Origin of the sequence: Veillonella sp. HPA0037, from assembly GCF_000411535.1 — a bacterium.
Lineage (GTDB): Bacteria > Bacillota > Negativicutes > Veillonellales > Veillonellaceae > Veillonella > Veillonella atypica.
In genome coordinates this window covers 1,117,678-1,233,020 of sequence record NZ_KE150483.1, presented here as the reverse complement: position 1 = coordinate 1,233,020, position 115,343 = coordinate 1,117,678, and the positions used below count along the sequence as shown (strand labels likewise).

The 115,343-nt window shown below is 40.1% G+C and carries 107 protein-coding genes and 1 tRNA gene (1 of these 108 running past the window's edge); 78 read left to right on the top strand and 30 right to left on the bottom strand.

The genetic code is table 11. The features are described from left to right. The first annotated feature begins 275 nt into the window (after nucleotides 1–275). The 6 genes from HMPREF1477_RS05750 to HMPREF1477_RS05725 all read left to right on the top strand — a co-directional run bounded on the left by HMPREF1477_RS05750 (nucleotide 276) and on the right by HMPREF1477_RS05725 (nucleotide 9,941). Entirely contained in the window at nucleotides 276–1,202 is a 927-nt protein-coding gene (locus HMPREF1477_RS05750) for a DUF3829 domain-containing protein (protein ID WP_016476157.1), read from the top strand. 425 nt (nucleotides 1,203–1,627) lie between these two features. Next, a complete protein-coding gene (gene ileS, locus HMPREF1477_RS05745; protein ID WP_016476156.1) occupies nucleotides 1,628–4,462 on the top strand; it encodes an isoleucine--tRNA ligase in 2,835 nt (944 codons plus the stop codon). 647 nt (nucleotides 4,463–5,109) lie between these two features. Continuing rightward, nucleotides 5,110–6,240, top strand: a complete 1,131-nt coding sequence (locus HMPREF1477_RS05740) for an inverse autotransporter beta-barrel domain-containing protein (RefSeq protein ID WP_016476155.1) — start codon at nucleotides 5,110–5,112, stop codon at nucleotides 6,238–6,240. Between the two features lie 42 nt (nucleotides 6,241–6,282). Continuing rightward, a complete protein-coding gene (locus HMPREF1477_RS05735; RefSeq protein WP_016476154.1) occupies nucleotides 6,283–7,380 on the top strand; it encodes an inverse autotransporter beta-barrel domain-containing protein in 1,098 nt (365 codons plus the stop codon). 24 nt (nucleotides 7,381–7,404) lie between these two features. Then, a complete protein-coding gene (locus HMPREF1477_RS05730; protein WP_016476153.1) occupies nucleotides 7,405–8,640 on the top strand; it encodes an inverse autotransporter beta-barrel domain-containing protein in 1,236 nt (411 codons plus the stop codon). 50 nt (nucleotides 8,641–8,690) lie between these two features. Next, nucleotides 8,691–9,941, top strand: a complete 1,251-nt coding sequence (locus tag HMPREF1477_RS05725) for an inverse autotransporter beta-barrel domain-containing protein (RefSeq protein WP_016476152.1) — start codon at nucleotides 8,691–8,693, stop codon at nucleotides 9,939–9,941. Nucleotides 9,942–10,050: 109 nt separating this feature from the next. Here the strand turns inward: HMPREF1477_RS05725 and HMPREF1477_RS05720 are convergent, their stop codons facing one another. Next, on the bottom strand, nucleotides 10,051–12,420 hold the full coding sequence (locus HMPREF1477_RS05720) for an SEL1-like repeat protein (RefSeq protein ID WP_016476151.1): 2,370 nt from the start codon (nucleotides 12,418–12,420) through the stop codon (nucleotides 10,051–10,053). Nucleotides 12,421–13,544: 1,124 nt separating this feature from the next. Beyond that, nucleotides 13,545–14,327 (bottom strand): basic amino acid ABC transporter substrate-binding protein, encoded by a 783-nt coding sequence (locus tag HMPREF1477_RS05715; RefSeq protein ID WP_016476150.1) that lies wholly within the window; start codon nucleotides 14,325–14,327, stop codon nucleotides 13,545–13,547. Nucleotides 14,328–14,498: 171 nt separating this feature from the next. Between HMPREF1477_RS05715 and HMPREF1477_RS05710 the strand changes: the two genes are divergently transcribed. Then, nucleotides 14,499–15,680: an amidohydrolase gene (locus tag HMPREF1477_RS05710; RefSeq protein WP_016476149.1), complete on the top strand. Its 1,182-nt coding sequence runs from the start codon at nucleotides 14,499–14,501 to the stop codon at nucleotides 15,678–15,680. Nucleotides 15,681–15,683: 3 nt separating this feature from the next. Here the strand turns inward: HMPREF1477_RS05710 and HMPREF1477_RS05705 are convergent, their stop codons facing one another. Further along, nucleotides 15,684–16,028 (bottom strand): hypothetical protein, encoded by a 345-nt coding sequence (locus tag HMPREF1477_RS05705; protein WP_016476148.1) that lies wholly within the window; start codon nucleotides 16,026–16,028, stop codon nucleotides 15,684–15,686. Between the two features lie 95 nt (nucleotides 16,029–16,123). Between HMPREF1477_RS05705 and HMPREF1477_RS05700 the strand changes: the two genes are divergently transcribed. The 9 genes from HMPREF1477_RS05700 to HMPREF1477_RS05660 all read left to right on the top strand — a co-directional run bounded on the left by HMPREF1477_RS05700 (nucleotide 16,124) and on the right by HMPREF1477_RS05660 (nucleotide 24,281). Further along, nucleotides 16,124–17,068 (top strand): Cof-type HAD-IIB family hydrolase, encoded by a 945-nt coding sequence (locus HMPREF1477_RS05700; protein WP_016476147.1) that lies wholly within the window; start codon nucleotides 16,124–16,126, stop codon nucleotides 17,066–17,068. Nucleotides 17,069–17,127: 59 nt separating this feature from the next. Next, nucleotides 17,128–17,334 (top strand): 4Fe-4S binding protein, encoded by a 207-nt coding sequence (locus HMPREF1477_RS05695; RefSeq protein WP_016476146.1) that lies wholly within the window; start codon nucleotides 17,128–17,130, stop codon nucleotides 17,332–17,334. Between the two features lie 574 nt (nucleotides 17,335–17,908). Beyond that, entirely contained in the window at nucleotides 17,909–19,444 is a 1,536-nt protein-coding gene (gene guaA / locus HMPREF1477_RS05690) for a glutamine-hydrolyzing GMP synthase (RefSeq protein WP_016476145.1), read from the top strand. 268 nt (nucleotides 19,445–19,712) lie between these two features. Continuing rightward, nucleotides 19,713–21,884 (top strand): AAA family ATPase, encoded by a 2,172-nt coding sequence (locus tag HMPREF1477_RS05685; RefSeq protein ID WP_016476144.1) that lies wholly within the window; start codon nucleotides 19,713–19,715, stop codon nucleotides 21,882–21,884. Between the two features lie 39 nt (nucleotides 21,885–21,923). Continuing rightward, nucleotides 21,924–22,334 (top strand): hypothetical protein, encoded by a 411-nt coding sequence (locus HMPREF1477_RS05680; protein ID WP_016476143.1) that lies wholly within the window; start codon nucleotides 21,924–21,926, stop codon nucleotides 22,332–22,334. A gap of 107 nt (nucleotides 22,335–22,441) precedes the next feature. Then, nucleotides 22,442–22,951, top strand: coding sequence for a hypothetical protein (locus HMPREF1477_RS05675; protein WP_016476142.1), 510 nt, complete (start codon nucleotides 22,442–22,444; stop codon nucleotides 22,949–22,951). A 57-nt stretch (nucleotides 22,952–23,008) separates the two neighbouring features. Further along, on the top strand, nucleotides 23,009–23,308 hold the full coding sequence (locus tag HMPREF1477_RS05670) for a hypothetical protein (RefSeq protein WP_016476141.1): 300 nt from the start codon (nucleotides 23,009–23,011) through the stop codon (nucleotides 23,306–23,308). A 21-nt stretch (nucleotides 23,309–23,329) separates the two neighbouring features. Further along, nucleotides 23,330–23,797: a GNAT family N-acetyltransferase gene (locus tag HMPREF1477_RS05665; protein ID WP_016476140.1), complete on the top strand. Its 468-nt coding sequence runs from the start codon at nucleotides 23,330–23,332 to the stop codon at nucleotides 23,795–23,797. Between the two features lies 1 nt (nucleotide 23,798). Next, nucleotides 23,799–24,281, top strand: coding sequence for a GNAT family N-acetyltransferase (locus HMPREF1477_RS05660; RefSeq protein WP_016476139.1), 483 nt, complete (start codon nucleotides 23,799–23,801; stop codon nucleotides 24,279–24,281). Between the two features lie 93 nt (nucleotides 24,282–24,374). Here the strand turns inward: HMPREF1477_RS05660 and HMPREF1477_RS05655 are convergent, their stop codons facing one another. From HMPREF1477_RS05655 to HMPREF1477_RS05640, 4 genes are read right to left on the bottom strand one after another with little or no spacing between them, the layout of a single operon-like run. Beyond that, nucleotides 24,375–25,475 (bottom strand): metal ABC transporter permease, encoded by a 1,101-nt coding sequence (locus tag HMPREF1477_RS05655; protein ID WP_016476138.1) that lies wholly within the window; start codon nucleotides 25,473–25,475, stop codon nucleotides 24,375–24,377. Continuing rightward, entirely contained in the window at nucleotides 25,472–26,335 is an 864-nt protein-coding gene (locus HMPREF1477_RS05650; RefSeq protein WP_016476137.1) for a metal ABC transporter permease, read from the bottom strand. Before HMPREF1477_RS05650 ends, HMPREF1477_RS05655 begins: the two co-directional genes overlap by 4 nt. After that, complete coding sequence (locus HMPREF1477_RS05645; RefSeq protein WP_016476136.1) at nucleotides 26,332–27,063, bottom strand: metal ABC transporter ATP-binding protein; 732 nt, start codon at nucleotides 27,061–27,063, stop codon at nucleotides 26,332–26,334. Before HMPREF1477_RS05645 ends, HMPREF1477_RS05650 begins: the two co-directional genes overlap by 4 nt. A gap of 22 nt (nucleotides 27,064–27,085) precedes the next feature. After that, nucleotides 27,086–28,027 carry a metal ABC transporter solute-binding protein, Zn/Mn family gene (locus HMPREF1477_RS05640; RefSeq protein ID WP_016476135.1) on the bottom strand — a complete coding sequence of 314 codons (942 nt, stop codon included), beginning with the start codon at nucleotides 28,025–28,027 and terminating at the stop codon, nucleotides 27,086–27,088. Between the two features lie 457 nt (nucleotides 28,028–28,484). Between HMPREF1477_RS05640 and HMPREF1477_RS05635 the strand changes: the two genes are divergently transcribed. The 5 genes from HMPREF1477_RS05635 to cooS all read left to right on the top strand — a co-directional run bounded on the left by HMPREF1477_RS05635 (nucleotide 28,485) and on the right by cooS (nucleotide 35,628). Next, nucleotides 28,485–28,961 (top strand): energy transducer TonB, encoded by a 477-nt coding sequence (locus HMPREF1477_RS05635; protein ID WP_005378233.1) that lies wholly within the window; start codon nucleotides 28,485–28,487, stop codon nucleotides 28,959–28,961. Nucleotides 28,962–29,024: 63 nt separating this feature from the next. Further along, entirely contained in the window at nucleotides 29,025–29,375 is a 351-nt protein-coding gene (locus HMPREF1477_RS05630) for an energy transducer TonB (RefSeq protein WP_016476133.1), read from the top strand. A gap of 223 nt (nucleotides 29,376–29,598) precedes the next feature. Beyond that, nucleotides 29,599–30,927 carry a DUF438 domain-containing protein gene (locus HMPREF1477_RS05625; RefSeq protein ID WP_016476132.1) on the top strand — a complete coding sequence of 443 codons (1,329 nt, stop codon included), beginning with the start codon at nucleotides 29,599–29,601 and terminating at the stop codon, nucleotides 30,925–30,927. 238 nt (nucleotides 30,928–31,165) lie between these two features. Further along, nucleotides 31,166–32,794 (top strand): phosphoenolpyruvate carboxykinase (ATP), encoded by a 1,629-nt coding sequence (locus HMPREF1477_RS05620; RefSeq protein WP_016476131.1) that lies wholly within the window; start codon nucleotides 31,166–31,168, stop codon nucleotides 32,792–32,794. A 680-nt stretch (nucleotides 32,795–33,474) separates the two neighbouring features. After that, complete coding sequence (gene cooS / locus HMPREF1477_RS05615; protein ID WP_016476130.1) at nucleotides 33,475–35,628, top strand: anaerobic carbon-monoxide dehydrogenase catalytic subunit; 2,154 nt, start codon at nucleotides 33,475–33,477, stop codon at nucleotides 35,626–35,628. Nucleotides 35,629–36,132: 504 nt separating this feature from the next. Here the strand turns inward: cooS and HMPREF1477_RS05610 are convergent. Continuing rightward, complete coding sequence (locus tag HMPREF1477_RS05610) at nucleotides 36,133–36,918, bottom strand: MBL fold metallo-hydrolase (RefSeq protein WP_016476129.1); 786 nt, start codon at nucleotides 36,916–36,918, stop codon at nucleotides 36,133–36,135. A 160-nt stretch (nucleotides 36,919–37,078) separates the two neighbouring features. Here HMPREF1477_RS05610 and HMPREF1477_RS05605 point away from each other — a divergent pair, with 160 nt between their 5' ends. Further along, complete coding sequence (locus HMPREF1477_RS05605) at nucleotides 37,079–37,678, top strand: TetR/AcrR family transcriptional regulator (RefSeq protein WP_016476128.1); 600 nt, start codon at nucleotides 37,079–37,081, stop codon at nucleotides 37,676–37,678. 714 nt (nucleotides 37,679–38,392) lie between these two features. Here HMPREF1477_RS05605 and HMPREF1477_RS05600 read toward each other — a convergent pair. Then, nucleotides 38,393–39,730 (bottom strand): MFS transporter, encoded by a 1,338-nt coding sequence (locus HMPREF1477_RS05600; RefSeq protein WP_016476127.1) that lies wholly within the window; start codon nucleotides 39,728–39,730, stop codon nucleotides 38,393–38,395. Between the two features lie 318 nt (nucleotides 39,731–40,048). Between HMPREF1477_RS05600 and HMPREF1477_RS05595 the strand changes: the two genes are divergently transcribed. The 8 genes from HMPREF1477_RS05595 to HMPREF1477_RS05560 all read left to right on the top strand — a co-directional run bounded on the left by HMPREF1477_RS05595 (nucleotide 40,049) and on the right by HMPREF1477_RS05560 (nucleotide 50,340). Then, nucleotides 40,049–40,735 carry a Crp/Fnr family transcriptional regulator gene (locus HMPREF1477_RS05595; protein WP_009661772.1) on the top strand — a complete coding sequence of 229 codons (687 nt, stop codon included), beginning with the start codon at nucleotides 40,049–40,051 and terminating at the stop codon, nucleotides 40,733–40,735. 72 nt (nucleotides 40,736–40,807) lie between these two features. Beyond that, nucleotides 40,808–44,482 carry a nitrate reductase subunit alpha gene (locus HMPREF1477_RS05590; protein ID WP_016476126.1) on the top strand — a complete coding sequence of 1,225 codons (3,675 nt, stop codon included), beginning with the start codon at nucleotides 40,808–40,810 and terminating at the stop codon, nucleotides 44,480–44,482. Further along, the gene (gene narH / locus HMPREF1477_RS05585; protein ID WP_005376657.1) at nucleotides 44,472–45,899 is read left to right on the top strand and encodes a nitrate reductase subunit beta; all 1,428 of its coding nucleotides are present in this window, start codon (nucleotides 44,472–44,474) and stop codon (nucleotides 45,897–45,899) included. Before HMPREF1477_RS05590 ends, narH begins: the two co-directional genes overlap by 11 nt. Beyond that, nucleotides 45,899–46,423: a nitrate reductase molybdenum cofactor assembly chaperone gene (gene narJ, locus HMPREF1477_RS05580; RefSeq protein WP_016476125.1), complete on the top strand. Its 525-nt coding sequence runs from the start codon at nucleotides 45,899–45,901 to the stop codon at nucleotides 46,421–46,423. The genes narH and narJ overlap by 1 nt, the downstream gene beginning before the upstream one ends. Beyond that, entirely contained in the window at nucleotides 46,420–47,091 is a 672-nt protein-coding gene (gene narI / locus HMPREF1477_RS05575) for a respiratory nitrate reductase subunit gamma (RefSeq protein ID WP_016476124.1), read from the top strand. Before narJ ends, narI begins: the two co-directional genes overlap by 4 nt. Nucleotides 47,092–47,385: 294 nt before the next feature. Next, nucleotides 47,386–47,997: a hypothetical protein gene (locus HMPREF1477_RS05570; protein ID WP_005381414.1), complete on the top strand. Its 612-nt coding sequence runs from the start codon at nucleotides 47,386–47,388 to the stop codon at nucleotides 47,995–47,997. 204 nt (nucleotides 47,998–48,201) lie between these two features. After that, a complete protein-coding gene (locus HMPREF1477_RS05565; protein WP_016476123.1) occupies nucleotides 48,202–49,395 on the top strand; it encodes an MFS transporter in 1,194 nt (397 codons plus the stop codon). A 57-nt stretch (nucleotides 49,396–49,452) separates the two neighbouring features. Further along, nucleotides 49,453–50,340, top strand: coding sequence for a LysR family transcriptional regulator (locus HMPREF1477_RS05560; protein ID WP_016476122.1), 888 nt, complete (start codon nucleotides 49,453–49,455; stop codon nucleotides 50,338–50,340). Nucleotides 50,341–50,426: 86 nt separating this feature from the next. Here the strand turns inward: HMPREF1477_RS05560 and HMPREF1477_RS05555 are convergent, their stop codons facing one another. Next, nucleotides 50,427–51,038, bottom strand: coding sequence for a LysE/ArgO family amino acid transporter (locus tag HMPREF1477_RS05555; RefSeq protein WP_016476121.1), 612 nt, complete (start codon nucleotides 51,036–51,038; stop codon nucleotides 50,427–50,429). Nucleotides 51,039–51,172: 134 nt separating this feature from the next. Next, nucleotides 51,173–52,216, bottom strand: coding sequence for a YeiH family protein (locus tag HMPREF1477_RS05550; RefSeq protein WP_016476120.1), 1,044 nt, complete (start codon nucleotides 52,214–52,216; stop codon nucleotides 51,173–51,175). A gap of 274 nt (nucleotides 52,217–52,490) precedes the next feature. Here HMPREF1477_RS05550 and HMPREF1477_RS05545 point away from each other — a divergent pair, with 274 nt between their 5' ends. From HMPREF1477_RS05545 to HMPREF1477_RS05525, 5 genes are all read left to right on the top strand, one after another. Further along, nucleotides 52,491–53,036 carry a carbonic anhydrase gene (locus HMPREF1477_RS05545; RefSeq protein ID WP_016476119.1) on the top strand — a complete coding sequence of 182 codons (546 nt, stop codon included), beginning with the start codon at nucleotides 52,491–52,493 and terminating at the stop codon, nucleotides 53,034–53,036. A gap of 553 nt (nucleotides 53,037–53,589) precedes the next feature. Then, nucleotides 53,590–54,342 carry a dethiobiotin synthase gene (gene bioD / locus HMPREF1477_RS05540; RefSeq protein WP_016476118.1) on the top strand — a complete coding sequence of 251 codons (753 nt, stop codon included), beginning with the start codon at nucleotides 53,590–53,592 and terminating at the stop codon, nucleotides 54,340–54,342. Nucleotides 54,343–54,417: 75 nt separating this feature from the next. Continuing rightward, entirely contained in the window at nucleotides 54,418–55,806 is a 1,389-nt protein-coding gene (gene bioA / locus HMPREF1477_RS05535) for an adenosylmethionine--8-amino-7-oxononanoate transaminase (protein ID WP_016476117.1), read from the top strand. A gap of 121 nt (nucleotides 55,807–55,927) precedes the next feature. Then, nucleotides 55,928–57,268, top strand: a complete 1,341-nt coding sequence (locus HMPREF1477_RS05530) for an anaerobic C4-dicarboxylate transporter (RefSeq protein WP_005376674.1) — start codon at nucleotides 55,928–55,930, stop codon at nucleotides 57,266–57,268. 169 nt (nucleotides 57,269–57,437) lie between these two features. After that, entirely contained in the window at nucleotides 57,438–57,734 is a 297-nt protein-coding gene (locus HMPREF1477_RS05525; protein WP_016476116.1) for a YciI family protein, read from the top strand. A gap of 60 nt (nucleotides 57,735–57,794) precedes the next feature. Here HMPREF1477_RS05525 and HMPREF1477_RS05520 read toward each other — a convergent pair whose 3' ends face one another. Genes HMPREF1477_RS05520 through HMPREF1477_RS05510 form a run of 3 tightly spaced genes read right to left on the bottom strand, consistent with a single transcriptional unit; the run spans nucleotide 57,795 to nucleotide 59,879 of the window. Then, nucleotides 57,795–58,199, bottom strand: a complete 405-nt coding sequence (locus HMPREF1477_RS05520) for a Fur family transcriptional regulator (protein ID WP_016476115.1) — start codon at nucleotides 58,197–58,199, stop codon at nucleotides 57,795–57,797. A 59-nt stretch (nucleotides 58,200–58,258) separates the two neighbouring features. Further along, on the bottom strand, nucleotides 58,259–59,077 hold the full coding sequence (locus HMPREF1477_RS05515; protein WP_005376649.1) for a metal ABC transporter permease: 819 nt from the start codon (nucleotides 59,075–59,077) through the stop codon (nucleotides 58,259–58,261). Beyond that, the gene (locus HMPREF1477_RS05510; RefSeq protein ID WP_016476114.1) at nucleotides 59,070–59,879 is read right to left on the bottom strand and encodes a metal ABC transporter ATP-binding protein; all 810 of its coding nucleotides are present in this window, start codon (nucleotides 59,877–59,879) and stop codon (nucleotides 59,070–59,072) included. The genes HMPREF1477_RS05515 and HMPREF1477_RS05510 overlap by 8 nt, the downstream gene beginning before the upstream one ends. A gap of 147 nt (nucleotides 59,880–60,026) precedes the next feature. Here HMPREF1477_RS05510 and HMPREF1477_RS05505 point away from each other — a divergent pair, with 147 nt between their 5' ends. Then, nucleotides 60,027–60,932 carry a metal ABC transporter substrate-binding protein gene (locus tag HMPREF1477_RS05505; RefSeq protein WP_005381389.1) on the top strand — a complete coding sequence of 302 codons (906 nt, stop codon included), beginning with the start codon at nucleotides 60,027–60,029 and terminating at the stop codon, nucleotides 60,930–60,932. Nucleotides 60,933–61,111: 179 nt separating this feature from the next. After that, nucleotides 61,112–61,780, top strand: a complete 669-nt coding sequence (locus HMPREF1477_RS05500) for a hypothetical protein (protein WP_016476113.1) — start codon at nucleotides 61,112–61,114, stop codon at nucleotides 61,778–61,780. A 58-nt stretch (nucleotides 61,781–61,838) separates the two neighbouring features. Here HMPREF1477_RS05500 and fliB read toward each other — a convergent pair whose 3' ends face one another. Continuing rightward, on the bottom strand, nucleotides 61,839–62,756 hold the full coding sequence (fliB, locus tag HMPREF1477_RS05495) for a flagellin lysine-N-methylase (RefSeq protein ID WP_016476112.1): 918 nt from the start codon (nucleotides 62,754–62,756) through the stop codon (nucleotides 61,839–61,841). A gap of 172 nt (nucleotides 62,757–62,928) precedes the next feature. Between fliB and HMPREF1477_RS05490 the strand changes: the two genes are divergently transcribed. The 4 genes from HMPREF1477_RS05490 to HMPREF1477_RS05475 all read left to right on the top strand — a co-directional run bounded on the left by HMPREF1477_RS05490 (nucleotide 62,929) and on the right by HMPREF1477_RS05475 (nucleotide 65,649). After that, entirely contained in the window at nucleotides 62,929–63,498 is a 570-nt protein-coding gene (locus HMPREF1477_RS05490; RefSeq protein WP_016476111.1) for a PepSY domain-containing protein, read from the top strand. A gap of 49 nt (nucleotides 63,499–63,547) precedes the next feature. Continuing rightward, nucleotides 63,548–63,623: transfer RNA gene (locus HMPREF1477_RS05485), tRNA-Thr, on the top strand. 303 nt (nucleotides 63,624–63,926) lie between these two features. After that, nucleotides 63,927–64,544 carry an SAP domain-containing protein gene (locus HMPREF1477_RS05480; RefSeq protein ID WP_005376691.1) on the top strand — a complete coding sequence of 206 codons (618 nt, stop codon included), beginning with the start codon at nucleotides 63,927–63,929 and terminating at the stop codon, nucleotides 64,542–64,544. Between the two features lie 556 nt (nucleotides 64,545–65,100). Next, complete coding sequence (locus HMPREF1477_RS05475) at nucleotides 65,101–65,649, top strand: hypothetical protein (protein ID WP_232197164.1); 549 nt, start codon at nucleotides 65,101–65,103, stop codon at nucleotides 65,647–65,649. A gap of 337 nt (nucleotides 65,650–65,986) precedes the next feature. On the opposite strand, the gene alr is transcribed toward HMPREF1477_RS05475, so the two are convergent. Continuing rightward, nucleotides 65,987–67,099 (bottom strand): alanine racemase, encoded by a 1,113-nt coding sequence (gene alr / locus HMPREF1477_RS05470; protein ID WP_016476109.1) that lies wholly within the window; start codon nucleotides 67,097–67,099, stop codon nucleotides 65,987–65,989. A gap of 230 nt (nucleotides 67,100–67,329) precedes the next feature. Between alr and HMPREF1477_RS05465 the strand changes: the two genes are divergently transcribed. After that, nucleotides 67,330–68,280 (top strand): 2-hydroxyacid dehydrogenase, encoded by a 951-nt coding sequence (locus HMPREF1477_RS05465; protein WP_016476108.1) that lies wholly within the window; start codon nucleotides 67,330–67,332, stop codon nucleotides 68,278–68,280. Nucleotides 68,281–68,400: 120 nt separating this feature from the next. Here the strand turns inward: HMPREF1477_RS05465 and pflA are convergent, their stop codons facing one another. The 3 genes from pflA to pflB form a co-directional block, all read right to left on the bottom strand. Further along, a complete protein-coding gene (gene pflA, locus HMPREF1477_RS05460) occupies nucleotides 68,401–69,186 on the bottom strand; it encodes a pyruvate formate-lyase-activating protein (RefSeq protein ID WP_016476107.1) in 786 nt (261 codons plus the stop codon). A 12-nt stretch (nucleotides 69,187–69,198) separates the two neighbouring features. After that, complete coding sequence (grcA3, locus tag HMPREF1477_RS05455; RefSeq protein ID WP_005376651.1) at nucleotides 69,199–69,438, bottom strand: autonomous glycyl radical cofactor GrcA3; 240 nt, start codon at nucleotides 69,436–69,438, stop codon at nucleotides 69,199–69,201. Between the two features lie 67 nt (nucleotides 69,439–69,505). Further along, nucleotides 69,506–71,623 (bottom strand): formate C-acetyltransferase, encoded by a 2,118-nt coding sequence (gene pflB, locus HMPREF1477_RS05450; protein WP_016476106.1) that lies wholly within the window; start codon nucleotides 71,621–71,623, stop codon nucleotides 69,506–69,508. 377 nt (nucleotides 71,624–72,000) lie between these two features. Between pflB and HMPREF1477_RS05445 the strand changes: the two genes are divergently transcribed. The 7 genes from HMPREF1477_RS05445 to HMPREF1477_RS05415 all read left to right on the top strand — a co-directional run bounded on the left by HMPREF1477_RS05445 (nucleotide 72,001) and on the right by HMPREF1477_RS05415 (nucleotide 78,939). Continuing rightward, the gene (locus HMPREF1477_RS05445; protein WP_016476105.1) at nucleotides 72,001–72,867 is read left to right on the top strand and encodes a DMT family transporter; all 867 of its coding nucleotides are present in this window, start codon (nucleotides 72,001–72,003) and stop codon (nucleotides 72,865–72,867) included. A 207-nt stretch (nucleotides 72,868–73,074) separates the two neighbouring features. Beyond that, the gene (locus HMPREF1477_RS05440; protein WP_016476104.1) at nucleotides 73,075–74,097 is read left to right on the top strand and encodes a methionine ABC transporter ATP-binding protein; all 1,023 of its coding nucleotides are present in this window, start codon (nucleotides 73,075–73,077) and stop codon (nucleotides 74,095–74,097) included. Then, the gene (locus tag HMPREF1477_RS05435; RefSeq protein ID WP_016476103.1) at nucleotides 74,097–74,768 is read left to right on the top strand and encodes a methionine ABC transporter permease; all 672 of its coding nucleotides are present in this window, start codon (nucleotides 74,097–74,099) and stop codon (nucleotides 74,766–74,768) included. Before HMPREF1477_RS05440 ends, HMPREF1477_RS05435 begins: the two co-directional genes overlap by 1 nt. A gap of 54 nt (nucleotides 74,769–74,822) precedes the next feature. Then, nucleotides 74,823–75,647, top strand: a complete 825-nt coding sequence (locus tag HMPREF1477_RS05430) for a MetQ/NlpA family ABC transporter substrate-binding protein (protein WP_005381439.1) — start codon at nucleotides 74,823–74,825, stop codon at nucleotides 75,645–75,647. A gap of 587 nt (nucleotides 75,648–76,234) precedes the next feature. Next, on the top strand, nucleotides 76,235–77,701 hold the full coding sequence (locus tag HMPREF1477_RS05425) for a DASS family sodium-coupled anion symporter (protein ID WP_005381470.1): 1,467 nt from the start codon (nucleotides 76,235–76,237) through the stop codon (nucleotides 77,699–77,701). A 273-nt stretch (nucleotides 77,702–77,974) separates the two neighbouring features. Further along, nucleotides 77,975–78,379, top strand: coding sequence for a PACE efflux transporter (locus tag HMPREF1477_RS05420; protein ID WP_016476102.1), 405 nt, complete (start codon nucleotides 77,975–77,977; stop codon nucleotides 78,377–78,379). A 59-nt stretch (nucleotides 78,380–78,438) separates the two neighbouring features. Next, on the top strand, nucleotides 78,439–78,939 hold the full coding sequence (locus HMPREF1477_RS05415; RefSeq protein WP_016476101.1) for a hypothetical protein: 501 nt from the start codon (nucleotides 78,439–78,441) through the stop codon (nucleotides 78,937–78,939). A 125-nt stretch (nucleotides 78,940–79,064) separates the two neighbouring features. Here the strand turns inward: HMPREF1477_RS05415 and HMPREF1477_RS05410 are convergent, their stop codons facing one another. Then, nucleotides 79,065–79,340 (bottom strand): hypothetical protein, encoded by a 276-nt coding sequence (locus tag HMPREF1477_RS05410; protein ID WP_016476100.1) that lies wholly within the window; start codon nucleotides 79,338–79,340, stop codon nucleotides 79,065–79,067. Nucleotides 79,341–80,064: 724 nt separating this feature from the next. Between HMPREF1477_RS05410 and HMPREF1477_RS05405 the strand changes: the two genes are divergently transcribed. The 6 genes from HMPREF1477_RS05405 (at nucleotide 80,065) to HMPREF1477_RS05380 (ending at nucleotide 86,780) form a co-directional block, all read left to right on the top strand. Beyond that, complete coding sequence (locus HMPREF1477_RS05405; RefSeq protein WP_016476099.1) at nucleotides 80,065–82,074, top strand: S-layer homology domain-containing protein; 2,010 nt, start codon at nucleotides 80,065–80,067, stop codon at nucleotides 82,072–82,074. Between the two features lie 239 nt (nucleotides 82,075–82,313). Then, nucleotides 82,314–82,799 carry a GNAT family N-acetyltransferase gene (locus HMPREF1477_RS05400; RefSeq protein WP_005375552.1) on the top strand — a complete coding sequence of 162 codons (486 nt, stop codon included), beginning with the start codon at nucleotides 82,314–82,316 and terminating at the stop codon, nucleotides 82,797–82,799. Nucleotides 82,800–82,956: 157 nt separating this feature from the next. Continuing rightward, entirely contained in the window at nucleotides 82,957–83,706 is a 750-nt protein-coding gene (locus HMPREF1477_RS05395) for a DUF969 domain-containing protein (protein ID WP_016476098.1), read from the top strand. A gap of 1 nt (nucleotide 83,707) precedes the next feature. Further along, on the top strand, nucleotides 83,708–84,637 hold the full coding sequence (locus HMPREF1477_RS05390) for a DUF979 domain-containing protein (protein ID WP_005384434.1): 930 nt from the start codon (nucleotides 83,708–83,710) through the stop codon (nucleotides 84,635–84,637). A 53-nt stretch (nucleotides 84,638–84,690) separates the two neighbouring features. Continuing rightward, nucleotides 84,691–85,344 (top strand): pyroglutamyl-peptidase I, encoded by a 654-nt coding sequence (gene pcp / locus HMPREF1477_RS05385; protein WP_016476097.1) that lies wholly within the window; start codon nucleotides 84,691–84,693, stop codon nucleotides 85,342–85,344. Between the two features lie 107 nt (nucleotides 85,345–85,451). Continuing rightward, nucleotides 85,452–86,780, top strand: coding sequence for an S-layer homology domain-containing protein (locus HMPREF1477_RS05380; protein ID WP_016476096.1), 1,329 nt, complete (start codon nucleotides 85,452–85,454; stop codon nucleotides 86,778–86,780). Between the two features lie 164 nt (nucleotides 86,781–86,944). On the opposite strand, the gene HMPREF1477_RS05375 is transcribed toward HMPREF1477_RS05380, so the two are convergent. Next, nucleotides 86,945–88,138 (bottom strand): hypothetical protein, encoded by a 1,194-nt coding sequence (locus tag HMPREF1477_RS05375; protein ID WP_016476095.1) that lies wholly within the window; start codon nucleotides 88,136–88,138, stop codon nucleotides 86,945–86,947. Nucleotides 88,139–88,296: 158 nt separating this feature from the next. Here HMPREF1477_RS05375 and HMPREF1477_RS05370 point away from each other — a divergent pair, with 158 nt between their 5' ends. Beyond that, the gene (locus HMPREF1477_RS05370) at nucleotides 88,297–88,698 is read left to right on the top strand and encodes a hypothetical protein (RefSeq protein ID WP_016476094.1); all 402 of its coding nucleotides are present in this window, start codon (nucleotides 88,297–88,299) and stop codon (nucleotides 88,696–88,698) included. Between the two features lie 303 nt (nucleotides 88,699–89,001). Here the strand turns inward: HMPREF1477_RS05370 and rbsB are convergent, their stop codons facing one another. The 8 genes from rbsB to HMPREF1477_RS05330 all read right to left on the bottom strand — a co-directional run bounded on the left by rbsB (nucleotide 89,002) and on the right by HMPREF1477_RS05330 (nucleotide 95,525). Further along, on the bottom strand, nucleotides 89,002–89,904 hold the full coding sequence (gene rbsB, locus HMPREF1477_RS05365) for a ribose ABC transporter substrate-binding protein RbsB (RefSeq protein ID WP_016476093.1): 903 nt from the start codon (nucleotides 89,902–89,904) through the stop codon (nucleotides 89,002–89,004). Nucleotides 89,905–89,913: 9 nt separating this feature from the next. After that, nucleotides 89,914–90,849: an ABC transporter permease gene (locus HMPREF1477_RS05360; protein ID WP_004697939.1), complete on the bottom strand. Its 936-nt coding sequence runs from the start codon at nucleotides 90,847–90,849 to the stop codon at nucleotides 89,914–89,916. Further along, nucleotides 90,849–92,330, bottom strand: coding sequence for a sugar ABC transporter ATP-binding protein (locus HMPREF1477_RS05355; RefSeq protein ID WP_016476092.1), 1,482 nt, complete (start codon nucleotides 92,328–92,330; stop codon nucleotides 90,849–90,851). Before HMPREF1477_RS05355 ends, HMPREF1477_RS05360 begins: the two co-directional genes overlap by 1 nt. Nucleotides 92,331–92,375: 45 nt before the next feature. Further along, nucleotides 92,376–92,789: a D-ribose pyranase gene (gene rbsD / locus HMPREF1477_RS05350; protein ID WP_016476091.1), complete on the bottom strand. Its 414-nt coding sequence runs from the start codon at nucleotides 92,787–92,789 to the stop codon at nucleotides 92,376–92,378. Between the two features lie 206 nt (nucleotides 92,790–92,995). Further along, nucleotides 92,996–93,880 carry a ribokinase gene (gene rbsK / locus HMPREF1477_RS05345; RefSeq protein ID WP_016476090.1) on the bottom strand — a complete coding sequence of 295 codons (885 nt, stop codon included), beginning with the start codon at nucleotides 93,878–93,880 and terminating at the stop codon, nucleotides 92,996–92,998. A gap of 187 nt (nucleotides 93,881–94,067) precedes the next feature. After that, the gene (locus HMPREF1477_RS05340) at nucleotides 94,068–94,244 is read right to left on the bottom strand and encodes a hypothetical protein (RefSeq protein WP_005381557.1); all 177 of its coding nucleotides are present in this window, start codon (nucleotides 94,242–94,244) and stop codon (nucleotides 94,068–94,070) included. Nucleotides 94,245–94,267: 23 nt separating this feature from the next. Next, nucleotides 94,268–94,924: an NAD(P)H-binding protein gene (locus HMPREF1477_RS05335; protein ID WP_016476089.1), complete on the bottom strand. Its 657-nt coding sequence runs from the start codon at nucleotides 94,922–94,924 to the stop codon at nucleotides 94,268–94,270. Between the two features lie 79 nt (nucleotides 94,925–95,003). Next, the gene (locus HMPREF1477_RS05330; RefSeq protein ID WP_016476088.1) at nucleotides 95,004–95,525 is read right to left on the bottom strand and encodes a cysteine hydrolase family protein; all 522 of its coding nucleotides are present in this window, start codon (nucleotides 95,523–95,525) and stop codon (nucleotides 95,004–95,006) included. Between the two features lie 290 nt (nucleotides 95,526–95,815). Here HMPREF1477_RS05330 and HMPREF1477_RS05325 point away from each other — a divergent pair, with 290 nt between their 5' ends. The 19 genes from HMPREF1477_RS05325 to HMPREF1477_RS05235 all read left to right on the top strand — a co-directional run bounded on the left by HMPREF1477_RS05325 (nucleotide 95,816) and on the right by HMPREF1477_RS05235 (nucleotide 112,117). Continuing rightward, on the top strand, nucleotides 95,816–96,061 hold the full coding sequence (locus tag HMPREF1477_RS05325) for a type II toxin-antitoxin system prevent-host-death family antitoxin (RefSeq protein WP_016476087.1): 246 nt from the start codon (nucleotides 95,816–95,818) through the stop codon (nucleotides 96,059–96,061). Nucleotides 96,062–96,063: 2 nt separating this feature from the next. Beyond that, entirely contained in the window at nucleotides 96,064–96,384 is a 321-nt protein-coding gene (locus HMPREF1477_RS05320) for a type II toxin-antitoxin system RelE/ParE family toxin (protein WP_016476086.1), read from the top strand. Between the two features lie 190 nt (nucleotides 96,385–96,574). Then, the gene (locus tag HMPREF1477_RS05315) at nucleotides 96,575–97,042 is read left to right on the top strand and encodes a hypothetical protein (RefSeq protein WP_016476085.1); all 468 of its coding nucleotides are present in this window, start codon (nucleotides 96,575–96,577) and stop codon (nucleotides 97,040–97,042) included. A gap of 172 nt (nucleotides 97,043–97,214) precedes the next feature. After that, the gene (locus HMPREF1477_RS05310; protein ID WP_016476084.1) at nucleotides 97,215–97,523 is read left to right on the top strand and encodes a hypothetical protein; all 309 of its coding nucleotides are present in this window, start codon (nucleotides 97,215–97,217) and stop codon (nucleotides 97,521–97,523) included. Nucleotides 97,524–97,626: 103 nt separating this feature from the next. Next, nucleotides 97,627–99,201 (top strand): energy-coupling factor ABC transporter ATP-binding protein, encoded by a 1,575-nt coding sequence (locus HMPREF1477_RS05305; protein ID WP_016476083.1) that lies wholly within the window; start codon nucleotides 97,627–97,629, stop codon nucleotides 99,199–99,201. Then, nucleotides 99,194–100,003: an energy-coupling factor ABC transporter ATP-binding protein gene (locus tag HMPREF1477_RS05300; RefSeq protein WP_016476082.1), complete on the top strand. Its 810-nt coding sequence runs from the start codon at nucleotides 99,194–99,196 to the stop codon at nucleotides 100,001–100,003. The genes HMPREF1477_RS05305 and HMPREF1477_RS05300 overlap by 8 nt, the downstream gene beginning before the upstream one ends. A gap of 9 nt (nucleotides 100,004–100,012) precedes the next feature. Then, entirely contained in the window at nucleotides 100,013–100,681 is a 669-nt protein-coding gene (locus tag HMPREF1477_RS05295; protein WP_016476081.1) for an energy-coupling factor transporter transmembrane component T, read from the top strand. Nucleotides 100,682–100,897: 216 nt separating this feature from the next. Continuing rightward, nucleotides 100,898–101,398 carry a GNAT family N-acetyltransferase gene (locus HMPREF1477_RS05290; RefSeq protein ID WP_016476080.1) on the top strand — a complete coding sequence of 167 codons (501 nt, stop codon included), beginning with the start codon at nucleotides 100,898–100,900 and terminating at the stop codon, nucleotides 101,396–101,398. A gap of 76 nt (nucleotides 101,399–101,474) precedes the next feature. Then, entirely contained in the window at nucleotides 101,475–102,341 is an 867-nt protein-coding gene (hisJ, locus tag HMPREF1477_RS05285; RefSeq protein WP_005375445.1) for a histidinol-phosphatase HisJ, read from the top strand. A gap of 141 nt (nucleotides 102,342–102,482) precedes the next feature. After that, nucleotides 102,483–104,087, top strand: a complete 1,605-nt coding sequence (hisG, locus tag HMPREF1477_RS05280; protein ID WP_016476079.1) for an ATP phosphoribosyltransferase — start codon at nucleotides 102,483–102,485, stop codon at nucleotides 104,085–104,087. Between the two features lie 80 nt (nucleotides 104,088–104,167). Next, nucleotides 104,168–105,445, top strand: a complete 1,278-nt coding sequence (hisD, locus tag HMPREF1477_RS05275) for a histidinol dehydrogenase (RefSeq protein ID WP_016476078.1) — start codon at nucleotides 104,168–104,170, stop codon at nucleotides 105,443–105,445. 51 nt (nucleotides 105,446–105,496) lie between these two features. Continuing rightward, the gene (hisB, locus tag HMPREF1477_RS05270; RefSeq protein ID WP_016476077.1) at nucleotides 105,497–106,096 is read left to right on the top strand and encodes an imidazoleglycerol-phosphate dehydratase HisB; all 600 of its coding nucleotides are present in this window, start codon (nucleotides 105,497–105,499) and stop codon (nucleotides 106,094–106,096) included. 60 nt (nucleotides 106,097–106,156) lie between these two features. Next, complete coding sequence (gene hisA / locus HMPREF1477_RS05265) at nucleotides 106,157–106,888, top strand: 1-(5-phosphoribosyl)-5-[(5-phosphoribosylamino)methylideneamino]imidazole-4-carboxamide isomerase (RefSeq protein WP_016476076.1); 732 nt, start codon at nucleotides 106,157–106,159, stop codon at nucleotides 106,886–106,888. Beyond that, nucleotides 106,882–107,640 carry an imidazole glycerol phosphate synthase subunit HisF gene (gene hisF / locus HMPREF1477_RS05260; protein WP_005381416.1) on the top strand — a complete coding sequence of 253 codons (759 nt, stop codon included), beginning with the start codon at nucleotides 106,882–106,884 and terminating at the stop codon, nucleotides 107,638–107,640. The genes hisA and hisF overlap by 7 nt, the downstream gene beginning before the upstream one ends. Before the next feature lie 20 nt (nucleotides 107,641–107,660). After that, on the top strand, nucleotides 107,661–107,975 hold the full coding sequence (gene hisI / locus HMPREF1477_RS05255) for a phosphoribosyl-AMP cyclohydrolase (RefSeq protein WP_005375309.1): 315 nt from the start codon (nucleotides 107,661–107,663) through the stop codon (nucleotides 107,973–107,975). A gap of 62 nt (nucleotides 107,976–108,037) precedes the next feature. Continuing rightward, nucleotides 108,038–108,367: a phosphoribosyl-ATP diphosphatase gene (gene hisE, locus HMPREF1477_RS05250; protein ID WP_005375442.1), complete on the top strand. Its 330-nt coding sequence runs from the start codon at nucleotides 108,038–108,040 to the stop codon at nucleotides 108,365–108,367. A 10-nt stretch (nucleotides 108,368–108,377) separates the two neighbouring features. After that, nucleotides 108,378–109,460: a histidinol-phosphate transaminase gene (gene hisC / locus HMPREF1477_RS05245; protein WP_016476075.1), complete on the top strand. Its 1,083-nt coding sequence runs from the start codon at nucleotides 108,378–108,380 to the stop codon at nucleotides 109,458–109,460. Between the two features lie 16 nt (nucleotides 109,461–109,476). Beyond that, nucleotides 109,477–110,088 (top strand): imidazole glycerol phosphate synthase subunit HisH, encoded by a 612-nt coding sequence (hisH, locus tag HMPREF1477_RS05240; protein ID WP_016476074.1) that lies wholly within the window; start codon nucleotides 109,477–109,479, stop codon nucleotides 110,086–110,088. Nucleotides 110,089–110,284: 196 nt separating this feature from the next. Continuing rightward, a complete protein-coding gene (locus HMPREF1477_RS05235) occupies nucleotides 110,285–112,117 on the top strand; it encodes a carbon starvation protein A (RefSeq protein ID WP_016476073.1) in 1,833 nt (610 codons plus the stop codon). A gap of 145 nt (nucleotides 112,118–112,262) precedes the next feature. Here HMPREF1477_RS05235 and HMPREF1477_RS05230 read toward each other — a convergent pair whose 3' ends face one another. After that, nucleotides 112,263–113,072, bottom strand: a complete 810-nt coding sequence (locus HMPREF1477_RS05230; RefSeq protein WP_016476072.1) for an amidohydrolase family protein — start codon at nucleotides 113,070–113,072, stop codon at nucleotides 112,263–112,265. Nucleotides 113,073–113,209: 137 nt separating this feature from the next. Here HMPREF1477_RS05230 and HMPREF1477_RS05225 point away from each other — a divergent pair, with 137 nt between their 5' ends. The 3 genes from HMPREF1477_RS05225 to HMPREF1477_RS05215 form a co-directional block, all read left to right on the top strand. Continuing rightward, nucleotides 113,210–113,542 carry a helix-turn-helix domain-containing protein gene (locus HMPREF1477_RS05225; protein WP_038148083.1) on the top strand — a complete coding sequence of 111 codons (333 nt, stop codon included), beginning with the start codon at nucleotides 113,210–113,212 and terminating at the stop codon, nucleotides 113,540–113,542. 414 nt (nucleotides 113,543–113,956) lie between these two features. Beyond that, on the top strand, nucleotides 113,957–115,231 hold the full coding sequence (locus tag HMPREF1477_RS05220) for an ammonium transporter (protein WP_016476070.1): 1,275 nt from the start codon (nucleotides 113,957–113,959) through the stop codon (nucleotides 115,229–115,231). A 72-nt stretch (nucleotides 115,232–115,303) separates the two neighbouring features. Further along, a protein-coding gene (locus HMPREF1477_RS05215) for a P-II family nitrogen regulator (protein ID WP_005375366.1) crosses the window boundary here: on the top strand, nucleotides 115,304–115,343 show its start. It continues 323 nt past the right edge of the window; 40 of the gene's 363 nt are visible here — the first part of the coding sequence; its start codon is at nucleotides 115,304–115,306; the stop codon falls past the right edge of the window.

Below are 115,343 nucleotides of genomic sequence, written 5' to 3'. Positions count from 1 at the left end.
TCGGTTGTCTCAGTTGACCCCATACTTTGTATGGGGTTTTCTTATATCTATATTATAGAACTAATGTTTGCAAAAACAAGGAGAATATCACTGTTATGATTTATTGATACACATCTACAATTATTCCGCTATTTTTGCAGTTTTATCATACCGTTCCGAAGTAGTTTCATTTCTCTGTATGTACAGCTATTTCCTCATCTTGAATTGGATGTATTAATTTTATACAATATCTGTAATATTAATTTATGGGAATGTAGAGCATTTAGGAGCGATAGATGAGTGGTCAGAATTGGTGGTGCCGCCTAGGTTTAGTTATTTGCATCGTAGCGAGTGTAGGCGTTGTAAGTGGCTGTGAATTTAATATGGATAATTTAAAGACTAACAGTCAGGTGAAAGCAACGCAAAGCGATAGTGAGAAGGAGATCTGGCGCGTTTTTAGATTTTATTTGGCCGCTACGAATGAGTTTAATTTCACTAGTGTAAAATATAGTCATCAACATATGGAAACGGTGCAGCAAGCACGACAAAATATACCGTTAGCTGAGTTTAAAGAGCGGGATTACGAACGTCTTGAGCAAGAACTCATTGCTGCACGAGAAGCGGGGCACACATATAGTGACTTGGAAGCAGCTACAGATGCTTTATTACCGGTATTGCACGACATTGTGGTGGCTGTAAAAGAGCTAGATACGTATTATAAAGAAAAACGCTATGAATCAGATAATTATGAATTTGCTCACACGCAGTTGGAGAAACTTTCATCATTAATGGATACATTTGAACCAAAATATGATGCATTAGATACCATTGTTAAAACATATTATAAGCAGGAGGGCGAACGTTTTGTTAAGCTGATGCGTAACAATGGCCAAACTAATGGTGCTAATATGTTGGAAATGATGATTATTTATGGCGATATTGTAGATCATATTATGGAGCATAAATCCGATAGTGATTTCCAATGGGTGAAAGCAAAGAAAGAAGCCGCCGATGAGATTGGGGCAAAGGTTACTGCCGCCGAGGCTCAGAATCGGTTAGAGCAAAAGAAACATCTCGACAAAGCGATTGAGGATTTTATTGCTGATCCACGTAGTGAAACGGAAGAGGCCGTGGTTGAGCAATATAATGAAATGGTACGTAGTCCAATGAATTTTTCATTATTAGATTCTGTGCAGAAGCCGTATGTGCCACAAGAATTATAATGTGAAATGTTATATATTAAACATGATATAACATTTTGGGTAGAATATATTTGACAAGCTACCCTCATGAGCCCTATAATTATCTATTATATGAATATTGCGTTGAAAAAGACGGCATGTCTCAGACGGATTTAGTAGAGACCAAACTCATGGGCTGAAAGGTTTGGAAATCTAGAGATGTGCGGATCACTTTGGAGCAAGCAGCAACCCTGCCGGTGAACACCGTTATATGTTTAAGTGGCTTTCACAGTTTACGTGATGGGCTCGCCTTATGTGTTACAATTATGCACTAGCATGGTGTAATAATCGCAGAATATGCGAGGGCGCTAGCTTTCACCAGTAACGAGAGTCAGTAGGGTGGTACCACGGATATTACGTCCGTCCCTTCGGGGGCGGGCGATTTTTTTATGTAAAAGGAGCACATCATGGATTACGGTAAGACGTTACATTTGCCTGAAACAGAATTCCCAATGCGCGGCAATTTGCCTAAGCGCGAACCAGAAATTTTAAAATTCTGGGAAGACAACAAAATTTATCAAAAACGTTTGGAATTGCGTAAAGACGCAAAACCTTTCATTTTGCATGATGGCCCTCCATATGCGAACGGTAAATTGCACATCGGTCATGCCCTCAACAAAACGTTGAAGGACATCATCATGAAATACAAGACTATGACTGGTCACTATACACGTTACATCCCTGGTTGGGATACACATGGTTTGCCAATCGAGCATGCGGTTATTAAAAACACTGGTCTTAACCGTCATGAAATGGCTCCATTGGACTTGCGCAACAAATGTAAGGAATATGCATTGGAATGCGTAGAAACTCAAAAACAAGACTTTATTCGTTTTGGTGTATTAGGCGAATGGGACCGTCCATATTTGACATTGCGTCCTGAGTTCGAAGTAAAACAACTTGGCATCTTCGGCGAAATGGCAAAACGCGGTCATATCTACAAAGGTCTTAAAACTGTATACTGGTGTACGCACTGCGAAACTGCATTGGCAGAAGCAGAAATTGAATATGCTGAGAAAAAATCTTTCTCCATCTACGTAAAATTCCCTTACGTATCTGAGAAAAAGGTGACATTGCCAGCTGGCGTAGATCCAAAACAAGCATACTCTGTTATTTGGACAACTACTCCTTGGACAATGCCTGCCAACGTAGCTATTTCTGTTAACCCTGACCTTGAATATGGCTGGGTAAAAGCTGGCGACGAATACTACTTGATGGCTACTGAACTCGTTGATGCGGCTATGAAAGATATCGGCATCGAAGACTACGAAATCGTAAATCGCTTCTCTGGCGCAGACTTAGAATTGGCTGAATTCAAACATCCATTCGTAGAACGTACATCCACAGTATTGTGTGGCGACCATGTAACACTTGAAGCAGGTACTGGTTGCGTACATACAGCTCCTGCACACGGTGAAGACGACTTTAACATCGTTATGCGTTATAACAAGGAAGGTAAAACTGAACTTCCTATCGTATCCCTTGTTAACGAAACTGGTCACTATACTAAACAAGTAGACGACAACCGTTATGGTGATACTGAATTCCCATTGGCTGGCGTAGAAATTCACGATGCAGAAGTGCCTGTTATTAAAATCTTGGCGCACAACAATGCATTGCTTCACAAATCTAGCTTGCGTCACCAATATGCTCACTGCTGGCGTTGTAAAAACCCTGTTATCTACCGTGCTACAGAACAATGGTTCTCCTCTGTAGATGGTTACCGTCAACAAGCGCTTGATGCAATCGACAATCAAGTACAATGGATTCCTAAATGGGGCCATGATCGTATCTTCAACATGGTTCGCGACCGTGGTGACTGGGTAATTTCCCGTCAACGTATTTGGGGCGTGCCAATTCCTATTTACTATTGTGAAAGCTGCGGCGAGCACATCATCAACGATGATACTATCAAAGCATTACAAGAAAAAGTAGCTGTAGAAGGCTCTGATGCTTGGTGGGCTCACAGTGCAAAAGAATTGTTGCCAGAAGGCTTCAAATGTCCTCATTGCGGTCATGATGAATTCAAAAAAGAAACAGACATCATGGACGTATGGTTCGACTCTGGCTCCTCCTGGTCTGGCGTACTTGAAGTTAACGGCTTAGATGTACCATGTGCTATGTACCTTGAAGGTTCCGACCAACATCGCGGTTGGTTCAACTCTTCTTTGTTAACTGCAGTAGCAACAACAGGTAAAGCACCATACAACTCTGTATTGACTCACGGCTTCGTTGTGGACGGCGAAGGTCGCAAAATGTCTAAATCTGTAGGTAATACAGTAGCTCCAAGCGACATCATCGACGTATACGGCGCTGACGTTATGCGTTTGTGGGTATCCTCCGCAGATTACCAAGCAGACGTACGTTTGTCCAAAGACATCGTAAAACAATTATCCGAAGTATATCGTAAGATCCGTAATACATTCCGCTTCTTGCTTGGTAACTTGGATGACTTCAATCCAAACACTGATAAAGTGGCTTACGCAGATATGTCCGAATTCGATAAATGGGCATTGTTGCGCTTAGAAGAAGTACGTCAAAAGGTTACTGAAGCGTACGAAAACTATGAATTCCACATGTTGTACCATGCAATTCATAACTTCTGCACAGTAGACTTGAGCTCCATCTACCTTGATGTAATGAAAGATACTATGTATGCTGAAAGCAAAAACAACGTAGCTCGTCGTTCTGCTCAAACAGCAATGTATGAAATCTTGAAAACATTGGTAGCCATGGTATCTCCAGTACTTTCCTTCACAGCAGAAGAAGTTTGGAAATACATGCCTAAAGAAGATGGCATGCCTGAATCCGTTATGCTTCAAGATTGGCCACAAGGTCATCCTGAACACTTCAACCAAGAATTGTCCGATAAATGGAGCCAATTGTTAGACTTGCGTACATCCGTACAAAAAGCATTGGAACTTGCTCGTCAAAACAAAACAATCGGTCACCCATTGGATGCATCCGTTACAGTATACGCTGAAGGTGCTGCATTTGACGCATTGAACGCTCTTGGTGAAGAAGGCTTAGCTAAACTTGTTATCGTATCTGAAGCTCACATCGTAAATGGCGCTGCTCCAGCAGAGGCTGTAAAAGACGAAGAAACAGGCGTTGCAACAGTAGTTGCTCCATCTGAACTTGAAAAATGTGAACGCTGCTGGATCCACCGCGATACAGTAGGCCAAGATAGCGAACATCCTACACTTTGCCATCGTTGTGCAGAAGTAGTAAAAGCGTTATAATTCCACAATCGATTTAAATACATTGTCAAAATAGCCCCTTCAGAAGGCTCCATCGGCCGGGTCTGTTCCTTTGGAACAGGGCCAAAAGTCGCCTTCTAAAGGGGATATTTTGGTATTTCACTTAAAAATTTTTTAGATTTATGAATTCATTGTATACTACCATTCTCCTTAAATACTTGATGATAATTGTTATCGGCCGATTTTCCTCATGAAAGCTTTATGTGTAAAAATCTACTCGTTTCATATTATAGTTAAAATACTCGTTTATGATATTTATAGTTAGTTTAGTAAATGAGTGTATGAGAAGGAGGAATATGCAATGGTAGTAACAATCATTAAAGCTGTTATGGCTGCTCTTACTGGTTTGGTAAACGCATTATTGCCTTTATTTAAATAATAAAGTTCCCAAAACCCTCATAAACCCTCAAAGCTTGAGTATTTATACTCGGCTTTGAGGGTTTTTTCTTTGTGTATATTTTTACTTACAATAGAATGAAATAATATACAGATTTGAGATTTAAACGATATTTATTGTTGGTTTAAATATAGGTAGTTTTGTTGACTATATCTAAATATATACATATAATAAAAATGAAATAAAGATGAATATATATCTTAGAACTATATATAGAGGGAGACTGAGAGACATGAAAAGAATATTAGTTGTAAAAGCTATGGTTCTTGGGGCCATAGCTTGTTCTATTAATGCTATTGGATTTGCAGCGGGTGTAGAGGCTACACCTATACAAGATGCAACCAATATGCAACAAAATAAACAAGATACGGAAAAACATGAGGCAGTGCAATCCAATTGGATGGACCGTACAGATATTAAGGTTGGCACACAATCTAAGATGGGCACTCAAGTATCTGTAGAAACGTTACAACCGTTAACTCATTATGATGAAAACTCCAAGTCCGTATTGTTTGTACAAGGCGGCATTGGCAGAGGTGGTCAAGAACATTCTGCTAGTTACTATCACGGATATAATGAGATTTGGTATCCTTATAATCCTGTAACGGGTAAAGGTGATCAACGGTATAGAGCAGAGAAGTATGAAAATACGAAGTCATTAGGTGCTGTAGCTAATGTGGGCTTAGGGTATCGCCATCTTAGTAAGAATGAGCATGCTTATGTTGGTGTTAATGCCTTTGTTGATCGTGCTTTTTCAGAAAATGCTAATCGTGTGAGTGGGGGGCTAGAATATGTGGCCGGTCTTAACGAAGTTCGTGCTAATGTATATAGAGGCTTAGGGAGTGTGAAATCGCAATCTGATATGATACATTTACCGCCATCGTACTTCACATTTGATTTAGATGGTGGCCCTTCTTACTATATGCCACATACGTCTCAAAAGGTATTATCTGGATATGATGTAAGTTATGCTCGTACATTTAAAAATGCCCGTTGGGCCCGTGTACATGCAACCGTATATCATTGGAATGGTCTTAGTGTGCCTAATCATAGCAACGCATTATTGAAAACGCTTGAAATTGGCAACAGTCACGGATGGAATGTAGGAACTACATTGCAAGTAACGCCACATGTATCGCTAGATTTAGGCTATACGGCGGATAGCAAAGATACTAGTGGTGCTTATGGATTTGTTAAATATACATTGGGAACATCCAAGTTTGCTTGGCATGGTGGTAAACATAGTGATGATACCATTACGAATGCTCGCGATAGAATGCTAGATAAGGTAGACCGTAGTCCTATGACAATAGGCCATACATATGAAGAAGATTGGTATGTAAGACCTAATGATCACTTATAAAATTGATGATATTTATAAAACTAAAAGGAGAGAAGTTTAGTAATGAAATATAAGTTGGTATTAACATCTATGGTCTTGGGGGCCATAGCGTGTAGCACGAGTGCCGTAGTGGGAGCGGCCAATGTGGCGTCACAAGTAAGTGATACAGAAAAACATGAGGCAGTGCAATCCAATTGGATGGACCGCACGGATATTAAGTTAGGCACACAATCGAAACTGGGTAAGCAAGTATCTGTAGAAACATTGCAACCCTTAACTCATTATGATGAAAACTCCAAGTCCGTATTGTTTGTACAAGGCGGCGTCGGTAAAGGTGGGCAAGAACATAAGGTTAATTATTTTGATGGTAGTGGTGGCATTTGGTATCCATACGACTTGGCTACAGGTACTGTGGAAACAAAGACTAAACCAGAGCGACATGATGAGACAAAAACTTTAGGTACTGTGGGTAATATTGGCTTAGGGTATCGCCAGCTCAGCAAACATGAACATGCTTATGTAGGTATTAATGCATTTGTAGATCGTGCCTTCTCTGAGAATGCTAATCGAGTTAGTGGAGGCTTAGAATATGTATCAGGGCTTAATGAAGTTCGTGTTAATGTATATAGAGGTTTGGGAAATATAAAATCTCAATCCTATATGGTGGGTGTACCTGAATCGCATCTCCCATTTCCTTTGAATGGAGGAACTGCTAATTACACGGTATATAAGTCTCAAAAAGTATTATCTGGTTATGATGTAACTTATACTCGTTCATTTAAAAATGCTCGGTGGGCTCGTGTGCATATAGGCTCTTATCACTGGAAGGGGCTCGGCATTTCATCATATAGTGGGGGGACTTCTCCGATTTCTGATCTTAATAATAGTTCTGGTTGGCAAGTGGGTACTACATTACAAGTGACACCGCATGTATCCTTAGATTTAGGCTATACATCGGATAGTAAGTATGCTAGTGGTGCTTATGGATTTGTTAAATACACATTGGGGACATCTAAATTTGCTTGGCATGGTGGAAAACATAGTGATGATACCATTACGAATGCTCGTGCTAGAATGTTAGACAAGGTAGACCGTAGTCCTATGACTATAGGCAAGTCGTATGAAGAGTATTGGGCTGTAGTACCTTGGGATAATTTATAAAATTAAAAGGAGAGAAGTTTAGTAATGAAATATAAGTTAGTATTAACATCTATGGTCTTGGGGGCCATGGTGTGTAGTACAAGTGCTGTAGTGGGAGCGGCTAATGTGGCGCCACAAGTGAGCGATATAGCAAAGCATGAGGCGGTACAATCCAATTGGATGGATAGAACTGATATTGCTGTAGGTGTACAGACCGGAGGCCAGTCTAAATTAGATAAAGGACACTTTCTAACGGATGATTTGGATACCATTTATAATAAGCAATCTGATTACGGCAATCTAACGAAAGCCTATATAGAAACATTGCAGCCTATTTCTCATTATGATGAGAACAGTAAAAGTGTTCTATTTGTACAGGGGCGCATTGGACGGGGCGGTGAGAAAATAGCATCGAAAGAGATGCGTGGTTACTTTCTCCCTGAATTAACAATCAATCGGCATGGGCAATCTAGTTACACTAAAATAAATACGGATGAAAAATCATCAGAAACATTAGGGATTATCGGTACGGTTGGTATTGGCTATCGACGCCTTAGCCGAAATGAACATGCCTATGTAGGTGTTAATGCATTCGTTGATCGAGCTTTCACAGGCAATTATAATCGCATCAGCGGTGGCGTAGAGTATGTAAATGGACTTAACGAAGTATATGCTAATGTGTATAAGGGGCTTGGTAATACGGGCGTCGTAAGAGGTTTTGGTGGCAACCCGTACCCTAAACGCTTGTATCCTAATGGTTACCCATCAACATTTCCGTATAATACGATTCCTAGTGAAAACTATAATACTTACAAAGGCGGTAGAGCACTGGGTGGCTATGAAATCGGTTTTGCTAGATCCTTCAAGAATGCTCGCTGGGCTCGTGCCTATGTAAATGGATATCGTTGGAAAGGCCATGGATTCGGTCATAGTCAAGAATATAATTATGGGCGTCCAGGCCATTGGGATGTGCCATGGTTTTCTGTGCGGAATGCAAACCACTATAAGGGCATTAAAATCGGTGCTGAATTACAGTTAACACCGCATATATCCTTAGATATTGGGTATAACAATGCAAACAATATGTCGAAGGGTATGTATGGTACTGTGAAATATACATTAGGTACATCTAAATTTGCCTTCTGGGGTGGCAAGCATAGTGATGATACGATTACTACAGCTCGTTCTAAAATGCTAAATAAGGTACGTCGTCAAGACATGATTGTAGAATCCTTTGATGACATTGAATATTTTTATTTAGCACCTATTGATCATTTATAATATGGAGAAAATGTTAGTTTTATCATTGTCATGAGAGGGGACTATATATAATGTCAGGTAAGTTATTATTGAAAGCTATGGTTTTAGGGGCTATGACTTTCAGCATATCTACAATAGGAATGGCAGCAGAGGTTCAAGCGGTAAATGGCCTAGATTCTGCACAGCAAATAACTGCATCCGATGCGGCTAGGAAAGAGGCTGTTCGTTCTAGCTGGATGGATCGTACAGATGTGGTAGTCGGCGTTGGTATGAAAAATTCTGAAGAGTCGAGTAGCCATCAATACCATAATTTTATGCCTTGGCAAAATCATCCTATTGTGGGGACTTCTGATAAATCCAAATCTACAGAACTTAACAAGTTATACATTGAGACATTACAACCTGTAACTCATTATGATGAAAATACTAAAAGTGTTGTCTTTGTACAAGGGCGTATAGGTCGTAGTGGTGAAAAAATATCCTATAATAAATTAAATAACTATTGGGTTCCAGATAGACCTGCAGGAACGTTTACGGTACATAACAGGCAAACAGATAAGGAAGAATCCTTAGGTATGAATGCAAATATTGGTATTGGCTATCGTCGTCTTAGTAAAGGTGAACATGCTTATGTTGGTGTTAATGCATTCTATGACCACGTATTTAAAGGTGGTTATAAGCGCGTTAGTGGCGGTGTAGAATATGTGGCAGGCCTTAATGAATTTCATGCTAATCTGTACCGAAACTTGGGGACTGATGATAGAAAATATATAGGGCTCCATGGGAGAAGTATCAGATGGTATGATCCTACAGGATTGTATCCATACGGTAGGGATTCTGATACTAGTCTTTATAATTATGCTAAGGTTGATTATGAAAATCATTGGATGTTATCAGAAAAGGTTGCTGCCAGTGGATTTGATGTAGGATACTCACGAACCTTTAAAAATGCTCGTTGGGCTCGTGTCTATGCGGACTATTATAATTGGCGTGGTAGATCCCCTGTGAAAGTTGGCTATTATAAATTAAATCAACGGGATGCCATAAAAGGTTTTAAAGTAGGCGCAGAATTCCATATTACACCACATCTTACTCTTGATGCTGGTTATCAAACGGCATCTCATCATTTGAGTGGCCCTTATGCAACCTTGAAATATACAATTGGCACATCCAAGTTTGCTTGGCATGGTGGTAAACATAGTGAAAGTACTATTACAACAGCACGTTCTAAGATGCTTGATAAAGTACATCGTAGTGATATGGTTGTACAAGAAGTTGAGGAAGAAACTTATGATCATGGCGTTGTCGATGTAGGTTTATAATTTGTAACAACATAGTTTTAATATAATAAAAAGAACGCACAGAGGCCTAGGCATTCAATTGATAAGTTGAATATCGGGGCCTTGTATGCGTTCTTTTAATTTTTATTTGCTATTGCAAATCCTTAGGTACGCTGAGTGGTTTCCAGTTATCTAGTTCTGGAATGTCTAAGGTCGTAATGGTCCGTTGTATCCAGTAGTTCAAGGATACTTCGTTGCCAAAGTACTGTTCAAATAGGTATGTATTACCGGGAATGTCCTTTTGCTTGCCGTGTTCGTCGATGATGTGGCGCATCGATTCCTTGAGGTACAGTTGCACCCTAAATGGTGTGGACCGCTTGCCCTTGAATATGAAATAGGATGGCCCAATAAAATCATGGGTACGAACGTTGATTTGTTCGTAGCGATTGCTCTTGAGGCCTTCTAATGATGCTTGTATCATGGCGTTGGCATCGTCATATTCCTCGAGTAGGAATGGTTCTTGATCGACGTCGAGTACATAGTGCCACGTCGGTTTTTCCTCGTCTGTTTCGATGGCCCATGCATCTGAAAGATCCGGTAAACGGTGGCTTTCATAAAGATCATGCCACAAATTATGGGCGTCCTCTGCATTGAGCAGCGATTTATAGATAATCTCATGCCCTTCGGCTGGATCGTATCCGTATAACCGAACCTGATAGGTGTTGCGTGGCATACGTTTAGTCTCCAGTTTATAGATATTCCGCAATTTGTCTGGAATGGTTAGGAAATGATTGTAAAAGCTAAGCACCACCGTATCTTGTGTGGATAGGGCCTTGTCGATGGTTTCTCGGTCATATAATGTGGTATCCCACTGAAAGCCATTCATAGTAACGGATAATCGGGCTGCATTGTGAGGCCATGTGGTAGGGGCCGGGCGCACGGTCGTAGAGGATTCGGTTATACCTTCCTTGTAATGCCAATGGCCATCTACCTTTTCGAAAGCTGCTAATCGTTCTGCTGCTTCATCATCTACCGGAATATCTTTGATTTCTTCGCTGCGATTGGCGAGATGTGACACGATGTACTGATGGGAGCTTTCATAATAATGAACGGCACTGTCGAGGTCAGGTGTTCCCGTAACATAACCTTTTTCATAGGCGTAGCCCAAGGCAACGCGTGTGAGCGCACGGGTGATGTCGTAGAAGAGCACGCGGTCCTCCTCTTGAAGCGCCCGTTTCTCTTCCTCTAACACGCGGGTCAAGGATTGAATAGCAAAACGGATGTTTTTGGTCACGCCGATGCCGTGAATGCGCATATAACTGATATACGGCAAGGAGAACAGGAACCGATCCTTTGTCGCCGCCATGTGTGTCAAATCGGCGATGAGCCCCCAGTCGAGCGGGAGCCCTCCAATGTGAAAGATATAGTTAAATGCGGCTTGCAACGCTGCATAACCGGCGTCATTAAAGTCCTTTGTGGCCGCCTGTTGATACAGTTCAGTAGCCTTGATTGGGTCATACGGGATGGCAGCGCGCAACGCAGGTTGCTCATAAAAATGGTAGTAATAGTCGGCGAGTTCCGCGATACATTCTGGCTGGCCTAGTTCGGCGCCCTTTGTAAACCATGTGAAAGCATCTGTAAACTCGCCTCTTTCGTGATGGTCGAGAGCCGTATAGAGCATCATGGTTGGATTGCCTAGTTCAGCTGCCCTGCGTGCCACACGGCGTGCATTTTCATAATCGCCTTCATCGATATAAATATTGCGCAAGTTCCCTTGGAACATGGCGAGCCCTTGATCAAGGGCTTTGGTAAACCAGTATTTCGCATGCTCCCGAGATTTTGCTTGTAGTGTTTCTTCGTCTACCATGCCGCGCAAGGTAGCAATGACTTCACGTAAACTCTTGCTGCGCGTCGCTTGCTGTAATCGTTGACTAAAGCTAGCCTTTTCTGGGCCTAATAGTTGTTTAGCTTGGTTAATAACGTGGTAATCGCCCCAGAAAAATACATTACCTATAATATATTGGCAGTATGCATCGTCTTGCTTTGCGTAATCATAGATGATGCGGAATGCATCATCAAAGGACAACTGCATATCTCGCCTCACCGTAGGCGTAATCGACCCAGCTATGCGCAATGCTTGCAACGTACCAATCGGACTATACCGGCGGATACTATCATGCAAACATTGATACGTGCGCATATTATCCTCTGGAAAACCCGACTCGGCCCACGTAAATCGCGGACCAGCATATACGCGTGCCAATAGGGCGTATGCGTCTCCTAATTCACGTTCCTCAGGAGATAAAGCCTTCTGGTAGACTTCCTCAGCATCTGATTCACCAGCACTACCTTGCGATGTAGCAGTGTTGCGCAATTCATGCTGAATTGGCTTTGTCACATTCGATTGATTATTTACAATCGACTCTAAAATGCGCAGACCCTCTTGAGCGGACTGCGGATCATAAGACATAAAAATTAAGTGGAAGACCCGTTGGAGGCGGTCTGTGAAATATTGAGCCATAGGCCCTCCTTTCGTTTTTATACAATACACTATTATTATATACCGCGGTAGGAAATGGTAGAAGAGGAAAAGAACCGATGGGCCCAAAAATCCTCCACCGGCCGGGTCTGATTCGCCCTTCGGGCTCACAGGGCCAAAGTCGGATTTTTGGGCCCATCGGTTCTATCTCTCGGTCCATAGCCGACACGCGGAATATAATAGTAGTGAAATTGATAAAATCCGTTATTGCCAACCCAACCGATAGAAAGGAGGGCCTACGGCCCGTGTGACGACGTGCCCTGAGAACCTCCACCGGCCGGGTCTGACTACGCCCTGCGGGCTCCGCAGGGCCAAAGTCGGTTTCAGAACACGCCACCGCCCCACGCATTAAGGCTAGTGTCAATTCGGTATATAATAGTAGTGAAATTGATAAAACCCGTTATTGCCCACCCAGCCGAGGGACAGGAGGGCCTACGGCCCGTGTGATGACGTGTCCTGAGAACCTCCACTGGCCGGGTCTGACTACGCCCTTCGGGCTCCGCAGGGCCAAAGTCGGATTTTTGGGCCCATCGGTTCTATCTCTCAATCCATAGCCGACACGCGGAATATGATAGTAGTGAAATTGATAAAATCCGTTATTGCCAACCCAGCCGCTGGACAGAGAAAGGAGGGCCTACGGCCTCTTTCTCCTTGGATATATGATAAAAAATAATTTCTAACACGTGTTGTAGAATGCAAAAAAAGACACCTGGCAAAAACTGACTTTTCCAGATGCTGTGGATTTTCCTTTGGAAAATCTTACGCCTCTGGATTAGCGATGTGTGGCTCCCAAGCGTCGCCGTGCTCCTCTGTTAGCTCACACCCTGCGTCGGCCCTGCCCCCTATAGAGACAAAAAATAATTTCTATTTACGGTTATAGGATAGTAAAAAAGAACCGGTTCTGAAAACGACTTCGGGCTCCGCGTAGCGCAGTATTCTCTTATCCGTATAACGAAAAAATAATTTCTAAGTCAGGTTAGAGTGGATATGAAAAAAGATACCCCATGAAAAAACGACTTTGGCCCTGCCCCGTAGGGGACAGACCCGGCCGGTGGAGTTTTTTCGTGGGGTATCTTTTGATTATCGTTCTAGCCGTTGACTAGAAATTATTTTTTGTTATAGTCACCAAACCATTTATCGTAAATTTTTTGGTATGTGCCATCTTCTTTAAGTTCTTTAAGTGCTTTGTTAACAGCGTCTTGCAATTCTTTGTTGCCTTTTTTCACACCAAGTACTGTACCAGGGGCTTTAGTAGGTTCGCCTACGAGTTTAAGGTCTTTGTCAGCACCTTGTTTTAGGTAGTACATAGCAACTGCGTTATCGATGATAGCACCATCGATTGTGCCAGCTTTTAGTTCCATAAAGATATTGGAGTTGGAGTCCATTTCTTTTACTGTTGTGTTAGGAATAGCTTTTGCCATGTCTGCAGGAACAGTACCAATTTGAACGCCTACAGTTTTACCAGCAAGTTCGTCCATGTTGTGGATTGTGGAGTTGTCTTTGCGAACCACTGTGATGAAACCGCCTTGGTCAAAGTATACATCAGAGAAGTCTAATGCTTTTTCACGTTCAGGAGTTGCGTTGATGCCTGCTGCGATCATGTCGATGTCGCCAGATTGAACTGCTGGAATCAAAGCGTCAAAGCCCATGGATTTGAATTCCATTTTTAGGCCCAATTTTTTAGCGATTGCTTCGGACAAATCAACGTCGAAACCAACGTATTTATCGCCTTCAGTGAATTCGAATGGTGGGAATGTAGTTTCAGAACCTACACGTAACACGCCAGCCTCTTGTGTCATTTTGCTTTTTTCGCTGCCACAACCAGCCAATAAACCCATAGCAGCAACAGCTACGAGTGCGATGGCTGTTAATTTTTTGAATTTAAACATAGTATCCTCCTCAAACACGATACAAACATATTAATCTGTTTCTATTGTACGGAATTTTGAACCAATAGGCAATAACATTGTATAATTAAAGGTGCGTAAACAAATTAAGTACACGAAATGTACCTTTTACTAAATAAGGTCGATTATTTATACACATATTTAGGAGGACCTATGTCTCTTACTGAACAATTTTCCAGTGCTTGTGAAAGCTTCGCCCAAGAGGCTTTCACCATTAACTATACATTGGCGAAGAATCCAGAACTGTCTAGTCATGAATTTAAGTCTGTTAAGACAATCGGTGCTGTCCTTGAAAAACACGGTATTCCTGTGACCTATGAGTTCTGTCACTTGCCGACTGCATTTAAGGCGTCTGTTGTGAAAGTAGATAATCCTAGGGGCCGTTTAGCTATATTATGTGAATACGATGCGCTCCCAGATGTGGGCCATGCGTGCGGACATTGTGCGAGTGGATCTATGAGCACCTTGGCAGCCCTTGCATTACATAAGATGCAGCAAGATGGCGTAGCTTTCATTATGGACATTGACATCATCGGCACACCTGATGAGGAAGCGATGGGCTGCAAGGTGGATATGTGCAACGCTGGCGTGTTTAAGGCCTATGATTTTGCTATAATGGTCCATCTCGACGGCGAAGAAACACGGCCAAATTCACAATTCTTGGCACTCGACTGTTTCCGCGCTAAGTACCATGGTAAATCAGCTCATGCGGCTGGTGAGCCTTGGAATGGCATCAATGCGGTAAATGGCGTACAACTCGCCATCCATGCCATGGATATGCTGCGCCAACAAGTGCGACCAGAATCTCGCATCGGCACGTGGATCATTAACGGTGGTACCGCATCCAACGTCATTCCTGCCTATGGCGAACTAGAGGTAACCGTACGTCACACAGAACGAGAGTATTTGAACGGTTTGTCCGAGCAAATTAAAAAGATTTTTGAAGGCGCTGCCCTTTGTACCGGTACGACTGTAGACGTTGAGTTTTACGGTAATCCTTATGATGATATGAACCAAAACCATCGCGGCACACACCTCATCGAAGACGTGATGGCCGATATGGGCCTTGATTTTGAACCGGGTCCAGCAGACATTGGCGGTAGTTCCGATATCGGTAACGTCAGCTATCAATGCGCCGCATTCCATCCTAAACTACGCTTGGCAGGTCCAGATAAGGTATGTCATGCGAAGGAATTTGCGGATGCTATGCTGGAACCAACCATTGAACAAACCATCGTAGATGGGGCTCATATCATTGGGCGTACATTGTTACGATTAGTAGAAAATCCAGCTGTCTTAGAAGAAATTGTGTCCGAGTTCAACAGTACTAAGTAGTTTCTAATCGAGATTCGCGATGTTAATAAAGTGCTTCCTATAACTATCGGGAGAGCTGTAATATCGTAGATAGAATTCGGTATCTCTTTCAGAATCACTGATAATAGACGATAATGACATATTGCCATTTATAAAACTTTGAATTTTGGTAAAATAGGTTCCTACTTCAACATCGTGGTGATAGAGCCCCCATACTACGTCATTGCCAGCGATGAATGGGATGTATTTAAATTCAAGAAGTTCAAATAAACCGGCTATGGTTATATCATTAGGTACGGTAAATTCTTCCCGATGATGATTCATATCATCGGCGGCACAAACGGCATCTCGATCGATTAGTATATGCATATGATTTCACATCCTTTAAACCGATAATTCTATAAATTTATATGCTATCTTTATTGTACATCAAGTAAAAATTATATTGTATTAAAGGAGGTTTTATGTCCTCATCTGAACCATTAGATATTAAAAATTATATAGGTCTTACTGGCGATACGCCGATTCGATTCATCGCGTCCGACGTGGACGGCACCTTGGTGAACGATGCGAAATCCGTGGACCCTGAGGTGGTATCTGCTGTTCGTGCTGCTCGTGAAAGCGGTATCCGCGTGGCTATCGCATCGGGCCGTGCGTGGCATGAGATGGATGATGTCATCGATGCCATGCCGTGCTTGCGCTACTTTGTGTGTACCAATGGTGCCTATGTCATGGATAAAGAGGAGAAAAAGGAACTGGTTCATATCTCCTTTGATAAAACTCGTGCCATAGATTTAGTACGGAAACTCATGACCTACGGTGTGTTTGTAGAGGCTTATGTGAAAGCCGAAATTTTCGGACAATATCCAACAGTGGGCAATGAAACATCACAAGCGGAGCATTTCTTTAGACCCAATATTAGACCATTTATCTTGAAAACGCGCACGATGGTGCCCGATTTATTGGCACATCTAGAATCTTTGCCAGAAGGACCGGAGAAAATCCAAATCTTTTACGGCGATGAACGTATACGCGAACGCATCCTAGCTGATTTACGCGATGACTTCCAAGGGGCAGCCACAGATGGTAAAGGGCGCGAACGTTTTTACGACGTCCTTGAATCAAGCGAAGAAAATTTAGAATTTGTATTGCCTCATACGACAAAAGGCACGGCCGTAGAGGCCTTGGCGAACCATTGGGGCTATACGCCTGACGAAGTGATGACCATCGGCGATAGCGAAAATGATCTATCCATGATTCGCTTTGCTGGTGCTAGCGTGGCTATGGGGAACGCACGAGATAATGTGAAAGCTGCCGCACGCTATGCGACAACGGATAATAACAATTACGGCGTAGCTCGTGCACTCTATTCGGCTATTGCATATAATCGCAAATTAGAAGGTAAATAGAAGTATATTCGATAGTGAATTGACCATTAATCCCATGATTGATTGTGAGGTGATGTAATATGGGCAATTTAAAATTTGATATAGACGATACCTGCGTTAAATGCGGTGCCTGTGCTGAAGATTGCCCTGTACAATGCATCACCGAAGGAACTACCAAATTTATTATTGGTAACGGCTGTATCAGTTGTGGAGATTGTTATTCAATCTGTCCTGTCGGGGCCGTACAAATGCATAAGCTACTTAAAGATAGAACAGGCCTGTACTAATCTAGAATGGGTATGTACAATAGGCTCTCTAAAAAATAGAACAGGCCTGTAGTAATCTGAAATGGATGTGTGTAATAGACCTTCTAAAAAATAGAACAGGCCTGTAGTAATCTGAAATGGATGTGTGTAATAGACCTTCTAAAAAATAGAACAGGCCTGTACTAATCTGAAATGGGCACGTGCAATAGGCCTTCTAAAAATAGAACAGGCCTGTACTAATTTGAAACGGGCACGAGTAATAGGTCTTCTAAAAAATAGAACAGGCCTGTACTAATTTGAAACAGGTATGTGTAATAGACCTTCTAAAAATAGAACAGGCCTGTTCTATTTTAAAATAGGTATGTGAAAGGGCGACCTTGAACTGTCAGGAACTGAAATATATTAAAAATCCGAACGTTAAAAAGTGTTTTATAACTTTCATACGGAATATATGGAGTCCATATACTTCGTATGGTATAATAAAATGTAATGAAATTTAGCGTTTTGCTTGTTAAAACGCACCCCCAGTACAGGAATGTATGGACATTATAAATTGGTGAATATACTTTCACAAATAGATGCATACGGAGGAACTATGGAAAACAAGGAATTTGTTATTGTTGTCGATTTCGGCGGTCAATATAATCAGTTGATTGCACGCCGTGTTCGTGAAAATCATGTATACTGCGAAGTATATCCATACAACAAAGCATTAGAAAAAATTAAGGAATTGAAGCCGCAAGGTATCATCTTCACTGGTGGCCCTAACAGCGTGTACGAAGAGAATTCCCCTAAAATTGAAAAGGAAATCTTTGAACTTGGCATTCCAGTTCTTGGCATGTGCTATGGTATGCAATTTATGGCGCATACATTGGGCGGCGAAGTTAAATCTGCAGACAACCGTGAATTTGGTAAAACACCTACTAAAGTGGATACTACATCCCCATTGTTCAAAGGCTTGGACGAAGACCAAGTTGTTTGGATGTCCCACGTTGACTATGTAGCAAAAGTACCTGAAGGTTTTGAAATCGTTGCATATACAAAAGATTGCCCTGTTGCATCCATGCAAAATAAAGAACGCAAATTATACGCTATGCAATACCATGCAGAAGTATTGCACACTGAACATGGTAAAGAAATGCTTCACAACTTCTTGTACGAAGTATGTGGTTTCACAGGCACATGGACAATGGCAAACTATGCAAAAACTGCTATTGAAGAAATTCGTAACACTGTAGGCGATGGCAAAGTATTGTTGGCATTGTCCGGCGGTGTAGATAGCTCCGTTGCAGCAGCTCTTATTTCTAAAGCTGTTGGCGATCAATTGACTTGTATCTTCGTTGACCATGGTTTAATGCGTAAAAACGAAGGCGACGAAGTTGAAGCAGCTTTCAAAGATTCCGGCATGCATTTCATCCGCGTCGATGCAGAAAAACGTTTCTTAGATAAATTGGCTGGTCTTGAAGATCCAGAAGCTAAACGTAAAACTATCGGCGAAGAATTTATCCGTGTATTCGAAGACGAAGGTCGTAAAATCGGCTCCGTTGACTTCTTGGCGCAAGGTACAATCTACCCTGATGTTATTGAGTCCGGTACTGGCGAAGCAGAAGTTATCAAATCTCACCACAACGTAGGCGGCTTGCCTGCAGTTGTAGATTTCAAAGGCCTTATCGAACCATTGCGCAACCTCTTCAAAGACGAAGTGCGTGAACTTGGTTCTGAATTAGGCTTGGCTGACTACCTCGTATGGCGTCAACCATTCCCAGGTCCTGGTCTTGCTATTCGCGTAATGGGCGAAATCACGAAAGACAAACTCGACATCTTGCGTGATGCGGACTACATCTTCCGTGACGAAATTGCAAAAGCTGGCCTTGATCGCGACATCAACCAATACTTTGCAGTATTAACATCTACACGTACTGTAGGCGTTATGGGTGACTTCCGTACATACGATTACACATTGGCATTGCGTGGCGTAACAACAACAGACTTCATGACTGCTGACTGGGCACGCATCCCTTACGACGTATTGGACACAATCTCCCGTCGTATCGTAAACGAAGTACAACATATCAACCGTATCGTGTACGATATTACATCTAAACCACCTGCAACTATTGAGTGGGAATAAGAAGTAAATATTGATTTATAAATTCATTAACTGTACTTTTTGAGTAATACCAAATTCAACTGAAAGGTAAAAGAATAGATTTGAAAGGGAGTTAGTTATTGAATTTTTAGTGTGCATAAAAGCCTCCCATCATTTTGGTGGGAGGCTTTTAGTATTATAGGGAGGTGTTCTTTATAATATCAGGCGTAGAATAGAGCAAAGGGAGATATAATTGTCTAATCTTAAATAGCAATTAAGTGTATTAAACGTATGGGGAGTTAATTAATTTATGATTACAAAAATTATAATGAATAATGTTGCAAGCTATAAAACATCAACCTCACTTGAAACTGATAAAAAAGTTAATTTATTATATGGATTAAATGGGACTGGAAAGAGTACACTTTCAAACTTTCTATATAATAGGTCAGATAATAAGTTTGCAGATTGCTCTATTGAGGGATTAAAGGAATCTGATACAGTTTTGGTCTATAATCAACAATTTATTAGAGACAATTTTTATGAAACAGAGGATATCCCTGGAATTTTTACATTATCAAAAGAAAATAAAGAAATTAAGGAAGTTATTGATAAGGCAAGGAATGAACTCTCTAAAATAGAGAAAGAGAAGGAGAAGGCTGAACAGGAAGCGAAAAATACATTAGAACAATATACTAAGAGTGTTGATAACTATAAAAATGAAGTTTGGGTAATCAAAAAGGAATTTACTACGGAAAATAATGTATTAGGTTATTGTTTAGATAGATTAAAAAGCAGTAAAGATACATTGTTCAACTATTTAGTTAGTCTGAAGAGGGTTAAAATAGAGCCTGATTATTCGCTAGAAACATTAAAAAACGAAGCTACTGATTTAAAATCTGGAGCTGGAAAAGAATCTAGTATAAATAAAATCAGTTTAGTTGAAGATAAGATAGAGAATTTAGAACTTCTTGAGAAAATAATTGTGGGAAATAATAATAGTACTATTTCTGTAGTTATTGATAAGTTAAAAAATTCTGATTGGGTGAATAAAGGGTTAGCTTATATAGATACTGATAAAAATCCAAGCATTTGCCCTTTTTGCCAACAAAAAACAATCTCAAAAGAATTTGTTGAAGAAATATATAAATATTTTGATAATAGTTATGAAGATGATAAAAATAAATTACGTTGCTTGCTAAAAGACTATTCGAATAAGGCTACATATATATTTGATGAAGTTAAAAAACTTAAAGCTAATAGATTTTTAAATAATAATGTCGATGCTATAGAAAGAAATTTATTAACTTTAGAGCACTTAATAAAATCTAATAAATCTAAAATAGAGGATAAAATAAATACTCCGAGCCTAAGTGTAATGTTAGAATCTTCTGAGGATGTTGTATCTAATATTAATAAAATTATTGAAGAGACTAACCAGAGGATATTAGAGTACAATAAAAAAATTGAAAATATTGAAGCTAGTAGGAATAAAATAAAAGAAAAATTTTGGGATTTAATGCAAATAAGATTTGCTACTATTATTAGTGATTATAATAAAAAGAAAAAAGAACATGATAATTATGTAACAGAATATAATAAGAAGATAGATGGCTTAAAAAAAGAAATAGATAATCAGCAAAGTATTATCAGAGAAAATCAAAAGAGGACTGTTAATATAGATGAAGCGATTGATAATATAAAAGGAGCTCTTTTAGATATTGGAATAATAGATTTTTCAATTGAAAAATATTCTGATGAAGAATCTTTATATCATATTAAAAGAGCTGGCTGTGAAGATGACCATGTTTTTCATACTCTAAGTGAAGGTGAAAAGATGGTAATTAGTTTTTTATATTTTTTAGAGAGATGTAAAGGTGAAGTAAAGAGTGATTCCACTTCAACAAATAAAATTATTATAATAGATGATCCTATCTCTAGTTTGTCACATATACATATTTTTAATATAGGTAGATTGATTCATAATGAATTTCTAAGGACTGATATGTATGAGCAAGTATTTATTCTTACACATAGTTTATATTTTTTCTATGAGCTGACAAATATAAATCATAAAGAGCGAGAGGAAACTCAGAAACTATTTAGATTGTGTAAAAATGAGGCTGGTAGTTTCTTTAGTGCTATGAAATATGAAGAGATTCAAAATGATTACCAGGCGTACTGGTATATTGTTAAGGATCAAAATCAACCACCGGCTCTTATTGCAAATTGTATGAGAAATATAATTGAATATTTTTTTAATTTTGTAGAAAAACAGGATTATAATAATGTATTCCAGAAGGCAGAATTACAGAAAACTAATTTTATGGCGTTTAATCGTTATATGAATAGAGAGTCACACTCAAAAGGACAGAATATATTTGATATAAAAGAGTTTGATTATAATGATTTTAAGACTGCTTTTGAATTAGTTTTTGAACATACTGGATACTCAAAACATTATAAAAAAATGATGAAATAAATAGATACATAAATATCAATTATTATTGGAGTAGGGCCTATGAAAATCACAAGATCTTTTGGAGAGTACTTTAAGTATTCTCTCCACGATGCAAAGGTACAAAAAATAGAATACACAGACGGTAATTTAATCTTTACCCTTGATTATATTTTTTCCTATGATAATGGTGATGAACAGACTCATAAGGCCAAGATTGTATTTGAGAAGTGTGATATTGATGATTTAGAAATTTTCGTCTTTGATAGTACAATATTAGATACTTTCACAGGTAAAAGAATTGAATTACCTCAGTATAAACAGGAGTATAGTGAAAGTGAGTTTGAGGTCATTACGGAGACCTATAATTGGGGACGTGCTGTACTCAAAGGATGGTTATGGACTGAAGGAAACCCCGTTCACTGTATAATGAACATATACTTTACAGGTGATATGGTATATGTAATTGAATGAGGCCTAATATGAGTTAATATTTTGTTAGTTTTTGAAATTGTAAATTACTTTGTTATAAAAGCAGATATGGAGTTTTTTATTATGGAAGGTGTTAATTTTGTAAGGATATGAAAACATTAAAAGAATTTTTAGATAGCCCTATATATTTAGATATTATAGATGAATTAGGGTCTGATAACTTTAATAAAGAACTACAAAGCATAGAAATTCAAGAACTAAGAAATCGATTGAATCAAAGGCAATTTTTATTAGAAGGGTTTAATTGCAAGTTATATTCTGAGAAAGAGTTAATACAGTTTTTCGAGCAGTTAATAAAATACAATCGTAAAGCACTGATTCTTTGGAGTAAAGCCTTTTGGCAATACAGTGATGAAACTTGTGATGAATATCCTGATGGGGATTTTACGAAAGGCGAAGAATTAGATAGAGAAGATAAATCAACTATACTTGAAATAGGAAAATATTCTATAACAAGTATTGCTTTGTATATGATTGAATTTGATATTTTGAAAAATTACCCAGACATATTAGAAGACTATTATAAAAGATTGTATATTCCCAGTGCAGTGAAATACGGACGAGAAATTAAGGCACTTTATAAAAGTCTTTTTGGTTAAAAGATATAATATAGTTTTACGATTCTTTCATCATAATTCATATGGGAGAAAATAATTATGGGCTATAAAAATGTATGTACTAACTGCCGAATCTCCTTATCGGAGGGTACGAATTATGAGTTATTTGATACAAATAAAACCTGTCCTATATGTAAAGGTAAAATGTACTTTGTAAATGAGAAGTTCAAAGCTCCTAAAAAATCTAATGATAAAGAGTGGAAAATCATAGAGTATTTGTTATTGAGTGGCTATGATTTTAGAAATCCTATTTATGGAACTGAGAGATATATGTATTTCGAGTTTCCAAAGAACTTACAAGAGGCTGAGGCATTCGTGCGTGAGATGAGAAAGTTATAGTAATCAATCGGTGGAGTGCATATGATTAATATAATTGATGGCAAACCGTATTTAGATCAAGTAAAAGAGTTAATTCAAGAGTATGCGCAGTGGCTTGGTCGTGATTTATCCTTTCAAAATTTAGATAAAGAATTGGCTGATATCGCTGAAAAATATACAGCTCCTAATGGTGAATTATTAGTCGCAGTCGATGATAATAATACGGTTTTAGGCATGGTGGCCTATTACCAGCATAATGAGATCCGTTGTGAAATGAAGCGTCTTTATGTACGTCCTGAGAATCGCGGTCATGATCTAGGTGAACATCTGATTGAAAGTATCATGGATCATGCTAAGGTCTCTGGTTATAAAGAAATGGTGTTAGATACAATTAAACCATTGAAAGCAGCCATTTATTTGTACAAGAAACATGGCTTTACTGAATGTGAGCCGTATTATCATAACCCTATGGATGATGTTATCTATATGAGAAAGGAATTAGTTGATTAATATGAATATACGAAAAGCCACTACTAATGATTTAGACATTGTTACAAATATAGAATCTACCTGTTTCCCACCAGCCGAAGCAGCACCTCGTGAAGCGTTTAAAGAACGCCTTGCCCACTATGCAGATCATTTCCTTATTATTTTTGACGGTGATACACCTATCGGTTTTATCGATGGATTTGTAACGGATGATGAAATCCTAACCGATGAGATGTTTGCTGATGCATCTATGCACAATCCTGATGGGGCATGGCAGATGATATTTGGCCTAAATACAATGCCAGCGTATCGCAATCGCGGTGTAGGGGGGCAGTTGATTGAGGCTTTCATAGAATTGGCCAAACAAGAAAATCGAAAAGGCGTTATTTTAACATGTAAGAAAGAAAAGATTCATTATTACGCCAAGTTTGGCTTTGTAAATGAAGGGGAGTCTGTATCTGATCACGGCGGTGCTAAGTGGTATCAGATGCGTGTTGTGTTCTAGCCATATAATTAAATATAAAAGAAGAAGCTGAAATCTTGCAGATTAGCATTGGTTTCAGCTTCTTTTTTGTTGGGAAAAGTATTGGTATTGTATTTAAATAATTTCTTTTACTTGCGCCACGCCTTTATCGGTCAACATATAGTACCCATTTGTTACATACAAAAAGCCTTGTTTCTTAAGGTGTGATGCGGCTTGGTGTGTATAGTCTGGCTTCCAGTTCAAGTGTTCGTGAATGGTGCCGATACCGTTTTCGATGGCCGCCACAGGTGTATTCATATGGGTATAGATGTGGCAGAGCATCATTGTTTCTCGATAGTGACGACGCAAGTGGCGTTGGCGAAGATAGGTTGCAATATAGCCTGTCTTTGGCGTGCAAATAACGGCAATTAATAATGCGAGACCAATCGTTGTTGCGATAGCGCCTGCAATGGATACGTCTAGGGTGAAAGCGACTTCCGTACCGATAACGGCACAGATAATACCGATGATGATACTGCTAGTGAGCATGGCTTTCACAGAGTCCGTCCATAAATAAGCAATAACCGCAGGTCCGATCATGAGGCCGATAACGAGAATGGCGCCTACCGCTTGGAATGAAGCCACCACGGTGAGGGATACCATGGTCATCAGCACGTAGTGGATGAGGGCGGGCATAAAGCCGAAGAGCCCTGCTAATAGTGGATCGAAGGTCGATAGCTGCAATTCCTTGTAGAAGAGCATAACTAATACGAGGTTGATGAATGCCACCCCAAGGGAAATCCATAGTGAAACAGGACCTAAGTCGGTACCGTTTAGAATCCATCTGTCGAACGGGGCGAATGCGATTTCCCCTAGAAGTGCCGTATCTACGTCAAGGTGTGCGTTGCCGCTGTAGAGACTGACGAGGATGATGGCAATGGAGAAGAGGAGCGGGAAGATGATACCAATGGACGCGTCTTCGTTGACGAGGCCCGTGTTATGAATCATCTCTGTAAGCCACACTGTTCCTACGCCGACTACGGTTGCCCCTACTAAAAGCAAGGGAGAGTTTAAGTCTTCCGTTACAAAGAAAGCGAGCACGATGCCGAGAAATACGGTATGCGTAATGGCGTCGGCCATCATGGACATGCGGCGCAGCACGAGGAATACACCAGGGATAGCGCACGCGATGGATACCGCAATGGCGATGAGTAAAATCTCTGTATGTACTGTCATGGGGCACCTCTTTTCCGGAATTGCCACAAGATGCCTCTATTAGGTGCAAATATGAGGCTCAGCAGTACGATAACCGACAGAATGACGATGATCGCAGGTCCTGTAGGCAGTTTTTGTACTGTTGTACTCCAAATGGTACCGCCAATAGCAGATACCATGCCGAAACATCCTGCTAGCATACACATGGTACCTAGCTTGTTCGTCCACTGACGGGCCCCTACGGCCGGAGCAATGAGTAGGGAACTGATTAAGATAGCACCTACTGATTGAATGCCGATGATGATGGTCATGATCAATAGGGAACGATATAAAATGAGTGTAAAGGTGACGGGAATTTGCAATGTTTTAGCGTATTCTACGTCGAAGGAGATGAGCTTTAGCTCTTTCCAAAATAAGGCTGTTAAAACGATAATGATGAGCGCTGCCGCCGATGTAATGTACACATCGCGGGCTAATATGGTGGCGGCCTGTCCAAATATAAATTTTGAAAGCCCCGCCTGACCTGCATTGTTCAGACTTTGAAGGTAGGTGAGTAGAACCATACCAAGACCAAAGAAAGCAGATAGTATAGTAGCCAAAGCCCCATCAAATTTGATTTTACTGTTTTCTACGGTGATGGTAATGAGCCACGCCGCAGTGATAGAGGACAGGGCAGCACCTATAATGAGTACCTCAATGTCTTTTATACCGGTCAGTAAGAACGCGATGACTACACCAGGCAGTGCCGCGTGGGAGAGACCGTCACCGATGAGGCTTTCCTTGCGCAGTACTGCAAAGGTGCCTGCAATACCACTGGCAAGGCCCAAGAGAGCCGTGCCGAGCAATACCATCTGTGTCGTATAGGATTGGAGTATGGTCATACAGTCCTCCCCTTGCCATAGGTGCGCTCGATGGCCTCATCGGTAAAGGTCTCTGCTACGGGTCCATAGGCAACAGTTTGCTTATTGACCATCGTTACCCAGTCGAAATATTGAGGTACCGTATTTAAATCGTGATGTACGACGATCACCGTTTTGCCGCGCGCTTTCATTTCTTGTAAAAGGGAGATAATGGCGTGCTCCGTCGTTTTATCGACGCCCTTGAAGGGCTCGTCCATGAGGTAAATATCTGCCTCTTGTACGAGGGCTCTTGCGAGGAACACACGCTGTTGTTGACCCCCTGAAAGTTGACGAATTTGTCTGTTTACATAGTCGCTCATGCCCATTTTTTCAATCATGGAGAGGGCCAGTTCCTTATCCTTTTTACTTGGTCGTTTGAACCAACCTAGATGACCATAGCGGCCCATAAGTACAACGTCTAATACGGTAGTAGGAAAGTCCCAGTCTACGCTACCGCTTTGAGGAACATAGGCGATTTTCTTGTAATCCTTTTTGTCCATTGCAAGGTGGTGGTCGATATAAAACTTAACACTACCTGAGATAACTGTTAATAGGCCTAACATGGCCTTTAATAATGTAGATTTACCGGCCCCATTAGGTCCGACGATGGCCGCTAAGGAACCGATGGGTACCTTCATATCTACGTCCCATAATACGGGTTTTGTCGTATAGGCTACGGTCATATCTTCAACTTCAACGGCCCATTCCATAGAGACCTCCTTTTATCATTGTTTATTTAAGTGCTTTAGCGATGGTATCGATATTGGCTTTTACCATACCGATATATGTGCCGCCTTCAGTGCCTTCAGAACCGAGGGAGTCGGAGTATAATTCGCCACCGATAGCAACGTTCCAGCCTTTAGCCTTAGCTGCTTCTTGAACGGCTTCAATTGTTTTGTGTGGTACAGAAGATTCTACGAAGATGGCTTTAATTTTGTGATCTACGATAAATTGAACAAGTTCATTTACATCTTGTGTGCCTGCTTCTGTAGCGGTACTTACACCTTGTAAACCTTTTACTTCAAAGCCATACGCACGAGCAAAGTATTGGAAAGCATCGTGTGCTGTTACAAGAACGCGAGATTCTTTAGGAATAGATTCTGCTTGTGCTTTAATGTATGCATCTGTGTCATCTAATTTAGTGAGGTACGCATCATACCGTTTTTTGAAATCCTCTTTGTGAGCTGGATCTGCTTTTGAAAGTCCTTCGTATACAGCCTTGGCTGCAAGTTTCCAATTCGCTACATCGAACCAAATATGAGGGTCTTTAGTTTTCACGCCATCTTCTTCGTCAAAGTCGAGTAGAGTAGCTGGATTAATGGCGTCGGATACGCGGATAGTAGCTTTATTTTGTTTTGTTAAATTGTCGAAAATAGAACCCATTTTACCTTCTAAGTGAATGCCGTTGTACACTACAACATCTGCCTTAGACATAGTTGTTACATCGCCGGCGCTCGCTTGATAGAGGTGAGGATCTACGCCAGGACCCATGAGTCCTTGTACAGACACATGGTCACCGCCAATTTCTTTTACTAAATCCGTTAACATTGTTGTTGTAGCAACTACGTTTAATTTCTTCTGGTTGTCTTGTGCTGTATCTTTTCCACAGCCTGCTAATGCGAATAACATAAGAGCTAATGATACGACTATTAGCAAGATTCGATTGAATTTCATAATAAACCTCCTTTTATAGGTACTGAGTTTAACATCTTTGGTTATCTTGTTAACTACCCTTATTTAAGCGGAAAAATAGCCGCTACTAACGTAGCGGCTATTGGCAGTTATACAGTCTTCTGCTAGGGTCACGATCATTTAGTGGATAAGAGCTTGTAGATGGTTAGGCCCAACGAGGGCAACGATACCAAGTACCATCATGACCTTCATTTGAATACGCTTTCTACGTCTCATGATGAACCTCCTTTTGTAATTTTGTTACATCAACTTGATGTGTAATCCGATCAATTTAGTCAATATGAATATAACATATATGAGAAAAATTATCAATAAAAATTATTCTATACATATATTTTTTACTAATAGACTACATTTTGCAGTTAGGTATTTTTTTCTTCATCTTTATCGAGTATTATATATGTATATTTATTATATTAATTTCGAGGGGGAACAAACCATGAATATATTAACTCGATTCGCGTGTGCTGCTGTTCTTACATTTGCGGTAGGTGCTATGATGCCTGCTCATGCTGATGCGGCTGCGGGTAGATTTACAGAAGCACCTCGCGAGGTATCCATCGTTAAACCTACGATGCCAGCTATTCCAAATGGAATTACCGTAGCAGATCATATGCGTGTACGATTCCTAATTAACAAACAAGGCAAGGTTGAAAATGTCTTTGTAGAACAATCCTCTGGTTATGGTCCTGTTGATGAGGCTGTGAAAGCTGCTATTAGACAATGGGAATTTACGCCGGCTATTGGCACAGATCAAAAAGCCCATGCATCCATCATAGGCATGACAATTACATTGCCAAAGGGTAATGCTCCAGCTAAGTCCGGCAATGGTAAATTGACGGTAGACAAATCACAGTCTAACGATAATCATGCGTCTGATGTGAATGCGAAAGCGAATGGTCCTAAGGCAAAATAAGGAGTGAAACAGTCTAGGACTCAATAATGAGAGTGGTCATAAGACTAAATGAGGAGAAAGATGATGAGTAATGTATTGCGTTGTGTTGCCTTAACGGCATTAATAATGTCCATGTCTGCCGCTGTTTCTTTGGCGGCCACACCTTATGAAGCGCCAAAAGCAATATCTACACCAGGCTTTGATTCTGGTGTACTACATGGTTATGCCGGTGATGCAACTGTTGTTAATGTAAACTTTACTATTAATACAGATGGATCCGTTTCTCATGTAGAATTACAGGGAACCACTGGTAGTAGTGATGCGGATGCATCTATCGTGAACACAATTTCTACATGGAAATTTACACCGGCTACGGATAGCAATGGCAATCCTGTAGAGGCATCTAAAACTGAATATATTGATTTGAGAAATTAATAGAAGGCACTCATACATTGTATGGGTGCCTTTTTATGTGCTGGTGAAAGTACTTAAGGATTTAATTATATTGGGGGAAAGTATTTTGTGGCTCAATCATCTTGGGAAATGTATCTGTAGCAACTGAAAATCACTTTCAAAATGAATATAATAAAAGTATATTTAATATAGTAATAATATATTGTATATACTAATAGTCTTTGACCCCTGGAGGTATAAGCATATGAATCCATTACAGCAAAAGCTAGACATTAATAACGAACGGTACAGAATTATTGTATCTATTAAAGAGGATTATTTAGACGGTAAATTATCCTTGGAAGAGGGTAACCGTATTTTAAAAGAAAAGTTAGGTACTTGTACGCCTGACGAATTTGCTTATGCAGAGCAAAGTTTGAAAGGTGTCTATAAGGATGAAGAAATACTAGACAAGATGGATGATTTGTTGAATTTATTTGACGGTGTATTAGTACGTGCCGAAAATGAGTACCCAGAGAATCATCCGTTGTGGGCTTATTTAGAAGAAATTAATGCGGTTGAAAAGGTAGCTCTTGAAGCGGATGAATTGTTAAAACAAGATAAGTTTATTAAAAATCCTTGGCTTGGTGTTTTTGATTCCTTAGCAGAATGGCGTATCCATCTATCTCGTAAGCAAAATCAATTATATCCAATGTTAGAAAATCATGGGTTTGATCGTCCTACGCGTATTATGTGGACCTTTGATAAGGGCGTGCGTGATTCTATCTCTGCATCCTATACATTGCTTCGTGAAGATAAATACGAAGAATTCCTAGCATCTGTTCCAGAAACACTGGCAAAGTTACGTGATTTGAACTCTAAGGAGTTAGAGGTTTTATTGCCAACATCCTTTAAATTATTAAGCGATGAAGAGTTTGTGCGCATGAGTAAAAATGACCATGAAATCGGTTATGCTATTATTAACGCACCAGGTTTATATGTAGTGCCAGGTATTAACGATTCCGCAGCCCTATTAAATGGAAATGCTGCTGGTCATAATAGTGCCGTATCTAATGAGCTTCTAAATGATTTAGCAGGCTTATTATCTAAGTATGTAGGTCCTGTAGGTGGAGTACCAGTTGGTAAAGATACAGTCCTCGATGTGGCCACTGGCAAATTGACCTTAGAGCAAATTAATTTGTTGTTCCGTCATCTGCCTGTGGATTTATCCTATGTAGATGAAAATGAACTCGTTAAGTTCTACAGCGATACGCCACATCGTATATTCCCTCGTAGTGCTAATGTTATTGGCCGTGAGGTGAAGAATTGCCATCCTGCGAAGTCTGTTCATGTAGTAGAAGAAATCGTAGAGACATTCCGTTCGGGAGAACAAAGCCAAGCAGAATTTTGGATCAATAAACCGGGCTTGTTTATCTATGTTATCTACACGGCCGTGCGCGATGAAAATGGTAAATTCCGAGGCGTACTAGAAATGATGCAAGATTGTACACATATCCGTGAATTAGAAGGCTCCTGTACATTGTTGACTTGGGATAAAACTGACTTTGTAGGCGATAATCAACGCATTTATTAATAAAAAGTAACTCTTCTAGGTAAATAAATAAGAGGCGAGGTCGCGTGACCTTGCCTCATTTTATTATTACAAAATGTGTTGCACTAATTTAAAATAAACATACAATAATTTACTTTTATTTATCTCTTTCGTGTATACAAATTTATTAAAAACAGGTAAAATAGAAATTATTAGAAGTATTTTCAATACACGTACCGATAGGTTTTTATAAAGTTATACGATAAAGGTGAGGATTAGAATGGCAACACGTCGCATTTGGAATCAAAGTGAAATCAAGACAAATCCGTTATTTTCTAAATTACGCAGCACCATTGAAACTGCATTTTATGGCAATAACGTAAAACCTGTTACATCTGTAGCAGAAGCGTATACATTGGCAACGCAAGAACCAGGTGTCATTCTTCTTGATATGCCTGTATTTAAACCAGAAGAACAAGGTTTACCAGCTGACGCTAAAATTCTCGTAACTAATGATGGTAAAACGACTGGCCGCTATGCGAAGGCTCGCCGTATTATTGGTGATGAAGGTATTGATGAAGTCGAATTAGCCGGTATCGCTCGTGATGCTGTGTATGATAGTCGCAATAAAGAATGGATTTCTACACAAGTTGTGGTTGGTCTTGATCAAAAATTCACGGCTCGTGCTCATCTTATGATTCCAAAGGATCATGCATCTATCATGTATTCTTGGGTTATGAACTTTAAATTCTTTGACGATGCAGTGAAAGAGTTCTATAACAACAGTAAAGACATCCCGGAAGGGGATATTTATATCTACTCTGACCCTGACTATGTAGTACCAGGTCATCCAGGTGGTCTTGCTATTTTTGACCCTGCTCATAACTGCGCGATGATTCTTGGCATGCGTTACTTTGGGGAACATAAAAAAGGCACATTGACATTGGCTTGGTCCTTAGCAAATCGTTATGGCTACGTAGCCTGCCACGGCGGTATGAAACGCTATAACCTTAAAAATGGTGAGTCTTTCACAATCGGCGTATTTGGTTTATCCGGTTCCGGTAAATCTACATTGACTCACGAAAAACACAATGGTCGCTATGATATTTCTATCTTGCATGACGATGCATATATCATCAATACAAATGATTTGTCCTCCGTTGCGATGGAACCAACATACTTTGATAAAATGCAGGATTATCCTGTGGAACACCCTGCTAATAAATACTTATTAACATTGCAAAACGTAGGCGTTACCCTCGATGAAAATGGTAATAAGGTCGTATTGGCTGAGGACGTGCGCAACAACAATGGCCGTGCTATTAAATCCCAATTCTGGACAGACAATCGCGTAAACCACGTGGACGAACCGGTTAATGCCATTGTGTGGCTGATGAAAGATAAAACATTGCCACCAATCCTTAAAATCGACGACCCTGTATTAGCTGCCACTATGGGCGCAACCCTTGCAACACGCCGCTCTACTGCTGAAAAACTCGATGCCAACGTCGATCCAAATGCACTCGTTATTGAGCCATATGCAAACCCATTCCGTACCTATCCGTTAGTTCGTGATTATGAAAGCTACAAAAAACTCTTCAAAGAATGTGGCGTAGATTGTTATATCATGAACACCGGATTCTTCCTTGAAAAGAAAATCCCTAAAGAAGTGACCCTTGATTTATTAGAACGCCTAGTAGAAGGAGACCTACAATTCGAACCATTCGGTGCCTATGAAAACCTATCCTACGTAGAAGTGCCAGGATTCGAACCACCATTTGATGTACGTGAATACCATCACCAACTACACCAAGCCTTTGAATTCCGCTCTGAATACGTGGAAAAACTCAAAGACGGTAAAAATGAATTACCACACGAAGTACTTGATGTACTAAAAACTTTAATGTAACACCTAAATACGGTGGCGGATAAAAAATCCTCCTCAAGCCGACACGCTACTGCGCTACGCGGAGCCCGAAGTCGTTTGAGGAGGATTTTTTCATCCTTACTTATTCAGTAAGTACATTAAAGTTTTTATCATATCTGCGTTAAGAGAGACACGCTACTGCGCTAAAGCGGAGCCAGAAGTCATTTGTGACGGGCTGTTTTTACTTTATCCTTTATGCTTATACATTAAAGTTTTTAGCACATTTGCGTTAGAGAAGCTACTGCGCTAAAGCGGAGCTAATGTTTTAAATATTTTAGATGGAGCAGTAAGATTTTGTGAAAATGATGCAGGAGAATTGTTGGTGTATATAGAATTAGTATTATAAGGTGTTTATTTCTCATGAGTAATTTTAATTCCTTTAATAAATAGGAATTAAAAATAAGTTTGTTTCATGAAATTATTATGAGTTTTATAATTGAAAAACATTGTTATAATGGGGGATTGGAGACGATATTTTTTATAATATGTATAAAATTAGATTGACAATTGTCCTCTCAAAAAATATACTTGTAATAGATTAAAACATATTTTGAAGATAGGATTTAAAGCCCATCATTATGGTGGAATTAACTAGAAGTAAATGTAGAATATGTTTTCTTGTTATTGTCAGTTGGCCTATGTAGGCCCCTAGGAGGTTTATTATGAATAAAGATGTGGAAAACAAAAACATCCATGACCACAGTCATGACGAACATCATCATGACCATGACCATTGTGGCGGTTATCATCATCATGGTCACGACCACGACCACGACCACGATCATGAACATGGTCACGACCATAGTCATGCAAAGGCTATGCCGACGGATAAATGGGTGCCACACACTCATGAACCAGGCGTGCCTCATGAACATGGCGTAAATGATTATCTTAAGGCTGTTGCTGAGTATCGTAAAACATGGCCTACTAAGCAAGATGTTATCGAGCAAACTCCTGACCCTGCCGTGCGTGAGATGATTCTTCGTATGGAACAAATTGGTTGCGACACTGTATTCGACCGTTTCGATAAACAACAACCTCAATGTGCGTTCGGTATTGCTGGCGTATGTTGTCGTATTTGTTTCATGGGTCCATGTAAAATTACGCCTAAGAGCCCTCGTGGCGTTTGCGGTGCCGATGCTGACCTTATCGTAGCTCGTAACATGACACGTGCTGCTGCTGGTGGTTTGACTCAACATGGTGCGCATGCTCGTGAAATTTTGATTTCTTTGAAAGCTGCCGCTAATGATCAATTGGATATTCCAATTTTGGGCGAAGAAAAAATTCGTACTGTATGTAAGGCTTTCAACATCCCTGAAGAAGGTCGTTCCTTGAAAGAAGTAGCTAATGATTTAGCAGACGTTTTATTAGAAGACTTGAGCCGTGCATTGCCTGGCGAATATAAAACAATTACAGCAATGGCTCCTGCTGAACGTCGCGAAGTTTGGAAAAACTTGGATATTTTGCCTATTTCCGCGTACAATGAAGCATTTGATGCATACCATCGTACATGCGTAGGTACAGATGGCGATTGGGAAAGCAACATGAAACAATTCTTGCGTTGTGGTCTTGCTTTCACATTCACAGGCGTAGTGGCAGCAGACATCGCAACAGACGCATTGTTCGGACAAGGTGGTCGTCGTACATCCAAAGTTAACATTGGTGCTTTGAAAAAAGGTTATGTTAACATCGCTGTGCATGGTCACTTGCCAACATTGGTATCCCAAATTTGTACAATTGGCGCCTCTGAAGAGTACCTAGAAAAAGCGAAAGCTATCGGTGCTAAAGGTATCCAATTCTACGGTATCTGCTGCTCTGGTTTGTCCAGTATGTACCGTTATGAAAATGTTATTCCATTGTGTAATGCTATCGGTGCGGAACTTGTACTTGGTACAGGTGCTCTTGACTGCTGGGTAGCCGACGTTCAAGACGTTTACCCTGCTATTATGGACGTAGCACGTTGCTTCAATACAAAGGTTATCACTACATCTGATGCAGCTCGTTTACCAGGTGCAGAACACATCGGTTACGATCACCATCATACTAACTTGTCTGAAACAAAAGCATTGGCTCGCAAAATCTTGGATCGCGCTCTTGAAGCTCATGAATTGCGTAAAGGTATGCCTGTATTCATTCCGCCATACGAAATCACTGCTGAAGTTGGTTTCTCTCCAGAATCCACTGTTAAACATTACGGTTCCTTCAAACCATTGGCAGAGGCTTTAAAATCTGGTAAAGTTCGTGGTATCGTTAACGTAGTAGGTTGTTCCAACCCTCGCGTTATCTACGAAAAAGCAACTGTAGATATCGTTGATACACTTATCAAAAATGGCTGTATCATCTTAACAAATGGTTGTGCGTCCTTCCCATTGATGAAACTTGGTTACTGTAATACAGATGCTATTAAGAAATGTAGCCCTGCATTGCAAGAGTTCTTGGGCGATGATCAACCACCAGTATGGCATGTTGGCGAATGTGTAGATAATGCACGTTCCTCCGGTATCTTCGGTGGTATCGCAGCAGAATTAGGCCTTAACTTGCCTCAATTACCATTTGCTATGTCTAGCCCTGAATGGTCCAACGAAAAAGGTATCGATGCATCCCTTGGCTTCCGTCTAATGGGTATCAACTCCTACCACTGCGTTGAGCCACCTACACAAGGCTCTGATGCTGTTACAAAATGGTTGAAAGAAGACACTAAAGACATCCTAGGCTCTGTTATGTATGTAAATACAGATCCAGCTAAAGTTGCTGAAAAAATCTTGGCAGATATCGATGAAAAACGTGCTGCTTTAGGTTGGGCAGAAGTAAAATAATATAATATAAACAAAAGACCCTCTCCATAATCCTCCACCGCCCAGATCTGTTCCTTCGGAACAGGGGCAAAGTCGGATTCTGAAGAGGGTCTTTAACTAATAATTATTCATGAAAGAATAAAAGCGTCAGGTAGACCTGACGCTTCATTTTTTAATCAAAAGCTTATTAACTTAATCTATTACATCATTTATAACTCTGCTATACTAATAACAGGAGTCATTGACGTGAGTTAGGTTCATCACCGAAAGGTGGTGATATTATGAGTAAATTCGAGAAGGTTTATATAATTCTTTTTGTAATTTCCATAATTGTATCTATCTTAAGTTTACTTAAATAAACTTAAGAAACGCCTAACGTAATAAGTACTGGTAATACTTACACGTTAGGCGCATCTTATTTCCCAAATTTTTAGATGAGCCTAACGCTTGCACACGTCAATGACTCTCTTTATGTTTATAGTATACCTCAATAACAACATAAAAACAACATAGGTATATAGTAACTTATAGTATAATAGTTTCTCCATCCTCAGGGACTGCTACATGGCTTTCGATATGGGTGCCTTTGATAAATTTGTGCACATCCTTACGGCTTGTTGCTGTATGATTAACTGTATCCATGTGAACCGCAATAATTTTAGCTTCTGGTTTGCGTACTACCATGCGGCCAATATCTTTTGTCCCCATAATAATACTATCTTCAAAGCCCAAAATTTGAGCATATCCTGTATTCATAATAATAACATTAGGGTCGAAGCGAAGAAGGGCCTTCTCTACATCGCTTGTCCATACTGTATCGCCTACAAGGTACACAGTTGGTTCGCCTTCTGCTTCAAAAATAACGCCCATTGCATCGCCTGCTAATGGTGCGAGAACTGGATTTGCATACATTTCTACAGTGCCGTGTGAGCCACCTGTTTTTCTTAATGTGATACCATTAAACTCAAGACTTTCAAAAATGATGCGTACATCATTAAAGCCTTGGGAGATAATAAGTTCTTTGTCCGCTGTATTTTGCACAAAAATAGGAAGTGACTTTGGAATAGATTTAATTGCCATGTCATCCCAATGATCGAGATGTGTGTGTGTAACTACTACTGCAGTTACATTGCTTAATAGATTGTCCATTGATACAGGCAAATCAACCATAGGCATTCTTTGTTGATAGTTAAATGTTCCTTCAAAGCCAGGATAAGTATCTTTGGGTGCTAAGAATGGATCAATAAGAAATGTTGTGTTTTTTATTGTTAATTTTCCTGTAGCATTTCTAATGTGAGTATATTGTGTCATAGGTATCTCCTTAATTGTATTTTGAAAATCTCATCAAATAGATTACTGTTTGTAATCCCTAGAATAAGTGTACCTTGTTTTGTTATACTAGTCTCAACAATAATTGACACTATGTTTGTTAATAGACACATTGTATAAATGTGTCTATATTGGAGGTTATATGATAACTCGAAAAGAAATGACACGAATGTTGTTAAAAGAAGGGTTGCTTAGTTGTTTAGAAAACCATTCTTTTGAGTCTTTAACCGTAACATTGTTGTGTAAAGCATCAGGTATAACTCGCTCTACTTTTTATTTACACTATAGCAATATCATGGAAATTGTTGATGATTTAGTAGATGATGCAATCGCTTATTCGCGACCAGGAATGGTAGATAATAATAATTTACAAACTATAGCTAACACCTTATCAGCTGCTTCTAATTCTGTTTCGTTGAGAGAAGCATACGATTCTATTTTTGATAGATTGCCCTTATGTCAGCGTATTATACGACATAAAAAGTATTTACCTTTATTTTTAGATGACCAAATTTCAGAATATGTATTGCAACGAATTATACGGAGTGAAAAAGATCGGCAAGGGCTTGTTATGGCAGAAGCACTTGGGACTTCATTTGACGTGGGTGTATCCGTTTTTGTATTTTTAGTGCACGGACTATATGCTGTTAATAAACAATATAAGTGGTCCCAAAGCGATGAATGGTTAGAAGCACAGAAAGTTATCTTTGAACTCGTTTGCCGTGGGTTACAAAGAAAATAAGCATATAAGGCTCACATACTTCCTTGGTGCATCAATACATGCTCACCTAGAAATTAGTACAGGCCTGTACTAATTTCTAGAAGAGGTATATGGATGAGGTCAAGTCCCTAGGCCGCAGACCGTTCTGTCTATTTAGAACGCATAAATTCATGAGCAACCGTAATTGCTGTGGCAGAAAATATAATTCACCATGTAGATAATCTAATTCACATCTAATTTTTAATGAAATAACCCCCTCAGAGAGTCCGACTTTGCTAGGCCAAGGCCCTAGGCCGCAGGCCGTTCTGTTTATTTAGAACGCATAAATTCATGGGCGACCGTAATTGCTGTGGCAGAAAATATAATTTACTATGTGATGTTCTAATACAGATTTAAATTCCAATAAAAGAACACCCACAATTATCCGACTTTACTAGGTCAAGGCCCTAGGCTGCAGACCGTTCTGTCTATTTAGAACGCATAAATTCATGGATAACCGTAATTGCTGTGGCAGAAAATATAATTCACCATGTAGATAATCTAATTCACATCTAATTTCTAATGAAATAACCCCCTCAGAGAGTCCGACTTTGCTAGGCCAAGGCCTAGCCGCAGGCCGTTAAGGCGGTGGAGGACGACTGAGGGGGTATTTCATTACCCAAATTAAGGGTGAATTATATTTTCTTTAATGATGTAAATTATATTTTCTATACAGCTATAAGGTAGAACATGAATTTATACGTTCATGTTTGCCCCTTTTCTCACATAGAACCAGAAGCAAACCGCAACTGTTACGATGTTGAATGCTAGTAGTACTGCGAATGCAGGATGAATATTGCCGAATGTGGAGTATACGAAACCGAAGATTTTAGGTGTAATGAATGCACCGTATGCAGCTACAGCAGCTACGAAACCTGTAATTAAAGAGGAAAGCAATGGATTGCCAAATACGTGAGGAATCATACGGAATGTAGCGCCTGTTGCAAAGCCGCAGCATACGAATGTCAATACGGACATAGCAAAGAAGAATGGGAAGTTGTGCATATCTACACCAACTGCGATCAATGCAGTGGTAGCACATAAGCCGATGAGGCTAACAAAGGTAACTTTTGTACCGCTGTTGATTTTGTCGGATAACCAACCGCCTACAGGACGAAGGGCACCTGCAACAAGTGGACCTACGAATGCGATAGAAGCAAATGGTACTTCTGGGAATTCTTTACCTACTAATAGACCAAGTGCTGCTGCGTAACCGGAGAAAGCACCGAAGGAACATGTATAAAGTAATGTAAACGCCCAAGTGTGTTTGTTCCCAAAGATTTGTACAAGATTTTTAGGATTTGGTTTTTCTAGTGGTAAGTTATCCATGAAACGTGTCATAAGTGCAAGGATAACAACGAGTGGTACGATCCACATGAAAGCTGCATTGGCAAGGTATACTGCGTTACCTTTGATGATAGCTGGTGTTACACCAAATACACTACCTAGTGCAGTAGAACCCATAGCAAATGGAGCCAAGAAGTAGATTACAGAAACACCAAGGTTACCAACGCCGCCGTTGATACCAAGAGCAGTACCTTTTTCGGATTTAGGGAAGAAGTTGCCAATGTACGCCATGGAGGACGAGAAGTTGCCGCCCGCTAAACCGATGAGGGCAGTTAAGATCATGAATGTCGTATAAGAAGTTGTTGTATCTTGAACGGCAAAGCCAAGCCATACAACAGGAACTAATAGAATAAGTGTGGAAATAAATGTCCAGTTCTTACCACCGATTAAGGCCGGCATGTAGGTATATACGAAACGTAATGTAGCACCTACAAGACCTGGTAAAGCTGCGAGTGTAAATAATTGTTCAGTTGTAAAGTGGAAACCTGCGCCATTTAATTGTGCTGCGATGGTAGCCCATAGATACCATACGCAAAAGGCTAAGGTTAAGGCAATAGTGGATATTACCAAATTTTGTTTGGCGATTTTTTTACCAAACTTTTCCCAAAATTCGGGATTTTCTGGTTGCCAGTTCGCAACAATCTCTTTGCGACTTGCACCTACTTGAGGCATTTTCAGTTCTGACATGAGAGCTCTCCTTTAACTAAAACACATGTGATAAAGGGTAGATCTTTTCACACGAATATGTGGCACATCTCGTTTAAAAGCCTTGTAAAATGTGGTACTATAATAATAGAGAGTGTGCCTAAAATCACACCATTATTATATAGGACAGAATATAATGTGAATGTGACGAAAAACACACTTATATGAGAATTAATCGGTTATAATAGGGATAATATACGTAAAGTATATAGTATATGTGCCTTTTGTGCATGGCTGATTGTGAAAGCTACTTTCACAATCAATATGGACAAATGACACTGAAAGATGCACGGTGATAGTATGGAACAGGAGTTAATTAACCAGTTACTTGCATTGCCAGGAGAAACAATTCACCTTGAAAAAGGCGAGTTTTTGTTTCACGAAGGTGATATAGCAGATCATTTTTTTATTGTCCGCGAAGGGCGACTTAGTATTAAGAAATTTGAGGCAAGTGGTCATATTTTTGCTCATCGGTTGGTGGGGCCAAATAATGTGCTTGGTGAAATTCCTTTGTACGAGACGAACACCCGGACTTACGTGTTCAATGCGATTGCACGTGAAAAATGCTCGGTATATTCCATCCGTTATGATGTTTTGGAACCAGCCATTGCAAAGGACCATTCACTGGCTATTGCAATGATGAAAATCTATACACTTCATATGCGGCGACAACAAGCCAAATACAGAGATTTGTTGTTGTATGGCAAAAAAGGTGCATTTTATTCGACACTATTGCGTTTAGCTAATAGCTATGGTATTCAACGTGATGACGGTATCTATATAGACATCGCGTTAACAAATCAAGAGTTAGCTGAATTTGCTGCCACATCTCGGGAAAGTTTAAACCGCATGCTCAGTGAGTTACGAAAATTAGGCTATGTAGCCTATGATAAACACCATCTGGTAATCTGTGACTTAGATGCATTAATCGGATTACTCGATTTAGATAGCGACACGATCGATCCTAATATCAGTAATATCGAATAATTGTGGATATTCGCCCTTGTTGTTGGCATTGCTAACGCAAGGGCTTTTTTGTAGTTTTAAGGAGGACACGAGATGAGTTTATTGTCTCAGAAATTCAAGTTTCTTCGCAAGAAGGACGTATCTCCAAGCGGTCACCAAATCACAGAAGAAGGCGGTCGCGAATGGGAAAATTTTTATCGTGACCGTTGGTCCTACGATAAAGTGGTCCGCACAACACATGGCGTAAACTGTACTGGTTCTTGTAGCTGGAACATTTACGTTAAAAATGGCGTCGTAGCATGGGAAAACCAAGCTACAGATTATCCGGAAACACCTGATGATATGCCGGACTATGAACCACGTGGGTGCCCTCGTGGTGCGACATTCTCTTGGTATTTATACAGCCCATTGCGCGTAAAATATCCATATGTACGCGGCGAATTGGCTGAGCTTTGGAGAGAAGCTAAGAAAACAGCTAAAAATCCTATCGAAGCATGGAAATCTATCGTAGAAGATCCTGAAAAGGCGAAAAAATATAAATCTGCCCGTGGTATGGGTGGCTTTGTGCGCTCCACTTGGGACGAAGCGACAGAAATCACTGCAGCATCTTTACTATATACAGCAAAAACATACGGCCCTGACCGCAACGCAGGCTTCTCTGTAATTCCAGCGATGTCCATGTTGTCCTATGCAGCAGGTGCTCGTTTCCTTAACTTAATGGGTGGTTCACCATTGTCCTTCTATGACTGGTATGCCGATTTGCCACCATCCAGTCCACAAGTTTGGGGTGAACAAACGGATACACCTGAATCTGGTGACTGGTACAATGCTGGCTACATCATGACTTGGGGGTCCAACGTACCGTTGACACGTACGCCTGATGCTCACTTCTTGACAGAGGTCCGTTACAAAGGTACTAAGGTTGTATCTGTATCTCCTGACTATGCGGAATCTACAACTTCTTCTGATGCTTGGCTTAATGTGAAAGCCGGCACTGATGCGGCTCTTGCTATGGCAATGGGTCATGTTATCTTAAAAGAATACTACATCGATAAGGAAACTCCATACTTCAAAGAGTATGCTAAAGAGTTTACCGATATGCCATTCCTTGTACGCGTTGAAGACATCAACGGTGCAATACAACCAGGTCGTTTCTTAAACGCTAAGGATTTAGGTAGCAAAGAAGACGGTGCTGATTTCCAAACTGTATTAATTGATGAAACAACAAATGAAATCGTTGTTCCAAATGGTACAATGGGCGACCGTCACACAAATCCACAAAAATGGAACTTACGCCTTGAAAACCGCAATACAGGGGCTAAAATTGACCCTCGCTTATCCGTGTTTGACCAACGCCAAGATGTGACTGTTGTTAAGTTACCGTACTTTGGCGATGAAGAGCACGAAGGCGTTATTGAACGTGCTATTCCAACTATTACAGTACAAACTGTAGACGGTCCTGTAAAAGTAACTACTGTATATGACCTTATTCTTGCTAACTATGGTATCGATCGTGGTATCGGTGGTGAAGTGGCAACATCTTATACTGATGACACTCCTTACACACCTACATGGCAAGAAAAAATCACTGGCGTAAAAGCAGATATTGCTATTGCCACAGCTCGTGAATTTGCAGATAATGCAGAAAAAACTAAAGGTCGTTCCATGATTATCATGGGCGGTGGTATCAACCACTGGTACCATGCGGATATCATTTACCGTACAATCTTGAACCTCATCATGTTCTGTGGTACAGAAGGTGTTAACGGTGGTGGCTGGGCTCACTACGTAGGTCAAGAAAAACTTCGTCCTGTTGAAGGTTGGGGCGGTATCATGACAGCTAACGACTGGAGTAAAGCGCCTCGTTTGCAAAATGGTACATCTTGGTTCTACTTTGCTACAGAACAATATCGTTCTGATTGCATCGATTTGGCAGACCGCGTATCTAAATTAGCTAAGCCTCGTTACCGTCACCCTGGTGACTACAATGTATTGGCTGCACGTTTAGGCTGGTTGCCATCGTACCCTACTTTCAATAAAGGCAGCCAAGAATTGATTAACGATGCTCGTGCAGCAGGTGCTGGTACAGAAGCAGAGATTAACCAATATGTGGCGCAAGCATTGAAAAATAAAGAATTACAATTCTGCGTAGAAGATCCAGCGGCTAAAGAAAACCACCCACGCAACTTGTTTGTATGGCGTGCGAACCTTATCGGTTCTTCCTCTAAAGGCCATGAATACTTCTTGAAACATTTACTTGGTACAAAACATGGTGTTCTCGAAGATGATGACGCACCAGTAAAACCAGAAGAGATCAAATGGCGCGAAGCAGATGAAGCTGGTAAGCTTGACCTCTTAATCGACATCGACTTCCGTATGGCTTCTACAGGCTTGTATTCTGATATTGTATTCCCAGCGGCTACATGGTATGAAAAAGAAGACTTGTCTTCTACAGATATGCATCCATATGTACACGTATTCCAAGCGGCTGTTGATTGCGCATGGGAAACTAAATCTGACTGGGATACATTCCGTACCCTTGCAGAAACAGTATCTCGCGTAGCGAAAGAGTCTGGCTTCACAGAATACGAAGATATCGTAGCATTACCTCTTGGTCATGATAGCCCAGGTGAAGTGGCTCAACCAGAAGGTAAGGTTCTCGACTGGAGCAAAGGCGAATGTGAACCAATTCCTGGTAAAACAATGCCGAACCTCGTTCATGTAAAACGCGATTATAGTAAAATCTTTGAAAAATACATTGCATTGGGACCTAACATCGAAAACAAAATGGGGGCTCATGGCATGGCTTGGGATGTATCTGATGAATATCAAACATTGTACGCACAAAATGGTGTCATCGATAATCCAGAATTCATTTCTCATGGCCGCCCTAGCATTTACGAATGTAAGGAAGCTTGTAACGCCGTATTGACATTGTCCTCTTGTACAAACGGTAAATTGGCTGTTCGCTCTTGGAAAGCAATGGAAGAAAAAACAGGCCTTTCTGGTCTTGAAAAGAACGCAAAAGGTCGTGAACAAGAAAAAATTACTTTCGATGACATGGTTCGTCAACCACGCTTCATCATTAGCTCTGTAACAAGTACTGGTAAGAACGATAAAAACCGTCGTTATTCTCCATTTACTACATCTACAGAAGATAAGGTACCATTCCGTACCGTAACAGGTCGTCAATCCTTCTATTGTGACCATGAAATGATGCGCGATTACGGTGAAGCTATGGCGTTGTACAAACCGGTATTGTCCTATAAACCAGTACAAGGTGACTACAAACAAGAAGGTGTTCCTGAAATCACATTGAAATACTTAACACCACATCACAAGTGGTCTACACATAGTATGTATTTCGATAGCCAACAAATGTTGACATTGTTCCGCGGTGGTCAAACTATTTGGCTCAACGAAGACGATGCAGCAGAAATCGACGTTAAGGATAATGATTGGGTAGAAGCTTTCAATAAAAACGGTATCGTTGCAGCTCGTGCTGTAGTTTCCCCACGTATTCCTCGCGGCATTTCCTATATGCACCATTCCCAAGATCGTCACATCAACGTTCCTGGCGCGAAAGTTAAGAAACAACGCGGTGGTACGCATAATGCACCAACTCATATTCACATGAAACCGACACACATGATCGGCGGTTATGGCCAATTGAGCTATGGCTTTAACTACTATGGCCCAACTGGTAACCAACGTGATATGACAATTGTGGCTCGTAAAATGAAGGAGGTAGATTGGCTTGAAGATTAAGGCTCAAGTATCTATGGTCCTAAATTTGGATAAGTGTTTGGGTTGTCATACATGCTCTATCACTTGTAAAAATACATGGACGAACCGCGAAGGCGCGGAATATATGTACTTCAATAACGTGGAAACTCGCCCAGGCGTAGGTTACCCACGTCATTGGGAAGACCAAGAAAAATGGAAAGGCGGCTGGACATTAGATAACTCTGGCAAATTAGCTCTTTCTACAGGTTCTAAAACAAATCGTTTGATGAAATTATTCTTCCATCCTGAACAACCAGAGTTGAAGGATTATTTCGAACCTTGGACTTACGACTATGAAACATTGATTCATGGTGGTCGTAAAAACAACCAACCAGTTGCTCGTCCTCGTTCCCTTGTGACTAAACAAAAAATGGAAGTTACTTGGGGCCCTAACTGGGATGACGATTTGGCTGGTGGTCAACATGCTCGCTCTGATGTGAACTTAACTAAGATGGGCCAAGATATCGTATTTGACTACGAAGAAGTATTCATGCGTTATTTGCCTCGTCTTTGTAACCACTGCTTGAACCCTGCATGTGTAGCTGCATGTCCATCCGGCGCGATTTATAAACGCGACGAAGATGGTGTGGTTCTCGTATCTCAAGACGTATGCCGCGGTTGGAGACATTGCGTTCCATCTTGTCCATACAAAAAAATCTTCTATAACTGGGAAACTAATAAAGCTGAAAAATGCGTATTCTGTTACCCACGCTTAGAAAATGGCTTGCCTCAAATCTGTGCTGAAACTTGTGTAGGTCGTATGCGCTATGTTGGCGTTGTATTCTACGATATGGACAAAGTAGAAGCTATGGCAGCTACAAAAAATGAACAAGATATTTACGAAAATACATTAGATTTGATTTTGGATCCTCATGATCCAGAGGTTATCAAAGCGGCTCGTGCTGAAGGCATCTCTGAAGCATGGATTAAAGCAGCTCAAAAATCTCCTGTATACAAACTTGTAAAAGAGTGGGGCGTGGCATTGCCATTGCATCCTGAGTATCGCACATTGCCAATGGTTTGGTATGTACCACCACTCAGCCCAATCTTGCAACGTGTAACATCTGATGTATACTTGCCAGATGCACATGAAATGCGCGTACCTGTACAATACCTTGCTAACTTGTTTACAGCAGGTAATACAGAAATTTTAGCTCGTACATTGCAACGTGTTCTCGACATGCGTGAATACATGCGCCGTCGTGAAACAGGTGACGGTCCTATCGATCACAATGTGGAGTTAACAGAGGATCAAATGTACGGTATGTACAAATTGTTGGCATTGTCCAAATACAATGATCGCTTTGTTATTCCATCTGATGTAAAAGTATCTCGCGAAGGTCGCCTAGAAATGCAACAAAATCGCGGTTTTGCTTGCCCTACAGGGGGATGTCAATAATGAAGGATGCTCAGAAAATCGCTCTTATTGCGTCATTTCTTCTACGCTATCCTGATGAACAATGGTATAACGAATTACCTGAATGGAGAGAGGACGCCCAATCCGTTGGGCATCCTCAACTTCGCCAAGGTTTATTAGAATTCTTCGACTATGTAGAGGACTCCGATAAAAAAGAATTTGAAGACCAATTTGTTCGTACCTTTGATTTTAGTCAAAATACAACGATGTATTTGTCGACTTATGAATTACAAGGTACTGGGGAACAAGCAGAAGAACTCGTTAAATTTAAAGCGTTCTTCCTAGAAAACGACTATGATTTGCCAAAAGAAATGCCAGACTATATTCCAGCACTTCTTGAATTATGTGCCGTTATCGATGATGAAAAAGCAAAAGAAATTTACGACTATTGTAAGCCAAAATTGGAATACATTAGAGAACGCTTCATTGAGGCTAAATTGCCTTATGCATTCTTGTTTGATATTATCTTGTCTGTTGCAAATGGATTGGAGGACGGTGCACGATGAATCTATTCCTTTGGGGCGCTTTGCCTTACATCGCTTTCACCTTCTTAATCGTAGGTACTTTGGTTCGTTTCTTCTACTTTGAAAGAAACTGGACTACAAAATCGAGTGAATTTTTAGAGAAAAAACAATTGCGCATTGCCAATCCATTGTTCCACTTTGGCTTGCTTTGCGTTATCGGTGGTCACGTAGTAGGTGTGTTAATCCCTAAAACTTGGACTGCTGCAATCGGTATTAATGACCATATGTACCATGAAGGTGCGTTATACATGGGTGCTGTAGCGGGTATCATTTTCATCGTAGGCTTCTTGCTTTTGATGAAACGTCGCTTTACTGTGCCTGCTATGAAAGTTAATACATCTGGCCTTGATAAATGGTTATACTTGTTCTTAACATTAGCTATTTTTAGTGGTATGGCTGGTACATTGCTTAATGCATCTGGTTTCTTTGATTACCGCGTATCCATCGGCCCTTGGTTCCGTAGCTTACTATCCTTTATGCCGGATCCATCCTTGATGGAAGGCGTACCATTCATGTTTAAATTCCACATGTTAGCGTGGATGGTGGTAGCTATTATCTTCCCATTTAGCCGTTTGGTACACTGCTTGAGTGTTCCACTCAACTACTTAGCACGTCCGTTCATCGTATATCGCAAACGTGATCGTGTATAATTGAATAGTTGAAACTTTATATCGGTTGCATACGGTATACTAGTTTCTCTAATAGCCCTCATGGTTGTGAAAGCTGTCGCTTTTACGGCTGTGAGGGCTTTTAGTTTTTATCTGCTCTTGGATAATATTTAAAGTTTATATTGTAATCTGGGCATATTCCTGCTATATGAGAAATATTCATGTTTTTATGTGAGATTGGTATACATTTTCACTTTACTGTGAGAATGAAAATTGGTATTATCTTATGTGGAATTATTTAACATCATATATATTTAACTGTGAGGAGTCTCGATAATGGCAGAAGTAGTGAAGAAACAATTTAAGAGTAAGTATCATATTCTTATTTGGATCGCTGTGTTAGCACTTATTTTAATGGGAATGGTAGAATATGGTTATGTAACTAGCGGCAGATCATTTGGTAACTGGAAGGTTCATTTAGGTTTAATTCCCTATGCTGCATGGCTTGTATTAACCTACATTGCAACGAAGCCAAAATGGTTTATCAAACGATATAATCCAAAAGAAATGTTTGAAGTGCATCGTATTGTAGGTATTGTCAGCGTTGTCTTAGTCTGTGCTCACTGGTATGTATACTTCTTAAAGGCCCTAAAATCTTTCTTAGGTTTTTGGGGCGGTTATATCTCCCTTGGAGCCATGTTTATTGCTCTTATCTTTGGTGTACTATACTTAACACCTTGGATTGGAAATATGGCAAAATCCGTATCTCGTAAGAAAGCGATTTGGATTCATCGTTTAAATCTTATTGCCATCATTGCAGCAAACATTCATGTTCATGGTTTTGGTCGTTTGTCCAAAATGGTACCATTCTTACCTGTATTTGATATATTAACCTATGCATTGGTTATTTATTACATCTATTGGATGATCAAACAAAAGCAATACTAAGAATGTAGTATATATTTTTTATAAATAGAAGCTCTCGTCTATTACTAAGAGATGAGAGCTTTTTTTGTGCCTATCTTTACTTATTAGTACATAAGAGATGGTCTTTTTTGTGTGTTTACGATACAATATATAGGTAAGTTATCTTAATATATTTATGTAAATATATTCTAAATAATGTATTTTGATTAATTGCTTGAAGGTTGTATGGATATTTCATGGAAGCGCATCATCTATTTGATTTGCGCTATACAAGTCGGTGCGGGCATTACTATTATCGGCGTATTATCATTTATACCTTTATATTTGGTAGATCTAGGGCTCACCAATCAAGGAGAGGCTGCTATGTGGGCCGGTCTTGTATCTGGTGTAACACCTTGTATGGTAGCCTTGAGTGCTCCCTTTTGGTCCAGGAAAGCCAATGAACTAGGGCCTCGGCGGGTGATGATGTTCATCCTTGCCACTCTGATGCTAGCTGTAGGGGCTGCCGGTTTTGCACAAACGCCGAGTCAGCTGTTAGTGTTGCGTACCTTACAAGGCTTAGTGGGTGGTTTTGTACCCATTGGACTTGGTATCATTGTATTAATCACACCAGAGGAACGCGTACCATGGGCAATGGGATTGTACCAAGCGTCGATGGTGATGGGTCTTGTTTTTGGCCCTCTTATGGGTGGTCTTGCTGCCGATTTATTAGGCTATCGGGCTCCGTTCTTTATGTTTTCCATCTTATCAGGTTTGTGCTTGTTAGGTGTGTACCTACTCATGCCTAATCTACAGCATGCGCATAAGGTAGATAGTAATGAGTCCCAATGGTCATTAATTAAATCATTTCTTGCTATCCCACGTGTACGATTGCTCGTGGTTATGCAATTTTTATGTAACTTTGGTATTACCGGTATAGGCCCTATATTGCCACTCTACATTAAACACTATATGCAAGTAAATGATGATTTTGTGGCTACCATTGTAGGTGTTATTATCTTTGGGGCCGGTCTGTTTAGTGCACTAGCATCGATTTCAATCGGTCGCATTACTAAATGGATGTCTATGCCGAATATATTATTGACGGCCACCTGTGGTGTAGGCGGATTTTTTATCCTCCAATATCTTATGCCAAATGTGTGGGGCTTAGGTATATTTAGAACCATTGCAGGATTCTTTATGGGCTTTATTACGCCTATAGCGAATACCTTGATTTCAAAGGCTGTTCCCAAAGAGCGGCGAAGTATTGTCTTTGGTGCTGTATCCAGTGTAGCCATGATGGGCAATGTGTTGGGCCCTATGATTAGTGGTATGATCGCTAATTGGTTTGGTTATGGCATGGTATTTTGGAGTACTGCTAGTATCTTTTTTATAGCCGCTATATTTGTGTGGCGTAGCCTGTTGCGAGAGAGTATCTAGATGTCTGGATAGTGACAGGTTTATTGTTTGAGATTGTGTGTATTGAGAGAGTTCATCATGTTATTAAAACAATTGGAGTATTTTATTTCTGTTGTAGAGCATAACAGCTTTACACAGGCAGCCTATGAGCACTATGTGTCTCAGTCGGCTATTTCACAACAAATTAAATCCTTGGAGGCTAGCCTTGGCGTTCCATTGATGATACGTGAAAAGCGTAGCTTTCATCTAACACCGGCTGGTGAATATTTATATCGGAATGGTAAACAGCTGATGACGCGTGTTAAAAATTTACAAGATGAGACGGTGCGTGTCGGTAAAAATGAGCGTAAGTATTTGCGTATTGGCTATTTAAATCGCTATAGTGGCATTGCATTGCAGCAGGCATTAATGCGCACTACAAAACGGTATCGTGACCTCGATGTGCGTATGTATAGTGGCAGCCATTCTGAATTGAATCAAATGATCGATGATAATTTGGTGGATATCATTTTTAATGACTATTGGCAAATTAAGTCGGATAATGATTATGTAGCATATCCTATTAGTAAGGCCACCGTTATAGCAGAGGTGCCCAAGGGGTATACACCGGAGGGGGCTGTAGAGCTGAAAGAATTATTAGATTTGCCGTTAATTCTTGTATGTCATGATGACCAACGGTTAGATGAAGAGGAAAACTATCGAAAATCGATGGGATTTATGGGATCGTTCCTACAAGTTAAAAATCTTGAAGAAGCCCGTTTTCTCGTTGGTGCTGGACAAGGTATATTATTGGTAGACCGATTCAAGTATCTAGTGGATACCATTCCAGGTATTGAGCGAAAATGTATATTAAATAATGGTAAACCTATAGAAAAGGATTACTATTTCTATGTGAGTCCACAAAATCCTAATACCTATGCAGAGGCATTTAAAGATATTTTCCTACAGGTCCTCGATGAGTTTTAAATAACAACATATATGAATAAAACAGGTATCGCCTAAAACCACACAGCTTTATGGTGTAGTGATTTCAGGCGATACCTGTTTTGTGTTTATATGGACAGCATCATTAGAATGCCATCATAGACGAGCTTTATGCCATATATGATTAATACGGTACCGCATACGCGATTGATCCATACGAGATGGGATATCTTAATTTTCTTAGCTAGTATATACATGGTTCCAGCAAGGAATCCAAACCAAATCGGTGTCATCGCGAGGAATCCAAAGAAGAAGTGATATATGCTTTCAGCAGGAATATTAGCGCGAAAGGCGCCGAGCATCATGGATGCATCGATGACTGCTTGCGGATTGCCCCATGTAACGAGAAGTGCCATTAACAGGATATTTTTGATGGGGATGTTCGTATCAACCTTTTTGAGTGAAGGTGTAGTTTTAAATGTTTTGTATCCTAGGTAGGCTACGAGCAAGCCGCCTGCAATGAGAATGATCAGGTTGAAGACTGGCCATGCCTCGAGGAGCGCCCCAATGCCGTAAAAGGCCGCCGTACTCAAGGTCATATCGAATAGACCAATGATAGTGATAGTTAACAGGATACGTGGCAATGGTTGGACGAGGGCCGTATTAATGATAAATAGATTTTGCATCCCAATCGGTGCAAACGTGGCGAGACCTACTAATAAACCTTGCAGGAAATACATAGATAATCCTCCTTTCTTGATGGATGATACGTTTTGGTAAATTTGGTACGTATAATAAAAGAATAGACCCCTGTGTAGTGTTATAAAGTACTACATAGAAATCTATTCTGTATTAAACGAAGCTTTATTCTATTTTACCATAAACCGATAACATGTTGCATCCCTAGGCTGACGAGGGCGATGCAAATCCAGCATGCAGCGCCTAATGCAAGGGCACTACCACCAGATTTAATAAGCTTAACAAGATTTGTATTAAGCCCAATAGCAACCATGGCCATGGTGATAAAGTATTTAGAAATAGTTTTGAATATGTCTAAGAAGTGAATGTCCACATTTGCATAGGACAATACAGTTGTAATAAGAGAACAAATGACAAAGTAAAGAACGAACTTAGGGAAGATTGCTGCAATATTAACAGATTCAGCGTTATCACTTGCCTTAGCCGCTTGTTTGGCTTTGTACACTTGATAGCTAGCAAGACCTAAACAGATAGGGATGATTGCCAATGTACGTGTCAATTTAACGATGGTTGCATATTCAAGAACTTGTGTGCCTGTGCCCTTCATGCTATCCCAAACAGCAGCAGTAGCTGTTACGGATGATGTATCGTTAACGGCTGTGCCCGCAAAGAGGCCAAAGCCCATGTTAGACAACCCAATAGCATCGCCAAGAGGTGGGAATACGAATGCAGCGACTACATTGAAGAAGAATACAACGGAAATAGCTTGTGCAATATCTTGATCGCTAGCTTTCACAACAGGCGCCGCCGCCGCAATGGCACTACCACCACAGATGGAAGAACCAACGCCAATCAAAACGGCTGTGTTAGAATCGATATGCGTGGCTTTGAATATGATGAAAGAAACGATAAGCGATGTGGCAATGGTTGAGATGATAATTGGTAAGGAAACCCAACCTACATGCAATACTTGGGTGATGTTAAGACCAAAGCCGAGAAGGATAACGGCCCATTGTAAGATTTTTTTAGACGTAAATCCAATGCCGGCGCCCGTTTTTTCTCGTTTCCAAGATGTGAATAAAGAACCAATAATAATACCGAGGATAATAGCGAAGATTGGACTGCCGATAAAATGAAAATGCTGTCCTAATAGCCAACATGGAATAGCTAGAATTGCACAAAGCAATATGCCTGGCAGTGTTTTTGCATTGATACCCATCATAAAACCTCCTAACTGTACCTACTTGGTACATACATCGCTGTGGTATCGCACAGGATGTATAAATAAACTACGACTTAATAGTAACATAATCGGGGGAATTAATCGAGGGGGATTCCTCATTAAGTATCTTGTATACATAGCTTATAGTATTGTATCTTATGGTGAAAGTTTTATATAATCTTATACGGGATAATTATACTTAATGAAATATGATTCCTAGTAAAATACGTAGAGAACATCAACATGTCTCATAGAATATGCGAGGTGCATTATGATTGATATTAATGGTATCATTGAAAAAAACAAAGAATATGTAGCTAAACACCCTGAGCTTGCTCAAAAGGGTTTAACTAGTCATCCTACAAAGAAATTAGCCATTGTAACATGTATGGATACGCGTTTAGTGGGGATGCTCGAAGAATCCTTGGGATTTGATCGCGGCGAGGTCATTACAATTAAGACGGCCGGCAACAGCGTAACGCAACCGATTGATAACATCGTTCAAAGCTTGCTTGTGTCTACATATGGCATGGGCATCGAAGATGTAATCGTCATCGGTCACGAAAACTGTGGTATGATTGACTTTTCCGCAGAACAATTTATGGACTCTATGAAAGCCAAAGGCATTAATGAAGATGCCATTCGCATGATTGAACCAGGTCTTATCGATTGGATGGACCGTTTCCACATTTCTGAAGAAAATGTACGCTATACAGTTAAATTCTTGCGTCACCATCCATTATTCCCAAGAGGCATGGGATTCTATGGGGGGATGATGGATCCTGATACAGGGGAATTCCGCTATATTGAGGTTTAATCATCTACTCGATGGGGCCCTATTACAATTCTACATTTAGGTTATCAAGAGCCACGCATACTCTCGCTCCACCGGCCGGGTCTGACTACGGCCTGCGGCCTTCGCAGGGCCAAAGTCGCGCGAGAGTATGCGTGGCTCTTGCTATAACTATAGATGTAATTAGGTCCCATCGAGTTTTCTCATAACCACAATGTAGCGGAATTCCTCTGCATTTAATGAGAGAGAACACCGGCCGGGTCTGACTCCGGCCTACGGCCTTCGCAGGGCCAAAGTCGCTGTGGAAAGGGACCCTCTATTTCTATTTACTTTGCGTGTAAACTAGTCTCATTGGGTTATGCTTACCCGCTCAATATAGCGGAATCTCTCTATATTTAAGAGTGGAATGTCGCTGCGAGGGTATGGGGGGCTCTTGCTATAGCTGAAAATTGTCAACCTGTATAGATTGTATATAGTTGACTGTTCTATTTGTAAGTTTTATACTGTAATTAAATTGTCAACTAATTATATATGCATAGTTGTTAATGCTGATTTGATATGGTAAAGAGGTGCTCGTATGAGACAGTTAGGTGTTTCTATTATTGGTACGGATACGGATGTAGGTAAGACGTTTGTCACAGGTTTGCTTGGGGCCTTAGCAGTGGACGATGGTTTTGATGTGGGCATGATTAAGCCTGTGTCGTCTAGTGCGGTTCCGTTTTCTCAATGCGGAACGATGGATGAAGATGAAATATGCATGGGTCTTGAAAGTAAGGATGCCACCTATTTGATGCAGTCTGTAGGTATTCCTGAGTCCCGTCGTCGCGAGGTGAATCCTATTGCATTGGCAGGGGATTATTCACCGCGTTTGGCGGCAGAGTTGGCCGGTGTAGAGATCGATTATCCGGAAATCGTAGATCATGTAAAAACGGTTGTAAATCAACACGATATTACATTTGTAGAAGGGGCTGGTGGAATTACAACGCCTCTTACTAAGGATATTACGTTTACAAATCTTATGACGGATATTGCATATCCTGCCATATTGATTGCTGATGGGCGTCTGGGTTCTATCAATCGCGTTGTGTTAACGTATGAGTATGCAAAACAGCATCATATTGATGTAAAAGGAATCATTGTAAATGATACGACTGTGGTGGATCCATTCTTATTAAAGACGAATATTGAGGATATGGAACGGTATACCGGTATTCCGGTGCTCGGTGTACTTCCTCCATATCAAGGACCTAATCAAGCTCATATCAAACTTGGTTGGGGGCGTTCGTTCTTAGATTCGGCTAAGATTTGGCAAACTATATGGGGCATTTAGTGAAAGCTCTATATACAAGGAATCTGGAATTAAGTAGATAGTATAGATATAAAATCTTAAGTATGAGGTGTTATGATGGCAGAGAAACAACTTTCACAAATTGCACAATGGGACCACGAATTTGTATGGCATCCATTTACGCAAATGCAAGACTGGTTAGCACAAGAACCTGTAGTTATCGAACGCGGTGAAGGCGTGTATTTGATCGATGACAAGGGTAAAAAGTATTATGATGGTGTATCATCCTTGTGGGTTAATATTCATGGACATAATCATCCTGTGCTTAATCAAGCGTTGAAGGACCAAGTTGATAAGATTGCGCATAGCACATTGCTCGGATTGGTGAGTCCTCCATCAGCGCAGTTGTGTAAAGAATTAGTTGAATTGGCACCAGAAGGTTTGGAAAAGGTATTCTTATCCGATGATGGTAGTACGGCTATTGAAGTCGCTATTAAGATGGCGTACCAATACCGTCAATTAGTAGGTCAAACAAAGAAAACGAAATTTATTGCACTCAATGCGGGCTATCATGGTGATACATTAGGTACTGTATCCGTAGGTGGGATTCAGTTGTTCCATCAAGTGTTCCATAATTTGTTGTTCAAACCTTTAACCTTGCCAAGCCCTGGTGTATACCGTGATGTAGCAGATCGAGATAAAGCATTTGAAGATTCCTTAGCAGAATTGGAACGTATCCTCAATGAAGAAGGAGATGAAATTACAGCTCTGGTTATGGAACCATTAGTGCAAGCTGCGGCCGGTATGCTTGTTATGCCTCACGGCTATTTAAAACGCGTTCGTGAGTTAACTGCCAAACATGATGTATTCCTCATCGTTGATGAAGTGGCAACAGGCTTTGGCCGTACAGGTAAATTCTTTGCTTGTGAACATGAAGGCGTATCGCCTGATTTTATGACCTTATCCAAAGGGATTACGGGTGGTTATTTGCCGTTGGCCGCTACATTGACTACAAAACGCGTATTCGATGCATTTCTTGGCACATTTGAAGAAAAGAAAACATTCTATCATGGCCATTCCTACACCGGTAATGCCTTGGCATGTGCTGTTGCATTGGCTTCGTTGAAAGTATTCCGCGATGAAAAGGTTATCGAAGGATTATCTGCGAAGATTGAGGCTTTCACAAAGGCACTTAAACCTATCGAAGCGTTAAAGCACGTTAAAGAAGTACGTCAACGAGGTCTTATTGTAGGTATTGAACTTGAAAAGGACGTTGCTACTCACGAAGCGTATCGCCCAAATGATGCGGTAGGTGCAAAGGTTGCCGTTTTAGCTCGTGAACAAGGCCTTATTTGCCGCCCAATCGGCGATGTGGTTATCCTTATGCCACCATTGGCATCCACGGTGGAACAATTGGAAGACATGGTTCGCATCGTAGGTGAAAGCATTAAACGTGCCACAGAAGAAGAGGGCGTATTAGAAGATTTGAAGCCAATCATTCTATAATAAAAGGCATTTTACTTGCATAATGTAAAATATATTCTATACATTCTCAAAATACGATGATTATTCTGCATATCTATGATACTATATATGTATAGTATATATATTCAAAGGAGGTCATCGTATGGACATTTATGTAATTATGCAAGTCATTATTTTGTTCGGTGCCATCTTCTTGGGCGTACGCCTCGGTGGCATGGGCATCGGCTATGCTGGCGGCCTCGGCGTCGTATTGCTGAGCCTCGGTATGGGGATGTTCCCAGGGCAAATTCCTTGGGATGTTATCTTAATCATTATGTCAGCCATTGCCGCAATTTGTGCATTGCAGTTGGCTGGTGGTTTAGATTATTTAGTACGCATTGCGGAAAATATCTTGCGTAAAAATCCTAAACACATCAACTATTTAGCTCCTACAGTTACGTATTTCTTGACAATCTTGGCTGGTACAGGTCATACGGCATTTTCTATGATTCCTGTAATTGTAGAGGTTGCAAAGAGCGAGAATATCAAGCCGTCCGTACCACTATCGATTGCCGTTGTAGCCAGTCAAATCGGTATTACCGCAAGCCCTGTATCCGCAGCGGTTGTTGCTATGAGCGGATTCCTTGAACCGTTCGGTGTTAGCTATCCAACATTGCTTGGTATTTGTATTTCCACAACATTTATTGCGGTTATGATTACTGCCTTTATCATGTCGACCTTTACGAACAATGATTTGTCTTCTGATCCTGTTTACCAAGAACGTTTGGCCGCAGGCCATGTGGCACCACCTCGCGAAAAGAATGTGGATTTCCATCTAAAACCAGGTGCGAAAAAATCTGTATTAATCTTCTTAATCGGTATCATTTGTATCGTATTCTATGCAACAGCGATTTCCAAGAATATCGGTATCATTAAACCGGTTATATTTGGTCGAAACGATGCCATCGTCGGATTCATGATGATTATTGCAGCGGCTATCACATTCTTCTGTAAATTAGATACAGCACAACTTGTCAACACAAGTACATTCAAATCTGGTTTATCTGCTTGCGTCTGTGTTCTCGGCGTAGCGTGGTTAGGCGATACCTTTGTAAAAGGTCATATCCCTGAAATTAAAGCCATGGCCTCTAGCATGGTAACGGCATATCCATTCTTGTTAGCAGTTGCCTTCTTCTTTGCTAGTACGCTTTTGTATAGCCAAGCAGCGACTACACAAGCACTTGTACCGGCAGTAATCCTTGCTTTAGGTATTACACCGGAAAATACGGGATCTGTATATATCATTATCGCATCCTTTGCGGCCGTATCTGCACTCTTTGTACTACCTACATACCCAACACTTTTGGGGGCTGTACAAATGGATGATACAGGTTCGACCCGAATCGGTCATCTCGTATTTAACCATCCCTTCTTCATCCCAGGCGTACTTGCCATTGCTATTTCTGTAGCACTTGGTTTCGTTGTTGCTCCATTGATGTTGTAATTGGTGAAAGCGTATAAAATCCTATACTATGCATAATACACAGGGCCTAGTCACATACGACTAGGCCCTGTTAATTGTTGTGCAATGGATACATTATTGGAAAAATGCTATACTATACATAAGAGAGGGATATATAGTATGGTAGAGAAAGATGATATAGGAGCCTATTATGTATACGATTTCTATCAAGCTAGATATGAATCGCATCCCGCCGGAAGCATTCGAGGCAATGAGAGAGAAGCATCATATCTGGTATAAAACATATTTTGATGCAGGAAAATTTTTAATGTTTGGCTCAAGACCAGATAACTCTGGTGAAAGCCTTATTATCGCTCAAGGAACAGTTGAGGACTTAGAAGAGGCGGTACAATTTGACGCATATTATGCGGAGCAATTGGCAACCTATGAGATTCGCGAATATAAGGTAACATTGTTCAATGAAGCGATTAAAAACTATATAGATTGATATTAGATATCCCATATGAAAGGGCCCCTAGTACATTAGACTAGGGGCCCTTTTGGCGTTTTATCTGTTTTTACAGTCCTTGCAGATTCCCGCAATTTCTAGGTGATGTTCTGTTACTGTAAAATCTACATCTGTAAGTTCCTGTGGCATTTCTACGACGGGGCAGGTATGTAGAGGTATCATAGCACCGCATTTTGTACATACCGCATAGTGACGGTGCGTATGGGGTGTAATTTCGTAGTACGCCATGTCGCTACCCATGATGGTGGTACGTGTAACGATATCTTTTGTTTCTAATAACTCAAGGGTGCGGTAAATGGTAGACATCCAGGTGGTGCTGCCATCGCCTAATCGTTCAGCAATTTCGATGGCGGTAATCGGTTTATCCGTTGAGTTTAATACGGACCAAATAGCTTCGCGCTGTTTGGTCTTTTTTATGCCTTCTGGCCAATGTGTTGTATTCATAATAACGCTTTCTATTATGGGGTAACTATTAACTGTATGTACTCTTGTACACATACTATTTATTTACTAAATTGCATCCTCCGAATAATGGATTTAATATTCTTGATAATGAGTACTACCAATAGGATGAATACCGATGTAAGTGATACAAAGCCACCTGGTGCTACGTTGAGGTAATAGGATCCGAATAGGCCGATAATCATGGCCAGTAAACTAAATCCAATGGAGCAGAGTAAGGTTGTTCTAAAACCTTTTTCCAATTGTAATGCAGAGGCTACCGGTAAGGCAATCATGGCACTTAATACGAGAACGCCGACGATTTTGATGGAAATGGATACGGCTGCCGCCATTAAGATAGCAAATACATAGTTAATCAAATCCACTTTTACACCCGCTACTCGTGCTGCCTCTTCATCGTAGGCGATGTAGAGCAGTGAGTTGTAGAGGAAATACAAGGTTAACACAGATAATATGGTAAGTACTGCAATGCTAATCATATCTGTAGTATTTACGGTTAAGATGCTACCGAAGAAGAACACGTTAGCGTTAGCTTTCAGCTTGCCCGAACTGATGAGGGTAATGGCTGTACCGATGCTGAGAGATAAGATGATGGTAAGAATCAAATCGAGGTGGTGAGAAAAGTATTTCCGCAAGAACTCGATAAGAGCGCCGCAGATAGCGGTGAATATGAAAGCCCCTAATATAGGGTTCGTATTGGTCAATAAGCCTAGGGTAATTCCGGCGAGGGATGCGTGGCTCATGGTGTCGCCAATCATACTGGACCGGCGTAGTACCATAAATATACCGATGCATGGGCATAATAGAGAAATGCAGACTGCTACGAAGAAGGCATTTTGCATGAAATCATAATTAAACATGGCGCACCTCCTTAGATGTTGTATCATCAGCCTGAGCCTGAGCCTGAGCCTGAGCCTGAGCCTGAGCCTGAGCCTGAGCCTGAGCCTGAGCCTGAGCCGTCACATCTGTAAAGCAGGAACAGTTTTCATGGTCCACAGAATTGCATCCCGTGTTATGCATGATTTCGCAAGCATATTGTTCAGGGGAACAGAGATGACCTTGACCATTTGCAATGTGATAGATATTTGTCGAATTTGCAAGAGCCATTTCCAAATTATGCTCTACAGAAATAATAGTAATATGGTGTTCCTGATTTAGTGTGCGCAAGAGGGCATAAATACCTTCTTGGCTCTTGCGGTCGATGCCCGTTGATGGTTCATCGAGAATGATGAGATCTGGATTGCCGATAAGGGCCCGTGCGATAGAAACGCGCTGTGCTTGACCGCCGGATAATTTGCTGATGAGGCGGTCTTTAAACTCTGTCATATGTGTGAGTTCAAGAACGCGATTCACTTCATGCTTATCTTTGATGTTCAATAGCTTGCGATAGGAATCTAGAATTTCATAGACTGTAATAGGAAATCCAGCATGGGAAAAATCATTCTTTTGTGATACATAACGAATATTGTTCGTGTTGCATGTGATGGAACCTTTTACAGGCGTTAGAAAACCTAGAATGAGGCGCAAGAGGGTGCTTTTACCAGAACCATTGTCGCCTACGATGGAAATATAATCGCCGCTATGCATCTCTACGTTTAAATCATTTAGCACATAGGGCGGTTGACCTTGGTATGAAAAATAAAGATGTTGAATTGATAACATAAAAACCACTTTTCTGATTGACAAAATTATTACTACGTTTATACTATAACTATATTACAAATGCAACTGAGTCGCAACTGCAAGTAAAGAATACTATATATACTATAATAGCATGAGCACTCAGGATTTAGAAAAAGGAGGCCTACTATGGTCAAGAAACTGGTATTGTTAGTAGTTGGCGTGCTGATGGCTGCTCTATTTGCAGGCTGTGGTAATGATGCGCCAAAGGAACAAGCAGGTAAGAAAATCCAAGTGGTAACAAGTTTTAATGCTATGTCTGAATTTGCGAAGGCTATCGGTGGCGATAAGGTAGAGGTATCTACGATTATTCCAGATGGTACGGAACCACATGACTTTGAATTAAAACCAGAGAATATGAAACAATTAGCATCAGCGCAAGTATTTGTTTATAACGGACTTGGCATGGAACCTTGGGCGCAACAAGCGATTGATGCGGCTAAAAACGACAAACTTGTATCTGTGAAAGCATCTGACGGTGTAGAGGCTATTAAGAACACAGATCCTGACGAAATTAAAGAACATGGCGCAGAAGATCCTCATACATGGTTGTCTTTGAAAAATGCTAAGATCGAAGTTAAAAATATTAAGGATGCATTGGTAAAGGTAGATCCTACGAACAAGGATTATTACGAAAAGAACTACAATGATTATGTGGCAAAATTAGATGCGATGATTCAAAAATATGAAGGTCAATTTGCAAAAGCTCCACACAAAAACTTTGTAACAGGTCATGCTGCTTTTGCATATCTATGCCGTGACTTTGGATTAGAACAAAATAGCGTAGAAGATGTATTTGCAGAAGGTGAACCAAATGCGGCACAATTGGCTAAACTCATCGAATACTGTAAGGAAAACAAGATTACCACAATCTTCGCAGAAGAAATGGCTAGTCCAGAAGTATCTAAGACATTAGCTCAAGAAGTAGGCGCTAAGGTAGAAACTATTTATACTATCGAAAGCAAGGAAGATGATAAAACATATCTTGAACGAATGGATGATAATTTGACTAAAATCTTAGGAAGTTTGCAATAACTTTTTATGAGTAAAATTAAACTATTTATAACATAAAAATATAATAAAATTAAAAGCAAGGTATAGAGTATACCTTGCTTTTATGTTATAATGAATGAGCGTTTCATGAAAAACGCACTGTTTGTGTGCATTGATGCATACTGGGTATTGTGTTGTATTAATAAGTATTAAGAGGACATATGATTGAATTCTTTGATCGATTAGTAGGGCCTATCGATACGGATGGCGTGCGCATATATCGTCAACGTACTAGCATAACTCAATTAATCGTGATGATTGTGCTCGCCGTTATATGTTACCAATTTACCGCTATAGGTGATTCGGTGTATGCGGAGGCTATGAAAAATTTCATCATGAATCCCGCTACCTTTATGAAGCTTGAACAACTTCCTATGGTTAACGTCATTGAACTCAATGGATTATTACAAAAGTTGAGCACGACCACATCTCTTTGGGATGTGAGCAGATGGTTATTGCTGATTGTGAAAGCCTTAGTTATGGCTATACTCATCAGTGGTTATGCGCTATGGCGTGCCCGTCATTGTTATACGATGACTATTTTAACGGGCGTATTCCACTGCATTGCCTATGCGCAGGTGGTCATCGGCATTTATATGTTAAGCCTAGGCGTACTTTTTGCTTTAGCAAAAGCTCCTGTCGTTCTTGTGTTGTTATTGGGCGTATTCCTTACGATTATTTGCTTACTTCTTACCATGTCCTTAATTACTGTGGTAGGACGTATTGTAGGGGCCGCTGTTTCGGGTAATGCCTTTGAAGGGCTTCTCGTTATTTGTGGTGCTTATATCGTATGGATAGGCATGAAATTTTTAGGCATACTACTATTTTAAAAAGACCCATTCCGCTTTGTGGAATGGGTCTTTTGGTCTGTTATATAGCTACTACGCATTATTGGTCATAGTTGCTTTTTTCATAGGCATCGAATAGGAAGGATACATTATCTTCGTCATATTCAATTTGTTCCGACCAGCGTCTAATTTGCTCAGGCAGATTTCCGAATTGATGTGTTAGTAGTGCGATGAATACTGTGGCGTCAAAGGCGTATCGCACAAGGCTTTCTAACGAGTATTCTGCGAGCATATCAATTTGGCGGTATAAGATGTATTGATACACCTTGTTGAGTGCGGATACATCGATTGTGTCGGCCTTAAGTAAGTCCATAGTAGTTGATGCCGTTGTCGATGACAGCATGGCCTCTAAATGGACTAGTTGTTTTGTCCATTCCTCGTCGATAGGCTCCGTTTTTTTATATACAGTCACTAACTCTTGGCAGTAGTGGATAGAATGATTGAGTGTAAACTGACAAATAGCAGGATTAATACCTAATGCTAAGAGGTCAAAGATATTTTCGAGTACGGGACGGTCTTCAGCAGTAAATTCGCCGTCATCATCTTCGATGGTGAATTGCAATTGATCGCCTTCGGTAGCTAGTAACTTTTCTACCGATTCTTCGCAGGATAGACCGACGCCACAGAGCTCGAGGTCTTCGATATATTTATAGAACCGCGGATGCATATGGCAGGTATCGCATAAACTATCTTCGCCTAGTTCTAAGACTACGCGGCACAATCCATCTTCCCGTAGCAACGGACAGGTAGGCTGTTTGTCGCTAAACATGAAATAATAGCCTTCGTCATCGACGGTCATAAATTTCCGTAGGTCTTCGCCTAATGGTGTAGGCAGTGTTTGATATAATTTAGCCGTCTCCTCATCTACATCGATAGTCCACTTTTGACAACATGTATGATGACATTGATTGGCTTTGCATTGAAATGTATGGTAAAAGGTTGGATATAAAGAAATCATAGTACTCACTTGTATATATTATTAACTACTGTTTTACTAATTAAATTGTAACATATGCAATCTATTCGTGGGTGTTATTTTAGATTATGATTTTGTTCGTGAAAGCACTAATTATTGTGTATAATAGTAGTATATGGAATATTTACTAATACTATTTATGTAGGAGGAACTTATGAAATCTATGTTCGTAAAAGGCGGTATTGCATTGGCACTAGCAGCGGCATTTGGGGTAAATGCACCAGTTGTTGATGCGGCTAGTATTGTACCGGTACAACCGACAGTAGCAGTTGTTGATGCTAATCATGCAGCCATTGTAGGCGCCAATACATTGCTCAATGCTTTCATTCAACAACATCCAAAAGCAGCGATTACAGAAATTGCATTTGATGGCGAAGATGGTCAAATTAAATATGAAGTTGAAGGCTTTGATTCAACAGGTAAATATGAGTTGAAATACAACTATAATACAAATCAAATTGGTGAAACAAAAGAAGGCGCATACAAGGTTAGTTTAGAGAAAAAGGCCTTTGATCCAACTCGTATCTTAACACCAGACGCAGTTGTAAACTTTGCCTTTGCTCAAACAAAAGGCCAAGCAACAAGCCTTAATAGCTGGTCTGTAAAAAATGAAAAAGGTCGTTTTGTATATGATGTAGAATTTGGTGCCGCGAATCATCAAGAAATTGAGGTACATGTAGATGCTTTCACAGGTGAACTCGTATCTGTAAAAGGCGTAAAATAGGTGTATTTGACATCTTACTGCAATAGGAGTAGGATGTTACTATACACATGCTGGTATAGCTCAGTTGGTAGAGCGGCTCATTCGTAATGAGTAGGTCGTAGGTTCGAATCCTATTATCAGCTCCAACTAATTTTATGAATTTCTGTGAGTATCAATGAATTGGATAGATTAAATAAATATAGATAATACCAGCTTCATTGATACTCTTAGATATTCATGATAGTCTATAAGTTGATTATAATTTGTCCTCTCTAAAAAACCCTTTAGGTTATCGCCTAGGGGGTTCTTATTATATATTAGAGTATGTTAATATATGTCAATATATGTTTAATAGCTTTTTTAGGGTATCTGGAATGTTGCGTTTTGTTGAAAGTATCTAATATATAAAAAAACCCCATTTAGAAATTTGGAGTTGTAGAGGTGAGCATTTGGAAGAAAATAGACCTGATTTTAGAGATATAAAATCATTTGAAGAATTTAACAGATACTACTGGTATCGAGAAGAGCTTTCACAAATTTGTAAGTACCTTGGATTAGAATACAGATGTACAAAAAAAGAATTAAATCATATTATAGAACAATATTTTAAGGGAAATAGAGTAGAAAAATTTTTGAGGAAAAGAAATAAAAATCAAACCGAAATAATAACCCTAAATACATCATTACTTGAATGTGGGTTTTCCTTTAATCAGAAATTTCGTGATTATTTTTCAGCTGTAACAGGTGTTAATCCCTTTAAATTTAATGCTGATATGGCAACAGCTTGGCGAAAAGTAAAACGGGACAACAACATAAATTTTACAATCCAAGATATGATTAAAATATACTATGGAGAGTCAGACTACGCCAAGTATGATAATTCAGCTTGCCAATGGAATCAATTTCTAAAGGATTTTTGTGCAGATGAGTTTAGCAATCATTACTCTAACAAGTTAAAAGTTGCGGCTATCCTTTGGAAAGAAGTTAGAGATTCAAAAAATAAAAAGATTTATTCACGGGGACTTCTAAAAGAATATAGCTACAAAATAGAGGAGTACTGTAAGTAAACAACTTCAAGTTTGTCGAAGGGAATATAAAGTATTAAAGACGATAGAAATAAAAAATCTATCGTCTTTTCCATGCCTATTTTCAATTTATATTGCGAGCAATAAATAGGGAAAACTCGCAAGAGTTGCTAACCAGTATTTCAAATTTATTTTTTAAAAATTACAAATCTATTGGTAGCTTTTTGGTAGCTAAATATAGTATTTTTTCTAAAAATTTACTCATGAATGATCTAGCTGTGGGTCATATTGAAAAAATTAGTATTTAATAATATGGGAAATGTTGCATGCTATGGGCTTTCACAGAAATCAGCAGACATAATATGAATTGATGATTCATGAATCACATTTGTAAAAATTCTATAGAAATTTAGCCGAAAATTCATATATATTTCATGCAATAAATTGAGCTGTTCTGATATCTTAATTTGCATCTCATACGCGGTGGCTAAGATGGTCTCAGTTAGCCGCCATAGGCCTAGGTGGTAAACAGATGTGATTGTACATAGGTTATATTCCATAGCTTATATGCAATTAACTATTTGAAACTTAGGAGGACATGATGAAGAAATCTATCGTAAGAACTAGCCTTGCATTGGCAGTAGCTGGTGTATTAGGCACTAGCGTAGTTGCTTATGCAGCAGAAGCCCCACAAGTACAACCTGTGCCGGTAGTAAAAGAAGCAGTACAAACTGCACCAGTAGTAAAACAAGAAGCAACAGCACCAAAAATTGATGTGTCTGCAGCTATTAAACCTGTAGCAAATGAAAATACTAAACCTGTAGTGACTGAAACTGCTAAATCTGTAGCCCCTGAAGCTGCTAAACCTGAAGCTCCAAAAACTGTAGCGACTGAAACTGCTAAGCCTGCAGTAAACGAAACTGCACAACCTGTTGTAGTTCCTGCAGCAGCAAACCCTGCAGCGGCATCCATGGATGCTGATACAACTCCTGTAGTTGCAAAAGCAGATAAAAAGGATGCAAAAACAACAAAGGTTGTAAAAGCGGATACAAAAGACCATAAAACAACTAAGGTCGTAAAATCCAATAAAAAAGCTCAATCTGCTCCAGCTGTAAAAGCTGAAAAAGCAGATAAAGCTCATAAATAATCTACTATACCAATACACATACATTGCGCCATCCCATCGGCGCGTTGGGGTGCATACATCTCCCAGTGCACCCAGATACGGGCCCTTTGGTGGATCAGACAAACATTGACTCTCTCCTATGCCGTCTGTCTCCTTAGGGCCTCCTTATGAAGGGTTCCCTCCCAATTCATAAGTATATACATGATGTATATAAAATATCTCTCTCACAACACACAATACACACACAACACACACAATCCATATGTGTATGGTATAGGAGAATAAAAGCACCACCGAATTTCGGTGGTGCTTTTACTTTTGTGGATGACAATAGAATAAATTGTGTCATCCTCTTGTGTTATATGTATTGTCTTGGCACGCGATCAGAGAAGCCACAGAAGATTTCATAAGGAATGGTGGAGGCAAGGGCTGCAATTTCAAGAGCCGAGATGCTTTCATGACCTTGAGACCCCAATAGTACTACCTTGTCGCCTGGTTTGACCGTAATCGTATCAGGTACGGCTACCATGAATTGGTCCATACAAATGCGTCCTACAACAGGGCAACGGGTGCCTTGGATGAGAACAGTACCACGATTAGATAGGCTGCGTGGATACCCGTCGGCGTAGCCTACAGGAATAGTAGCGATTGTCATCGGTTCTGGTGTGACATAGGTAGAACCATAACCAATACCTTCGCCTGCTTCGAGATGCTGCACATGAACGACTTCACTGTGGAAGGAGAGAACCGGTTTTAGACCTAATCGATTTGGCACATCGAGAGATGGCATAATGCCGTATTGGATGATACCTGGTCGTGCATCTGTGAAGAGACTATCCTTTACGGATAGTAGGCCGGCACTGTTGGCGAGGGAGAAACGATAGTCCGCATCAGGTCTAAAGGCACGAATTTCATCCACCATTGTATGGAATTTTTGAGCCTGTCCATGAGCGTGACTTTGATCTGCTGCATCGGCATTACTCATGTGTGAAAAGAATCCGTCTACTGCAAGATTTGGATAGGATTCAACGCGCTTAATGAATTCCACCGCATTTTCTGGTTTAATACCTATGCGGTGCATGCCTGTATCAACGGCTACGGCAACGCGGATAATCATATCGTGATTGTCCGCCACTTTGTTGAGGGCCTCTAAATCAGTAGATTCGCAAACGGCGGGAATGGAATTCGTATCCGCTACAAGTTCAAAGGATTGTGGTCTCGTCAGACCCAATAGATAAATAGGTACCATAATGCCAGCATTGCGAAGTGGTACAGACTCTTCTGGAATGGCAACGGCTAAGGATTCATAACCTTCTTCAACAGCAATACGTCCCATCATAACGCTGCCGTGACCATAGCCATTGGCCTTGATAACAGCTGTGGATGTACTCCACTCAGGGAGACTGTCTTTTATTTTGCGTAGGTTCTCGCGAACCAAGCTTGTATCAATCGTTAAATATGTTGGTCTCATGATAATTTCACTCCTAAAATACATTACTTTTATTGTATAACTTTTAGGGAATTAAACAATAGTTTTTGTGAAAGTTTATGCTAAAATTTCATTTACACTTATTATCTAGATGTTATTAGTCATAATTAGTATAGGATGATATTGAATATGACGTATAATTCACAGCTTTTGGTAGTATAATTAGTATATAAAATGATTTCACTTATGATAACAATCGTGAGGAGGATATGATGAACGAACGAGTTGTAGTGGTTAATGCTGGTAAGATGAATTATGATCACTTGCTAGATTTTTCTGTATTATCAAATGATGTACAAGTGTATGACGATAGCACAAATGCTGAGCTTATTGAACGCATTCAAGGCGCTACTGTAGTGGTAACAAAAGAAATACCTGTAGGGCCAGAGTTGCTTTCACAATTTCCTGAATCTGTGAAACTCATCGTAGAAGCGGGTACTGGATATAACAACATCGACCTTGATGCGGCGCGTGCTAAGGGCATTACGGTGTGCAATATTCCAGCTTATAGTACGGAACGAGTAGCTCATACGGCGATTATGATGCTTCTAAATTTTGCATCTACTATGCAGCAACAAATCGGTATGCTTGCTAGAGGCGACCGTAGCAATTTTACTAAACATTTACAAGTCCCTCACACCGAAGTTAATGGTAAAACATTAGGTATCATCGGCGCCGGTCATATCGGCATGGCTGTTGTAAAGGTTGCAAGGGCGTTAGATATGAACATTTTAATTCATACGCGTACGCCAAAGGAAGATAGCGAGGGTATTTGCTATGTAAGCCTTGATGAATTACTCGCGCAAAGTGATTATATTTCCTTACATTGCCCATTGAATGATAAGACAAAACATTTGATTAATAAGGATACAATCGCTAAGATGAAATCTAATGCTGTCATCATTAATACGGGGCGCGGTGCACTTATTAATGAAGCGGATTTATGTGACGCCTTGGCAGCTAAACGCATTCACGGTGCTGGCCTTGATGTACAAGAGGTAGAACCTCCAGCAGAGGATAGCCCTCTGTATACATTAGATAATGTCATTATCACACCTCATATGGGCTGGAAGGGCCTCGAAACGCGTCAACGTTTGGTGGGTATTATTCGCGATAATGTACAAGCCTTTTTGAAAGGTGAACCGATTAACGTCGTTTCCTAATAGATACACAAATAACCCCTGACCGGTTGTGTGGTCAGGGGTTATTTTCGTTTAGGGCTAGTATCATAGATCAAGTTTTTAATATATATATATGATATATATCAAGGGAGGTAGTTATCCTCAAACTTGATTATGATTAGTTTGTGTTTTGATGGGACTCCACCAATGTCTACGATATGCCTTGATGCCTTCTACAACGGTTTTGCTCGCTTTGGCGGCTAAATCCTTTGTAGCGGCCGGGATGCCATCAAGGCGGTAGGTAATCCCTAACTCCTTGTATTTGGCAACACCCATCACATGATATGGTAAACAGTCGACGGCTTGTAAGTTGCGTAGTGAGCCTAAGAAAAAGCCTAGCCTATAGTGACGATCTGTATTGTCTGTAACGGTAGGTACCACCACATGACGCACCCAAATCGGCACATTTACATCAGCTGTCAGTTTTGCGAATTGAAGGATTGGTTCTAAAGGCTGTGCGGTTAGCCATTTGTGGACAGTAGGGTCGATGTCCTTAATATCCAAAATGACGAGACTCGTTACGCTCAGTAACTTACGGTATGCCACCTCTTGGTGGGGATCAAAACAAATTCCACTTGTATCTAAACAGGTATGGACGTTTCTTTCACTAAAATATGTGAAAAGCTCGATGACAAAGTCAATTTGCATCAATGCTTCCCCACCTGTGACAGTAATGCCACCGTTCGTATAGAACTGACGGTTACGTTCGTATTGCTGCCAAATTTCTTCAACGGTCATGAACTTAGCTTCTTGGCTTTCTTCATTCCACGTATCTGGATTATGGCAATAGGCACAACGCATGGGGCATCCTTGAAGGAATACCACCATGCGCATGCCTGGACCATCAACCGTACCCATCGTTTCTAGTGAATGAATACGTCCTGTCATAGAAAACCTCGATTAGATTTGTTGATGGAATGTACGGGAAATAACTTCATCTTGTTGTTGTTTCGTCAATTTGTTGAAGTGTACTGCATAACCAGATACACGAACAGTCAATTGAGGGTACAACTCAGGATGTTTTTGAGCGTCTAACAATGTTTCACGAGTGAACACGTTAACGTTCAAATGGTGACCGCCCTTTTGGGAGTAGCCATCCAATAATTCTACCAAGTTATCCACTTGTTGTTGGTTGCTCATGGGTATTCCTCCTTTCAACCAAAATACGAGTATTGATGCCGGTGAAAGCATACAATACGGTGGAAGATTATTTATCTTCCTCTATAGTAACATTTGGTTCGCTGCAAGCGAAGTTTGTATTGCTGTTAGGCAATTGAGAAGGGTCTAACTCAATATCAAAATCGCCTACGGATACAAATGTTTCACCAGATTTACCTAATGCGTCTGGAACGATGGAGAAGGTATTGGAAATACCGTCAGAGCAATCGCGCCATGGCATTTTTGCAACGGAAGATAACGAAGCTACGGCACCGTGAGAATCACGACCATGCATAGGGTTAGCACCAGGAGCGAAAGCTTGACCAGCTTTACGGCCATCTGGTGTGGAACCTGTTGCAGTACCATACACTACGTTAGAAGTAATTGTTAACAAGCTCATAGTAGGAACGGATTGACGGTATGTAGGATGTTTACGCACCTTGTTCATGAATGTGGAAACAACCATGGAAGCCAAGCTATCTACACGATCGTCATCGTTACCATATTTAGGGAATTCACCTTCGATTTCGAAATCAACAGCGATGCCGTTTTCGTCACGAATAGGTTTTACCTTAGCGTATTTAATAGCGGACAAGGAATCAGCTACTACGGATAAACCAGCAATACCAGTTGCGAACCAACGAGTTACCTTGCGGTCATGCAATGCCATTTCGAGTTTTTCATAAGCGTATTTATCATGCATGTAGTGAATGATGTTCAATGCGTTTACATATACGCCTGCCAACCATTCCATCATGTCGTCGAATTTTTCCCATACTTCGTCAAAGTCTAAGTATTCGGATGTAATAGGACGGTATTTAGGACCGATTTGTTTCTTAAGTTTTTCGTCAACGCCGCCGTTAATTGCGTAAAGCAAGCATTTTGCTAGGTTAGAACGAGCGCCGAAGAATTGCATTTCTTTACCAATACGCATTGGGGATACGCAACATGCGATAGCGTAGTCATCACCGGAGTTAGGACGCATCAATTCGTCGTTTTCGTATTGGATAGAAGATGTTTCGATAGATAACTTCGCACAGAAACGGCGGAAACCGATAGGCATGCGAGGGGACCATAATACAGTGAGGTTTGGTTCTGGAGCAGGACCAAGGTTGGTCAATGTATGTAGGTAACGGAAGGACATTTTGGAAACCAATGTACGGCCGTCAGTACCCATACCACCGATGGATTCCGTAGTCCAAACAGGGTCGCCTGTGAACAAGTTGTTGTATTCGTGGATACGCGCGAAGCGAACCATACGCAATTTCATGATGAAATGGTCTACGAATTCTTGGATTTGTTCTTCTGTGTATGTGCCGTTGCGAAGGTCGCGTTCAGCGTAGATATCAAGGAATGTAGAGTTACGGCCGATGGACATAGCGGCACCATTTTGTTCTTTGATAGCGCCAAGGTAGCCAAAGTAAATCCATTGCATAGCTTCTTTAACATCTTTAGCTGGTTCGGAAATATCGTAACCATAGGATGCAGCCATTTCTTTCAATTCTTTCAAGGAACGAATTTGTTCTTTGATCTCTTCGCGGTCGCGGATTACGTCTTCTAGCATATCACCCATAGTGATGCTGAATTCTTGGTTTTTCTCTTCGATTAAGTAGTCGATACCATATAATGCGATACGACGGTAGTCACCGATGATACGGCCACGGCTATATGCATCTGGCAAGCCAGTTACGATGTGCGCTGTACGAGCAGCACGCATTTCTGGAGTGTATACATCGAATACGCCGTCATTGTGAGTTTTACGATGTTTTTTGAAGAAATCCTCTGTTTGAGGATCCATTTTGAAGCCATATTCTTCGATGGCAGATTTTGCTGTACGAAGGCCACCATAAGGGAACATAGCGCGTTTTAGAGGTTTATCAGTTTGTAAACCAACGATAGTTTCAAGGTCTTTGTCGATATATCCTGGCGCATGCGCAGTGATGTGTGTAGCCACGGAAGTATCGGCATCAAGCATGCCACCTTTTTCGCGTTCTTCTTCGTATAGTTTCATTACCTTGTCCCACAATTTTGTAGTACGTTCTGTAGGACCAACTAGGAAGGAGTCGTCCCCTTCATAGGGAACATAGTTTCTTTGGATAAAGTCGCGTACGTCAATCGCTTTATCCCACACACCTGTGTTAAAATCTTTCCATGCAGTATGTTGCATTTTGCACCTCCATAAATGGATATAACTATAGATTTTGATATATCTAGTGTACAATGTTTATCTAAAACTCACAATATATAAATGATATGGATTTTCAATATATACTATGCAAATTTCGTAAGAATAGGTGTTATTTGTAATTTAATAATATTGAAAACACTATGTAAATATATTGAAAGTGTAGTACTTAACTTGCTTTATTTGGATATGTATATTTGAAAGAACTATTTTTGTATTATCTTTAAATAATGAAAACTTATATCAATAAATGGAAAGTATTCGATATATTGTGTTGGATCTTCTTGGAATTGTAGGGAGTTATTATGGTAATATTTAGATAGTATTGATTATGGAATTATGTAGAAAGGTAGATGCTAATGACAAATCGTATGAAAGCCATTTTAGGGGCATCTGCCACCATTGCCGTTTGGGCTACGGCGTTTCCTTTTGGTAAAGTGGCATTGCAATCAGTAGATGCATTGACACTCTCGGTAGCGAGGGTTGTAGGTGGTGCTATACTCATGCTAATTATTGGTGTATTTAAGGGATTACATATACCTACATCTTGGCGTGAGTGGGGCCTATATATTCTGTTAGGGGCTACAGGAAACTTCGTTTACCAAGTCGTTTTTAATGAAGGATTGCGAACAATACCGGCTGCTACATCTAGTATTATTATGGCTTTGACACCGATGACTACAGCATTGATGGCATTGGTAGTCTATAAGGATAAAATACGCCCTATAGGTTGGCTCTTCACCATAACTGCTTTTATAGGTGTGGCCGTTATTATTCTTTGGAATTCCACTCTGACCATTCCAATGGGGGCCATATGGACGTTGATTGGTATGATACTGTTTGCGGTTTATAATATTCTAAATCGCGGGCTTAGCCTGAAAGGTTATAACTCTATTACTATCGCTATGTGGTCCATGTTTACAGGTGCCATTATGGCACTACCTTTTGCAGATCATGCTATTGAAATGATTGTAGCCGCACCAATCACTGCGAAGCTTGCTATGGTATACCTAGCATTCTTTTCCAGTGCATTAGGATTCGTATTCTGGAGCTATGCCTTTGAACATGCTGAAAAAGTTTCGGATGTAACCAATTTTATGTATATCTCGCCAATCGTGGCAGCCGTAGTAGCAGCCTTTTTATTAGGAGAATATCCTAATATGGGACTCTATATTGGCGCGCCAATTATACTAGGATCATTGTACTTATTTAATCGATATAGATAAATAAAAGAACCTCAACCTTTTTTGAACTGCACCCCAAAATTTGGACACAATTTTTGGAGGTGCAGTTCATTTAGTGTTGAGGTTCTTTTTTGTGTTTGACAGTCATTATAAATTGTAGTAATCTAAGTATACAATTAAAACATACTTTAAAGATATGTTTTAGAAAAACATTAATTCCTACTAATATATAGGGAAAGAGGTGGTACAGTGATTGCTATACGAAATGTAACGAAAGAGTTTGACGTTAATAAGCAAAAGGTTACTGCATTATCTGATGTAAACTTTACCATAGAAAAAGGCGATATATTTGGCATTATTGGCTTTAGTGGAGCTGGTAAATCTACACTGCTTCGCATGATTAATGCCTTAGAGGTACCTACCTCTGGTCATGTTGAAATAGATGGTGTGAATATCAATGGTTTAAGTTTTAATGAGCTTAGAAAGGTTCGTAAGCGCATCGGTATGGTTTTTCAACAGTTCAATTTGTTGAATGCTAAATCTGTGTATGATAATGTGGCTATCCCACTAATTCTTAATAAAGTGCCAAAATCCGACATTGATAAAAAAGTTAAAACCTTATTAGACTTTGTTGATTTGGGCGATAAAGCAAATGCATATCCTGGAGAATTATCTGGTGGTCAAAAACAACGCGTTGGTATTGCTCGTGCATTAGCTACAGATCCATCCATATTGCTTTGTGATGAAGCAACCAGCGCTCTAGATCCTGATACGACAGATTCTATATTACAATTACTAGAACGTGTTAATCGTGAACTAGGAGTAACAGTAGTTATCGTAACTCATGAAATCGATGTAATTCAGAAAATATGTAATCGAGTTGTAGTTATGGAGCATGGAAAGCTCATAGAGAGCGGATCTGTACTTGAGGTGTTTAGTAAACCTAAACACGAAACAACAAAGCGATTTGTTAGGACTGTAATTCCTGATGAAATTCCATCAACAGTGAAACATACATTAGCTTGTGATAAAAGGCCATACACAATTCTTAAGATGCATTTCTTAGGGAATAATACGACAGATAATGTTCTATATCATATTAATAAAACCTTTGATTTAGAAACGAGTGTATTATTTGCTACGGTAACAGAGTTAGAACATACTGTACTTGGTATATTCATTGTTCAGTTTATTGGCGATGATTTTGAGGTGGGCAAAGTAAAAGAGTATCTTATCGCTCAAGGTATTGAATGGCAGGAGGTGACACTATAATGGATTTCTTCATGCAAGAACTTGGTGTTCCAGGATCGCAGTTATTATTAGCCGCAGAACAGACATTATATATGGTGTTCCTATCTCTATTCATTGGTACAGTACTAGGTCTAATTATCGCAGTCACACTGGTAGTAACAAATCCTAATGGTATCGTTAAAAATAGTATTGTTTATACCATTACAAATACAATTGTTAATATTGTGCGTTCTATACCATTTATCATTTTGATGGTGTTTATATTACCGTTAACTAAGATGATTGTAGGGACTCGTGTTGGTACAACAGCGGCTATTGTACCACTTGTTATATTCATTGCACCTTATCTTGCTCGACTCTTTGAAAACTCTATTTTAGAGGTTAATAAAGGCATTATCGAGGCAGCACAATCGATGGGGGCCTCTCATTTTGAAGTGATTTGGCATTTTCTTTTACCAGAAGCAAAAGGTTCGCTTATTTTATCTATTACAACGGGTACTATTGGTCTAATCGGTGCTACTGCTATGGCTGGTGCTATTGGTGCTGGTGGTGTAGGTGATTTGGCCCTCACCTATGGTTATGAACGATTGAACTTCCCATTGATGTTATTTACCGTAGTTATTTTGATTATTTTTGTTCAAATTATTCAAACAATAGGTAACTATTTTGCACGTCGTGCGCGTCGTTCCTAATTTGATGAAATAGATTTTAGTTATATTGATTGTGAAAGTATAGGAGAATGTACTATGAAATTTAAAAAGCTTCTTGCCCTTGGTGCGGCATTAGTATTTAGCGTAGCTTTTATCGCCGGCTGCGGTTCTAATAATAGCGATAATGGTGCTAAAAAAGAATTAACCTACAGTAAATCTCAGGGGCCTTACTCTGAATTGTTTGAAAAAGGTGTAAAACCAATTTTGGAGAAACAAGGCTATACCTTTAAAGGCGTAGATATGTCTGATTTGGTACAAGCTGACCAAGTGTTAAGTGATGGTGAGGTTGACTTTAACGTTGAACAACATACAGCATACATGAAAAACTTTAACGAAAAACAAAATGGTCATCTTGTAGCATTAACACCAATTCCAACAGTACCAGCAGGTATCTTTAGTGGATCTAAAACATCTTTAGATCAAGTGGCAGATGGCGACACTATTGCTGTACCTAATGATGCATCCAACATGGCTCGTGCTTATGCGTTATTGCAAAAAATCGGTTGGATTAAGCTTGATCCTAACAAAGATTTAGCAACAGTAACTCAAGCAGATATTATTGAAAATCCTAAACATCTTAAATTTACAGAAATGAAATCCCTTACAATTCCTTCTGTACGTACTGACTTTGATTATATCGTTATTACAGGCGCTATTATCTATAATGCAAAAATTGATCCTAAATCTGCATTGGCAAATGAAGACGTATTGCCACAATGGTTATTACAACTCGTAGTTAATGAGAAAAACAAAGATGCACAATGGGCAAAAGACATCGTAGCAGCTTACCACTCTCAAGAATTCAAAGACTACATGGATAAAAATAACAATGGCCTATGGTTTGTACCAAAAGGTGAATAAGAAGGGATACTAAATCGAAATAAAGTATCTGGGTGTTCTACTTGTTCTCTAGATAGGTTCATGATATACTTTTACTAGAGAAACGTGCTATGCATATGCACAAATAAGAGAACCACTGATAAGTTGCAGCTTATCAGTGGTTCTTTTGTTTCTGTGCCAATAATTTATGGAACGTAAAAAGTCGGTCCTGTACAAGTATGCGACTTTAGTAGTGTCTGTTAGTACATAGCGTAAAGAAACCCCTACACAAGCACAGCGACTTTAGTAGGACAAGGCCAATGGCCTTGTCCGTTAAGCTAGCTGGAGCGAGCATGTGTAGGGGTTTCTTTCGCTTTAAATTCTTATTCCTGCCGCATAGTTTTCATAGAGTTCTTTATGGTGACCACCACGCTCTATCAGTTAGTGATGTGTCCCTTATTCCACAATGTGCCGTTTTCTACTACTAGTAGGATGAAATTTATTACTAAAAGTTTATTATCAATTAATAAGTGTTATGATTGAGTTTATATCATCTTATTAAAATCTTTGATATACTAAATAGGCATTTTTTTGCAATTTTTGTTTTGAAGTAGTAAGGAGAGTTTCTAATGAAGTTGAATTGGAAATTATTCGCACCGCTTGTAGTAGCTATTATTGTATGGCTCATCGGTGCTCCTGAAGGTCTTAGCGCAAATTCTTGGATTTATGTAAGTATTTTCGCAGGCCTTGTGGTAGGGTTGATTTTAGAGCCAATCCCACCAGCTTTCATCGGTATCATTGCAGTTACCGTATCTATGTTGTTTAAGGTTGGTCCTGCCCCTGTGGTAGATAAAGCAACCGGTGTCGCTAAGGCGATTACTGATGCGCAAGCTATCAGCTGGGGCCTTAGTGGTTTCTCTAATGCCATCGTATGGTTGATCTTTGCCGCTTTCATGATTGGTATTGGTTATGAAAACTCTGGCCTTGGCCGTCGTATTGCTTTGTTCCTCGTAGCAAAGCTTGGCAAGTCCTCTTTAGGTCTTGGTTATGCTATCGCTATTACGGACCTTGTATTGGCTCCATTTATTCCAAGTAATGCGGCTCGTTCTGGTGGTACCATTTATCCAATCGTATCTAGTATTTGTCCGATGTTTGACTCCTATCCAGATAAGAACCCTCGTAAAATTGGTTCCTATTTGAACTGGGTAGCGTTGGCAACTACATGTGTGTCTAGCTCTATCTTCTTGACTGGTGCAGCGCCAAATCCATTGGCTCTAGAATTGTCTGCTAAATCTGGCATCGTAGCGGCGAACTGGGGCACATGGTTCCTCGCATTCTTGCCAGTAGGCCTTATCTTGTTCATCATCACTCCATTGTTGACCTATGTATTCTGCAAACCAGAGGTGAAAGGCTCCCCTGAAATTGCAGCCTGGGCAAAGGATGAGTATAAGAAACTAGGTTCCATGACACGCAGTGAAATCTTCATGGCCTTAATTTCCGTATTGGCTCTTGTGTTGTGGATTGGTGCGTCTACATTCAAAGTAAACCCTACAACAACAGCTTTGATCGTTATTATCTTGATGATTTTCACTAAGATTATGACTTGGCAAGACTTCCTTGCTAACAAACCAGCATGGAATGTTTTGACTTGGTTTGCTACACTCGTACCTATGGCTTCTGGCCTTAAAAATGTAGGCTTCTTGGAATGGCTTGCTAAATCTGCTGGTGGTTCTTTGGTTTCTTTAGATCCTACAATGGCAGTTCTTGGTTTGTTATTAGCATTCTGCTTACTTCGCTACTTCTTTGCTTCTGGCACTGCTTATGTAACAGCTATGGTAGGCTTGTTTGCTACTCTAATTCTTCAAATTCCTGGCGTTGATCCAGCTCAAGTTATGTTAATTCTGTTAGTACCAATGGGTATTATGGGTATCCTCACACCGTATGGTACTGGCCACAGCCCAATCTGGTTTGCTAGTGGCTATAACAAAGGTCCTGAATTCTGGAAATTAGGCGCTATCTTTGGGATTATCTACCTCGCGATCTTTATCGTGGTGGGGATTCCATGGATCCAGTTCGTAATGCCACTTTTAGGCTAGTTTTAAAGCCCTAATATATCTCTCTGCGCTCCAGTTCTTCGCAAGTCGCTCGATAGATATATTAGGGCTTTTTCTATCCAAAAGTGGCGTTACATCTGCAGGATGGTCGCGCTAACAGAATGTTCCGTGGGTCTTTTTTTATCCTAAAGTGGAGTGACTCACTTAGAAACAAGTCGCTCGATAGATATATTAGGGCTTTTTCATACCTAAAATGAAACTCTAGATTGTGTTATAATAACGCATATAGAGGTTGCATATAAACGCGAGGTATATATGTCTATTCTTGAACGTACGATACAATCAGTAATATTTGAACTGGGTGCGATTTTAATCGGGATGCTAGTCATTGAATTTATTCCTCATGAGGGGCAACCATTGTTGTTGATGATATTAATTTCGTTGACTGCAGTCATATGGAATTTCATATTTAACTGGATCTTTGATAAATTAGTACCAGGTGATCGATTGGCACGAGGCCCTGTAATTCGCACGATTCATGCTGTATTGTTTGAAGGTCTATTATTGGCGGCTACGGTGCCAATGATTATGTATATGATGAGTATCACCCTGTGGATGGCTTTTATTACGGATATTTCTATGACTTTGATTATCTTGGTGTACACCTATGTCTATAACTGGGTATATGATCGAGTACGTTTATTTTTTTTGAAAGCTTAATGTATGTATTTGAGGTAAGTACCTCTTGTAAAGTATATATCGTATAAGGGGAGGTTCTTATGTCTACAAAATCTATTACAGGCACCGGCCTTTTGTTGGCCGTAGCCTTGTTGGCTCAAAGTTTGCGTCTTATGTTTCCATTTATTCCAAATCAGATCAGTATGTTCCTTATTGGGTCTATCACATCGGCTACATTTGTGTTAGCCACATGGCGCTATGGTTGGAAAAATGGTCTTGTTATTGCCTGGGTTGCGCCAGTTGTAGCACATTTACAAGGTATGTTGCCATTGCCACCATTTATTTTTATTACAGGATTAGGCACGACAGCCTATGTATTAGTCGCACATTGGTTGCAACATAAACCAAAACTTTTACTTATCATTGTGGCTGCATTGGTGAAAGCAGGCGTTCTATTTGGCGGATATTCGTTGTTTTTCTCTTTATTCCAACTTCCACCAAAGATTGTAAATGCCATGCTCTTTGTATCTAGTTGGCCACAACTTGTGACATCCTCATTAGGGATTATTTTGGCATTGCTAATTATGAAACGTGTTAAATAGGTTTGATAGTTCTTTTATAATAAATCAAATAGATAATAAAAAGGTGTTACACATCCTCGTTGTATTGATAACAGCTAATACTGTTTCAATAGGGGATGTAGTAACACCTTTTTATATGAGATATTCTATTGTTTTTTCTTAAAAGATTTTAGGATGAAACCACCCACAGTCCCAGTGATACCAAAGCCTAATAGACCCATGCCAATTGTATGCATTAAAATACTACTTTGATTGTTTTTAGAGATTTCTTGTGCCGCTTGCATTGCACTAGTAGCTTTTTTTGCAATCTCCACATTGTTAGCTGATGGATCTGGAATGACAAATAAGATTACGATGGCAATAATTAAACTAATAATACCAGCAATGAATAAATACTTTCCGCGTTGGTTTACTTTTTCCATAATATCCTCTCCTTTATATATTACGAAATAAGATATATAGTGTTCATCTTGATTATATCCTGTATGTATATAAATGTAAATTAATAATTCTGTATATGATTTTCGTAATTAAGTACTTATGGAAGGTTAGTGAAAATGAAAAGGGAAAAGGGAAAAGACAGTTTATAGTTTGTTTAAAAATAGAGATTTGATGTGGTTGAGATAATGTTCGAATTAATATTAAAATATATTTAAAAATACATAAAAACAACTAATTATTCAGTATCGTAAATGAATAGAAACATCTAGTATTCATAATTGGTTCATGAAAATATAGTGAGGGTGATGTGTTTTGGATTTGCTGTGCTTATTAAAATATTGATTATTTATAAGTAAATTGATGTATCGTATGAAAAGGGTACAAAATATTCTGATTTTAAAGCTCATCATAAAAATTGATGAGCATATCAATAGGGTATAGAACAATGGCAATCAAGCTATTTTTGATGTATGTGAAGTGTTATTAATGAACTTTATATGGAAAAAAGTCTTGTGCATATCGTAAAATTTTGATATGCTATGCAAGTAATTAACAATATAAATTTTTCTTAAACTAACTCAAACATAATTATTTAGAGATAGAGAGAAAAAATATGTTTAGGTTAGGCTAAAGAGAGAGGCGAATAGAGAGGCTGAAAAATTGTATTGTATATTGTTAAGGATTTTAATTTAGTGAGGGTGTAAGATGAGAGAAAACAAACATTCCAAAAAATTAGCATTTGCAGTATTGGCTGCTACAGCAGCTGTTGGTGTATCCGCAGTTGCTCCTGTTAGTGCAGCAGCACCTGTATCTACAGCAGGTGGTTTTATTTTTGCAGCCGTAGGTGATCAAGCTGGTCAAACTCCAGACACTACACACAATAGTGTTTCTTATGGTACTGTTGCAACTGGTACAGCTACTAGCATCGCAGTTGGTCAAGGTAATAGTATTACAAGTGCTACTGGTTCTAGCAGTGCTTATGGTAACCAAAATACAGTTAATGGTGACCAAGCTAACGCATTTGGTGATGGCAATACTGTAGAAGGCTCTTATGCACAAGCATTTGGTGATAGCAATGTTATTAATGGTACACATGCCATTGGCTATGGTTACAAAAACACTGTAGGTGAATCGACTTCTAATTTCCGTGATCGTGATTATGATAACGAACCAGATAGTGCAACATTACGTCCAGGAGATTGGAAATCTAATTCTGTAGCTATTGGTTCTGAAAATACTGCATTAGGTAGTTCTGCATTGGCAGTAGGTAATGGGTCTCAAGCTAAAATGAGTGAAGCTATTGCTATCGGTCACGCTGCAGACGCTGAACGTACTTGGTCTACTGCAATTGGTACACGTGCAAATGCATCTGAAGTTCGTTCCCAAGCTATTGGTTTTGAAGCACAAGCTGCTGGATACAAATCAAATGCAATTGGTTCTAGTGCAGAGGCAACTGGTGCACATACTAATGCAATCGGTTCTTCCGCTATTGCTTCTGGTGACCATGCACAGGCTTATGGTGCGGGTGCACAAGCTCGAGGTCTACGTGCTAATGCTTTTGGCTCTGATGCACATGCTACAGCTGACCATGCTATGGCAATTGGTGACCACTCCGTTGCGACTGATGCAAATTCGGTTGCTATTGGCTTCCAATCTCAATCTGCTCCGGCAACAGCTGTAAATAATGCTTCTATCACAACAACTAGCATTACAAGTGGTGCTCCAATCGCAACTCATACATATGGTGGTTTTGCTGGTGTAGGTTCTGCAACTAAAGGCTCTGTTTCTGTAGGTCAAGTTGGTCAAGAACGTCAAATTAAGAACGTAGCAGCAGGCGAAATCTCTGCTACATCTACAGATGCTGTAAATGGTAGTCAATTGTTCTCTGTAGCAAAGGATTTACAAAATCAAATCGATAACTCTACACCAGGTACCATCAACAATAACATTACTAACTTGACTAACCGTGTAGGCGACATAGAACAACGCGTTAACAAAGTAGGTGCAGGGTCTGCTGCATTGGCTGCGTTACATCCATTAGACTTCAACCCAGATGATAAATGGACAGTAGCTGCTGGTTATGGTCACTACCATAATGCTAACTCTGCTGCATTGGGCGCTTTCTACCGTCCTAATGAAGATACAATGTTCTCCATCGGTAGCACAGTAGGTAATGGTAACCCTCAATTAAATGCAGGCGTATCCATTCGTCTTGGTAAACGCGCTCCTGAATCTCGTTCCCGTGTAGCTATGGGCCGTGAAATTGCTGAATTGAACGCACGTCTTCAAGATATTGAAAATAAATACAATAACTTGTTACAAGTATTGAATCCACATGCAATCGATCCTAGCAAAACTGCTGAATTCCCAGATGTTCCTCGCAATCACTGGGCTTACCAATACATTAGCCAATTGGCAGGTAATGGTATCCTTGTTGGTTACCCTGATGGCACATTCAAAGGCGATGCAACAATGACTCGTTACGAATTCGCAACTATGTTGTACCGTGCTCTTCAAAATGGTGCACCTATCGATGATAACATGCGTCGTGCTATGGACGAATTCCAACCTGAATTACAAAATATTCGTCTTAACCATTACCGTGTTGACCGTATTTCTGGTGGCGATAATGACCGTCATAAAACAGAACGTGTTCGCGTTAACAACGAACCTAAAAACCAACGCGACGTATATGGTTCCCGTATTAGCCAATAATATATTGATTATAACTTCCCCTCGAGCTTGTGAAAGCTCCAAAACAGGATGTATCCTCGTGATGCATCCTGTTTTTGTTTATTATAAAGATTATAAAACTTCATCAAATATTTATGTAAAATTATTGCATTTAGATACACATAGTAGTATAATTACATTTATGATAATAAATATACAGAATATATGTATAAAATATAAAAAATAGTAGTTTGATAAAGATATAAAATGAGGGCAAGACAATGAAAGAATTCAGACAATTAACAGTAGAAGATACAGCGGAATACCATAAGGTTTTAATTGATGGTTATGCAGCTATTAAAGATTTTCCAATCACCTTTGATGCCATCGATTTTACCGAAGAAGAATCTAAAGAGTGGATTGAAACCTATCCTGTATATGGATTGTATATTGACGGACAATTAGTGAGCTCTATTACATTCTGCATGCCATGGGTTAAATACTCTACACCGGATAAATTTCCACATATTGCCCATTTCGTAACAGCACCAGCTTTCAAAGGCAAAGGCTATGCACGGGAAACACTTGGTTATGCAGAAGAGTTGTTAAAAACTCAATTTAAGACACCAGCCGTTACATTGGGTACGGCTAAAGAGCATCCATGGTTGCCTAAGATGTATGAATCCTTTGGATTTAAAGCTTATGATCAAGTACATTTTAGAGGAAAACAACATACAACGGTATTGTTTAAAAAAGACTTGATATAACTAATACAAGCACCTTGTGAGGATATTCCTCGTGAGGTGTATTTTTTTGTACAAGATAGTGCAGAATTTTTACATTTAGATATATAATATATACATATATGTCATATCTATGCGTTCGTTTTGAATGGTAGATGGTTTATTGAAAGGATGTGAGACTATGTTAGTCTTATCTGGTATTTTAGTGATGGTCATTGGTCTGATGCTGCGCTTTAATGCCTTGTTAGTTGTCGTAGCCGCAGGTTTTGTAACGGGCCTTGCAGGTGGTCTCAGTATCAACGATATCGTTGGTGCCATTGGGGAGGCTTTCGTTAAAAATCGTTATATGTCATTATTTATTTTGATTTTACCTGTTATTGGTCTTATGGAACGTCATGGCTTACGTGAACGGGCAGAAATTTTGATCGGCAAGATCAACGCTGCTACGGCTGGTCGTATCTTTATGATTTACCTATTTGTGCGCCAAGTAACTGTAGCTTTTGGTATTAACATGTCCGGTATGGTTGCCATGGTACGTCCGTTGATTGCACCTATGAGTGAAGCTGCAGTAGCTCAAGGTCGCCCCGTATCTCAACGTACTCTTGATAAGGTGCGTGGTGTAGCTGCTTCTGCAGATAATACAGGCAATTTCTTCGGTCAAAACTTGTTCCTTGCTGCTGGTGGGTTATTGCTTATCAAAGGTGTTATGGAACAATTAGGCTATTCTGTAGAGTTAACAGATATGGTGTTATACGGATTGCCAACTGCTGTTTGTGCCTATATCGTTAACTTCATTCGCTTTATTATCTTTGATAAAACAATTCAAGCCTCTGTAGCTCGTGACGAAGAGGATATGAAAGCTGGTAAATTAGTACCTAATGAATTTAATATCCTTGTTACACCAGAAGAATTAAAGAAGGAGGCTGAATAATATGTTAGAACTTATCTATAAAATGCAGCCCTTAGATTATGTATACCTTCTCGTAGGGATCATCTTATTTATCTTTGCCATTCAATCATTTTTAGATAAAGAACATAAATACCGTATCGGTACAGGTTTATTCTGGCTCTTGTACAGCGTGTCCTTTATCTTTGGTTCTTATCTATCAAAGGAAATAAATGGCTGGCTCGTTATCGCCATGGCTGCTATCGTCTTGGTAAAACAACTCGGCAAAGGTCATTACTTTGAATCTCCTATTGAATTCAAAAAAGATGAAGCAGTCCGTATTGGTAATGTTATTTTCGTACCGGCTTTACTTGTTGGTATCATCACATTCATCATTGGCTTCTTTACTAAATTAGGTGCTCTTGTAGGCATTGGTATTGCGGCCATCATCGCAATGTGTGCTGCTCTTTACATCACTAAGGGTTCATTTAACCAAGGTTTCCATGAAGGTCGTCGTCTTATCGATGCTATCGGTTGGACTGCTATCTTGTCCCAATTATTAGCGGCCTTAGGCTATCTATTTAATTTGGCTGGCGTTGGTAAAATTATATCCAGTGCTGTAGCTAGTGTGGTGCCTGCAGATAATGTATTCCTCGTAGTTGTAGCATACTGCATCGGTATGGTCATTTTCACAATGATAATGGGTAACGCTTTTGCAGCCTTTGCGATGATTACAAGTGCTATCGGTGTTCCAATGCTCGTTGTAGCTCATGGTGCAAACCCAGCTGCTATTGGTGCTATCGCAATGCTTGCTGGCTATTGCGGTACCTTGATGACACCTATGGCTGCCAACTTTAACATTGTACCGGTAGCGCTTCTTGAGATGCGTGATCAATACGGTGTTATTAAAGCTCAACTTCCAATTGCATTGATTATGCTCGTGTTGAACATCCTATTGATGTACTATTTTATTTAAGACCTTGTTCTGTGGATGAACAATCTTTTGAAATATCCTTATGAGGTGTTATGATGAAAACTATTTTAATTACTGGATTTGATCCATTTGGTGGCGAACCTATTAATCCTGCATGGGAAGCTGTAAAAACGATGGATGGTTATACTGATGGCGATTACAAGGTGGTCACTCAAATGGTGCCAACTGTACGTTATACTTCTGTTGATACTGTGAAAGCAGCTGCTGAAAAATGCCAACCAGACTTTATTCTATGTGTAGGTCAAGCAGGTGGCCGTCCAGATATTACAGTGGAACGTGTTGCTATTAACTGCGATGACTTCCGCATTCCAGACAATGGAGGCAACCAACCTGAAGATGAACCTGTTGTATCTGATGGTCCTAGTGCCTATTTTGCAACGTTGCCAATTAAAAACATTGTTAACGCATTGCATCAAAATGGCATTCCTGCAAAAGTTTCTAATACAGCCGGTACCTTTGTATGCAATCATTTGATGTATGGTGTATGCCATTATGCGGCACAAAAAGGTAATATTAAGGCGGGCTTCATGCACATTCCGTACTTGCCATCTCAAGTGGTGGATAAACCAAATCAACCAAGTATGGCTATTGAAACTGTACGTGCCACATTAGAAACCATCGTTCATGTATTGGCTCATGGTGAAAGCTACAAGGCACAAGATATCAACTATACAACACCTCATGAATAGTCGGTATCTTTAATACGTGTATCGCATGTTATATAGTATGATGATGCGGTGTAGAGCATATAGAGTCATATATTTTGTTTGTGTATAGATGAGAGTGGGTTATCTCTATGAATAAAAAATTAGTAGCAAGTTTAGTTTCTTGTTTTGTATTGGGTTCTGTTAGTGCCTATGCAGCAAATCCATTTAGTGATGTAGAGCCTTCTAGTTGGGCCTATCAATCCGTAGAACAATTGGCATCTGCCGGTATTATTAATGGCTACCCAGATGGGACTTTCAAAGGCAATAAAGATATTACGCGGTACGAAATGGCCCAAATGGTAGCGAAAGCCATGGCGAATCAAGATCGTGCTAATGCGGAACAACAAGCTATGATCAATCGCTTGGCCGATGAATTTAGCAATGAACTTAATACATTGGGCGTGCGTGTAGCAAAATTAGAAAATCAAGTGGGTAATGTGAAGGTAACAGGTAATTATCGTTTACGTTATCGCGGCAGTCAATTGAAAAATGATGCGTATGCTTATGGAAAGCATTCCTCCTTTGATTATCGGGCTCGTGTGATCTTTAATGCTAAGGTCAATGATAAAACCGATGCCGTTGTTCGTGTACAAGGTTCCGGTGAGCTCGGCAATAGCAATGCTAATATAGCTCAGGTAAATCTTGCTTATGTAGATCATCATTTTGGTAAAGACACAACATTGCGCGTAGGTCGTCAACTCTATACGCCTGCACTAGGGCTCATGTATGATGACCTCATCGATGGGGCGCGCCTCATGTATAAACATGGTAAGCTAGATGTATCCGCTAGCTATGGTTACTGGTGGGGTGGTGCAGGTACCTACCAAAATAAGGAAAACACTATCTCTGCAGCTATGCTAGAAGTGAAAGGTAAACTTAACAAACATGTTACTCTTGGCGGTATGTATGGCCGATTCCATAATGGTAAATTATATCAAGGTCAAGACATTGATGCGGCTACAGGTAAACAAGTTAAATCCTTTATCGATTCTCCATATAAGAACATTTGGGGCCTTAACGCGAATATGAACTTTAACCGTTGGAATGTATTCGGTGAATGGCTTACAGCACCAGGCATATCCAATTCCCAAGCTTGGATGGCTAGTGTAGGTTATGGTAATTACAATATTAGTAAAGCGCGTACTTATAGCGTACGTGGTCAATATTACTATGAAGAAGCTAACTCGCCTGTCTTCAGTAGTGCCTTTGCACCGGCCTATAGCTTCTACAATCAACACTATGTGGATACTAAGGGCGTTGCTCATGTACGTAATGGTTTTAAAGGCTTTGTAGCTAATGTAAACTACGTACCATTCCAAAATGTATCCATCGGTGCTTACTATGGCTTCGGCAATAAAGACATGGACGGTAATAAATTAGGTGATTACTGGCGTACAGACGTGAACTTTATGTTCTAATCTCAGAACGTCCTATACATGTGGTTTCAGTATTAGTACAGGCCTGTACTAATTCTCAGAAAGGATATATAGGGGTACTACAAAATAGAACAGGCCTGTTCTATTTTGTAGTAGGGGTTGTTCAAAATGTAATAAGAGGCTGTCATTATTGACAGCCTCTTTTGCTATTGTTGAGGTATATTAGGATGCATGAAATTGATGTATCTTTCATCGAGTAAATGTATGAAATAAGCAGATCGTTGTTGGATATAGGATTCTAATATATCTAATTTTGCATCTGTTAATATATCTGATGGGATACGATTAAATTTAAATCCTAATAATGGTGTTAACATGGCACGGTGCGAATCATGAAGATATAATTTTGCCAATGTATTAAAGGAGAGTCCCCAAAAACTGATATCTTTCACACCATTTAAATCGGCATATTCATCGTTAGTTATATTGTAGAATAATGAATTTCCATGATCAAATAAAGGTGCAGGACCTAGGATACGATTGCTTTCATTATCGATGAGAACACCAAAATTGTTGAGGTGTCGATCAGTATTATGAATGAGTGCATCAAATACCATCATATCAGAAAATGGGATAATACCGTACAAGCTAGCTATATCGTGCTGCTTATCATATAACATGAGTTCATCCCGAGAAATTGGTTCATTTAAGAGCCCAGATATAGGCATATATCCAATCTGTTCTGATGTGAATAGAGGACAAGCACTGACTAGTTGATTATGGAATGTAGTGAGTTTATATTCCACATGTGCTAAGCCCATAGCTGCTGCAATTTGACTAGCATATACTTCGTTGAGTGCCTCAAGCCCTCCATTGGCATAGCGAGGTGTTGAACCTTTATATAAATAAATGACATCATTTTCACGATGCCAACACTTACGGAGCATGCCGTTTGTTGTGTATTCTGGGGTCGTCACAATCCCTTGTATATGACTATCTTTGCCTGTGAAAGCGATGCCTGCCACAATTTCGCTAAATGGATTGTCGTATAAATTAACATCTGACCATGAAATAGTGGAATGAGTCGGTTTTACCCAATATGTATCATTTAGAGATAGACCATAGGTTACATCTAAATATCGATATGGATTTTCTGTATCTGAAATGGCATCTAATAAATTCTCAACAAATGCACGATTATTTGGAATCTTACGTTGTAATAACCAATTTTTTAGTCCTTTTATGGTAGGTTGCATATTTATTGGTAATGTCGCATTATCTATGATTGTTAAATCAGAAATATCCATGCGAACCAATGTGGTTAAGTTGACAACATCTTCGTGCCTCTCGATGCAAAACTGCAAGAGAGGGGTATCCTTGTTGAGTAATACATACTCCATATGAATCCTCCTTTCCTTTGAGTTTTATATATGCTCATTATAGCATAAGAAAAAACCTTTCTATGGATGTAGTTACAACTCAGATTATCTGAGTTTATTAGCTTTTAGATTGGATGCTATAATAAACAATATAAAGTTGTTTACGGAGAGTAATGATAATGTATGAAATTGTAAATGAATCTAATTTAACAATAGCATTTGATATGGATACACAACTATCTCCTTTTGGAGCCTTTGGTATTTATATCAAACAAGGGAATCATTGTTGCTCAGCTATCATTGATACCGGTGATTGGTGGGGGATACATAGAGGTTATAATGAGCTTGTCGACATGAATCAAACTTGTAAAGGAAAAGCTAGTTTTCGCCATTATCTGAGTAACGGTGGCAATAAACTTATATTTACATTAGATTCCAAAGGTGGTTTTAATATCAATGTTGTTATATGTGAGTATAATTACGAGTGTAAGATGACTGTTGAAAGCTTAGACCAAACGTATTTACCCAAGTTTATTGAGCTTTTCAAAGTTTTTCTTGAGCGAGAACCTAAAGAAATTTAGTTTATATTGCATAAATCTAAAAAATTATTGAAGTAGGCATATAATAGCTATATATTTTATAAATTAGTACACAACTGTACCAATTTCAAAGTAGCTTATATATGTGGTTTCAGAATTAGAACAGGCCTGTACTAAATCTCAGAAAGGGTATATAGGGGGACTAAAAAAATAGAACAGGCCTGTTCTATTTTGTAGAAGGGGATGTATTCGAGCCCCTATCTCCTAATGTTCTATAATTTAGCAATTAAAAAGAGTCGCACCAAACGGTGCGACTCTTTTTCTGTACCCAGTTTCTATATACAATTATTTTGTAACAACTTTAAGATCTACAGGAATTTTAGCTTCTACAGCTTCGCCTTTGATAACTTTTTGAGCTGTATCGATAGCGATTTTACCCATTTGGTCTGGTTGTTGAGCAATTGTTGCAGCCAATGTGCCGTCTTGAACAGCTTTATCTGCGTCAGCAGTACCGTCGAAGCCTACGATGAAGATTGTTTTGCCTGCGGATTTAGCTGCTTGGATAGCGCCCAATGCCATTTCGTCATTATGAGCGAAGATAGCTTGTACGTCTGGGTTAGCTTGCAAGATATTTGTTGCTACGTTCAAACCTTTTGTGCGGTCGAAGTCAGCACTTTGCTTTGCTACTACTGTTAAGTCTTTGTCAGCTACGTTATGGAAACCTTGGCCCCGTTCACGAGTTGCGGAAGCACCAGGGATACCTTCGATTTCAGCTACTTTTGCAGCTTTGCCTACTTTATCAACGATCAGTTGAGCTGCCATTTCGCCGCCTTTTACGTTATCGGAAGCGATGTGAGCTACTACTTTGCCTTTATCAGCAGAGCGGTCGACAGTGATTACAGGAATGTTTTTAGCATTTGCTGCTTCTACAGAAGTAGAGATAGCTGCAGAGTCTACAGGGTTGATGATCAATACGGAAACGCCGCTTTCAATTAAGTCAGAAATATCATTTGCTTGTTTAGCAGGGTCGTTTTGAGCATCAACGATTTTAACTTTAAGACCAAGCGCTTTAGCTTGAGCCTCAACGCCTTCTTTCATAGATACGAAGAATGGGTTGTTCAATGTGGAAACAGAGAAGCCAATCGTGCCGGACTTTTTGTCGCCGCCGTTATCAGCGCTTTTACCACAGCCTGCTACAAGACCGATAACCATGATAGCCATCGCCAACAGTAACAATAGTTTTTTCATAGAAACCTCCTAGGCTTTCTTGCGGTCTGCAAGAACCGCCAATAAAATGACAATACCTTTTACAACTTGTTGATAGAAACTGGAAACGTCGAGAATATTTAACCCGTTGTTGAGGGTACCGATAATTAGGGCACCAATTAATGTGCCAACGATATGACCACGACCACCAGCAAGGCTTGTGCCGCCAAGAACTACGGCTGCGATAGCGTCAAGTTCGTAGCCTGCACCTGCTGTAGGTTGTGCAGAGTTAAGACGAGATGTGATGATTGCACCAGCGATACCACAGAGCATACCAGTCAAGGCATACACGAAGATTTTAACGCGGTCAATCTTGATACCAGCAATGTAACTAACCTTTTCGCTACCACCTACGGCGTATGTTTTACGGCCTAAGGATGTGCGGCTCAATACGAACCAAAGGATGATGAAAGCTAGGAACATTGTGATGGCTGGAACGGGAAGGCCTGCAATATCCCCTTGGCCAAAGCCGTGGAATAGAGGGTCTTGTGTGAGACCGGAGATTGGGTTACCATCTGTGAATACTAGTGTCGCACCACGGTAGATTGTCATGGTCGCCAAGGTAGCGATAAATGGAGCTACGCGGCCATAAGTAATAACGAGACCGTTAATACCGCCCAATACAAGACCTGCACCGGCAGCTAATACGATAGCCAATACAGGATCAGTACCAGTTACGATGAGGTTGGCCATCACTGCACTAGAGAGGGCAAGGATGGAACCAACGGATAAATCGATACCGCCAGTTAAGATGACGAAGGTCATACCAAAGGCGATGATTGCATTGATGGATACTTGGCGCAACAAGTTACGCAAGTTAGAGAATTCAAGGAAACTGTCGTTCATGACAGAGATAATGATAAATAATAGGATGAGGCCGATGAGGGGGCCTAATTTTTTAACATATTGTAGAGCTTTGCTGTCCATTATTGTCCTCCTGTGGCTAATGTCATAATCGATTCTGGTGTTGCATCGCAGCGGTCCAAGATACCTGCTACGCGACCTTCATGAATGACCATAACACGGTCGCTCATGCCTAGCACTTCAGGTAACTCAGAGGACACCATGATAATGGACACACCATCGTTCGTTAATTCGTTCATTAAATCATAAATATCACGTTTCGCACCGATGTCGATACCGCGTGTCGGTTCGTCCATGATGATAATGGATGGCTTTTTACCAACCCATTTCGCGATAACCACCTTTTGTTGGTTACCACCAGATAGGGACGATGCCGGTTCGTGAATAGATTGTGTTTTAACGCCTAGCTTTTTAGACAATTCGTCAGCAAAGGAATTGAGCTTGCCCTTATCCAGTACATGAGATGGACAAATGTCGCCAAGGTTCGGTAATGTAATATTGGAACCGATGGAGAAATCGAGGATCAAGCCTTCGCTCTTTCTATTTTCTGTGATGAAAGCAATGCCAGCTTTGATGGCATCTTCTGGTTTTTTACAATTGAGAACAGATCCGTTAACTGTTACGGTACCGCCATTGTGTTTATCTACACCAAAGATAGCGCGCATGATTTCTGTACGGCCAGCGCCCATGAGACCTGCTACGCCGAGGATTTCGCCTTTGCGCAATGAAAAGGAGATTTCGTTGTCGAAACCTTCTGGTTTGAGGTTATCGACGCTCATCACAACTTCACCTGGTGTAGTTGTACGAGCAGGATAGAACTCGTCGATAGAACGGCCTACCATGTGGCGTACCACTTCGTCTACAGAAATCTCAGCAGTTGGCTTCGTAATGATGGTGTGACCATCACGCATAACCGTGATCGTGTCGCATTCGCTAAATACCTCTTCCATACGGTGAGAGATATATACGATTGCCACACCGCGTGCTTTCATTTTGCGCATCATTTTGAACAATGTCGCCGTTTCACGCTCTGTGAGGGCTGCTGTCGGTTCGTCCATGATGACAACCTTGGCATCTAACATTAAGATACGAAGAATTTCTGTCATCTGTTGGTGACCGACGGAGCAAAGGCCTGCTTCCGTTGTGAGCGGCAATTCGATGCCTAGTTCGCGGCACGTATTTTGTGCTTCTTCGAGCATCGCCTTTTTATCGAGCATACCGAATTTATTGCGCTTCGGTCTCATTAAATATAGATTTTCTAACAATGTTAGATTTGGCCAAATATTGAGCTCTTGGTGGATGAAAGCTACACCGTTTAGCTCGGCCTCTCTCGGGTTCGGGAAGGTGCGCTCTACGCCGTCGATGGTGATTTTACCAGCATCTGCCTTGTGAATCCCGGTAAGGATATTCATAAGGGTGGACTTGCCGGCCCCGTTTTCGCCCATCAAGGCGTGAACCTCGCCCTCCTTGAGGGTAATACTTACATCGCGTAGTACTTGGTTCGTACCAAATGCCTTTGCAATGCCTGACATAACAATTTCCATAACTACTCCTATATGACTTGTGAAAGTATCTCTTAATCTATTGCTCTAGGGACGATCGCTGAAAATACAATCGGCGCGCAAGATAATGTTGGCATACGGAGATGCTTCACCAGTTCTAATAATGCATTTGCATTGTTTTGTTGCTTCTTTGAAAGCATCGTGACTAGTTGTAATCCATTCGAAATCAGCGCAAGGGAATGTGGATTCCAAGAAGGCATGACCCTTTGGATTAAAATCCTTCATTTCCTTAGCGATATGAATTGCTTCAATCTTCATATGCTTTGTAATGAGAGATACAACCTGCTCAAAACTTGGTATACCGAATTCTAAAGCAAGGTCAATCTTTTGAACCCCTTCAGGTACGGGTAGACCACAATCAGAAATACAAATCGTATCTGTATGACCAAGATCTGCAAGAATCTTAGCAATATGACTATTTAAAATGCCGTGTCGTTGCATGTTAACTCCTTTCATTTCAATGAATGAGGCTGTTAAAGCCTCGTTCATTGTTCCCCTTATTATATAGAGGTCGAATGCATTTGCTATCAGGTAATTTTCGTTGGAGCTGAATAGGACTTTCAAAGCGACTTTGGCCCTGCGAAGGCCGTAGGCCGTAGTCAGACCCGGCCGGTGGAGCTTTTAAAGTCCTATTCGGTTCCTTAGTGTTACTTGGATAAGAATGCGTCGACCTCATCCTTCGTAGGCATACCCGACTGGGCACCTAGTTTTTGGATGGAAAGGGCCGCAGCTGCATTGCCGTAGTGCAATGCGTCGGCTAAGCTTTTACCATTAACGATAGCTGTTGCAAAGGCACCGTTGAAGGTATCGCCTGCACCTGTTGTATCTACTGGTTTAACCTTGAAGCCGGATACGGTGTGGATTTCGCCGTTGTCAGCATAGCCTACACCTTTACTGCCAAGAGTAACGATAATCTTGTTTTCATTAGCTAATAATGTTTCCTCTGTAGTTTTGTTAGGGTAGAGTGCCGATAATTCGTGCTCGTTTGGTGTAATATAGGTTGCTAGTTCCAACCATTCAGGATTGAGATCAGCTGCCGGAGCCGGATTTAAGAGGACTTTCACATTAGCCTCGTGACAACGACGAACGATGTATTCAATAGTTGGAATAGGAATCTCATTTTGCACCATTACGAGATCTGCTTGCTCGATAGCAGGCCAAGCATTATCGACTACAGACTGGTCTACCTTAGCATTAGCACCAGCGATGACAATAATGCTATTGTCGCCTTCAGCTAACGTGATATGAGCAGTACCTGTTGTCGTATCTGGGACAGTGACGATATAGTCCGTATTGATATGATTTTCTTTGAGGTTATCCAAAATCATTTGTCCATATGCATCTTGACCGATGCAGCCTACCATGGTAACCTCTGCGCCTAGGCGAGCGGCAGCAACCGCTTGGTTTGCACCTTTGCCACCGTGAGCGATGTGCAATTCGTTGCCCATAATTGTTTCGCCTGCTGCGGGACGTTTATCCGCGAGGACCACAATATCCATGTTGCAACTACCTATAACAACAATGCGATTCATGATATCTCCTTACCTGTTTATTAGTGTATCTTAATTCTGTTATTAGTATAGCGTAAATAACGTTGTTTATCTACATAAATAACCATAAATTATGGGAATAAAAAATCGGTATACATTTTCTTAAGTAAGAAATGTATACCGAATGAATTTTATAGTTTTATAAACCGTTAAGGATATTAATATCAGATTAGTCCAATTGATGCATCATTTTATCAATACGATTAAAAGTTTCTTCTATGGTTGTTGTACGTCCTTGAATGATGTCATTTTGTCCTTCAACCAGAGATGATAATATCTCTAGTTGGGCTTTTAACATATTATATGTTTTGTATTCTAGAGTGATTCTATCATTTGAAAGTTCCATAGAGGTCTCCTAATATATGGTGATTATAAAAACGATGGTTTATCGTAGTGTGTACCAGGTTCACCTACACCAATGCTGGCACGGCTGAATGGTGTTTCGTCTTCAACGTGTAGGATATCGTAAACAGCTTTAACCACAGCTTCTCGTGTAACTTGTGCATCATTGAAAGGAGCACCTTCAGGGATTAATTCATAATTCGTATTTTCCATGTCATTATAAAGCCAAGGTAGACGTAAAATCGTGTAGTTTAAGTTGGATTCGCGTAATACGTTGCGCGCCTGACGCTCGCCTTGTACATAGCTAATTGGTAGACTATCGAAGGTAAATTTTTCTAAAGCCGTTGGAAATTCACCAGATAGGCCAGCCATGGATAAGCCGATGATACGACGAATGTTTTGGCGAGCAAGTGCTTTCACAATAGCTGCCATATCACTGCCTGTTTCCATAGCACTGAGGAATACGACTTCTGTATTCTTAACGGCTTCCTCTAATTTTTTAGGGCTTTGGAACGATCCTTCGATAACGGTTATCCGTTCGTGTTCTAAAATTTCCGGATGAATGCGTGTGCTCAATTGACGTCCATATAATGTGATGTGCATATCTGTATATGTTAATAACGTCGCCGTTAAGCGTTGTGCAATTTGGCCTGCAGCGCCTAAGATTGTAATATATTTGTACATGTAGACCTCCTATGTCCTAGGCATAAGTATTTATATGTATTATATCACAACTATATGACGAGAAAGTGAGAATAACAATTTAATTAATAGCTAGAATTTCTTTTGTTGTTCTTAGTTGCGCAAATCGATTTCTCCAAATTTTTTCTTTGTAAAAGGATAAGATTTGATCGGCAGATAGATGGATGTTGTCAAAGGTTGAGATCGCATCTTCGACGATGGTGATTTTATAACCATATTCAAAGCCTACTTTCACAGATGTATCAATGCAAAATTCCACTTGCATTCCTACAAATGTTAAATCGGTAATATTTTTTCGGTTTAAATATTCCTTTAATTCAGTGTCCTTGAAGATGCTATTGTAATATTTATTGAAAATCTTTTCGTTTTCTTGAGGCTTTAATTCGTGATAGACTTGCCAATTATCACTGCCCGTTGCTAATAAGCCTTCATCTTCAGAGTGTCTGAAGAAAATTACTTCTATATTTTGCTCTCTAAAATGTTGAATGATTGCTTTTGTATTTGATATAAAATTTTTAGCATTATAAGGGTTTAACTTAACTAATCCTTCTTGTATATCAATTATGATTAATACTTGTGCCATGATATATTTCCTTTATTTAAAAATAAATTATATATTATTAAGTAAAAGTAATTAAAAATTATTATATTAGTTATTAAATTATTGTCGATTTCTTCGTATATAAGTATCTATGCGCATTATATCACAAGTATATAACAAGAAAAGGAAGAAAGCAGTATCATATATGTTGATAGTAATTTTAGGAATGCTGTAAAATTTACTGTTGAATTTACACGATAATTTAACTACAATAGTGATAAGGTATTTGCAAAATGAGTGTTATATCACTAAAGTATTTTGGAGGTGATAGTATGCCGAATATAAAACCTATTTCAGATTTACGTAATTATTCTGAAGTATTGCGTGATGTTGCTATAGATAGTCCCGTATTCTTAACTAAAAATGGTAGAGGTCGATATGCAATTATGGATATTCAAGATTATGAACGTGTGATGGCTACGATAAAACTTATGGGCGCATTAGAGATAGGTCGTAAATCTGGTGAAGAACAAGGGTGGATTTCATCAGAGCAACTAAAAAGTGAATTGGGAATTTAACGATGGATAATCAAATTAACTATGCACCAAAAGCACGAGAAGATTTGCTTAAAATAAAATCTTATATAGAAGAAGAAACCGGTGATATTGAGTTAGCTAAGAAAACTGTTTTGGATATAGTGACTACGAATGATTCCTTAAGCGCTTTTCCAGAAATGGGGCAGCGGTTATTGATAAATATGGGGAGTAAAATTGAATATAGATATTTGCTTTGTCATAATTATTTAAGTTTTTACCGTTATTTAGATCAGACTATCTATATTGATAGAATATTAAATAGTAGACGTGATTATCTTAAAATACTATTGGATGAAGTACATTAGTTTTTAAAGGCACCATCATTAATAGATGGTGCTATAAAATGATTTTAATAGTAACATGAAGATGCGCGAACACTCTTTATAATTTGAATGCATTGTGATTTAATGATATAAAAGTAAGATTTTATTTAATTTTAATCTGTAATTGAAAGAGAGAAGGCATTCATTACAAAATTATTTGGAGGGAACTAACATGAAGTTTTTAGATCAATTAGGAGATGCTGTAAAGGATGTAAAAGAATTAGCTAAGTCTAAAGCTAGTGTTGTAAAAGATTTAACTGCTGATGCTGCACAAGAAGTAAAGATATTGGCTAAAGAAAAAGCAAAAGATGTGAAGGCTAAATCCGCTGATGCGGCGCAAGAAGTAAAGGTATTAGTTAAAGAAAAGACGGCAGATGTTAAAGCTAAATCTGCTGATGCAGCACATGATGTAAATGAATTGGTAAAAGCAAAGTCTGCAGATGTGGCAAAAGATTTAGAAGCTACCCTTAAGGTAAAGGCTGAAGAGCTAAAACAAAAGGCTAGAGAAGTAAAAGATATAACGGCGGATGCGGCAAAAGATATTACTGAAACCGTTAAAGAAAAATCTGCAGGGGCGGCAAAAGATATTAGAGCGAAAGTTGCTGAAACAACTAGCGAAGATAAAACTTCAGGAAAATAAAAATGAGAATGACTTAATATTTCTTAGTTGGGTATTAAGCCATTCTTATTCTATTTTTAACACCAAGAGAACAGGTAGAGCATAGTATATCTAAAGGTATTATTGATAATAGATTAAGACGAATCAGGTTATACTAGATTTGGGTATTAAGAAATCTTTCTAGGAGGACATCATGGATTTAAAAGAAGTAAACTTACTTTCAAAAGAAATAAGAAATAAATATTTTGAACTAGAAAAAGAGATACATGGTTCTGTTTGGTCGGTAGAAGAAGATGCATTGGCATTCTTGACTGATGCGGGCTTAGTGGGGCGATTGACTATGGATAATCAAGGTCGTTGGCCTAGTGCAGACAAAGAATTGTTACCATCTAAAATTGGCGAATGTGTATGGTGGTTAGCAATCCTCGCGGAACGCATGGATCTAAGCTTTGAGGAATGTGTAGAAACGTTTCTCACTGAAAGATTAAAAGATCTGAAGTGAGTTTATACAAGTTGAGATATTACTTTTAACCGTCATGCGTGCAAAAGTCCTCGAAGAGTGATAAAATATAGATTATATATTCATTTTTAGAAAAGAGGCTATTATGGAACGGATAAAGGATCTCGTGTACACCCATGATCAGGGTGGACAGTTTAGATGGGTAACGGTGAGCACCTTAATGCTTGCGTTGGGTACAATTTTGCACTTGGTGAGTCCTAGTTTTGCAGGAATTACACCAAACTGGATGATTGCAGCGTATTGCGTAGCGATTTTGCTGACAAAGCCAAGTGTTTCTCAAACACTAGGGATTGGTTTAGTAGCGGCCTTGATTGAGGTGTTGACATCAAAATCTGGTTTCCCATATGGTAACTTGTTATCCGAACCAGCTGGTGCATTGGTGATAACATTTATTTCTCGTACCATGACATCTATGAAAATCGGTAAAATTGGTTCCTTTGAAATCACGCCGATTGTAGGTTCATTCTTTACGACTGTTGTATCTGGTGGTATTTTTGTTACGTTGTTATGGCAAATTGCAAACTTGCCTAATAATGTATATCTGTATGCTATGTGGCCTCTTGTGTTAGTGGTAGCGGCTGTAAATGCAGCGATTACACCAGTGTTGTACATTCCAGCTCAAAAGATGTTCGCTAAGCGAGGCATGTTGCCTACCGGTAGCGAAGCTTCTAGCGACCATTGTGGTCTCGTTATTACGCCAGAACGGGATGCAAAGATTTCCATTGAGCATATGAACTATTACCATCCTAAGGCGACTGCGCCTACGTTAAAGAACATCAACCTCGATGTGCATGATGGTGATTTCCTCGTTGTAACAGGTCCTGCTGGTTGTGGTAAAAGTACGCTTTGTATGGCCATGGTTGGGGCGGTGCCAAAATTCTATGGTGGTCGTCTAGAAGGTATGGTATTCGTAGATGGTAAGGCTACAACGCAATTATCGATTCCTGAGTTAGCAAATCATGTTGGCGTTGTTCTTGCCGATTATGATACACAACTCGTAACGATGACGGTTCGCGAAGAAGTAGCCTTCGCTATGGAAAACCGTGGTTACGATCGAGCAACCATTGATGCTCGTTGTGCTGAGGTGTTTAAACAGGTTGGTATTGAAGGCCTTGAGGATCGTAAAATTACGAGTTTGTCAGGCGGTCAACGTCAACGTTTGGCGATTGCTTCTGTGTTGGCAACCAATCCATCTGTCCTCATTCTTGATGAACCAACGAGTTCTCTTGACCCAGATGGGACAGCCGAACTATATCGCCTCGTTGGTGATTTAAACCGCAATCATGGTATCACTGTTGTGGTTATCGACCATGATTTGCATGCTGTATTGCCATATGCTAATCGCATGGCGCTTATGGTGGACGGTGAAATCGTATGCGATAACGATGTGGCTACAACCTTGGAATATATGTATAACCATGATATTTATGTAGAAGCATTGCCATCCGTATTTACAACGTATATGGAATTGGAAAAGGCCGGTTACCATAGTGATGAACCTTGGCTTAGCATCGAATCAGCTATTAAGGGCCTTCATCACATTGAAATGGCCAAGGCTATCGACCGTTCTCGTTATGAACATACAAGTGATGCTGGTGAAAGCCAAGTTCAACATAGTAATCATGTAGGTGAAAGTACAGGAGGTGGCGCACATGCTTAAGGTAGAAAACTTACGATTTGGCTATGTGCCTACCGTAGATATTTTTAGAAATGTAAACTTTACCATTCATGAAGGCGAATTTATTGCTGTTGGTGGTAAAAATGGTTGTGGTAAAACGACGATTACACGGCTCTTAGTAGGCCTCGAAAAGGCTGCTGAAGGCCATATCCGTTATAACGGCAAGGATATTACATCTATGCCGCCATCTAAACGGGGCCAATTCATTGGGTATGTATTCCAACAACCAGATCGCCAAATGTTTAGACCTACTGTGGCAACAGAGGTGGCATTTGGTCCTGAATCCTTGGGACGTTCTAAAGATGAGGTTGCACGCATTGTAGATGACGTGTTAGAACGCTGTGGTATTAGTCATTTGCGCAACGAGTATCCACCTACATTGCGTCGTGGTGAAAAGCAACGCGTTGCTATTGCCTCTGCATTGGCAATGCAGTCTAAAATTCTTATTCTCGATGAACCTACAAGTGGTCAGGATGGTAAGGAAACAAAAGAATTGTTGGCCTTGTTACGTCAGTTGAACAGCGAAGGTATTACAATCTTATTGATTACCCATGATATGGAAATCATGGCTTCTGAATGTTCCCGTGCCATCATCATGGGTCATCGTACCGTATCCTTTGATGGCACACCAGAAGAATTATTTTCAAAATCTACCGATGAACTACATGATCTTGGTCTCACAAAACCGCCAAGTGTAGAACTTTCACAAGCAGTACCAGGTTTAGGTTACTGTAAATCGATGGATGAATTACGGACGCGCCTTATCGCGCAATTGGCAGAATAGGAGGGGACCATGGAACGATTAGTACCATTAACAAAAATTTTGATGACCCTCGCTGTATCCGTATGGGCCATCTTCTTGCGGGACTGGATGTCATTGATGGCATTGGTTGTCGTAGAATTAGTAGCGCTCTTGTTGACAGGCTTATTATGGAAACAATACAAGGCCGTGTTTGCTTTAATCGTATTCGCCGTATTCTTAGGTGTTGTTCAATACTTAGGCAGTGGAGACGTTGTATCTGCTGTTGTATCCGGCCTTCGCATGCTAGCCATGACGCTTGTATTTATTGCACTCTTGGCAACAACGAAGTTACAAGATTTAACAGCGGCCCTTGTAACACAATGCAAAATTCCTTATGAATATGCATTTATGTTTACTGCAGCTCTTCGCTTTGTACCTGATTTTATTGGTGAAAGCAAGGCTGTACAAGAGGCGCAATCCTGCCGAGGTCTTTCTTTAGAAGGCAATATCTTTAAACGCATGAAATCCTATGGCTCCGTTATCCAACCTTTGCTTTTAAAATCCTTGGGCCGTTCTGAAACAATGGCATTATCCTTGGAACTTAGAGGCTTTGGTGGTAAGACACATAGCTTTGCCGCGTCTGTAGGCCTTAAACTATTAGACTATATAGTTATTGTTGCGTTAGTTGTAGTTACGCTTATTCTATTTGGAGTATTATAGAGATATAATTGACTATCTTCTATTACTAGTCAGTGTTATATATTTATGATATACTACAAATAGGTAGTAAAGCGTACAAAATTACCTACAATATAACAAAAAAGGACGAGTTGCAGCTCGTCCTTTTTCTTGCTTATTTTTTTGTCTTATTGTTGAGCCAATAGTTATAGGTAGTTACAACTAAGGTTATTTTTATAAACTGTTTTAGAGGAATATATGAGTGAATTAGTCATTCAATCAATCACAAAAAATAATATATCTGCTTGTTTGGCCATATATAACTACGAGGTCATACATGGTGTAGCCACCTTAGACCTTGAACCGCGTACACTAGAAGAGTGGCATGAGTGGTATAATGCTCACAGTGATGAGCATCACCCTATCATTGTAGGCACCATTGATGATGTAGTGGTAGGTTATGCATCGCTTTCACCATATCGATTAAAGGATGCTTTCAAAAGTACTGTAGAATTATCTATTTATATTCACCAAGATTACCGTGGTCAAGGTGTGGCAACACAGTTGATGGAACGTATTTTGGAGATGGCTAAAGAAGATACAATGCTTCATAATGTAGTATCTGTTATTACGGCAGGCAATGAGGAAAGCACAAAATTACACAATCGATTTGGCTTTACCTATTGTGGACTTACCCCTGAAGTTGGTTTTAAACATGGAAAATATCAGGATACCGAAACTTACGCATTATTGGTATAATAATAGATATTAAATCATTCATATATTCGTGGGGTTGCGGATTATATGTTACGCATAGACAGGGGTTAAGTAAGTTATGATAAATATGAAAGCAGAACGGCAATTCATAGGCAATAGTACGTATCGTAGCCGATTGGTAGATGGTCATTTTCATACTGAATTATGTCCACATGGTAGCGGTGATAGAACGGCATTGATGATTGAAAAAGCCATTGAATTGCGCATCGAAAAGGTGTGTTTAACAGAGCATGCTCCGTTACCAAAGGCCTTTGAGGCAGAGTACGGTGGTGACAAGGTTGCTTATGACACGGCGTCTCTTAAACTCAATCAAGTGGATTCCTATCTCGAATTAGGACGTGAATTACAACGTGCCTATGGTACGCATATCGATATTTCCCTTGGCTTTGAGGTGGATTATATCCCTGGTTTTGAAAGCGACATTCAAGACTTTCTTGATCGCTATGGTCCATTGACGGATGATAATATATTATCTGTTCACTTTATGGATGGTGTAGGTGGCAAATACTACTGTGTTGACTATAATACAGAGGAATTTGAAAAGGGATTTGGCCCTTGGATTTCTAATCAAAGTGAATTGTATTATAAATACTTTAGTATCATTCGCCAAGCGGTGCGCGCTGATTTAGGTACATATACGCCAAAGCGAATTGGCCACTTTGATTTAATCAAGAAATACCAACATCATTTCGGATTTGAACACCATTTAGATAAACGAAATGCCCAATTGGTGAGCGATATACTACATATTATGCGCGTTCAAGGTAGAGAATTAGATTATAATATGAGTGGGTTCTTTAAACCTGATTGCGGTGAAATGTATCCAAGCCGTTTTATTCAAGGAATAGCTGCTATTATTGGTGTACCCTTTGTGCTAGGATCCGATGCGCATAGCGTAGCGGATGTAGCAAAGGTTTGGGATTAGAATTAATACTCCTCTATTGACAATTCTATAGAGGAGTATTATTATAGTTTTATACTTTAATACGCTAAAGCGATAAAATATAAAAGACTCTATATATTTTAAATAGTAATATTAGCATGGTTTATTGAAAGGATGATCCTCATGGTACAGAAACAGTTGCCTACAGGTTTTCGTGATGATATAGGTGCTGTGGCGGAGCGCAAGGATGATGTGAGCCAATATTTGCTCAGCCTTTGCCGCAATCGTCAGTATACAAAAATTTCTACACCTCTTGTAGAATACAAAGATGTGTTTAATGGTTACACATTAGGCCGTGGTCAACATATGTACGAATTCTTTGGTAGTTCTGATGCATCTGTGGTTATCCGCCCTGATTTAACCATGCCAATCGGTCGTTTCTTGGCGACTACGAATATTGAATTGCCTCGCAAGTTCTACTATCTTGGCGACGTGTTGATGAAAAATAAGCAACATCGCGGCGATATCAACCAAGTCACACAAGGTGGCATCGAAATGGTCGGCTATGAAGGTATTGATGCTGAGCTAGAATGCTTTGCCATCATTAAAGAGGTAAATGAATCACAGCTCAATAATACCTTATTATTAGAAATTGGTGATGCTCGTTTCTCCCGTGCTATCACCGATGCATTGGGCTTGACCGATGGGGAAAGGGCAGATTTGCTCGATGCGTTATTTACAAAATATTTGCCACGCTATAACGAATTGATTAGCGAATTTAAAAATAATGCATTGTATCCATTCCTTACGATTTGGCCTCGCTTATTCGGCACTGTAAATGATATTAAAAATGAGCTTAGTCAAGTCATCTTGCCTGCAGGGGCACAACGTATTTTAGATAGCCTTATGGATCTAGCGGGACAAATTGAAGCGACTGGCCAACAAGTTCGCATTGATGTGTCTACAGAACCACTTCAATCCTATTACACAGGCCTTACCTTTAGAGGCTATGTAGATGGTGTATCTCAATACATTGTCAGCGGTGGCCGCTATGATGGTCTCTTATCTGGATTTGATGGCACACCGATGCCATCCGTTGGTATGGCTTTCAACATTGATGTCCTTACAGATGTGCTTATGCAAGGTGAAAGCAACATTCAAGATAATGGCAAATTGCGCATCGCTTTAACAAAGGGGCGCGTTGAAAAGGATTTTATTCCTCTCTTAGAGTCTTGTGGCATTGATTGTGAACCGTTGCGCAACAAGGCGCGTAAGTTGATCATTCCATTGGGGGATTCGGTAGAGGTTATCTTAGCGAAAGGCCCTGATGTAACGACATATTTAAATAATGGCGTCGTTGATTTGGGCATCGTTGGTAGCGATGTACTGGATGAACAAGATAATACATCTTACGAAATGCTAGATTTGAAAACGGGTCAATGCCAATTTATCTTGGCTTCTTTAGAAGGGTATAATCCGAAGGAAGGCCGTCGTCAACGGATTGGTACAAAATATCCAACCATTACAAAACAATATTTCGGATCTCAAGACGTAGAAATCATTAAAATCGAAGGTTCCGTTGAATTGGCGCCCCTCGTAGGTCTGGCCGATGCCATTGTAGATATTACGGAAACGGGTACAACGCTACGAGAAAATAATCTTAAAATCTATGATTGGCTCCAACCAATCTCAACGCGCCTTGTAGCAAATCCATTGGCATTAAAACAAAAAAGAAATACCATCTTTGCGTTGATTGACCAATTACAATCGGCTATTGATAAAAAATAGATTGCCTATGCTATTGCGATGTGATGAGAAACGTTTACAATAGAAGTATTCATATACATAGTTTGAAATGAGGACATACAATGAAAATTTACAAAGAATCCCTTGATACAATGCTCAGCATTGTCCGTCAATATACACAACAAACAACAGATATGGAAATTGAACGCCGCGTGTACGATATCATCGAAAATGTACGTGCTAATGGGGATGCAGCACTCCGTGAATATTCTGAAAAATTCGATGGTGTAAAACTAGATGATTTCAAGGTAGATCAATCTATTATCGATGCAGCATGGGATAATTTACCAGAAGATTTAAAACATGCTTTATTGGTAGCGAAGAAAAATATTACCGAATTTCACAGCCGTGAAATTGAACAAGGCTTTGTAGACATGGATACACCAGGCATTACGCGTGGTCAAAAGGTAACGCCATTGGCTCGTGTTGGCCTCTATGTTCCTGGGGGTACAGCGGCATATCCATCTACCATTATGATGACTGCATTGCCTGCAAAAATCGCTGGTGTTAAGGAAATCATCATGGTCACACCTCCACAAAAAGATGGCATTAATCCTGCTGTCTTAGGTGCTGCAAAACTTGCTGGCGTTGATGCGGTATACCAAGTGGGTGGTGCTCAAGGTGTTGCGGCTCTTGCCTATGGTACAGAACAAATTCCTAAAGTAGATAAAATCGTAGGCCCTGGTAACATTTATGTGGCCACTGCAAAACGCCAAGTATTTGGTCAAGTTGATATCGACATGATTGCAGGCCCTAGTGAAATCGGCGTTATCGCTGATGAAAGTGCTAATCCAGTACATCTTGCAGCGGACTTGTTATCCCAAGCAGAACATGATCCACGAGCTCGTGCCATCATGGTTACAAATAGTGAAAAACTAGCACAACTCGTATCCGATGAGGTAGAACGTCAACTTTCACAATTACCTCGTGAAAGTATTGCTCGTCCAGCTATCGAAAACAATAGCTATATTGCTGTTATGGATAGCGCAGAAGATATGTTTACTGTAATGAACGAAGTGGCACCAGAACATTTGGAAATTCAATTACCAGACCCTATGAAATATATGAGCATGGTAGAAAATGCGGGTTCCGTATTCCTTGGCAGATATGCATCTGAACCATTGGGCGACTATGTAGGCGGTACAAACCACGTATTACCTACGAGCGGCACTGCAAAATTCTCGTCCCCACTAGGTGTGTACGATTTCGTAAAACGCATTTCCTTTACTCAATTTAGCCGTGAACGTTTGCAAGAAGTGGCGAAGGATATTACTACCTTGGCTCGTACAGAAGGCCTTGAAGCACATGCTCGTGCTATTGAAGTGCGCTTTGAAAAATAATTGTATGGATGGGAACGCCTTAAATGGCTTCCTTAATGATAAGAGGATACTATGATGAGAACAAATCGGTCAGCTACGGTAACTCGTAAAACGGGTGAAACAGATATTACAATTACACTTACCCTCGATGGAAATCAAGATATTCACGTTGATACAGGCATCGGTTTCCTTGATCATATGCTCCATTTGTTGGCTAAGCATGGCCGTTTTGGTCTGGCTGTGAAAGCCGTAGGCGATACGTATGTAGATGCGCATCACACGGTAGAGGACATTGCATTAACCTTGGGTCAAGCATTGACACAAGCCCTTGGTGACAAGGCGGGTATTGAGCGCTATGGCGATGCGTGGGTACCTATGGATGAAGCGTTGACACAGGTTGTCATCGATCTCAGTGGCCGTCCATACCTCGTGTTTAATGGTGAATTTACAACACCTGTGTTGGGTGGCAATTTTGAAACAGAATTGGTAGAGGATTTCTTCCAAGCCTTGACTGTGAGTGGTGCCATGAATTTACATGTGCGCAATGAATATGGTCGCAATACGCATCATATTATTGAAAGCATGTTTAAGGCTACTGGTCGCGCATTGCGTAAGGCGGTTACGATTAACCCAGACATTCATGGTGTGAATTCTACAAAGGGCATGATTTAATCGAGTCCTTGTGAATGGTGAAAGCAGGGCCACATAAGGCTCGTGAATAGAGGAGATACTATGATTTTTCCAGCTATAGATTTACAAGATGGTCGCAGCGTACGTCTGTATAAGGGCGATTTTGCGAAGGAAACCATCATTAATCCGAATCCGGTTGACCAGGCATCTCAATACGAGGCTGCTGGTGTTGGCGCGTTGCACCTCGTCGATTTAGATGGGGCAAAGGCGGGGAAACCGGTCAATGTAGATATTGTTAAACGCGTACGCGCTGCATTTACAGGTGTGTTAGAAATCGGTGGCGGTATTCGCGATAAAGCGGCTGTAGATTTATATTTAGCAATGGGCGTTAATCGCGTTATTCTCGGCTCCGTAGCCCTTAAGAATCCTCAATTGACGAAACAGGTCATCGCCGAATACGGACCAGAACGCATCGTCATCGGTGTAGATGGTAAGAATGGTAAGGTCGCTTCGGAAGGTTGGCTCGACCAATCTGATGTGCCTATGACCGACCTTATCGGTGCTATGGTGGCAGCCGGTGCAAAGTATTTTATCGTTACCGATGTGGACCGAGATGGCACCATGCAAGGGGCTAATGAAGACCTATTGGGTTCTTTACAAGATCAATTCCCTACGGCCCGTATTGTTGCATCCGGTGGTGTCCGCAATTTAGAGGATATTAAAAACCTTGAACAACGCGGTGTAGTAGACAGTATTGTAGGCAAGGCCTTGTATGAAGGCACTATTACGTTAGAGGAAATTGCTGCGTTTAATAAGGAGAATGCATCATGTTAGCGAAACGGATTATTCCTTGTTTAGACGTAGATAATGGTCGCGTAAAAAAAGGTGTTAACTTTGTAAACCTCGTTGATGTAGGTAGCCCTGTCGATATTGCGGCTACCTATGAGGAACAGGGCGCCGATGAGCTCGTATTCCTCGATATTACGGCTACGGTAGACAGACGTACGACGATGCGTGATGTGGTGACAGACATTTCAAAACATGTGTTCATGCCCCTCACCGTAGGTGGTGGCATTAAAACGGTGGACGATATGAGCGCGCTATTGAAAGCTGGCGCTGATAAGGTATCGCTTAATTCAGCTGCTTTAGCACGTCCAGAACTCATCAGTGAAGGCGCTCAAAAGTTTGGCAATCAATGTATGGTAGTAGCCATTGATGTAAAAACGGATCCAGAGACGGGTAAATGGTATGTGTATACCCATGGTGGTCGCAAGCGTAGCGATTGGGAAGCCCTTGCGTGGGCTAAAGAAGCTGTGAGCCGTGGCGCTGGTGAGTTGTTGGTAACAAGCATGGATAAGGATGGCACTAAATCCGGTTTTGATATTAAATTATATAAAGCCTTGGAAGAGGTCGTAGATGTACCGATTATAGCCTCCGGTGGAGCTGGTACGGTACAGCATTTTATCGATGTATTCACCGAGACTGGTGTTACTGGTGCGCTAGCAGCGTCTATATTCCACTTTGGTGAAATTAGCATTCCCGATTTAAAATCACAATTGAAGGCAGCGGGCATTGCTGTTAGATAGGGTAGGAGATTGTAGCATACATGAAACCAGACTTTAATAAGGGTGGCGGCCTGTTACCGACGGTCGTTCAAGATAATACAACAAAAGCAGTGCTCATGGTGGCATGGATGAACGAAGAGAGCTTTCACAAAACACTGGAAACCAAGGAAACTTGGTTCTGGTCTCGTTCTCGCCAAGAACTTTGGCATAAGGGCGGTACCAGTGGTAATGTGCAACACGTGGTGGATATGAAGCTCGATTGCGATGGCGATACATTGCTAGTCCTCGTCAATGCGGAAGGGCCTGCATGTCATACAGGAGCGGTGAGCTGCTTTTTTAACGATGTAGAAGCGTAGAGATATACGAAATATGAGGTGAGATGACGCATAGGCGTTAGCTTTTACAAAGGAGAAGAACAATGGCCAATCAACAAACATTAGAAGAATTATACGCCATTATCAAAGGGCGCAAGGAAACTCCAAAGGAAGGATCCTATACGAATTACTTGTTCGACAAGGGACTCGATAAAATCTTGAAAAAGGTAGGCGAAGAAGCAACAGAAGTTGTTATCGCAGCTAAGAACGAAGATCCTCAGGAACTCGTATATGAAACAGCAGACGTACTCTATCATTTGCTCGTGCTATTGGTAGAAAAAGGCGTTCCTTATGAAGCCATCTTAGAAGAGTTGGCAAGCCGTGAAGGCGTTATCAGCAAAACACAGGAACGCAAAGCGATTACAGATTTGTAAGGAGTAGAGTATGAAGAAAATTATTGGCCAATTAAAGCCCTATGTGCCAGAGGAACCGGCAGAGTCCGTCAAAGCTCGCCTCGGTGTGGAGCGCCTTGTGCGATTGTCAGCCAATGAAAACCCTTATGGTACATCGCCAAAGGTGCGCGACGCAGTACTAGACTATGTGGCGAACAATGATGCCAATCTATATCCGGATGGCAACGCATCATCCTTGCGAAGCGTATTAGCGGACTATTGGAAGGTAGTAGAAAATCAACTTGTTATTGGCGTCGGCCTTGATGAAGTGATTTCCATGGTAAATAAAACATTTATCAATGCCGGTGATTCTATCGTTATCAGCGTGCCCGCATTCTCTGAATATGGTCTTAATGGCCTTGTAGAAGGTGCTGTTATCCGCGAGGTTCCGTGTATTGAGGCAACAGGTCAATACGATTTTAAGGCGATGCGCCAAGCTGTAGATGATACGACGCGCCTCGTATGGATTTGTAATCCTAACAACCCAACAGGAACCTATGAATCTGTTGAAGATATCCGTAACTTTATTAGTACATTGCCGAAAGATGTTTTAGTTATCATCGATGAGGCGTATATCGATTTCGTAACCTTCGTAGAGGTGCCAACGGCACGAGCGTTACTTGATGAATTTCCTAATGTATTTATCATGCGTACCTTCTCGAAGGCCTATGGCCTTGCGAACTACCGTGTTGGCTATATGATGAGTAGCGCTGAATTAGCTAATTATATTCAAACCATTCGCTTGCCATATAATTTGAACACCTTGTCTCAAGTGGCTGCTGAGGCTGCCTTTGGTGATCGTGAATTTTTGCGTAGCACTGTAGAAAAGAATGCTGCAGAACGCGCGTTGTGGGAACAAATGTTGGATGAAGTAGGTGGCACGTATTATAAAAGCGGTGCTAATTTCATCTTTATGTCCGTACCGAATGCGGAAGGTCTCGCTGATGCATGGCTAGCTAAGGGCTATCAAGTGCGCCGAGGACAACGAGACAATTGGTTGCGCGTAACATTGCCGATCGCTAGTGATGGTGCTATTATGCGCTCTATTTTAAAAGACTATATGGCTCGCCAATAAAAGAAAGGATGTCACTATGATTGCCATAATTGATTATGATGCGGGCAATACATTTAATGTACAAAAAGCATTACAATATATCGGACTTGATGCGGTATTGACCGCTGATCGAGATACGATTTTGGCTGCTGATGGTGTGATTCTACCAGGTGTCGGCGCCTATGCATCGGCCGTTTCAGTCCTTCGTGAGCGCGGCCTTATCGAGGTCATTCATGAGGTGGTGGAGCGCAATATACCGTTGCTCGGTATTTGTTTAGGTATGCAGCTTTTATTTGATGAATCCGAAGAATATGGACCAACACCAGGGCTGGGCATTATACCGGGCACTGTGAAAGCTATTCCTAATAACCTTGACCTTCGTGTGCCTCATATGGGATGGAATCAGAATACACTATGCCGTAAAGATAGCGTTTTTTCTGATATAGCTGATAAATATACATATTTTGTGCACTCTTATTACGTGGATACCGATTCTCAATATATTACAACAACTGCAGATTATGGAATTAAGGTACCGGGTATTGTTGAGAAGGGGAATGTGTATGGCATGCAGTTTCACCCTGAAAAAAGCGGATCTGTTGGGCTTAATCTGTTACGTACGTTTGGAAATATCATATTAAAAAAATAAAATAGTCTTCGATATATGCTTTTAACGAATAATGAATATCTAGAATGAGAAAGTGTAAATTGACATATTTTTGTTTAGATATACAATGAGTATGTAAGTACTCATCAATTTATAAGCTACGGTGGCATTGGAGACCTAGTTTTATTAGAAATATTTATTCGGCACCTCCGATGTCATGTACATTGGAGGTGTTTTTATGGTTATGAATGGTATTTACTTAGTTATAGCCTCCGCGTGTATTCTAATTTTAGCGTACCGCTTTTATGGGGCTTTCATAGCGGCCAAGGTGCTCACACTCGATCAGTATCGCCCAACGCCAGCTATGGTTCACAATGATGGTCACGATTACGTGCCAACAAACAAATGGGTAACATTTGGTCATCACTTTGCAGCGATTGCTGGTGCAGGCCCTCTTGTAGGTCCTGTTATCGCAGCTCAGTTCGGGTATTTGCCTGGTGCATTATGGATTCTTATTGGTTCCGTATTAGCCGGCGCTGTACATGACATGGTTATCTTGTTCGCATCCGTTCGTTATGACGGCAAATCCATCGCGGATATTGCCCGTGAAGAAATCAGTAAATTTGCTGGTTTTGGCGCGATGCTTGCAACATTATTCCTATTGATCATTACCCTTGCTGGTATGGCCGTAGTAGTAGCTAACGCATTGCATAATTCCCCTTGGGGTTTCTTCTCTGTATTTGCTACAATCCCAATCGCTATTTTCATTGGTATTTATTTGAAATGGTTGCGTCCTGGTAAAATTCAAGAAGCAACTGTTATCGGTGTAGCATTGATCTTCGCAGCTATCATCTACGGTCCAAACGTAGCAGCTAGCGAATATGCTTCTTGGTTCACATATGATTTGCAAACCATCGAAATCATGCTTGCTATCTATGGTTTCTTTGCAGCAGCATTGCCAGTATGGTTGTTGCTTGCTCCTCGTGACTACTTGTCCACATACCTTAAAATCGGTACAATCGGCGCATTGGCTCTTGGTATTATCATCGTAATGCCTGAAATTCAAATGCCAGCTGTTACCCCTTACATCTGGGGCGGCGGTCCTGTATTGAAAGGTTCTGTATTCCCTTACATCTTCATTACTATCGCATGTGGTGCGTTATCTGGTTTCCATACTGTTATCGCAACAGGTACAACACCTAAAATGCTTACTAATGAAAAAGAAATTTTACCTATCGGTTATGGTGCGATGTTAACAGAAGGCTTCATCGCTATGATGGCGTTGATCGCAGCCACTGCATTGCATCCAGATGATTACTTTGCTATTAACTCTACAGTTGAATCCTTTAAGGCATTAGGACTTCAAGTTCATGAATTACCAGCATTGTCCGCAATGGTTGGCGAAGACTTGATGCACCGTCCTGGTGGTGCCGTATCCCTTGCAGTAGGTATGGCTCATATCTTCTCTAAATTGCCTAACATGTCTCACTTGATGGGTTACTGGTATCACTTCTGTATCATGTTCGAAGCATTGTTCATCATGACTTTGATCGATGCTGGTACTCGTGTAGGTCGTTACTTGCTTCAAGAATTATTAGGTCATTTCCATCCTAAATTCAACGACCAACATTGGGCTCCTGGCGTTTATGGTTGTGCAGCTTTAATTTGTATTTTGTGGGGCTACCTAGTTCTACAAGGTAACATCGGTATTATTTGGCCTCTATTCGGTGTATCTAACCAATTATTAGGTACTATGACATTGGCTGTAGGTACTACAGTTATCATGCGACTTGGTCACAAACGTTATGCATGGGTAACAGGTATTCCTTGTATCCTCATGGCTATCGTTGCTATCGCTGCCGACTTTGAAAACGTATTTAACAGCTATATCCCAGCTGGTAAATGGATCCTAGTAGCGTTCAGTGCTGCTATGTTCCTCATGATTCTCATCGTATTAGTAGAGGCTGTACGTAGCTGGATTCGCTTATCTAGCATGCCTCAAGACTACCGTACACAAGCTGAAATTGAAGCTGAAAGCCTTGTGAAATACGGTAAAGAAGCAAAAGCATAATATTAATTATTGCAATATATAAAGGGGCTGTAACAGAATGCGGTAAAACCGCATTCTAGTTGCAGTCCCTTTAAAATATAGAAAATACCAAGGCTTTTAAAGTAATACGTTCTTTAAAGCTCTTTAATTTAATCAAACAGACATATTACAGTAGATTTAATTTGGTAAGCAATTCCATAATATTTTCTCCTAATACTAGATTTGTGATTGTTTTTGATGGACTTAGATATTCTATCATTTGTCGATAGAGAAAGGGGTCACCATATGGTGCATCAGAACTAAATAAGCATCTTTCAGGCAGTTCTAATAATGCCATTTTTGTTGCTATAGATGTAAATTGTGCTGATAAATCTAAATATATATTAGGTACTGTTTTTGCTAATTCAATTAATTCCATCCAATTAGTACCGCCTAAATGACCAAAAATGATTGGCACTGTAGGGAATTTTTTACATAAATCTACAAGTGAAAAGATCATTTCTTTTGTTACTGGTAGAAATGTATGTATCCAGAGGGGATATATTCTATTGGAGCATACTATTTTCATAATGTCCCCTATTTGTTGTATTTGAGCAATAGTACTAGGTGTAAATTCTCCAAGCCCCATTAAGTGATTTCTACATATTTGTTTGTCAATCCATAATTCTATATCGAATGGTTTCATACCTAATGGTATATTTCCAAAACCTAGAAATCTATCAGGGTAATAATTCATTGCTGTGGTTAAATCTTTTATATTATTTTCATATAGTCTTTTCTTTTCTTTCGCATTTATATCTCCATTTAACACGGAACTTAGCATAGAAATTTGTTGTTTTAATTCCTGTAAAGAATGAGACTGTTCGGGATGAGGAGTTGTAGTAAATAGAATAGCTTTATCAATTTTTGATTGATCCATCAACTCTATTTGATTTTCGGTTGGCAATATTACGTGTTCGTGACTATCTATAACCATTGTTATTCATCTCCTATTATTTTACTGCTAAATATATTATAGTAATAACTGTACGCTTTATTATGATATATAACAAGAAGGCACTTTTTCTATACCACGTATCCTTTAGTATAGTAGGTGTGAAAGAAGGTAGTATTTTGTCGAAAGTAGATTCTATTAATCAAGAATGTCCTATGGAGATTGCTTTAAATCTGTTAAGCGGTAAGTGGAGGTTAAAAATACTGTATTATTTACTAAAGGGCGAGTCAATTCACTTTAATCAATTACAACGATTATTAGGAGATATAACGACAAAAGTGTTGACGGCTCAATTACGTATACTAGAAGAAGCGGGTATTGTATCTAGAGTTGTATATGATGAATCGCCAATTAGAGTTAAATATTCTATGACAGATACAGGTAAAACACTGATTCCACTTATGACCGAATTATGTAATTGGGGGAAGACATACAAAAAAAGCCGACTTTAATAGGCGGCTCTTATCATAATTATTAATTCTTAATATTATTTAGCATCTCAACTTTTATGCTTTGTAAAGTTTAAATAAATAGTTTTATATGATAACCAAGAGTGATAGATAGAGAGAGACATAAAAAGGGGATGTCTTTTATAAAATGGTAACCTATATATACATGTAAGAAGTATTTGTTTACTCCTTTACCTGAATATGGACTTGAATGATATTAAAACGTTTAGCTTTATAGAGTTTTAAAATGCTTTAGAAAAGAAAATGTAAAATTCTATAGAATTTATTGACATACATCATAATCTAATATACGATGTATGTAGTGATATATATTACTACAATAAAATAGTTAGGTAATGGCGCCTAGTTTTCAGATTATTCTGAGACTAGGCGCTTTTGTTATGAAAGGAGTTTATTATGATGGGAATCGACACAGGTAATACAGCATGGATACTCGTGGCGACGGCCATGGTGTTTTTTATGACACCAGGGCTTGCGCTATTTTATGGAGGCATGTCGCGTAGTAAAAACGTGCTTAGCACCATCATGCAGAGCTTCTTTCTGATAGGTGTGATTTCTGTAGAATTTATGCTCATAGGCTACACATTGATCTTTGGTGACGATGTACATGGTATTATTGGCAGCCTCAATAAAATTGGTCTTATGGGCACAGAGAATAGCATCATGGAAGGTGCGAATATTCCAGAAATGGCATTTATTGCATTTCAATGTATGTTTGCTATTATCACACCAGCCATTATGAGCGGTTCTATTACGGGACGTATGCGTTTTGCACCCTTTGTAGTATTCGCTGTGATTTGGTCCGTACTCATTTATAATCCTATGGCCCATTGGGTATGGGGTGGTGGATTCCTCGCTAATCTAGGGGCACTCGACTTTGCAGGCGGCCTTGTTATCCATGTATTGTCTGGCGTATCAGGTCTAGTACTTTGTTTGCTCTTAGGTCGTCGCCGCGGTTATGGGCGCATGCCAATGTTACCGCATCACTTGCCAATGACCGTCCTCGGTGGTGCCATGTTATGGTTCGGTTGGTTCGGTTTTAATGCCGGTTCTGCTCTAGGGGCAAGCACCTTGGCTGCAAATGCAGTGTTGACGACGCAAATGTCTGCTGCTATCGGCATCGTTGGTTGGGTGTTGGTAGAACGATATCACCGTGGTAAACCGACCGTGTTAGGTGCCGTATCTGGAGGTGTATCTGGCCTTGTTGCTATTACGCCAGCAGCTGGTTTTGTAACACCTGTAGCAGCGATTCCAATCGGTTTTATCGGCGCCATCTGTTGCTATGTGGCGGTCGCAATTTTAAAGAGCAAGGTTGGCTATGATGATTCTCTCGATGCCTTTGGTATCCACGGTGTAGGTGGTATGTGGGGTGCCATTGCTACCGGTTTATTTGCTACGGTTACTGTAAATCCTGATGGCGCAGATGGATTGTTCTATGGTGGTAACTTGCTCATTCCTCAATTGATTTCTCTTGTCGTAGCTATTGCTCTTGCTATTATTGGTACGGTTGTCATTTTCAAGGTGGTTAGCTACTTTATGGATATGCGCGTTAGCATCAGTGCCGAATCTTTGGGTATCGACATTAGTGAACATGGCGAAGGTGCGTATAATCAATCTGAATTTAAGAGCAGTGGACGTTTTATTACCTCTGACCAACATTCCTTGGTGTAACGTATTCATGGTGAAAGCTAGCTTTCACAGATGGTACAATAGATGTAATGAAAACGTAGATGAGGTGATACTATGAAACGGATGAAGAAAGTAGATATCATTGCTCGGGCAG

What these genes read in the sequence shown, in the direction of transcription:
- HMPREF1477_RS05750 (WP_016476157.1), top strand. Translation starts at nt 276, where the DNA reads ATGAGTGGTCAGAATTGGTGGTGCCGCCTAGGTTTAGTTATTTGCATC.
- ileS (WP_016476156.1), top strand. Translation starts at nt 1,628, where the DNA reads ATGGATTACGGTAAGACGTTACATTTGCCTGAAACAGAATTCCCAATG.
- HMPREF1477_RS05740 (WP_016476155.1), top strand. Translation starts at nt 5,110, where the DNA reads ATGAAAAGAATATTAGTTGTAAAAGCTATGGTTCTTGGGGCCATAGCT.
- HMPREF1477_RS05735 (WP_016476154.1), top strand. Translation starts at nt 6,283, where the DNA reads ATGAAATATAAGTTGGTATTAACATCTATGGTCTTGGGGGCCATAGCG.
- HMPREF1477_RS05730 (WP_016476153.1), top strand. Translation starts at nt 7,405, where the DNA reads ATGAAATATAAGTTAGTATTAACATCTATGGTCTTGGGGGCCATGGTG.
- HMPREF1477_RS05725 (WP_016476152.1), top strand. Translation starts at nt 8,691, where the DNA reads ATGTCAGGTAAGTTATTATTGAAAGCTATGGTTTTAGGGGCTATGACT.
- HMPREF1477_RS05720 (WP_016476151.1), bottom strand. Translation starts at nt 12,420, where the DNA reads ATGGCTCAATATTTCACAGACCGCCTCCAACGGGTCTTCCACTTAATT.
- HMPREF1477_RS05715 (WP_016476150.1), bottom strand. Translation starts at nt 14,327, where the DNA reads ATGTTTAAATTCAAAAAATTAACAGCCATCGCACTCGTAGCTGTTGCT.
- HMPREF1477_RS05710 (WP_016476149.1), top strand. Translation starts at nt 14,499, where the DNA reads ATGTCTCTTACTGAACAATTTTCCAGTGCTTGTGAAAGCTTCGCCCAA.
- HMPREF1477_RS05705 (WP_016476148.1), bottom strand. Translation starts at nt 16,028, where the DNA reads ATGCATATACTAATCGATCGAGATGCCGTTTGTGCCGCCGATGATATG.
- HMPREF1477_RS05700 (WP_016476147.1), top strand. Translation starts at nt 16,124, where the DNA reads ATGTCCTCATCTGAACCATTAGATATTAAAAATTATATAGGTCTTACT.
- HMPREF1477_RS05695 (WP_016476146.1), top strand. Translation starts at nt 17,128, where the DNA reads ATGGGCAATTTAAAATTTGATATAGACGATACCTGCGTTAAATGCGGT.
- guaA (WP_016476145.1), top strand. Translation starts at nt 17,909, where the DNA reads ATGGAAAACAAGGAATTTGTTATTGTTGTCGATTTCGGCGGTCAATAT.
- HMPREF1477_RS05685 (WP_016476144.1), top strand. Translation starts at nt 19,713, where the DNA reads ATGATTACAAAAATTATAATGAATAATGTTGCAAGCTATAAAACATCA.
- HMPREF1477_RS05680 (WP_016476143.1), top strand. Translation starts at nt 21,924, where the DNA reads ATGAAAATCACAAGATCTTTTGGAGAGTACTTTAAGTATTCTCTCCAC.
- HMPREF1477_RS05675 (WP_016476142.1), top strand. Translation starts at nt 22,442, where the DNA reads ATGAAAACATTAAAAGAATTTTTAGATAGCCCTATATATTTAGATATT.
- HMPREF1477_RS05670 (WP_016476141.1), top strand. Translation starts at nt 23,009, where the DNA reads ATGGGCTATAAAAATGTATGTACTAACTGCCGAATCTCCTTATCGGAG.
- HMPREF1477_RS05665 (WP_016476140.1), top strand. Translation starts at nt 23,330, where the DNA reads ATGATTAATATAATTGATGGCAAACCGTATTTAGATCAAGTAAAAGAG.
- HMPREF1477_RS05660 (WP_016476139.1), top strand. Translation starts at nt 23,799, where the DNA reads ATGAATATACGAAAAGCCACTACTAATGATTTAGACATTGTTACAAAT.
- HMPREF1477_RS05655 (WP_016476138.1), bottom strand. Translation starts at nt 25,475, where the DNA reads ATGACAGTACATACAGAGATTTTACTCATCGCCATTGCGGTATCCATC.
- HMPREF1477_RS05650 (WP_016476137.1), bottom strand. Translation starts at nt 26,335, where the DNA reads ATGACCATACTCCAATCCTATACGACACAGATGGTATTGCTCGGCACG.
- HMPREF1477_RS05645 (WP_016476136.1), bottom strand. Translation starts at nt 27,063, where the DNA reads ATGGAATGGGCCGTTGAAGTTGAAGATATGACCGTAGCCTATACGACA.
- HMPREF1477_RS05640 (WP_016476135.1), bottom strand. Translation starts at nt 28,027, where the DNA reads ATGAAATTCAATCGAATCTTGCTAATAGTCGTATCATTAGCTCTTATG.
- HMPREF1477_RS05635 (WP_005378233.1), top strand. Translation starts at nt 28,485, where the DNA reads ATGAATATATTAACTCGATTCGCGTGTGCTGCTGTTCTTACATTTGCG.
- HMPREF1477_RS05630 (WP_016476133.1), top strand. Translation starts at nt 29,025, where the DNA reads ATGAGTAATGTATTGCGTTGTGTTGCCTTAACGGCATTAATAATGTCC.
- HMPREF1477_RS05625 (WP_016476132.1), top strand. Translation starts at nt 29,599, where the DNA reads ATGAATCCATTACAGCAAAAGCTAGACATTAATAACGAACGGTACAGA.
- HMPREF1477_RS05620 (WP_016476131.1), top strand. Translation starts at nt 31,166, where the DNA reads ATGGCAACACGTCGCATTTGGAATCAAAGTGAAATCAAGACAAATCCG.
- cooS (WP_016476130.1), top strand. Translation starts at nt 33,475, where the DNA reads ATGAATAAAGATGTGGAAAACAAAAACATCCATGACCACAGTCATGAC.
- HMPREF1477_RS05610 (WP_016476129.1), bottom strand. Translation starts at nt 36,918, where the DNA reads ATGACACAATATACTCACATTAGAAATGCTACAGGAAAATTAACAATA.
- HMPREF1477_RS05605 (WP_016476128.1), top strand. Translation starts at nt 37,079, where the DNA reads ATGATAACTCGAAAAGAAATGACACGAATGTTGTTAAAAGAAGGGTTG.
- HMPREF1477_RS05600 (WP_016476127.1), bottom strand. Translation starts at nt 39,730, where the DNA reads ATGTCAGAACTGAAAATGCCTCAAGTAGGTGCAAGTCGCAAAGAGATT.
- HMPREF1477_RS05595 (WP_009661772.1), top strand. Translation starts at nt 40,049, where the DNA reads ATGGAACAGGAGTTAATTAACCAGTTACTTGCATTGCCAGGAGAAACA.
- HMPREF1477_RS05590 (WP_016476126.1), top strand. Translation starts at nt 40,808, where the DNA reads ATGAGTTTATTGTCTCAGAAATTCAAGTTTCTTCGCAAGAAGGACGTA.
- narJ (WP_016476125.1), top strand. Translation starts at nt 45,899, where the DNA reads ATGAAGGATGCTCAGAAAATCGCTCTTATTGCGTCATTTCTTCTACGC.
- narI (WP_016476124.1), top strand. Translation starts at nt 46,420, where the DNA reads ATGAATCTATTCCTTTGGGGCGCTTTGCCTTACATCGCTTTCACCTTC.
- HMPREF1477_RS05570 (WP_005381414.1), top strand. Translation starts at nt 47,386, where the DNA reads ATGGCAGAAGTAGTGAAGAAACAATTTAAGAGTAAGTATCATATTCTT.
- HMPREF1477_RS05565 (WP_016476123.1), top strand. Translation starts at nt 48,202, where the DNA reads ATGGATATTTCATGGAAGCGCATCATCTATTTGATTTGCGCTATACAA.
- HMPREF1477_RS05560 (WP_016476122.1), top strand. Translation starts at nt 49,453, where the DNA reads ATGTTATTAAAACAATTGGAGTATTTTATTTCTGTTGTAGAGCATAAC.
- HMPREF1477_RS05555 (WP_016476121.1), bottom strand. Translation starts at nt 51,038, where the DNA reads ATGTATTTCCTGCAAGGTTTATTAGTAGGTCTCGCCACGTTTGCACCG.
- HMPREF1477_RS05550 (WP_016476120.1), bottom strand. Translation starts at nt 52,216, where the DNA reads ATGGGTATCAATGCAAAAACACTGCCAGGCATATTGCTTTGTGCAATT.
- HMPREF1477_RS05545 (WP_016476119.1), top strand. Translation starts at nt 52,491, where the DNA reads ATGATTGATATTAATGGTATCATTGAAAAAAACAAAGAATATGTAGCT.
- bioD (WP_016476118.1), top strand. Translation starts at nt 53,590, where the DNA reads ATGAGACAGTTAGGTGTTTCTATTATTGGTACGGATACGGATGTAGGT.
- bioA (WP_016476117.1), top strand. Translation starts at nt 54,418, where the DNA reads ATGGCAGAGAAACAACTTTCACAAATTGCACAATGGGACCACGAATTT.
- HMPREF1477_RS05530 (WP_005376674.1), top strand. Translation starts at nt 55,928, where the DNA reads ATGGACATTTATGTAATTATGCAAGTCATTATTTTGTTCGGTGCCATC.
- HMPREF1477_RS05525 (WP_016476116.1), top strand. Translation starts at nt 57,438, where the DNA reads ATGTATACGATTTCTATCAAGCTAGATATGAATCGCATCCCGCCGGAA.
- HMPREF1477_RS05520 (WP_016476115.1), bottom strand. Translation starts at nt 58,199, where the DNA reads ATGAATACAACACATTGGCCAGAAGGCATAAAAAAGACCAAACAGCGC.
- HMPREF1477_RS05515 (WP_005376649.1), bottom strand. Translation starts at nt 59,077, where the DNA reads ATGTTTAATTATGATTTCATGCAAAATGCCTTCTTCGTAGCAGTCTGC.
- HMPREF1477_RS05510 (WP_016476114.1), bottom strand. Translation starts at nt 59,879, where the DNA reads ATGTTATCAATTCAACATCTTTATTTTTCATACCAAGGTCAACCGCCC.
- HMPREF1477_RS05505 (WP_005381389.1), top strand. Translation starts at nt 60,027, where the DNA reads ATGGTCAAGAAACTGGTATTGTTAGTAGTTGGCGTGCTGATGGCTGCT.
- HMPREF1477_RS05500 (WP_016476113.1), top strand. Translation starts at nt 61,112, where the DNA reads ATGATTGAATTCTTTGATCGATTAGTAGGGCCTATCGATACGGATGGC.
- fliB (WP_016476112.1), bottom strand. Translation starts at nt 62,756, where the DNA reads ATGATTTCTTTATATCCAACCTTTTACCATACATTTCAATGCAAAGCC.
- HMPREF1477_RS05490 (WP_016476111.1), top strand. Translation starts at nt 62,929, where the DNA reads ATGAAATCTATGTTCGTAAAAGGCGGTATTGCATTGGCACTAGCAGCG.
- HMPREF1477_RS05475 (WP_232197164.1), top strand. Translation starts at nt 65,101, where the DNA reads ATGATGAAGAAATCTATCGTAAGAACTAGCCTTGCATTGGCAGTAGCT.
- alr (WP_016476109.1), bottom strand. Translation starts at nt 67,099, where the DNA reads ATGAGACCAACATATTTAACGATTGATACAAGCTTGGTTCGCGAGAAC.
- HMPREF1477_RS05465 (WP_016476108.1), top strand. Translation starts at nt 67,330, where the DNA reads ATGAACGAACGAGTTGTAGTGGTTAATGCTGGTAAGATGAATTATGAT.
- pflA (WP_016476107.1), bottom strand. Translation starts at nt 69,186, where the DNA reads ATGACAGGACGTATTCATTCACTAGAAACGATGGGTACGGTTGATGGT.
- grcA3 (WP_005376651.1), bottom strand. Translation starts at nt 69,438, where the DNA reads ATGAGCAACCAACAACAAGTGGATAACTTGGTAGAATTATTGGATGGC.
- pflB (WP_016476106.1), bottom strand. Translation starts at nt 71,623, where the DNA reads ATGCAACATACTGCATGGAAAGATTTTAACACAGGTGTGTGGGATAAA.
- HMPREF1477_RS05445 (WP_016476105.1), top strand. Translation starts at nt 72,001, where the DNA reads ATGACAAATCGTATGAAAGCCATTTTAGGGGCATCTGCCACCATTGCC.
- HMPREF1477_RS05435 (WP_016476103.1), top strand. Translation starts at nt 74,097, where the DNA reads ATGGATTTCTTCATGCAAGAACTTGGTGTTCCAGGATCGCAGTTATTA.
- HMPREF1477_RS05430 (WP_005381439.1), top strand. Translation starts at nt 74,823, where the DNA reads ATGAAATTTAAAAAGCTTCTTGCCCTTGGTGCGGCATTAGTATTTAGC.
- HMPREF1477_RS05425 (WP_005381470.1), top strand. Translation starts at nt 76,235, where the DNA reads ATGAAGTTGAATTGGAAATTATTCGCACCGCTTGTAGTAGCTATTATT.
- HMPREF1477_RS05420 (WP_016476102.1), top strand. Translation starts at nt 77,975, where the DNA reads ATGTCTATTCTTGAACGTACGATACAATCAGTAATATTTGAACTGGGT.
- HMPREF1477_RS05415 (WP_016476101.1), top strand. Translation starts at nt 78,439, where the DNA reads ATGTCTACAAAATCTATTACAGGCACCGGCCTTTTGTTGGCCGTAGCC.
- HMPREF1477_RS05410 (WP_016476100.1), bottom strand. Translation starts at nt 79,340, where the DNA reads ATGGAAAAAGTAAACCAACGCGGAAAGTATTTATTCATTGCTGGTATT.
- HMPREF1477_RS05405 (WP_016476099.1), top strand. Translation starts at nt 80,065, where the DNA reads ATGAGAGAAAACAAACATTCCAAAAAATTAGCATTTGCAGTATTGGCT.
- HMPREF1477_RS05400 (WP_005375552.1), top strand. Translation starts at nt 82,314, where the DNA reads ATGAAAGAATTCAGACAATTAACAGTAGAAGATACAGCGGAATACCAT.
- HMPREF1477_RS05395 (WP_016476098.1), top strand. Translation starts at nt 82,957, where the DNA reads ATGTTAGTCTTATCTGGTATTTTAGTGATGGTCATTGGTCTGATGCTG.
- HMPREF1477_RS05390 (WP_005384434.1), top strand. Translation starts at nt 83,708, where the DNA reads ATGTTAGAACTTATCTATAAAATGCAGCCCTTAGATTATGTATACCTT.
- pcp (WP_016476097.1), top strand. Translation starts at nt 84,691, where the DNA reads ATGAAAACTATTTTAATTACTGGATTTGATCCATTTGGTGGCGAACCT.
- HMPREF1477_RS05380 (WP_016476096.1), top strand. Translation starts at nt 85,452, where the DNA reads ATGAATAAAAAATTAGTAGCAAGTTTAGTTTCTTGTTTTGTATTGGGT.
- HMPREF1477_RS05375 (WP_016476095.1), bottom strand. Translation starts at nt 88,138, where the DNA reads ATGGAGTATGTATTACTCAACAAGGATACCCCTCTCTTGCAGTTTTGC.
- HMPREF1477_RS05370 (WP_016476094.1), top strand. Translation starts at nt 88,297, where the DNA reads ATGTATGAAATTGTAAATGAATCTAATTTAACAATAGCATTTGATATG.
- rbsB (WP_016476093.1), bottom strand. Translation starts at nt 89,904, where the DNA reads ATGAAAAAACTATTGTTACTGTTGGCGATGGCTATCATGGTTATCGGT.
- HMPREF1477_RS05360 (WP_004697939.1), bottom strand. Translation starts at nt 90,849, where the DNA reads ATGGACAGCAAAGCTCTACAATATGTTAAAAAATTAGGCCCCCTCATC.
- HMPREF1477_RS05355 (WP_016476092.1), bottom strand. Translation starts at nt 92,330, where the DNA reads ATGGAAATTGTTATGTCAGGCATTGCAAAGGCATTTGGTACGAACCAA.
- rbsD (WP_016476091.1), bottom strand. Translation starts at nt 92,789, where the DNA reads ATGCAACGACACGGCATTTTAAATAGTCATATTGCTAAGATTCTTGCA.
- rbsK (WP_016476090.1), bottom strand. Translation starts at nt 93,880, where the DNA reads ATGAATCGCATTGTTGTTATAGGTAGTTGCAACATGGATATTGTGGTC.
- HMPREF1477_RS05340 (WP_005381557.1), bottom strand. Translation starts at nt 94,244, where the DNA reads ATGGAACTTTCAAATGATAGAATCACTCTAGAATACAAAACATATAAT.
- HMPREF1477_RS05335 (WP_016476089.1), bottom strand. Translation starts at nt 94,924, where the DNA reads ATGTACAAATATATTACAATCTTAGGCGCTGCAGGCCAAATTGCACAA.
- HMPREF1477_RS05330 (WP_016476088.1), bottom strand. Translation starts at nt 95,525, where the DNA reads ATGGCACAAGTATTAATCATAATTGATATACAAGAAGGATTAGTTAAG.
- HMPREF1477_RS05325 (WP_016476087.1), top strand. Translation starts at nt 95,816, where the DNA reads ATGCCGAATATAAAACCTATTTCAGATTTACGTAATTATTCTGAAGTA.
- HMPREF1477_RS05320 (WP_016476086.1), top strand. Translation starts at nt 96,064, where the DNA reads ATGGATAATCAAATTAACTATGCACCAAAAGCACGAGAAGATTTGCTT.
- HMPREF1477_RS05315 (WP_016476085.1), top strand. Translation starts at nt 96,575, where the DNA reads ATGAAGTTTTTAGATCAATTAGGAGATGCTGTAAAGGATGTAAAAGAA.
- HMPREF1477_RS05310 (WP_016476084.1), top strand. Translation starts at nt 97,215, where the DNA reads ATGGATTTAAAAGAAGTAAACTTACTTTCAAAAGAAATAAGAAATAAA.
- HMPREF1477_RS05305 (WP_016476083.1), top strand. Translation starts at nt 97,627, where the DNA reads ATGGAACGGATAAAGGATCTCGTGTACACCCATGATCAGGGTGGACAG.
- HMPREF1477_RS05300 (WP_016476082.1), top strand. Translation starts at nt 99,194, where the DNA reads ATGCTTAAGGTAGAAAACTTACGATTTGGCTATGTGCCTACCGTAGAT.
- HMPREF1477_RS05295 (WP_016476081.1), top strand. Translation starts at nt 100,013, where the DNA reads ATGGAACGATTAGTACCATTAACAAAAATTTTGATGACCCTCGCTGTA.
- HMPREF1477_RS05290 (WP_016476080.1), top strand. Translation starts at nt 100,898, where the DNA reads ATGAGTGAATTAGTCATTCAATCAATCACAAAAAATAATATATCTGCT.
- hisJ (WP_005375445.1), top strand. Translation starts at nt 101,475, where the DNA reads ATGATAAATATGAAAGCAGAACGGCAATTCATAGGCAATAGTACGTAT.
- hisG (WP_016476079.1), top strand. Translation starts at nt 102,483, where the DNA reads ATGGTACAGAAACAGTTGCCTACAGGTTTTCGTGATGATATAGGTGCT.
- hisD (WP_016476078.1), top strand. Translation starts at nt 104,168, where the DNA reads ATGAAAATTTACAAAGAATCCCTTGATACAATGCTCAGCATTGTCCGT.
- hisB (WP_016476077.1), top strand. Translation starts at nt 105,497, where the DNA reads ATGATGAGAACAAATCGGTCAGCTACGGTAACTCGTAAAACGGGTGAA.
- hisA (WP_016476076.1), top strand. Translation starts at nt 106,157, where the DNA reads ATGATTTTTCCAGCTATAGATTTACAAGATGGTCGCAGCGTACGTCTG.
- hisF (WP_005381416.1), top strand. Translation starts at nt 106,882, where the DNA reads ATGTTAGCGAAACGGATTATTCCTTGTTTAGACGTAGATAATGGTCGC.
- hisI (WP_005375309.1), top strand. Translation starts at nt 107,661, where the DNA reads ATGAAACCAGACTTTAATAAGGGTGGCGGCCTGTTACCGACGGTCGTT.
- hisE (WP_005375442.1), top strand. Translation starts at nt 108,038, where the DNA reads ATGGCCAATCAACAAACATTAGAAGAATTATACGCCATTATCAAAGGG.
- hisC (WP_016476075.1), top strand. Translation starts at nt 108,378, where the DNA reads ATGAAGAAAATTATTGGCCAATTAAAGCCCTATGTGCCAGAGGAACCG.
- hisH (WP_016476074.1), top strand. Translation starts at nt 109,477, where the DNA reads ATGATTGCCATAATTGATTATGATGCGGGCAATACATTTAATGTACAA.
- HMPREF1477_RS05235 (WP_016476073.1), top strand. Translation starts at nt 110,285, where the DNA reads ATGGTTATGAATGGTATTTACTTAGTTATAGCCTCCGCGTGTATTCTA.
- HMPREF1477_RS05230 (WP_016476072.1), bottom strand. Translation starts at nt 113,072, where the DNA reads ATGGTTATAGATAGTCACGAACACGTAATATTGCCAACCGAAAATCAA.
- HMPREF1477_RS05220 (WP_016476070.1), top strand. Translation starts at nt 113,957, where the DNA reads ATGATGGGAATCGACACAGGTAATACAGCATGGATACTCGTGGCGACG.